Source organism: Mycobacterium sp. IDUB_39 (genome assembly GCF_055419205.1).
Window position 1 is genome coordinate 57,672 of sequence record NZ_JBVAXF010000007.1, and the last position, 115,343, is coordinate 173,014.

The 115,343-nt window shown below is 67.1% G+C and carries 105 protein-coding genes and 2 tRNA genes (2 of these 107 cut by a window edge); 40 read left to right on the forward strand and 67 right to left on the reverse strand.

Annotated features, from left to right (window positions below; genetic code table 11):
* Positions 1-848 carry the 5' portion of a SulP family inorganic anion transporter gene (locus ACZY0X_RS24695; RefSeq protein WP_463774187.1) on the reverse strand. The gene continues 700 nt to the left of window position 1, outside the view, so only the first 848 of its 1,548 coding nucleotides appear in the window; its start codon is at positions 846-848; its stop codon lies off the left edge, out of view.
* A gap of 168 nt (positions 849-1,016) precedes the next feature.
* On the opposite strand from ACZY0X_RS24695, the gene ACZY0X_RS24700 reads away from it, so the two are divergent.
* Positions 1,017-1,424, forward strand: a complete 408-nt coding sequence (locus tag ACZY0X_RS24700) for a hypothetical protein (protein ID WP_463774189.1) — start codon at positions 1,017-1,019, stop codon at positions 1,422-1,424.
* A gap of 53 nt (positions 1,425-1,477) precedes the next feature.
* Here the strand turns inward: ACZY0X_RS24700 and ACZY0X_RS24705 are convergent.
* Positions 1,478-1,548: transfer RNA gene (locus ACZY0X_RS24705), tRNA-Cys, on the reverse strand.
* A 115-nt stretch (positions 1,549-1,663) separates the two neighbouring features.
* Between ACZY0X_RS24705 and ACZY0X_RS24710 the strand changes: the two genes are divergently transcribed.
* Entirely contained in the window at positions 1,664-2,368 is a 705-nt protein-coding gene (locus tag ACZY0X_RS24710) for an MgtC/SapB family protein (RefSeq protein ID WP_463774190.1), read from the forward strand.
* Here the strand turns inward: ACZY0X_RS24710 and ACZY0X_RS24715 are convergent.
* Complete coding sequence (locus ACZY0X_RS24715; RefSeq protein ID WP_463774192.1) at positions 2,365-3,774, reverse strand: MFS transporter; 1,410 nt, start codon at positions 3,772-3,774, stop codon at positions 2,365-2,367. The genes ACZY0X_RS24710 and ACZY0X_RS24715 overlap by 4 nt on opposite strands.
* A 40-nt stretch (positions 3,775-3,814) precedes the next feature.
* Positions 3,815-5,989: an excinuclease ABC subunit UvrB gene (gene uvrB, locus ACZY0X_RS24720; protein WP_463774193.1), complete on the reverse strand. Its 2,175-nt coding sequence runs from the start codon at positions 5,987-5,989 to the stop codon at positions 3,815-3,817.
* Between the two features lie 105 nt (positions 5,990-6,094).
* Between uvrB and ACZY0X_RS24725 the strand changes: the two genes are divergently transcribed.
* On the forward strand, positions 6,095-6,601 hold the full coding sequence (locus ACZY0X_RS24725) for a ribonuclease FAU-1 family protein (RefSeq protein WP_463774566.1): 507 nt from the start codon (positions 6,095-6,097) through the stop codon (positions 6,599-6,601).
* Between the two features lie 10 nt (positions 6,602-6,611).
* Positions 6,612-7,214, forward strand: a complete 603-nt coding sequence (locus ACZY0X_RS24730) for a hypothetical protein (RefSeq protein ID WP_463774194.1) — start codon at positions 6,612-6,614, stop codon at positions 7,212-7,214.
* Between the two features lie 4 nt (positions 7,215-7,218).
* Here the strand turns inward: ACZY0X_RS24730 and coaE are convergent, their stop codons facing one another.
* The 3 genes from coaE to rpsA form a co-directional block, all read right to left on the reverse strand.
* The gene (coaE, locus tag ACZY0X_RS24735; RefSeq protein ID WP_463774196.1) at positions 7,219-8,436 is read right to left on the reverse strand and encodes a dephospho-CoA kinase; all 1,218 of its coding nucleotides are present in this window, start codon (positions 8,434-8,436) and stop codon (positions 7,219-7,221) included.
* Between the two features lie 30 nt (positions 8,437-8,466).
* The gene (aztD, locus tag ACZY0X_RS24740) at positions 8,467-9,711 is read right to left on the reverse strand and encodes a zinc metallochaperone AztD (protein WP_463774198.1); all 1,245 of its coding nucleotides are present in this window, start codon (positions 9,709-9,711) and stop codon (positions 8,467-8,469) included.
* 185 nt (positions 9,712-9,896) lie between these two features.
* On the reverse strand, positions 9,897-11,357 hold the full coding sequence (gene rpsA / locus ACZY0X_RS24745; protein WP_463774200.1) for a 30S ribosomal protein S1: 1,461 nt from the start codon (positions 11,355-11,357) through the stop codon (positions 9,897-9,899).
* Between the two features lie 141 nt (positions 11,358-11,498).
* On the opposite strand from rpsA, the gene ACZY0X_RS24750 reads away from it, so the two are divergent.
* Positions 11,499-12,704 carry a PrsW family intramembrane metalloprotease gene (locus tag ACZY0X_RS24750; RefSeq protein ID WP_463774567.1) on the forward strand — a complete coding sequence of 402 codons (1,206 nt, stop codon included), beginning with the start codon at positions 11,499-11,501 and terminating at the stop codon, positions 12,702-12,704.
* Here ACZY0X_RS24750 and ACZY0X_RS24755 read toward each other — a convergent pair whose 3' ends face one another.
* The 3 genes from ACZY0X_RS24755 to ACZY0X_RS24765 form a co-directional block, all read right to left on the reverse strand.
* On the reverse strand, positions 12,705-13,511 hold the full coding sequence (locus tag ACZY0X_RS24755) for an acyl-CoA thioesterase (RefSeq protein ID WP_463774201.1): 807 nt from the start codon (positions 13,509-13,511) through the stop codon (positions 12,705-12,707).
* Between the two features lie 69 nt (positions 13,512-13,580).
* Positions 13,581-16,241: a DNA polymerase I gene (polA, locus tag ACZY0X_RS24760; protein WP_463774569.1), complete on the reverse strand. Its 2,661-nt coding sequence runs from the start codon at positions 16,239-16,241 to the stop codon at positions 13,581-13,583.
* Between the two features lie 132 nt (positions 16,242-16,373).
* Positions 16,374-17,249: a LysR family transcriptional regulator gene (locus ACZY0X_RS24765; protein WP_463774202.1), complete on the reverse strand. Its 876-nt coding sequence runs from the start codon at positions 17,247-17,249 to the stop codon at positions 16,374-16,376.
* A 70-nt stretch (positions 17,250-17,319) separates the two neighbouring features.
* Here ACZY0X_RS24765 and ACZY0X_RS24770 point away from each other — a divergent pair, with 70 nt between their 5' ends.
* The 5 genes from ACZY0X_RS24770 to ACZY0X_RS24790 are packed head-to-tail and all read left to right on the forward strand — an operon-like array spanning position 17,320 to position 21,071.
* Positions 17,320-18,462, forward strand: a complete 1,143-nt coding sequence (locus ACZY0X_RS24770) for an FAD-dependent monooxygenase (RefSeq protein WP_463774203.1) — start codon at positions 17,320-17,322, stop codon at positions 18,460-18,462.
* Positions 18,459-19,136 (forward strand): alpha/beta fold hydrolase, encoded by a 678-nt coding sequence (locus ACZY0X_RS24775; RefSeq protein ID WP_463774205.1) that lies wholly within the window; start codon positions 18,459-18,461, stop codon positions 19,134-19,136. The genes ACZY0X_RS24770 and ACZY0X_RS24775 overlap by 4 nt, the downstream gene beginning before the upstream one ends.
* A gap of 49 nt (positions 19,137-19,185) precedes the next feature.
* On the forward strand, positions 19,186-19,635 hold the full coding sequence (locus ACZY0X_RS24780; protein ID WP_463774206.1) for a Zn-ribbon domain-containing OB-fold protein: 450 nt from the start codon (positions 19,186-19,188) through the stop codon (positions 19,633-19,635).
* Entirely contained in the window at positions 19,620-20,834 is a 1,215-nt protein-coding gene (locus ACZY0X_RS24785) for a lipid-transfer protein (protein ID WP_463774207.1), read from the forward strand. Before ACZY0X_RS24780 ends, ACZY0X_RS24785 begins: the two co-directional genes overlap by 16 nt.
* Positions 20,835-20,852: 18 nt before the next feature.
* Positions 20,853-21,071, forward strand: a complete 219-nt coding sequence (locus ACZY0X_RS24790) for a DUF167 domain-containing protein (protein WP_463774209.1) — start codon at positions 20,853-20,855, stop codon at positions 21,069-21,071.
* An 83-nt stretch (positions 21,072-21,154) separates the two neighbouring features.
* Here the strand turns inward: ACZY0X_RS24790 and ACZY0X_RS24795 are convergent, their stop codons facing one another.
* From ACZY0X_RS24795 to ACZY0X_RS24820, 6 genes are all read right to left on the reverse strand, one after another.
* A complete protein-coding gene (locus tag ACZY0X_RS24795; RefSeq protein ID WP_463774211.1) occupies positions 21,155-21,922 on the reverse strand; it encodes an ABC transporter ATP-binding protein in 768 nt (255 codons plus the stop codon).
* Positions 21,906-22,748: an ABC transporter ATP-binding protein gene (locus tag ACZY0X_RS24800; RefSeq protein ID WP_463774213.1), complete on the reverse strand. Its 843-nt coding sequence runs from the start codon at positions 22,746-22,748 to the stop codon at positions 21,906-21,908. The genes ACZY0X_RS24795 and ACZY0X_RS24800 overlap by 17 nt, the downstream gene beginning before the upstream one ends.
* Positions 22,749-22,779: 31 nt before the next feature.
* The gene (locus tag ACZY0X_RS24805) at positions 22,780-23,988 is read right to left on the reverse strand and encodes a branched-chain amino acid ABC transporter permease (RefSeq protein ID WP_463774214.1); all 1,209 of its coding nucleotides are present in this window, start codon (positions 23,986-23,988) and stop codon (positions 22,780-22,782) included.
* Positions 23,985-25,022, reverse strand: a complete 1,038-nt coding sequence (locus ACZY0X_RS24810; RefSeq protein WP_463774215.1) for a branched-chain amino acid ABC transporter permease — start codon at positions 25,020-25,022, stop codon at positions 23,985-23,987. The genes ACZY0X_RS24805 and ACZY0X_RS24810 overlap by 4 nt, the downstream gene beginning before the upstream one ends.
* A 92-nt stretch (positions 25,023-25,114) precedes the next feature.
* Complete coding sequence (locus ACZY0X_RS24815) at positions 25,115-26,326, reverse strand: branched-chain amino acid ABC transporter substrate-binding protein (RefSeq protein ID WP_463774217.1); 1,212 nt, start codon at positions 26,324-26,326, stop codon at positions 25,115-25,117.
* A gap of 177 nt (positions 26,327-26,503) precedes the next feature.
* The gene (locus ACZY0X_RS24820) at positions 26,504-27,115 is read right to left on the reverse strand and encodes an ANTAR domain-containing response regulator (RefSeq protein ID WP_241404947.1); all 612 of its coding nucleotides are present in this window, start codon (positions 27,113-27,115) and stop codon (positions 26,504-26,506) included.
* Positions 27,116-27,211: 96 nt separating this feature from the next.
* Between ACZY0X_RS24820 and ACZY0X_RS24825 the strand changes: the two genes are divergently transcribed.
* Positions 27,212-27,288: transfer RNA gene (locus ACZY0X_RS24825), tRNA-Leu, on the forward strand.
* 194 nt (positions 27,289-27,482) lie between these two features.
* Here ACZY0X_RS24825 and ACZY0X_RS24830 read toward each other — a convergent pair.
* On the reverse strand, positions 27,483-29,570 hold the full coding sequence (locus ACZY0X_RS24830) for a cellulase family glycosylhydrolase (protein ID WP_463774219.1): 2,088 nt from the start codon (positions 29,568-29,570) through the stop codon (positions 27,483-27,485).
* Positions 29,571-30,585: 1,015 nt separating this feature from the next.
* Here ACZY0X_RS24830 and ACZY0X_RS24835 point away from each other — a divergent pair.
* The gene (locus ACZY0X_RS24835) at positions 30,586-31,878 is read left to right on the forward strand and encodes an adenylate/guanylate cyclase domain-containing protein (protein ID WP_463774221.1); all 1,293 of its coding nucleotides are present in this window, start codon (positions 30,586-30,588) and stop codon (positions 31,876-31,878) included.
* Here the strand turns inward: ACZY0X_RS24835 and ACZY0X_RS24840 are convergent.
* The 7 genes from ACZY0X_RS24840 to ACZY0X_RS24870 all read right to left on the reverse strand — a co-directional run bounded on the left by ACZY0X_RS24840 (position 31,875) and on the right by ACZY0X_RS24870 (position 38,779).
* A complete protein-coding gene (locus ACZY0X_RS24840) occupies positions 31,875-32,366 on the reverse strand; it encodes a Dps family protein (protein ID WP_463774222.1) in 492 nt (163 codons plus the stop codon). The genes ACZY0X_RS24835 and ACZY0X_RS24840 overlap by 4 nt on opposite strands.
* A gap of 95 nt (positions 32,367-32,461) precedes the next feature.
* Positions 32,462-34,306 carry a DUF2339 domain-containing protein gene (locus tag ACZY0X_RS24845; protein WP_463774224.1) on the reverse strand — a complete coding sequence of 615 codons (1,845 nt, stop codon included), beginning with the start codon at positions 34,304-34,306 and terminating at the stop codon, positions 32,462-32,464.
* A gap of 72 nt (positions 34,307-34,378) precedes the next feature.
* The gene (locus ACZY0X_RS24850; RefSeq protein ID WP_463774225.1) at positions 34,379-35,035 is read right to left on the reverse strand and encodes a response regulator; all 657 of its coding nucleotides are present in this window, start codon (positions 35,033-35,035) and stop codon (positions 34,379-34,381) included.
* Positions 35,022-36,164, reverse strand: coding sequence for a MacS family sensor histidine kinase (gene macS, locus ACZY0X_RS24855; protein ID WP_463774226.1), 1,143 nt, complete (start codon positions 36,162-36,164; stop codon positions 35,022-35,024). The genes ACZY0X_RS24850 and macS overlap by 14 nt, the downstream gene beginning before the upstream one ends.
* A gap of 35 nt (positions 36,165-36,199) precedes the next feature.
* Entirely contained in the window at positions 36,200-36,952 is a 753-nt protein-coding gene (locus ACZY0X_RS24860) for an amino acid ABC transporter ATP-binding protein (protein ID WP_463774570.1), read from the reverse strand.
* 14 nt (positions 36,953-36,966) lie between these two features.
* The gene (locus tag ACZY0X_RS24865; RefSeq protein WP_463774227.1) at positions 36,967-37,887 is read right to left on the reverse strand and encodes an amino acid ABC transporter permease; all 921 of its coding nucleotides are present in this window, start codon (positions 37,885-37,887) and stop codon (positions 36,967-36,969) included.
* A gap of 7 nt (positions 37,888-37,894) precedes the next feature.
* Complete coding sequence (locus ACZY0X_RS24870) at positions 37,895-38,779, reverse strand: ABC transporter substrate-binding protein (RefSeq protein ID WP_463774572.1); 885 nt, start codon at positions 38,777-38,779, stop codon at positions 37,895-37,897.
* 183 nt (positions 38,780-38,962) lie between these two features.
* Between ACZY0X_RS24870 and ACZY0X_RS24875 the strand changes: the two genes are divergently transcribed.
* The 6 genes from ACZY0X_RS24875 to ACZY0X_RS24900 all read left to right on the forward strand — a co-directional run bounded on the left by ACZY0X_RS24875 (position 38,963) and on the right by ACZY0X_RS24900 (position 45,865).
* Positions 38,963-39,628: an HdeD family acid-resistance protein gene (locus tag ACZY0X_RS24875; protein WP_463774573.1), complete on the forward strand. Its 666-nt coding sequence runs from the start codon at positions 38,963-38,965 to the stop codon at positions 39,626-39,628.
* Positions 39,629-39,721: 93 nt separating this feature from the next.
* Positions 39,722-41,170: a cytochrome ubiquinol oxidase subunit I gene (locus ACZY0X_RS24880; RefSeq protein WP_463774229.1), complete on the forward strand. Its 1,449-nt coding sequence runs from the start codon at positions 39,722-39,724 to the stop codon at positions 41,168-41,170.
* A gap of 10 nt (positions 41,171-41,180) precedes the next feature.
* Positions 41,181-42,221, forward strand: a complete 1,041-nt coding sequence (gene cydB / locus ACZY0X_RS24885) for a cytochrome d ubiquinol oxidase subunit II (RefSeq protein ID WP_463774231.1) — start codon at positions 41,181-41,183, stop codon at positions 42,219-42,221.
* 23 nt (positions 42,222-42,244) lie between these two features.
* Positions 42,245-43,849, forward strand: a complete 1,605-nt coding sequence (gene cydD / locus ACZY0X_RS24890) for a thiol reductant ABC exporter subunit CydD (RefSeq protein WP_463774575.1) — start codon at positions 42,245-42,247, stop codon at positions 43,847-43,849.
* Positions 43,850-43,877: 28 nt separating this feature from the next.
* A complete protein-coding gene (locus tag ACZY0X_RS24895; protein ID WP_463774577.1) occupies positions 43,878-45,410 on the forward strand; it encodes an ATP-binding cassette domain-containing protein in 1,533 nt (510 codons plus the stop codon).
* Complete coding sequence (locus tag ACZY0X_RS24900; RefSeq protein ID WP_463774232.1) at positions 45,407-45,865, forward strand: DUF4190 domain-containing protein; 459 nt, start codon at positions 45,407-45,409, stop codon at positions 45,863-45,865. The genes ACZY0X_RS24895 and ACZY0X_RS24900 overlap by 4 nt, the downstream gene beginning before the upstream one ends.
* A gap of 5 nt (positions 45,866-45,870) precedes the next feature.
* On the opposite strand, the gene ACZY0X_RS24905 is transcribed toward ACZY0X_RS24900, so the two are convergent.
* The 12 genes from ACZY0X_RS24905 to ACZY0X_RS24960 all read right to left on the reverse strand — a co-directional run bounded on the left by ACZY0X_RS24905 (position 45,871) and on the right by ACZY0X_RS24960 (position 62,509).
* Positions 45,871-46,773 carry an acyl-CoA thioesterase domain-containing protein gene (locus ACZY0X_RS24905; protein ID WP_463774233.1) on the reverse strand — a complete coding sequence of 301 codons (903 nt, stop codon included), beginning with the start codon at positions 46,771-46,773 and terminating at the stop codon, positions 45,871-45,873.
* A gap of 8 nt (positions 46,774-46,781) precedes the next feature.
* Positions 46,782-48,200: a pyruvate kinase gene (gene pyk / locus ACZY0X_RS24910; RefSeq protein WP_463774235.1), complete on the reverse strand. Its 1,419-nt coding sequence runs from the start codon at positions 48,198-48,200 to the stop codon at positions 46,782-46,784.
* Between the two features lie 50 nt (positions 48,201-48,250).
* Entirely contained in the window at positions 48,251-49,753 is a 1,503-nt protein-coding gene (locus ACZY0X_RS24915; RefSeq protein ID WP_463774237.1) for a glutamate synthase subunit beta, read from the reverse strand.
* Positions 49,746-54,314 carry a glutamate synthase large subunit gene (gltB, locus tag ACZY0X_RS24920; protein WP_463774238.1) on the reverse strand — a complete coding sequence of 1,523 codons (4,569 nt, stop codon included), beginning with the start codon at positions 54,312-54,314 and terminating at the stop codon, positions 49,746-49,748. The genes ACZY0X_RS24915 and gltB overlap by 8 nt, the downstream gene beginning before the upstream one ends.
* Before the next feature lie 82 nt (positions 54,315-54,396).
* Positions 54,397-54,807, reverse strand: coding sequence for a DUF2752 domain-containing protein (locus ACZY0X_RS24925; protein ID WP_463774240.1), 411 nt, complete (start codon positions 54,805-54,807; stop codon positions 54,397-54,399).
* Positions 54,797-55,204: an NINE protein gene (locus tag ACZY0X_RS24930; RefSeq protein ID WP_371747037.1), complete on the reverse strand. Its 408-nt coding sequence runs from the start codon at positions 55,202-55,204 to the stop codon at positions 54,797-54,799. The genes ACZY0X_RS24925 and ACZY0X_RS24930 overlap by 11 nt, the downstream gene beginning before the upstream one ends.
* Before the next feature lie 48 nt (positions 55,205-55,252).
* Positions 55,253-57,298 carry a prolipoprotein diacylglyceryl transferase gene (gene lgt, locus ACZY0X_RS24935; protein ID WP_463774242.1) on the reverse strand — a complete coding sequence of 682 codons (2,046 nt, stop codon included), beginning with the start codon at positions 57,296-57,298 and terminating at the stop codon, positions 55,253-55,255.
* The gene (trpA, locus tag ACZY0X_RS24940) at positions 57,295-58,089 is read right to left on the reverse strand and encodes a tryptophan synthase subunit alpha (RefSeq protein WP_463774243.1); all 795 of its coding nucleotides are present in this window, start codon (positions 58,087-58,089) and stop codon (positions 57,295-57,297) included. Before trpA ends, lgt begins: the two co-directional genes overlap by 4 nt.
* On the reverse strand, positions 58,086-59,354 hold the full coding sequence (gene trpB, locus ACZY0X_RS24945; protein ID WP_463774244.1) for a tryptophan synthase subunit beta: 1,269 nt from the start codon (positions 59,352-59,354) through the stop codon (positions 58,086-58,088). Before trpB ends, trpA begins: the two co-directional genes overlap by 4 nt.
* A gap of 76 nt (positions 59,355-59,430) precedes the next feature.
* Entirely contained in the window at positions 59,431-60,249 is an 819-nt protein-coding gene (trpC, locus tag ACZY0X_RS24950) for an indole-3-glycerol phosphate synthase TrpC (protein ID WP_463774246.1), read from the reverse strand.
* 92 nt (positions 60,250-60,341) lie between these two features.
* Positions 60,342-60,950 carry a TIGR02234 family membrane protein gene (locus ACZY0X_RS24955; protein ID WP_463774247.1) on the reverse strand — a complete coding sequence of 203 codons (609 nt, stop codon included), beginning with the start codon at positions 60,948-60,950 and terminating at the stop codon, positions 60,342-60,344.
* Positions 60,947-62,509, reverse strand: coding sequence for an anthranilate synthase component I (locus tag ACZY0X_RS24960; protein WP_463774249.1), 1,563 nt, complete (start codon positions 62,507-62,509; stop codon positions 60,947-60,949). Before ACZY0X_RS24960 ends, ACZY0X_RS24955 begins: the two co-directional genes overlap by 4 nt.
* A 62-nt stretch (positions 62,510-62,571) precedes the next feature.
* Between ACZY0X_RS24960 and ACZY0X_RS24965 the strand changes: the two genes are divergently transcribed.
* The gene (locus tag ACZY0X_RS24965; protein ID WP_463774250.1) at positions 62,572-63,027 is read left to right on the forward strand and encodes a peroxiredoxin; all 456 of its coding nucleotides are present in this window, start codon (positions 62,572-62,574) and stop codon (positions 63,025-63,027) included.
* Here ACZY0X_RS24965 and ACZY0X_RS24970 read toward each other — a convergent pair.
* A complete protein-coding gene (locus ACZY0X_RS24970; RefSeq protein WP_463774252.1) occupies positions 63,014-64,747 on the reverse strand; it encodes a 2-isopropylmalate synthase in 1,734 nt (577 codons plus the stop codon). The genes ACZY0X_RS24965 and ACZY0X_RS24970 overlap by 14 nt on opposite strands.
* Positions 64,748-64,908: 161 nt before the next feature.
* On the opposite strand from ACZY0X_RS24970, the gene ACZY0X_RS24975 reads away from it, so the two are divergent.
* Both ACZY0X_RS24975 and ACZY0X_RS24980 read left to right on the forward strand, forming a co-directional pair.
* Complete coding sequence (locus ACZY0X_RS24975; RefSeq protein ID WP_463774253.1) at positions 64,909-65,580, forward strand: FadR/GntR family transcriptional regulator; 672 nt, start codon at positions 64,909-64,911, stop codon at positions 65,578-65,580.
* Positions 65,577-66,374, forward strand: a complete 798-nt coding sequence (locus ACZY0X_RS24980; RefSeq protein WP_463774254.1) for an ABC transporter ATP-binding protein — start codon at positions 65,577-65,579, stop codon at positions 66,372-66,374. Before ACZY0X_RS24975 ends, ACZY0X_RS24980 begins: the two co-directional genes overlap by 4 nt.
* A 21-nt stretch (positions 66,375-66,395) precedes the next feature.
* On the opposite strand, the gene ACZY0X_RS24985 is transcribed toward ACZY0X_RS24980, so the two are convergent.
* Positions 66,396-66,917: a CGNR zinc finger domain-containing protein gene (locus ACZY0X_RS24985; protein WP_463774256.1), complete on the reverse strand. Its 522-nt coding sequence runs from the start codon at positions 66,915-66,917 to the stop codon at positions 66,396-66,398.
* Positions 66,918-66,942: 25 nt separating this feature from the next.
* On the opposite strand from ACZY0X_RS24985, the gene ACZY0X_RS24990 reads away from it, so the two are divergent.
* Positions 66,943-68,352: an MFS transporter gene (locus tag ACZY0X_RS24990; RefSeq protein ID WP_463774258.1), complete on the forward strand. Its 1,410-nt coding sequence runs from the start codon at positions 66,943-66,945 to the stop codon at positions 68,350-68,352.
* 8 nt (positions 68,353-68,360) lie between these two features.
* Here the strand turns inward: ACZY0X_RS24990 and ACZY0X_RS24995 are convergent, their stop codons facing one another.
* Positions 68,361-68,900 (reverse strand): MarR family winged helix-turn-helix transcriptional regulator, encoded by a 540-nt coding sequence (locus tag ACZY0X_RS24995; protein WP_463774260.1) that lies wholly within the window; start codon positions 68,898-68,900, stop codon positions 68,361-68,363.
* 60 nt (positions 68,901-68,960) lie between these two features.
* On the opposite strand from ACZY0X_RS24995, the gene ACZY0X_RS25000 reads away from it, so the two are divergent.
* Positions 68,961-69,683 carry an SDR family NAD(P)-dependent oxidoreductase gene (locus ACZY0X_RS25000; protein WP_463774262.1) on the forward strand — a complete coding sequence of 241 codons (723 nt, stop codon included), beginning with the start codon at positions 68,961-68,963 and terminating at the stop codon, positions 69,681-69,683.
* Here the strand turns inward: ACZY0X_RS25000 and hisI are convergent, their stop codons facing one another.
* From hisI to hisD, 8 genes are all read right to left on the reverse strand, one after another.
* A complete protein-coding gene (gene hisI, locus ACZY0X_RS25005; RefSeq protein ID WP_463774263.1) occupies positions 69,684-70,031 on the reverse strand; it encodes a phosphoribosyl-AMP cyclohydrolase in 348 nt (115 codons plus the stop codon).
* Positions 70,032-70,110: 79 nt separating this feature from the next.
* Entirely contained in the window at positions 70,111-70,896 is a 786-nt protein-coding gene (hisF, locus tag ACZY0X_RS25010) for an imidazole glycerol phosphate synthase subunit HisF (RefSeq protein ID WP_463774264.1), read from the reverse strand.
* The gene (locus ACZY0X_RS25015) at positions 70,893-71,711 is read right to left on the reverse strand and encodes an inositol monophosphatase family protein (protein WP_463774266.1); all 819 of its coding nucleotides are present in this window, start codon (positions 71,709-71,711) and stop codon (positions 70,893-70,895) included. The genes hisF and ACZY0X_RS25015 overlap by 4 nt, the downstream gene beginning before the upstream one ends.
* 9 nt (positions 71,712-71,720) lie before the next feature.
* A complete protein-coding gene (gene priA / locus ACZY0X_RS25020) occupies positions 71,721-72,479 on the reverse strand; it encodes a bifunctional 1-(5-phosphoribosyl)-5-((5-phosphoribosylamino)methylideneamino)imidazole-4-carboxamide isomerase/phosphoribosylanthranilate isomerase PriA (protein ID WP_241404914.1) in 759 nt (252 codons plus the stop codon).
* A gap of 6 nt (positions 72,480-72,485) precedes the next feature.
* Complete coding sequence (gene hisH, locus ACZY0X_RS25025) at positions 72,486-73,109, reverse strand: imidazole glycerol phosphate synthase subunit HisH (protein WP_463774268.1); 624 nt, start codon at positions 73,107-73,109, stop codon at positions 72,486-72,488.
* Complete coding sequence (hisB, locus tag ACZY0X_RS25030; protein WP_463774269.1) at positions 73,106-73,714, reverse strand: imidazoleglycerol-phosphate dehydratase HisB; 609 nt, start codon at positions 73,712-73,714, stop codon at positions 73,106-73,108. Before hisB ends, hisH begins: the two co-directional genes overlap by 4 nt.
* The gene (locus ACZY0X_RS25035; RefSeq protein WP_463774271.1) at positions 73,711-74,862 is read right to left on the reverse strand and encodes a histidinol-phosphate transaminase; all 1,152 of its coding nucleotides are present in this window, start codon (positions 74,860-74,862) and stop codon (positions 73,711-73,713) included. The genes hisB and ACZY0X_RS25035 overlap by 4 nt, the downstream gene beginning before the upstream one ends.
* A gap of 28 nt (positions 74,863-74,890) precedes the next feature.
* Positions 74,891-76,204, reverse strand: coding sequence for a histidinol dehydrogenase (gene hisD, locus ACZY0X_RS25040; RefSeq protein WP_463774578.1), 1,314 nt, complete (start codon positions 76,202-76,204; stop codon positions 74,891-74,893).
* Between the two features lie 92 nt (positions 76,205-76,296).
* Here hisD and ACZY0X_RS25045 point away from each other — a divergent pair, with 92 nt between their 5' ends.
* Both ACZY0X_RS25045 and ACZY0X_RS25050 read left to right on the forward strand, forming a co-directional pair.
* Positions 76,297-76,719, forward strand: a complete 423-nt coding sequence (locus tag ACZY0X_RS25045) for a nitroreductase family deazaflavin-dependent oxidoreductase (protein WP_354525491.1) — start codon at positions 76,297-76,299, stop codon at positions 76,717-76,719.
* 51 nt (positions 76,720-76,770) lie between these two features.
* The gene (locus tag ACZY0X_RS25050; RefSeq protein WP_354525492.1) at positions 76,771-77,406 is read left to right on the forward strand and encodes a LysE family transporter; all 636 of its coding nucleotides are present in this window, start codon (positions 76,771-76,773) and stop codon (positions 77,404-77,406) included.
* A 9-nt stretch (positions 77,407-77,415) separates the two neighbouring features.
* Here the strand turns inward: ACZY0X_RS25050 and ACZY0X_RS25055 are convergent, their stop codons facing one another.
* Complete coding sequence (locus ACZY0X_RS25055; RefSeq protein WP_463774272.1) at positions 77,416-77,823, reverse strand: SRPBCC family protein; 408 nt, start codon at positions 77,821-77,823, stop codon at positions 77,416-77,418.
* Positions 77,824-77,916: 93 nt separating this feature from the next.
* Between ACZY0X_RS25055 and ACZY0X_RS25060 the strand changes: the two genes are divergently transcribed.
* Complete coding sequence (locus ACZY0X_RS25060) at positions 77,917-78,735, forward strand: AraC family transcriptional regulator (RefSeq protein WP_463774274.1); 819 nt, start codon at positions 77,917-77,919, stop codon at positions 78,733-78,735.
* Positions 78,736-78,748: 13 nt separating this feature from the next.
* Here ACZY0X_RS25060 and nadC read toward each other — a convergent pair whose 3' ends face one another.
* Genes nadC through nadA form a run of 3 tightly spaced genes read right to left on the reverse strand, consistent with a single transcriptional unit; the run spans position 78,749 to position 82,271 of the window.
* A complete protein-coding gene (gene nadC, locus ACZY0X_RS25065; RefSeq protein WP_463774275.1) occupies positions 78,749-79,606 on the reverse strand; it encodes a carboxylating nicotinate-nucleotide diphosphorylase in 858 nt (285 codons plus the stop codon).
* Complete coding sequence (locus ACZY0X_RS25070; RefSeq protein WP_463774276.1) at positions 79,606-81,225, reverse strand: L-aspartate oxidase; 1,620 nt, start codon at positions 81,223-81,225, stop codon at positions 79,606-79,608. The genes nadC and ACZY0X_RS25070 overlap by 1 nt, the downstream gene beginning before the upstream one ends.
* On the reverse strand, positions 81,222-82,271 hold the full coding sequence (gene nadA, locus ACZY0X_RS25075) for a quinolinate synthase NadA (protein WP_463774277.1): 1,050 nt from the start codon (positions 82,269-82,271) through the stop codon (positions 81,222-81,224). Before nadA ends, ACZY0X_RS25070 begins: the two co-directional genes overlap by 4 nt.
* A gap of 47 nt (positions 82,272-82,318) precedes the next feature.
* On the opposite strand from nadA, the gene ACZY0X_RS25080 reads away from it, so the two are divergent.
* Together ACZY0X_RS25080 and ACZY0X_RS25085 are read left to right on the forward strand one after the other, a co-directional pair.
* A complete protein-coding gene (locus ACZY0X_RS25080; RefSeq protein ID WP_463774278.1) occupies positions 82,319-83,011 on the forward strand; it encodes an NUDIX hydrolase in 693 nt (230 codons plus the stop codon).
* A gap of 64 nt (positions 83,012-83,075) precedes the next feature.
* Positions 83,076-84,434, forward strand: coding sequence for a lipase family protein (locus tag ACZY0X_RS25085; RefSeq protein ID WP_463774280.1), 1,359 nt, complete (start codon positions 83,076-83,078; stop codon positions 84,432-84,434).
* On the opposite strand, the gene ACZY0X_RS25090 is transcribed toward ACZY0X_RS25085, so the two are convergent.
* The 3 genes from ACZY0X_RS25090 to bioB are packed head-to-tail and all read right to left on the reverse strand — an operon-like array spanning position 84,370 to position 86,352.
* A complete protein-coding gene (locus ACZY0X_RS25090; RefSeq protein ID WP_463774281.1) occupies positions 84,370-85,092 on the reverse strand; it encodes a DUF2567 domain-containing protein in 723 nt (240 codons plus the stop codon). The genes ACZY0X_RS25085 and ACZY0X_RS25090 overlap by 65 nt on opposite strands.
* Positions 85,089-85,301 (reverse strand): biotin synthase auxiliary protein BsaP, encoded by a 213-nt coding sequence (gene bsaP, locus ACZY0X_RS25095; RefSeq protein ID WP_463774282.1) that lies wholly within the window; start codon positions 85,299-85,301, stop codon positions 85,089-85,091. Before bsaP ends, ACZY0X_RS25090 begins: the two co-directional genes overlap by 4 nt.
* Before the next feature lie 16 nt (positions 85,302-85,317).
* The gene (gene bioB / locus ACZY0X_RS25100; RefSeq protein ID WP_463774284.1) at positions 85,318-86,352 is read right to left on the reverse strand and encodes a biotin synthase BioB; all 1,035 of its coding nucleotides are present in this window, start codon (positions 86,350-86,352) and stop codon (positions 85,318-85,320) included.
* A gap of 48 nt (positions 86,353-86,400) precedes the next feature.
* Here bioB and ACZY0X_RS25105 point away from each other — a divergent pair, with 48 nt between their 5' ends.
* Positions 86,401-87,039: a TetR family transcriptional regulator gene (locus ACZY0X_RS25105; protein ID WP_463774285.1), complete on the forward strand. Its 639-nt coding sequence runs from the start codon at positions 86,401-86,403 to the stop codon at positions 87,037-87,039.
* Here the strand turns inward: ACZY0X_RS25105 and ACZY0X_RS25110 are convergent.
* From ACZY0X_RS25110 to ACZY0X_RS25125, 4 genes are all read right to left on the reverse strand, one after another.
* The gene (locus ACZY0X_RS25110; protein WP_463774286.1) at positions 86,992-87,510 is read right to left on the reverse strand and encodes a 2'-5' RNA ligase family protein; all 519 of its coding nucleotides are present in this window, start codon (positions 87,508-87,510) and stop codon (positions 86,992-86,994) included. The genes ACZY0X_RS25105 and ACZY0X_RS25110 overlap by 48 nt on opposite strands.
* Before the next feature lies 1 nt (position 87,511).
* Positions 87,512-88,189, reverse strand: a complete 678-nt coding sequence (bioD, locus tag ACZY0X_RS25115) for a dethiobiotin synthase (RefSeq protein WP_463774287.1) — start codon at positions 88,187-88,189, stop codon at positions 87,512-87,514.
* Positions 88,186-89,334, reverse strand: a complete 1,149-nt coding sequence (locus tag ACZY0X_RS25120) for an 8-amino-7-oxononanoate synthase (RefSeq protein WP_463774289.1) — start codon at positions 89,332-89,334, stop codon at positions 88,186-88,188. The genes bioD and ACZY0X_RS25120 overlap by 4 nt, the downstream gene beginning before the upstream one ends.
* 80 nt (positions 89,335-89,414) lie before the next feature.
* Complete coding sequence (locus tag ACZY0X_RS25125; RefSeq protein WP_463774290.1) at positions 89,415-90,707, reverse strand: adenosylmethionine--8-amino-7-oxononanoate transaminase; 1,293 nt, start codon at positions 90,705-90,707, stop codon at positions 89,415-89,417.
* A 78-nt stretch (positions 90,708-90,785) separates the two neighbouring features.
* On the opposite strand from ACZY0X_RS25125, the gene ACZY0X_RS25130 reads away from it, so the two are divergent.
* From ACZY0X_RS25130 to ACZY0X_RS25150, 5 genes are all read left to right on the forward strand, one after another.
* Positions 90,786-92,963, forward strand: coding sequence for an acyltransferase family protein (locus ACZY0X_RS25130; protein WP_463774291.1), 2,178 nt, complete (start codon positions 90,786-90,788; stop codon positions 92,961-92,963).
* Positions 92,964-92,994: 31 nt separating this feature from the next.
* Positions 92,995-95,124, forward strand: coding sequence for a glycogen debranching protein GlgX (glgX, locus tag ACZY0X_RS25135; protein WP_463774293.1), 2,130 nt, complete (start codon positions 92,995-92,997; stop codon positions 95,122-95,124).
* A gap of 3 nt (positions 95,125-95,127) precedes the next feature.
* Positions 95,128-97,428, forward strand: a complete 2,301-nt coding sequence (treY, locus tag ACZY0X_RS25140; protein WP_463774294.1) for a malto-oligosyltrehalose synthase — start codon at positions 95,128-95,130, stop codon at positions 97,426-97,428.
* Positions 97,421-99,151: a malto-oligosyltrehalose trehalohydrolase gene (gene treZ / locus ACZY0X_RS25145; protein ID WP_463774295.1), complete on the forward strand. Its 1,731-nt coding sequence runs from the start codon at positions 97,421-97,423 to the stop codon at positions 99,149-99,151. The genes treY and treZ overlap by 8 nt, the downstream gene beginning before the upstream one ends.
* 70 nt (positions 99,152-99,221) lie before the next feature.
* On the forward strand, positions 99,222-99,671 hold the full coding sequence (locus tag ACZY0X_RS25150; RefSeq protein ID WP_463774297.1) for a hypothetical protein: 450 nt from the start codon (positions 99,222-99,224) through the stop codon (positions 99,669-99,671).
* Here ACZY0X_RS25150 and ilvA read toward each other — a convergent pair.
* Together ilvA and ACZY0X_RS25160 are read right to left on the reverse strand one after the other, a co-directional pair.
* On the reverse strand, positions 99,668-100,948 hold the full coding sequence (ilvA, locus tag ACZY0X_RS25155) for a threonine ammonia-lyase IlvA (RefSeq protein WP_463774298.1): 1,281 nt from the start codon (positions 100,946-100,948) through the stop codon (positions 99,668-99,670). The genes ACZY0X_RS25150 and ilvA overlap by 4 nt on opposite strands.
* A gap of 50 nt (positions 100,949-100,998) precedes the next feature.
* On the reverse strand, positions 100,999-101,436 hold the full coding sequence (locus ACZY0X_RS25160) for a nitroreductase family deazaflavin-dependent oxidoreductase (protein WP_463774299.1): 438 nt from the start codon (positions 101,434-101,436) through the stop codon (positions 100,999-101,001).
* 89 nt (positions 101,437-101,525) lie between these two features.
* Here ACZY0X_RS25160 and ACZY0X_RS25165 point away from each other — a divergent pair, with 89 nt between their 5' ends.
* On the forward strand, positions 101,526-101,735 hold the full coding sequence (locus ACZY0X_RS25165; RefSeq protein ID WP_463774301.1) for a hypothetical protein: 210 nt from the start codon (positions 101,526-101,528) through the stop codon (positions 101,733-101,735).
* A gap of 158 nt (positions 101,736-101,893) precedes the next feature.
* Complete coding sequence (locus tag ACZY0X_RS25170; RefSeq protein WP_463774302.1) at positions 101,894-103,294, forward strand: HNH endonuclease signature motif containing protein; 1,401 nt, start codon at positions 101,894-101,896, stop codon at positions 103,292-103,294.
* A gap of 97 nt (positions 103,295-103,391) precedes the next feature.
* On the opposite strand, the gene ACZY0X_RS25175 is transcribed toward ACZY0X_RS25170, so the two are convergent.
* Together ACZY0X_RS25175 and ACZY0X_RS25180 are read right to left on the reverse strand one after the other, a co-directional pair.
* On the reverse strand, positions 103,392-104,024 hold the full coding sequence (locus ACZY0X_RS25175) for a DUF4303 domain-containing protein (protein ID WP_463774303.1): 633 nt from the start codon (positions 104,022-104,024) through the stop codon (positions 103,392-103,394).
* 133 nt (positions 104,025-104,157) lie between these two features.
* The gene (locus ACZY0X_RS25180) at positions 104,158-104,811 is read right to left on the reverse strand and encodes a TetR/AcrR family transcriptional regulator (protein ID WP_463774304.1); all 654 of its coding nucleotides are present in this window, start codon (positions 104,809-104,811) and stop codon (positions 104,158-104,160) included.
* Between the two features lie 54 nt (positions 104,812-104,865).
* On the opposite strand from ACZY0X_RS25180, the gene ACZY0X_RS25185 reads away from it, so the two are divergent.
* Positions 104,866-106,272, forward strand: a complete 1,407-nt coding sequence (locus ACZY0X_RS25185; RefSeq protein WP_463774305.1) for an MFS transporter — start codon at positions 104,866-104,868, stop codon at positions 106,270-106,272.
* Between the two features lie 30 nt (positions 106,273-106,302).
* Here the strand turns inward: ACZY0X_RS25185 and ACZY0X_RS25190 are convergent, their stop codons facing one another.
* The 4 genes from ACZY0X_RS25190 to ACZY0X_RS25205 all read right to left on the reverse strand — a co-directional run bounded on the left by ACZY0X_RS25190 (position 106,303) and on the right by ACZY0X_RS25205 (position 112,205).
* Positions 106,303-106,629 (reverse strand): YnfA family protein, encoded by a 327-nt coding sequence (locus ACZY0X_RS25190; protein ID WP_463774307.1) that lies wholly within the window; start codon positions 106,627-106,629, stop codon positions 106,303-106,305.
* Entirely contained in the window at positions 106,629-108,620 is a 1,992-nt protein-coding gene (locus ACZY0X_RS25195) for a DUF7064 domain-containing protein (RefSeq protein ID WP_463774308.1), read from the reverse strand. Before ACZY0X_RS25195 ends, ACZY0X_RS25190 begins: the two co-directional genes overlap by 1 nt.
* 63 nt (positions 108,621-108,683) lie before the next feature.
* Positions 108,684-110,621: a primary-amine oxidase gene (locus ACZY0X_RS25200; protein ID WP_463774310.1), complete on the reverse strand. Its 1,938-nt coding sequence runs from the start codon at positions 110,619-110,621 to the stop codon at positions 108,684-108,686.
* 48 nt (positions 110,622-110,669) lie between these two features.
* Entirely contained in the window at positions 110,670-112,205 is a 1,536-nt protein-coding gene (locus ACZY0X_RS25205) for a carboxylesterase/lipase family protein (protein WP_463774311.1), read from the reverse strand.
* Between the two features lie 101 nt (positions 112,206-112,306).
* Between ACZY0X_RS25205 and ACZY0X_RS25210 the strand changes: the two genes are divergently transcribed.
* Positions 112,307-112,999 carry a hypothetical protein gene (locus ACZY0X_RS25210; RefSeq protein ID WP_463774312.1) on the forward strand — a complete coding sequence of 231 codons (693 nt, stop codon included), beginning with the start codon at positions 112,307-112,309 and terminating at the stop codon, positions 112,997-112,999.
* Between the two features lie 7 nt (positions 113,000-113,006).
* Here the strand turns inward: ACZY0X_RS25210 and ACZY0X_RS25215 are convergent, their stop codons facing one another.
* On the reverse strand, positions 113,007-113,900 hold the full coding sequence (locus ACZY0X_RS25215; RefSeq protein ID WP_463774314.1) for an Lrp/AsnC family transcriptional regulator: 894 nt from the start codon (positions 113,898-113,900) through the stop codon (positions 113,007-113,009).
* 237 nt (positions 113,901-114,137) lie between these two features.
* On the opposite strand from ACZY0X_RS25215, the gene speB reads away from it, so the two are divergent.
* Positions 114,138-115,091 (forward strand): agmatinase, encoded by a 954-nt coding sequence (speB, locus tag ACZY0X_RS25220; protein WP_463774315.1) that lies wholly within the window; start codon positions 114,138-114,140, stop codon positions 115,089-115,091.
* Positions 115,088-115,343 carry the 5' end (the start) of a thiamine pyrophosphate-binding protein gene (locus tag ACZY0X_RS25225; protein ID WP_463774317.1) on the forward strand. 1,388 nt of this gene lie beyond the right edge of the window, so only the first 256 of its 1,644 coding nucleotides appear in the window; it begins with the start codon at positions 115,088-115,090; its stop codon lies beyond the right edge, outside the window. Before speB ends, ACZY0X_RS25225 begins: the two co-directional genes overlap by 4 nt.

Consider the following 115,343-nt stretch of genomic DNA (forward strand, 5'->3'; position numbering starts at 1 on the left):
TTGGCGACGCCCTGTCCCCAGCTCTCGCGGGTCTTGTTGCTGTGGGTGTCAGTGATGTCGTCGACCAACTTGGCCGTCAGCAGAGACTCCAGCAGCCCGACCAACGCCATCGCCAACGCGTATGGCGCGATGATCGACAGGGTGGTCAGATTCAACGGCACCTGGGGCAGCAGCAGTGACGGCAGACTCGTCGGAAGTTCGCCCTCATCGCTGACATTGGGGATTTCCACCTTGAAGATCAGGACGGCGGCGGTGAGAACGACGATCGCGATCAGCGGAGCGGGAATCACGGTGGTCAACTTGGGAAAGAAGACCATGATCAGCAGACCGATCGCGACGAACGGGTAGACCAGGGCTGGCACGCCGATCAGGTAGGGCAGCTGGGACAGGAAGATCAGGATCGCCAGCGCGTTGACGAAACCCACCATGACGCTGCGTGGGATGAACCGCATCAGTCGGGCCACACCCATGAGGCTGAGCACAATCTGCAGCACTCCGGCCAGCAGGACCGTCGCGATGAGGTAGTCGATGCCGTGTTCGCGGACCAGCGGCGCGGTGACCAGCGCAATCGCGCCCGTCGCCGCCGAGATCATCGCAGGCCTGCCACCGACGAACGCGATCGTCACCGCCATAGTGAAGGAGGCGAACAGCCCGACCCGGGGATCGACCCCGGCGATGATGGAGAACGAGATCGCCTCGGGGATCAGAGCCAGTGCCACCACGAGCCCGGCAAGCACCTCGGTCTTGAGCCGCGCCGGCGACCGCAGCGCCGCCATTACCGACGTACTCGGATCACCGGCCTGTCGGACACTCGGGGTTGGCGAATCCTGTTGAGTAGACAAAGACATTCCATTCGATCTCGAGAGCATCAATGCGCACGCGCTGGCTTCTGCCCCGCGGAACCCTACTCTCGCCTTGGCTACGGGCGTGAATCCATGTTCACCGCTCCATTTTTCATCGATCTACGTGGAGCGAACTCCCCCGTGAACTCCCCCTGCGTGATCTACCATCCAGGTATGAACCGGTCCGTCATGGTTCTCTGGGTGGCCTTGACTCTCATGCTGGCAGGCATCGCGAGCCCAGCCGGCGTGGCCGCCCAGCCCCCACCTCCCGGCACACCGTGTTCATTCACGCTCTCGCCACCACATGTTGTGCCGGCCTCAGGAGCCGACATGGTGACCGCGACGGCGACTCCGACGGGCTGCATGGGCCCGTTCAGACCGCTCTTGAGTGTCGTGTGCGTCCAACGCGTCGACTCGCCGACTCAGTGCACGCAGGCGCGTGACACCGACACCGCACAGGTGTTCGTGCCTTACGTCCCAGGGGCGACGTACACCTCGACGGGCAGGGGCTTGGGCACCGTGTTCAATGACGCGTCGGAGCCGAACTGGCAACTGCTGGGACCAGTTACAGCAGCCCTGTAGGCGCAACGCAAGGTAGGCACCGCCGAGACGGTGCCTACCTTGCTATTCGTGCGAGCGGATGACGGGATTCGAACCCGTGTGAACGGCTTTGCAGGCCGGTGCCTAGCCACTCAGCCACACCCGCACTAGAGAACAAGATGCCAGCGGGCACACTGTCGGCCCAGCCTTTGGATCGGCGTGATCGCTACCCGGTGCCCACGTCCCACACCCGATGGCATGGTCGCGCTAGCTTGTTCCGCATGCTGCAGTGGCTCGCCGACCCCCCGTTCTTCGGCGGCCCCGGTCAAGGCACCCGTCAGATCGTCGAGTTGTTCGTCGCCTTCGGGCTCACCGCCCTCATCGGCCTCGAACGCGAGATCCAGGGCAAGAGCGCGGGACTGCGCACCCAGACCATCGTGGGCACCGCCGCCGCACTGATCCTGCTGGTCAGCAAGTACGGATTCCTCGACGTCCTGCAACCAGGCCTCGTCGTCGTCGACCCATCCCGCGTCGCGGCCCAGATCGTCACGGGCATCGGGTTTCTCGGCGCCGGAATCATCATCTTTCGGCGCGGATCGGTCCACGGCCTGACCACCGCGGCGGCGGTGTGGGAATCGGCTGCGATCGGAATGGCCGCAGGCGCGGGCCTCCTGTTGCTGGCCTGCACCGTGACGGCGATGCACTTCCTGATCGTGCTGGGCTTCATACCGGTCGCCAAGCGATTGGCGGCCAGGCTCAGCGGATCCGTCACGGTGCACGTCACCTACACCGACAACCGCGGCGTCATGACGGCCCTGTTGCAGGTGTGCGAGCGCCGCAACTGGCAGCTGAGCGAGCTGTCGGCCGACCCCACCGGCGGGGTGCTACTGACCTTGTCGGGCAACGGAATCCTGCACGCGTCGGCGGTGCTCGCCGGTATCGACGGCGTCACCTCGATCCGCCAACTCGACGACGACCCGGACTAGGTCCGAGCGACGACGGTGCGGCCGCGACTGGCCAGGTAGGAGGCCACCACTCCCACCGCCGCCAACACGGCGAACACCCCGAACAGCCAACGCGCGGCGGTAGCGTCACCGTGGCCGTTCAGGTTGACCACAACTCCCGCCAGGCCCGCCCCGAAGGCGCCACAGATCAACTGGACGGTGTTGATCGCCGCCGCCGCGGTACGACCCTCACCGGGGTCCTCGGCACTGCCCATCGCCCAGGCCGACAGGTGCGGCCACGCGATGCCCACACCCACGCCGGTGATCGTCAACGCGATCACCCACACGGCGACAACCAGACCCGACGCATCGTCGACCTGACTGACCGCGGCGAGGGTCAGTCCCGCAGCCATCACCAGTGGCGCCGCCGTGACCACCGCCACGATGGCGCGCGTCCGGGTCAGCGACGCACTGATGATCTCGCTGGTCGTCCACCCCACGGCCAGCGAGACGCCGAGGAACCCCGCCACCACCGGCACCATGTGCGCCAACCGCTGACCGAACAGCGGCACGTACATGTTGGCCATGGTCGCTGCCATGAGCAGCCCCAGCGTGAGATACATCCACTTCAACGGCCCCGGCCGAAACGCGGTGGCGGGCAGCACCGATGCGGTCACCCTGCGGTCGACGATCAGGAAGGCGGCGATCAGTGCGGCACCCACGACGAGGAACGCCACGGTGACCCCGATGGTGCGAGGGATGCCGGCGACACTGACGGACAGCGCCGCAGCGCCGAGCAGAAGCAACGACCACAGCGGGATTCGCTCACTCGATCCCGCCTCGCCGGCCCGCCTGGCCGGCAGTGCGTAGGGAACCAGCACCGCCATCGCCACCGTCAGTACGGCGAGCATCCCGAAAGCCCAACGCCAGGAGCCGAACTGAGCGAACAGGCCACCCGCCGCGGGGCCCACGAACGTGCCGACACCCCACATCGCCGACACCAGGGCCGAGGCCTTGGTCCAGAGCAGCGGCGTCAGAGCCGAGTGGATGACGGCGTAGCCGAGCCCGGCCAACAACCCACCGGCCGCACCCTGCACCACGCGCCCCGCCAGCAGGAGTTCCATGCTCGGCGCCATCGCGCATGCCACACTGCCGAGCCCGAAGACGCTCAGCGCCGACAGATAGGCCACACGCGGCCCGAGACGCGCCAGCATCGCGCTGACGGTCGTCGCGGCCACCACCGACGCCACCAGGTACACCGTCGTGACCCAGGCGTAGAGGCGCTCGCCGCCGATGTCGGCGACGGTGCTGGGCAGCAGGCTGATGGTGAGGAACTCGTTGGTCGCATACAGCGCGACGCCGCCGGCCAGCACCGTTGACGCGCCGAGATTCTTGGGGCCGAGTAGCTCGCGCCACGTCCCGACCTGCACTGTATCCGTCTGCTTCACGCTGGCCACGGTATGAACTCAACCACTGTTGAGGTCAAGCCTATTTCAGGCCCGCGGCGTCCATACCGCGCAATTCCTTCTTGAGGTCTTGGATCTCGTCACGAATCCGGGCCGCGAGTTCGAACTGCAGGTCGCGCGCTGCGGTCATCATCTGGTCAGTGAGATCCTTGATCAGATCCGCGAGTTCGGCACGCGGCATCGACTTGGTGTCACGGCCCTCCACGATCCCTGCGCTGACCGCCCGGCCCGGCTCACCCTGGGCACGTCGGCCCCGCGATGCGTTGCGCCCCGATCCACCGACCTCGATGGTGGCGTCAGTGTCGTCCGCCTCGCGGTAGACCTTGTCGAGGATGTCATTGATCTGCTTGCGCAACGGCTCGGGTTTCACGCCGTGCGCCTCGTTGTAGGCGACCTGCTTCTCCCGGCGGCGATCGGTCTCGTCGATCGCCTGGCGCATCGAGTCGGTGATCTTGTCGGCGTACAGGTGCACCTCACCCGACACGTTTCGGGCGGCGCGGCCGATGGTCTGGATGAGACTTCGCGCGGAGCGCAGGAAGCCCTCCTTGTCGGCGTCAAGGATCGACACCAGCGACACCTCGGGCAGGTCCAGACCCTCACGCAGCAGGTTGATGCCGATCAGGACGTCGTACTCCCCCAGCCTGAGCTGGCGCAGCAGCTCGACCCGCCGCAGGGTGTCGACCTCGGAGTGCAGATAGCGCACCCGGATGCCGGTCTCCAGCAGATAGTCAGTCAGGTCCTCGGCCATCTTCTTGGTCAGCGTGGTGACCAACACCCGCTCGTCGCGCTCGGTGCGCTTGCGGATCTCGCCGATGAGGTCGTCGATCTGCCCCTTCGTGGGCTTGACGATGACCTGCGGGTCGACCAGACCGGTGGGCCGGATCACCTGCTCGACGAACTCACCGCCGGCCTGGCTGATCTCGTAGGTACCCGGTGTGGCCGAGAGGTAGACGGTCTGGCCGATGCGGCTGGCGAACTCCTCCCAGGTCAGCGGCCGGTTGTCGACCGCCGAGGGCAGCCGGAAGCCGAAGTCCACCAGGTTGCGCTTACGCGACATATCGCCCTCGTACATGCCGCCGATCTGCGGCACCGTGACGTGGGACTCGTCGATGACGAGCAGGAAGTCCTCGGGGAAGTAGTCGATGAGCGTCGCGGGAGCGGTACCCGCATCTCGGCCGTCGATGTGGCGGGAGTAGTTCTCGATACCCGAGCAGAAGCCGACCTGCTTCATCATCTCGAGGTCGTAGTTGGTCCGCATCCGCAGACGCTGCGCCTCCAGCAGCTTGCCCTGACCCTCCAGCTCGGCCAGGCGTGCCTCCAGCTCGGCCTCGATGCTCGAGATCGCGTGGGCCATCCGGTCGGGGCCGGCCACATAGTGCGTCGCGGGGAAAACCCGCAGCGAGTCGACCTTGCGGACGATGTCACCGGTCAGCGGATGCATGTAGTAGAGCGCCTCGATCTCATCGCCGAAGAACTCGATCCGCAGCGCGAGTTCCTCATACGACGGAATGATCTCCACGGTGTCGCCGCGGACACGGAACGATCCACGGGTGAACGCCATGTCGTTGCGGTTGTACTGGACGTCGACCAGCAGCCGAAGCAGCGCGTCGCGGGGCACCTCCTGCCCCACCTGCAGTTCGACCGAGCGGTCCAGATACGACTGCGGCGTGCCCAGGCCGTAGATGCAGGACACCGACGCCACGACGACCACGTCGCGGCGGGACAGCAGGCTCGAGGTGGCCGAGTGCCGGAGCCGCTCGACGTCATCGTTGATCGAGCTGTCCTTCTCGATGTAGGTGTCGGTCTGCGCGATGTATGCCTCGGGCTGGTAGTAGTCGTAGTACGAGACGAAGTACTCGACGGCGTTGTTGGGCAACATCTCTCGTAGTTCGTTCGCCAGCTGCGCGGCCAGCGTCTTGTTGGGCGCCATGACCAGTGTGGGCCGCTGCAACCGCTCGATGAGCCACGCCGTGGTCGCCGACTTACCGGTGCCGGTGGCGCCCAGCAGCACCACGTCACGCTCCCCCGCCCGGATTCGGCGCTCGAGGTCCTCGATGGCGGCCGGCTGATCACCCGCGGGGTCGTACGGGCTCACCACCTCGAACTGGCCACCTGCGCGCACGATGCCATTCACGGCGTCGGCGGCAGGCCGATACTCCGAATGCGCCAGCACGGGGTGTTCAGTAGCGAAAGCCATGGTCACCAGGTTAAGCGTCATGACCGACACATTCATTCCTGGGACAGGCACCGAGACGGCACACAGCGGCCACCGAGCCCTTAACCTGACGCCGTGAGCGGCCACATTCACCCTCCCAAGCGGGAGTCCTTCGACATCGCCGGGCGGACGAACACCGATCCGAAGGGCATCGTGCGCGACGTCGACCAGTACGTCGTGCAGCCCTGGGGCCTGTACATGGCGCGCCCGACACCCGGTCGCGCCCAGTTTCACTACCTCGAGTCATGGCTGCTGCCGTCGCTGAACCTGCGGGCCTCGGTGTTCCACTTCAATCCCGGCCACGAGCGAGACCAGGACTACTACCTCGACGTCGGACAGTACGTCGCGGGCGAGCACACCTGGCAGGCCGACGACCACTATCTGGACCTCGTCGTGCGCACCGGCCGAGGTGTCGAACTCACCGACGTCGACGAGCTTCTGCAGGCTGTTCGCCACGAGCTGATCGGCCCCGAAACCGCTGAGCAGGCCATCCAGACGGCCGTCGCCGCGGTGGACGGCCTGGCCCGCCACGGCTATGACCTCGGCATGTGGTTGGCCGACTACGAAATGGATCTCACCTGGCGCACCTTGTAATGTCTGAAACGTGACCGTGATCAAGCCCGGTTGGCTACCCGTTGCCGCACTGGCGACGTTGATTGTTGGTGCCCAGTTGACCGCACCTGTCGCGCTGGCCGATCCTGCGCTCGAGCCGGGTACGGCTGAGCAGCCGGTTCCCGCAGACGCTCCCCCCGCGGCGGGCCTGCCGGAGTTCGGTGAGGGACCGCACAACGTGGTCTACCGTGCCCGCGTCGACGGTGTATCGCGCGGCGCCTCGATCACCTACAAGCTCTCCGACAGCGAGTTCAACACCGCCGATCCCACGATGGTGCCGGGACGCACGTTCGAGGCCACCGGCGTGGTGTCGAATCCCCAGCTCGCCGGCATGCAGGTGTCGATTCAGTGGCCGTACTCAGCCAGCCTGCACTGCGAGATCCTCGTCGATGACCAGATCGTGGCTCAGGCCGACCAGTTCGTGGCGCCCCGATTCACCCCGCAACGCAACGATCCCGGCTACGGCGTGCTCAGCTGCGGCACCGTGACCAACTTCCCGACCGGCAACACCGAGCCGATCGACGCGCCGCCGCCGCTGGAGCCCGCCGCACCGGCCGACCCGAACGCTCCGGTCGAACCCCCGCCGGTCGCCTGACCCGCTACGGTCGCCAGCCCGTGGCGTCGGCCCACGCCCAAGCGCGGTCGTATGCACCGTGCAGCCACGGTTCCTTCGCGTCGGCGTAGTCGTCGATGGTGCCGTGCTCGGAGGCGGCCACCCGTTGCTTCAGCTCCAGATACTCGGTGCGCGCGTCGGCCTCGGCCCGCAACCAGTCCGGAAACAGCAGCGCGAACTGCTGATTCGGCCAGCCGTCGACACGGATGTGCACGTTCGTCGCGCGGCCGGGGTCTGCCGAAGCGTGAAACCGCTTGGCCCACAGGGCTTCGTCGCGTGAGTGGTCGAACTCGGCGACGGTGCTGCGCGCGTCGGCCTTCGCCACGTCGCCGGTGATCGATGCGACCCGCGGGTAGCCCGCTGCCGTCAGAGCGTCGACCAGCTCGTCGGCGACGTCGAGTGAGGCGACCGTGACCTGCACGTCGATCACGTCCTTGGCGGCCAGCCCGGGGACGGCCGTCGACCCGATGTGGTCGATCCGCACGGCGCGATGCCCGCAGGCGGTGTTGAGCCGGTTGACGATGCGGTCGGCCTGCTCGGGCCACGTCGGATCGGCGGGCACCAGCCGTGGCACCGCGGTAGCAGCCGGGACCTGCGCGGCGACGTTGCGCGCGAACGGCAGCACGCGGTCGTTCCACAATGCGACGGCTTGCTGCCTGAGTTCGTCTGGGCCGCCGTGGTTCTCCAACCACACGTCAGCCACCACCTTGCGCTGCTCGACCGTCGCCTGCGCGGCGATCCGGGCGCGAGCGTCGGCCTCGCTGAAGCCCCGGTGCTCGATGAGCCGCGCGACGCGGACGTCCTCGTCGGCGTGCACGATGATCACCAGCGGGAACATCGGCGCCATCTGCGACTCGACGAGCAGCGGGATGTCCTCGACGATCACCGCATCCGCGGGCGCGGCAGCGATCAGCTCCTCGCGGCGCCGCCCCACCAACGGGTGCACGATGCCGTTCAGCGTCTGACGCTTGTCGTCGTCGCTGAACGCGATGGCCGCCAGCGCGGGCCTGTTCAGGGCACCGTCGGGCAGCAGGATGTCGGCGCCGAAGGCCTCCACCAGCTTGGTGAGCCCCTCGGTGCCCGGCGCGACGACCTCACGCGAGATCACGTCACCGTCGACGACAATGGCGCCGAGTTCACTGAACGTGGCGGATACCGTCGACTTTCCGGCGCCGATACCGCCGGTCAACCCAATACGAAGCACCGCAACATTCTGTCAGGGCGCGTGACGGGTTCAGCCGTCGACGCCCGTGAGTTCGATGGTCGGCTCATCCAGCGAGGTCTCGGCCACCGTTGAGCCGTCCGCGAGGTCGACGGCGACGAGTCGGCGCGCCTGCGGGTCGCTGACATAGGCGATGCCGTCCTGCACGTGCAGGTTGGGCATCGGGGACTGCCACTCGTCGGGTTCAGTCCACGCGTCGATCACCGCGACGTGCGAGACACGCTGTGCCGTTGCGGGATCGAAGACGTGCAGGGCACCGTCGGTACCCAGGATCACGGCCTCCCCGCGCGGTCCGCGGTCCAGTGACCGGAAGCTGTAGCTCGCGTCGATCGGCACGATCCTGATCGTGCCGTCTGCGGTATCCGTCAGGGTGAAGCTGCGTGGCCGTTCGGTCTCCGCGTCGCGGTCGGTCTTGTAATCGCCGAGGACCACCGGGGACATCTCACTACCGGACTGATTGCCGATCCGGCCGTAGGGATCAGGGCTGGCGATCTTCCGAATATCGTTGCCGCGCACCATGAGTATCCCGTTCTCACAGCCGAATGTCAGCGCACCCGCCGCTGCCGCCGCCTCGCCATGCAGACCGGGGCAGTCGCTGTTGGCCGCTATCTCGTTGCCCGCCGCGTCGAGGATCACGACGCCGGATCGGGTCTCCTCATCGCCGACGCTGACGACCGTGGACCCGTCGGCCCGGGCCACCGCAACACCGTGGTGCGGTTCACGGGCGGTTGTCGACTGAGCCTTGACGGCACCGCCGAGCAGCGCCTTGGCATCGATGACGTCGACCGCGCCGGTGCCGTCACTGAAGAGGGTCAGCATGCCGTCGTGGGAGACGACGTGTCCGGGCTCTGCCCCGCCGAGGCGAATGTCGGTCATCTGCGGACCCGCCGTGTAGTGGTGGCCGTGATCGCCGTGCGCATCGGTCCAGGTGCCCATGTCCAGCACGGCGAAGCCGTCCGACTGCGACACCAGGACGTGCCGGCCGTTGCCCGCCGAGTTCAGCCGGGTGAAGCCCTCCACGGGGATGTCGGCGACCTGCTCGAGCGTGGTGGCGTCGACGACGAGCACGCCGCCGTCGTAGCTCAGGGCGAGACGCGGTGAGGCGGAGGCCTGTTCGGTGGGTGCCGTCGGCGTCGAGGTCGTCGGGGCGGTCGATGAGGCCTCGTCGGCGTCCTGGGCGGTCGCGCACCCCGCGCCGAGGACCGATGCGGACAGGAGGGCGATCAGTCGCGTCGTGTTCGTGGTCGTCGTCTTCACAGCGACGAGTCAACCAACTAATGAAAATGATTGTCAAAAAGCCATATGCGCACGTGACACCGCGGCGAACGTGAAGAAGATGTCGAGAAATCGGCCCGGAGTCGAAACCTTCTTCACGTCGACCATCTCCGGAAACGACAAACGCCCCGGCTCGAACTGAGCCGGGGCGTCCGTCGTGCGAGTTGTTACGCGTTGCCTGCGAGCTTCTCCCGCAGAGCAGCGAGCTGCGCATCGCTGGCCAGGGTGCCTCCGGTGGAGGACTCGGGCGAGCTGGACGACGACGAGGTCGACGAGCCGTTCGCGGTGGCCGGCCGGCTGGCGGCCTCCGCATCGGCAGCGGCGAACTTCTCCATCTGCGCGGTGTGCATCTTGTGGCGGCGCTCGGCCTCGGCGTACCGGGCCTCCCACTCGTCACGCTGCTTCTCGAAGCCCTCGAGCCACTCGTTCGTGTCGGCGTCGAAGCCCTCGGGGAAGATGTAGTTCCCCTGCTCGTCGTAGCTGTCGGCCATGCCGTACTTCGAGGGGTCGAACTCCTCGGTGTAGTCCTCGTTGGCCTGCTTGAGGCTCAGCGAGATCCGGCGACGCTCCAGGTCGATGTCGATGACCTTGACCATCGCGTCGTCGCCGACCTGGACCACCTGGTCCGGGACCTCGACGTGGCGCTCGGACAGCTCCGAGATGTGCACCAGGCCCTCGATGCCCTCCTCGACGCGGACGAACGCACCGAACGGCACCAGCTTGGTGACCTTGCCCGGAACGATCTGACCGATCGCGTGGGTGCGGGCGAAGTGGCGCCACGGATCTTCCTGAGTGGCCTTGAGCGACAACGAAACCCGCTCGCGGTCCATGTCGACGTCGAGCACCTCGACGGTGACCTCGTCGCCCACGTTGACGACCTCGGACGGGTGGTCGATGTGCTTCCAGGACAGCTCGGAGACGTGCACCAGGCCGTCGACGCCGCCGAGATCGACGAAGGCGCCGAAGTTGACGATCGAGGACACGACGCCCTTGCGGACGGCACCCTTCTGCAGCTGGTTGAGGAACTCGCTGCGCACCTCGGACTGGGTCTGCTCCAGCCAGGCGCGGCGGCTCAGCACCACGTTGTTGCGGTTCTTGTCGAGCTCGATGATCTTGGCCTCGATCTCCTTGCCGATGTACGGCTGCAGATCACGGACGCGACGCATCTCCACCAACGACGCGGGCAGGAAGCCGCGCAGGCCGATGTCGAGGATCAGGCCGCCCTTGACGACCTCGATGACGGTGCCCTTGACGGCCTCGTCCTTCTCCTTGAGCTCTTCGATCGTGCCCCAGGCCCGCTCGTACTGAGCGCGCTTCTTGGACAGGATCAGGCGGCCTTCCTTGTCCTCCTTGGTGAGAACCAGAGCCTCGATCTCATCGCCGACGGACACAACCTCTGAGGGGTCGACGTCGTGCTTGATGGAGAGCTCACGGGAGGGGATGACGCCTTCGGTCTTGTAACCGATGTCGAGTAGGACTTCGTCGCGGTCAACCTTGACAATCGTCCCTTCGACGATGTCGCCATCGTTGAAGTACTTGATGGTCTTGTCGATGGCGGCGAGAAAATCCTCGGCCGAGCCGATGTCGTTGACGGCTACTTGCGGCGAGGTGACGGAGGGACTTGGCATTTGGTGGGTTGCTCCGGACAGGTTTGCTCGTAGGGACTGATGGATGTTGTTTCATTGGCTACCGCGAAAGCGATGCGGACGCCTATTGTGGAACTTCGCGCTCGCGATAACGCACAGCGAGTACCCGTAGAGACTACTCGACTGGGTACACGCTGGACAAACCCGGTCTCCCAGCCCCGCTACCCTGCTGAGGTGCACAACCCTGCGACGCCCCCGATAGCCCGGGTTCTGCCGAGGCGGATCCGCAAGGTTGGGGCTCCGATCGGCACCATCATCCTGCTCGGCCTCATCGCGGGTTTGATCGTCATCGGGCTCACCGCCGTCAACCCCGTCGGAACGGCCATCGGCTTCGTGTTGTCCAGCCTGGCGATGGCCGTCGTCATCCTCGCCTACCTGTGGCTGGACAGGTGGGAGCCGGAGCCGCCGCGACTGCTGGTGCTGGCGTTCCTGTGGGGCGCGACGGTCGCGGTGATCCTGTCGATAGTGCTGAGCCTGTGGTTCGAATCCCTGGTCAGCGGGGGTGCCGTCGAAACCGCGAGCGTCAGCTTCATGTCCGTGGCGGTCGGCGCACCCATCGTCGAGGAGGCCGCCAAGGGCCTGTTCCTGCTGATCATGATGACCGGCCGCCGACGCAACGAGATGAACTCGCTGACCGACTGCCTGGTCTACGCCGGCATCACCGCGGCGGGCTTCGCGTGGCTCGAGGACATCCTCTACATCTCCAGCGGCGGCTCGCTGGGCGAGACGCTGCTCACCGCCGCGATGCGCCTCATCATGGCGCCGTTCGCGCACCCCCTGTTCACCACGATGTTCGGCATCGGCGTGTACTTCGCGCTGCAGCGACGCAACCCGCTGGCCAAGATGGGCTGCATAGCCCTCGGCTATGCCGGCGCGGTGGTCATGCACGGGCTGTGGAACGGGTCGTCGGTGGTCGGGCCCGAGGCCTACTTCGGCGTCTACCTGCTGTGGATGGTGCCGATCTTCGTGCTGGCCATCATCCTGGGCGTCGGGAGTCGACGCAGGGAGCAGCGCATCGTGGCCGAGAAACTGCCCGGCATGGTGGCGGCGGGACTGATCACCGAGAACGAGGCGAGCTGGCTGGGATCGATCCGCAACCGCAAGCTCGCCATCCACGAGGCCAGACGCCACGGCGGAAAGCCCGCAGCCAAGGGCGTTAAACGGTTCGCGAGCCAGGTCGTCGAGCTGGCGTTCGTGCGTGACCGGATCGACCGCGGCTTCGGCGACGCCCGCGTGCAGGCGCTGCTCAACGAGGAGGCCTACGCCGTGCACGAGGCGCGCGCGGGCGCACCGACACTGAAGTGGCTGGCCAGCTACCGCGTCACCTAGTCAGTCCTTGAAGTAGACCAGCTGGTGGCTGGTGGCCAGGAGTTCGACACCCCTGCTCCAGATCTCCGCTGATTGGTCGAAGAAGCCGCGGGAGAACCTGTTGGCCTTGGCACGGCCCAGCACGAAGTCTCCGTTCAGCGCGGCGAGGTCGTCTCCATCGGCGTGGAAGTAGGTCGTCAGCGAGATGGTCCCGGCCGGCAGGAAGGCTCCCCGGCGCAGGAACACGCGGGGGTAGAAGATGTCACTGATCGCCGCGAGCGACGCGTGGTCCCACCCTCGACCCTGCCGATCGCGCGCCCACAGCGTGGTCGTGGACGACGGCGACGGGCCCGCCTCGGATTCGGGGATCGCTCCCTCGGCAAAGCGCGTCTCGTAGTTGCGCGCCCACACGATCGGATCGGGCAGACCGCTGGACGTGAGCCCGTCCGGCCCAGGCACTGTCAGTGGATCGAGTTCGGTGTCGGACCAGGTGTCGCGCCGAACGCCGAAGACCGCGGTGGCGTTGGTCTTGATTTCGCCGTCCTGCCAGAGCTCCATGAGCCAGTGCTGATTGGTCCGGTTGGTCCGCACGACCTTGCACGCGATGTCGAAGTCGCCATCCGCCACGGGTGCGGTGAAGTTGACCGTGAGCGCGACCGGCTCCCCGATCCGGTCGGGTTGGTTCTCGGCGGCACGCAGCAGCAATGCCGCGGTCAGCCCGCCGAAGGGGCCGACCATGTTGGCCCAGGCAGGCCTGGTCCGCCCCGCGACCCGGCCCGGCTCCGTGGGTGTGAGCTCGAGGGCGTCATCGAAGGGGTGATCAGGCACGTCGTCGTCCTTCCTGCCGACGGCACAGACCATCGGCCGTGGTGGCCTGCCATTAGTGAGTGATGCCGGTCAGTGCGCGGCGGCGTCCCAGCTGCGTCCGTAGCCGACCGATACCTCGAGGGGCACCGACAGCGGGTAGGCCCCGCCCATCTTGTCGCGGACGATTGCCTCCAGCGCGTCCCGCTCACCGTCGGCGACCTCGAACAGCAGCTCGTCGTGCACCTGCAGCAGCGTGCGTGAGGCGAGGCCGGCGTCCTTGATCGCGGCGTCGACGTTGATCATCGCGACCTTGATGATGTCGGCGGCGCTGCCCTGGATCGGCGCGTTGAGGGCGGCGCGTTCGGCGGCCTCGCGCACGTTGCGGTTGCTGCTGTCGAGTTCGGGCAGATAGCGCCGGCGGCCCAGCACCGTGGAGGTGTAGCCGTCCTTACGCGCCTGGTCGACGACCGATTGCAGGTAGTCGCGCACGCCACCGAACCGCGAGAAGTAGGCATCCATCTGAACCTTGGCCTCTTCGGTGGAGATCTTCAGCTGCGATGCCAGGCCGTACGCGCTCAGCCCGTACGCCAGGCCGTAGGACATGGCCTTGACGCGGCGGCGCAGTTCGGCGGTGACCTCGTCGATCGGCACGCCGAAGGCACGCGAGGCGACGAACGAATGCAGGTCCTCGCCGGTGTTGAACGCCTCGATCAGACCCTCGTCACCGGACAGGTGGGCCATGATCCGCATCTCGATCTGGCTGTAGTCCGCGGTCATCAGCTCCGCGTAGCCCTCACCCACCACGAAACCGTTGCGGATCTGCCTGCCGGCCTCGGTGCGGATCGGGATGTTCTGCAGGTTGGGCTCGGTGGACGAGAGGCGGCCGGTGGCCGCGATCGTCTGATTGAAGGTGGTGTGGATCCGTCCGTCGGAGGCCACCGAGTTCAGCAAGCCGTCCACGGTGACCTTCAGCCGGGTGGCGTCCCGATGGGCAAGCAGGTGCTGCAGGAACGGGTGCTCGGTCTTGTCGAAGAGCCCTTGCAGCGCATCGGCATCGGTGGTGTAGCCGGTCTTGGTCTTCTTGGTCTTGGGCATCTGGAGCTCGTCGAACAGCACCACCTGCAGCTGCTTGGGCGAGCCGAGGTTGATCTGCTTGCCGATCACCGAGTACGCCGCATCGGCGGCGTCGCGGATCTGTTCGGCGAACTGGCTCTGCAGCTCGCCGAGCAGTTTCAGGTCGACTGCGATACCCGTGTGCTCCAACTCGGCCAGCACGCGCTGCACCGGCAGTTCCATCTGCCCGAGCAGTGCCGAGGAGTCGATGCGGGCCAACTCCTCGTCGAGCGCATTGGCAAGGTCCGCCACGGCCGACGCCCGCAGCAGCAGCGTCTGCACCGCCTGGTCGTCGACGCCGTCGGCGTCATCGAGCAACGAGAGTTGTTGCTGCTCAGGGTTCTCCGCACGCAACTCACGCCGCAGATAGCGGACCGCGAGGTCGTCGAGCGCGAAGCTGCGCTGACCCGGCCGCACCAGGTAGGCCGCCAGCGCGGTGTCGGAGGTGACGCCGCGGAGGTTCCAGCCCCGGCCGGCCAGGTCGTGGATGGCGAGCTTGGCCTCGTGCAGTGCCTTGGGCGGCCCGGGGTCAGACAGCCAAGACGCCAGCGCCGCCTCGTCGTCGGGGTTGAGAGAGGTGGTGTCGAGATAGCACCCCTCACCGTCGGCCGACACGATGGCCAGCGCGGTGGCGTCGCCGTCGAAGGCCACATGTGTGCCGACCACGGCGAGCCCGAACCGGTTGCCGAGGCTGTGCTCCGAGAGCCAGGCCGCGAGCTGCCCGGGCTCCAGGACGCCGCCGCGGACGTCGAAGCCGAGTTCGACCTCGGGATCGGCCGAGGCCAGCGTCTCGAAGAGACGATCACGCAGGACGCGGAACTCCAGGTCGTCGAAGAGCTGGTGGATCCGATCCCGGTTCCACGGCTGCATGCGCAGCGTGTCGGGGGTCTGCGCGAGCGGCACATCCTTGACCAGATCGGTCAACTCACGGTTCAGGATGACGTGGGACAGGTTGGCGCGCAAGGACTCTCCGACCTTGCCCTTGACGGTGTCGACCTGGTCGACGAGAGCCTGCAGCGAGCCGTACTCGACGATCCACTTCGCGGCCGTCTTCTCCCCCACCCCCGGGATGCCGGGCAGGTTGTCGCTTGGGTCGCCACGTAGCGCGGCGAAGTCCGGGTACTGCCGCGGCGTCAGTCCGTACTTCTCGACGACGGCCTCGGGGGTGAACCGGGTCAGCTCACTCACGCCCTTGCGCGGGTACAGCACGGTGACGTCGTCACTGACGAGTTGCAGCGCGTCGCGGTCGCCGGTGACCACCAGAACGCGGTAGCCCTCCTGCTCGGCCTGGGTGGCCAGCGTCGCGATGAGGTCGTCGGCCTCGAAGCCCGCCTCGGCCATCGCGGTGATGCCGAGCGCCCCCAGCACCTCCTTGGTGATGTCGATCTGCCCGCGGAACTCATCGGGCGTGGCGGACCGGCCCTCCTTGTACTCGGGGTACTTCTCCTTGCGGAACGTCTGCCGCGACACGTCGAAGGCAGCCGCGATGTGGGTGGGCTGCTCGTCGCGCAGCAGGTTGATCAGCATGGCAGTGAAGCCGTACACCGCGTTGGTGGTCAGCCCGCCCTGGGTTTTGAAGTTCTCCGCGGGCAGCGCGTAGAACGCGCGGAAGGCCAGCGAGTTCCCGTCCAGCAGCATCAGCGTGGGCTTGTTGTCGACAGAGTTGGGGGCGGCGTTCTGCGACGCGGTCTTGGCGGGGCTCACGGCCCTAACCTTATGCACCCGTCCCGACACCGCCGAGGGTGCAGCACTCCCCTGTGTCGACGACGCTCACCGGAGCAGGTCGCGGGCCATGTCGACGAGGACGCGCGCCGCGGGACTCATAGGGCCCGCCGTCCGCCAGGCGAACACCAGCCGCCCACGGAGCGTTGGAGTGATGGCGATCGCGCACAGGCCGGCACGCGTCCGTGACACCGACTCCGGGAGTATCGCCACCCCCAGTCCCCGCTCGGCCAACGCCGCGAGATCAGTGGGAGAACTCGCCTCGAAGGCGACATGAGCCGTGACGCCCGCGGCGGCGCATGCCGCTTCGAACGTGGCCCTGATTCCCGTGCCCCTGGGCAACGCAACGAGTCGGCGTTCGGCCAGCGCGGCAACTGTGACCTCGTCGCGGCCCCACCAAGGATCACCGGGACCGACGGCAGCGTCGATCGCCTCGTCGGTCACCACCTCGACGGCAAGTCCCGGCGGCACGTCGTCAGTGACGACGGAGATGATCGCCGCATCGAGGTCGCCGCGGCGCAGGCCCTCGATAAGGGTGTCCGAGTCGTCGGTGCGCAACCTCATCTCCACACCCGGGTGCGCCAGGTGATAGTCGGCCAGGAGCGTCGGGAGGTCGACGTTGTGCGACGTGACGGTGCCGAGCGTGACACTCCCGGTTATCAACTGCGACAGGTCGTCGACAGCGGCACGGGCGGCCGAGACAGCGTTCAGTGCCGCACGGGCGTGCGGGAGCATCGCCCTGCCCGCGGCCGTCAATCGCGTCTCGCGGCGAGTGCGGTCCAGCAGTCGGTGACCGAGTTCGCGCTCCAAGCGTGCGATCTGAGCGCTCACGGCCGGCTGGGCGACGTGGACCCGGGCCGCTGCGCGGGTGAAGTTCGCCTCCTCGACCACCGCGACGAAGTACTCCAACTGACGCAGTTCCATAACCAATCACAATAGTTTGCGTACCCAGATCGTCTTGGACTTATAGCTTGCGGGCCGCAACCCTGGAGACATGGAATCCGAAGTCTTGATCGTCGGTGCCGGCATCGGCGGCCTCACCGCAGCGCTCACGTTGCGTGCCAGAGGCGTCGATGCCCGGATACTGGAGAGCGCCCGAGTGCTGCGCGCGATGGGTGTCGGTATCAACCTGCTGCCGCATGCCGTTCGCGAACTCAGCACGCTCGGCCTCGGCGACGCCCTCGCCGAGATCGCGGTCGCGCCGTCGTCCATCTGCTTCTACTCGGCGGGTGGGGACCTGCTGTTCCGCGAACCCCGCGGCCTTGCCGCAGGCGACGCGTATCCGCAACTGTCCGTGCACCGCGGACGACTGCAGATGCTGCTGCTCGACGCGGTGCGTGACCGCCTCGGCGCAGGCGCCGTGCAGACCGGCGCCGCCGTCACCGGTTTCACACAGACCGTCGACGACGTCCGCGTGGACACCGTGGCCGGACCCGTCTCCGGTGCCGTGCTCGTCGGCGCCGATGGGATCGGATCGGTAGTGCGAACCGCACTGCACCGCGAAGCGGACCCTCTGATGTCGTCGGGGATCACGATGTACCGCGGCGCGAGCCGGATGCCACCCTTCCTCGACGGCCACACCATGGTGATCATCAAGTGCGCCAACGGAGTTGACGTCATTGCCTATCCTATCGGCGGCGACCTGGTGAACTGGGTGGTGCAGGTGCCCACCTCCGCGCCGGGACCGCTGGCCGGCCGCGCCGAGTGGAACGCGCCCGCGGCCGCGGGCGACGTCGTCGGCCACCTCTCGGGCTGGTCACTCGACTGGCTCGATTCGACCGAGTTGATCGGCAACACCGACCAGATATTCAGCTATCCGATGGTGGACAAGGATGTGTTGCCGCACTGGGGCCGCGGTCGGGTCACCCTCCTCGGCGACGCCGCCCATCCGATGTATCCGGTCGGCGCCAACGGCGGTTCGCAGGCCATCGTGGATGCCCGGGTGCTGGCTGACGAGCTGTCCGCACACGGTGTCGCCGGACTGCGGACCTATGAGCAGCAGCGCCGCGCCGAGACTTCCGACGTCGTGAGGGCCAACCGCGAGATGCACGGCGCCGGGGCGTCGCACAAGCCAGAGGATCTGGCGCGCGTCACCACCAAGTACCGCAACGACACCGCAGGGAGCACGCGATCGTGACCACATTCGTCCTCGTCCCCGGAATGTGCCACGGCGCATGGTGCTTCGACGATCTCGCGGCGTCGTTGCGCGAGGCCGGGCACCACGTTCTCGCGATCACCCAGACCGGCGTGGCCGAACGAGCGCACCTGCTGCCGGGCGGGGTCAACCTCGACACGCACATCACCGACGTGCTCGCCGCGATCGCCTGCGACACGGCGGCAGGCGACGGTCTCGTCCTCGTCGGACACAGTTACGGCGGCATGGTCATCACCGGGGTCGCCGATCGCATCGCTGAGCGGGTGGACTCCCTGGTGTTCCTCGACGCCATCGTCCCGTACGACGGGGAATCGTGCTGGGACGTGGTCAACGACGAGGAACGGCAGTGGTACACGGAGGTCGACGACACCGGCTTCGGCGTGCCGCCGATGCCGTTCTTCGACGACCGCGCGACGTCACATCCACTGGCGACCGTCATGCAGCCACTGCGCCTCTCCGGGGACCTGAACCGGTTTCGGCGGCGTGACTTCGTCTACGCGCTGGACTGGCCGGGCGAATCCCCGATGCGCCAGTCCTACGACCGGGTACGTGACGATCCCCGCTGGAACTGCCACGAGCTGGACGGCAGGCATGACCTGATGCGAGACAATCCGGACGACCTGGTGCGGATCCTGCTCGACGTGGCCGCCCGATGAAACTGCAACACGTTTCAGTTCGGGCGCCTTGATCGCGTAGTCTGCACTCGTGCCAGGAGCTACTGACGCCGCGTCGCAACTACCGGCCATCGACGGGTGGTTCGCCACCGACGACGCCGGAGACACCCACCTCATCGCTGGGAAGTGCACTCAGTGCGCGACCTATGTCTTCCCGCCGCGGGCCAACAACTGCCCCAACCCGGCGTGCGACGGCGACGAACTCGACCAGGTCCCGCTGTCGCGGCGCGGCAAGGTGTGGAGCTATACCGAGAACCGGTATCCCCCGCCCTCGCCCTATCCGGCCAAGGATCCCTTCGAGCCGTTCGCCATCGCCGCGGTGGAACTGGCCGACGAGGGTCTGATCATCCTGGGCAAGGTCGTCGATGGCACCCTCGCCGCTGACCTCAAGGTCGGTATGGAGATGGAACTGACGACCATGCCGCTCTACACCGACGAGGACGGCTTCGTGCGGAGCGTCTACGCATGGAGGATCGCATGAGTGCTCCAGAACCCCTCTACATCCTTGGCGCCGGCATGCACCCCTGGGGCAAGTGGGGCCGCGACTTCACCGAGTACGGCGTCGTCGCCGCCCGCTCCGCGCTGTCCGAGGCCGGCCTGGACTGGCGCCAGATTCAGTACGTGGCCGGCGCCGACACCATCCGCAACGGGTATCCCGGCTTCATCGCCGGCTCGACGTTCGCGCAGAAGCTGGGCTGGAACGGCGTCCCGGTCAGCTCGAGCTACGCCGCCTGCGCGAGCGGATCGCAGGCGCTGCAGAGCGCCCGCGCCCAGATCCTCGCCGGATTCTGCGACGTCGCCCTGGTGATCGGTGCCGACACGACCCCCAAGGGGGCGTTCGCACCCGTGGGTGGGGAGCGCAAGAACGATCCGGACTGGCAGCGCTTCCATCTCATCGGCGCGATGAACCCCGTCTACTTCGCACTGCTGGCCCGCCGCCGGATGGATCTGTACGGCGCGACGGCCGAGGACTTCGCCCAGGTGAAGGTCAAGAACTCTCGCCACGGCCTGCAGAACCCGAATGCCCGCTACCGCAAGGAATCCGCGATCGCGGACGTGCTGGCCAGCCCGGTGGTCTCCGACCCGTTGCGGCAGCTCGACATCTGCGCCACCTCCGACGGGGCGGCTGCGCTGATCGTGGCCAGCGCCGACTTCGCCCGTAAGCACCTGGGCTCGCTCGAGGGCGTGCCGTCGGTGCGCGCGGTCAGCACGGTGACACCGCGCTACCCGCAGCATCTGCCCGAGTTGCCCGATATCGCCACCGACTCCACCGCGGTGGTGCCGGGACCGGAGCGTGTCTTCAAGGATCAGATCCTGGACGCCGCCTACGCGGAGGCCGGTATCGGACCCGAGGACGTCAGCCTCGCCGAGGTGTACGACCTGTCGACGGCACTGGAACTGGACTGGTACGAGCATCTCGGCCTCTGTGCGAGGGGTGAGGCCGAGCAGCTGCTACGCAGTGGCGCAACAACGATCGGCGGACGTGTGCCGGTGAACCCGTCGGGCGGTCTGGCCTGCTTCGGCGAGGCGATCCCGGCGCAGGCGATCGCGCAGGTCTGCGAACTCACCTGGCAGTTGAAGGGTCAGGCCACCGGCCGTCAGGTCGAGGGTGCCACGGTCGGCGTCACCGCCAACCAGGGACTCTTCGGCCACGGGTCATCGGTGATCGTCGCCCGCTAGTTTCACGTTCGGCTCTGGATGATCACCGTCCGCGTCAAGCCCGGCAGCCGCAAGGGCCCGCTGGTCGAGGTCGGCGACGACGGCGAGTTGACCATCTATGTGCCGGAGCGCGCCGTGGACGGTAAGGCCAACGACGCCGTCACCAGACTGCTCGCCGCGCATCTGGGGGTTCCGCGCAGCCGGCTGGAGTTGGTGTCCGGTGCCACCGCGCGGGTGAAACGCTTCCGGGTCACCTGACCCCGTGACGGCCGAACGTGAACTAGATGTCGATTCTCGCGCGAGATTTGACCATCGACTTCACGTTCGGCGCTCGGGAGTTGCTAGGCGACGCCGAGATAGGCGGCGCGAATGCTGTCGTCCTTCAACAGTTCTCGCGCGACGCCCTCGCGGGTGACGCGTCCGGTCTCGAGGATGTAGGCGCGGTCGGACCGAGTCAGCGCCTGCTGGGCGTTCTGTTCGACCAGCAGGACTGTGGTGCCCTGCGAGTTGATCTCGGAGATGATCTTGAAGATCTGTGAGATCACCATGGGCGCCAAGCCCATCGACGGCTCATCCAGCAGCAGCACCCGCGGCCGGGCCATCAACGCTCGTCCGATCGCCAGCATCTGCTGCTCACCACCGGACAACGTTCCGCCGACCTGGCTGCGCCGCTCCGCGAGCCGCGGGAAGGTCTCGAAGACCCAGTCGATCCGCTCGCGGTGCTCGGACCGGCTCGCGAACTTGCGTCCGTAGCAACCCATCTCGATATTCTCGACCACCGTCATACCCGGGAAGATGCCACGCCCCTCGGGCGCCTGGATCAGACCTTCGGTGACCCGACGATGCGCCTTGACCTTGGAGATGTCCTGCCCGTCGAACCACACCGAGCCCGACGTCAGCGGGCGCAGGCCGGAGATCGCGCGCATCATCGTGGTCTTGCCCGCACCGTTGGAGCCGAGCAGCGTGACCAGCTCACCCTCGCGGACGATCAGCGAGACCCCGTGTAGCGCCTGGATTCTGCCGTAGTGCACGACCGCATCGCGCACTTCGAGCAGAACGGGCCGAGGATCCAGGTCGGAGGCCCCTGGCGTCTCAGGCGAGTTCGTCATCGGGCACTCCCAGGTAGGCGGCGATCACCGCGGGATTCTCGCGGATGTCGGCGGGCAGCCCATCGGCGATCTTGCGGCCGAACTCCAACACCACGATGCGGTCGGTGACGCCCATGACCAGCCGCATGTCGTGCTCGATGAGCAACACCGTGTATCCGTCGTCGCGGATGGCCTGGATCAACTCGATGAGTGCGGATTTCTCGCTCGGGTTGAAGCCAGCGGCGGGCTCGTCGAGGCACAACAGCTTCGGCTCGGTGGCCAGTGCCCTCGCGATCTCCAGCCGCCGCTGATCCCCATAGGGCAGGTTCTTGGCCTTCTCCTCGCCACGGTGCGCGATACCCACGAACTGAAGCAGCGCCGCGGCGCGCTCGATGGCGTCGCGCTCCTCGCGCCGGTGCCGCGGCGTGCGGACCAGGGCACCCGGCACCGAGGTCTTGTGCCGGGCGTCGGTGCCCACGACGACGTTCTCCAAGGCCGTCATCTCGCCCCACAGGCGGATGTTCTGGAAGGTTCTGGCGATGCCGCGTCGAGTGATCTTGTGTCGCTTGATCTTGCCGAGCGGCGCGCCGTCGAAGGTGACGACTCCCGAGGTGGGTCGGTACACCCCGGTGATGGCGTTGAAGCAGGTCGTCTTGCCCGCCCCGTTCGGACCGATCAGCCCGAGGATCTCGCCGCGCTTAATGTCGAATGTCACCGAGTCCAACGCAGTCAGACCGCCGAACTTCACGGTGAGATCCTTGGTCGCCAGCAGCGTCTCACCCTCGGCCACCTGGACGTCGCGATGCAGCGCCGCGAGTTCCTCGTCGATCAACGGTTCGTCTGTCATGCGCGATCCCGCTTCGCTTCTCGCTGGCCCATCACGCTGCCGCCTTCGACTCATCGGCATTGCGCAACAGGTTCTTCGCGGACTTGCCGTAGGCCAACAACTGCTGTCGCACCGGGAACAGGCCCTGTGGACGGAAGATCATCAGCACCACGAGCGCCAGCCCGAAGAACAGGTACTTCAGGTCGCCCAGGTTGACCCCGAGGAACTCCACTCCCAGTAGGCGGTTCGGCAGGTAGACGATGATGAACGCTCCGAAGATGACACCCAGTTTGTTGCCCTGCCCACCGAGCACCACCGCGCACAGGAACAGCATCGAGTTGATGATGTTGAACGTCGGCGGTGCGACGTACTGCACCTGCCCGGCGTAGAGCGCACCGGATAGTCCGCCGATGGCCGCACCGATCACGAATGCCCACAGTTTGAACCGGAAGGTGTTGACGCCCATCACCTCTGCGGCGTCCTCGTCTTCGCGGATCGCCACCCAGGCACGTCCGACCCGGCTGCGTTCCAGGTTGCCGACCAACAGCAGAATCCCGACCATCAGGACCAGCCCCAGCCAGAACCACCAGGTGCCGTAATTGGCGTCACCGGCCGAGTTCCCGTTGGAGAACACACCCTCGGGCAGGCCCTCCTTCTCCCCCAGCCGCGGATACGCGATCTGGTTGAGTCCGCGGGGACCGTTGGTGATGTCGGACAGGTTGTCGGCGAGCAGCCGGATGATCTCGCCGAACCCGAGCGTCACGATGGCCAGGTAATCACCGCGTAGACGCAGTGTCGGCGTGCCGAGGATGAGCCCGGCGAGCGCGGTGACCGCCATCGCCAGCGGCACGCACGACAGCCATGCCCAGTCTGAGCTGAAGAACCCGCCGAGCCCCATGATGTTCCACGGGCTGTCCGGGCTGGTGAGCAGCGCGACGGTGTAGGCGCCAACGGCATAGAAGCCGACGTAGCCGAGGTCCAGCAGACCCGTCTGGCCGACCACCACGTTCAATCCGATCGCGATGATCGCGATCATGGAGAACTGGGCCATCGTGCCGCCGAAGCTGATACCGGGCGTGTCCAGGAATCCAGGGGTGTAGAGCGGCAGCAGTGCCAGCAGGCCGAAGCCGATGACACCGAAGCCCCATTTCTGCACCCGGCTTAGACCCGCCCACCACTGCCGCAGACCGTCACCCGGCGCGAGGAGGTTCTTGGTCAGGCCGCTCGGTGATTCCGAGTCCTTCTCGCTGTGTCGGCTCATGCTCTCGCCTTCCCGAGACTCTCGCCGAGTATGCCGGTCGGTCGGATCAATAGCACCAGGACCAGCAGGACGAAGGCGACGACGTCGCGCCACTGGGTGCCGAACACCGCCTGCCCGTAGTTCTCCATGATGCCGAGCAGCAACCCGCCGAGCAGCGCGCCACGCAGGTTGCCGATGCCACCCAACACGGCGGCCGAGAAGGCCTTGATGCCCAGCAGGAAGCCACCGGAGTAGATGATCCCCTGCGGCACCTTCAACGTGTAGAGCAATGCGGCGGCGCCGGCGAGGAGGCCACCGATAAGGAAGGTGGTCATGATGATTCGCTCGCGGGACACACCCATCAGCGTCGCGGTCGTCGGATCCTGTGCGACGGCGCGGATGCCGCGGCCGAACTTGGTGCGGTTGAGCGCCATGTCGGTGAGCAGCGCCAGCACGAGCGCGGAGACGACGATCACGATCGTGACGTTGGACACCGAGGCCCCGAAGATCGTGAACTGGGTCTTGGGCTGCACCAGGACGATTGGCTGTTGAGCGTTCGACCCGCCGTAGCCGTCGATCAGGTGCGGCAGGATGAAGTGCACGAATTCCTGCAGCACGAATGACATTCCGATGGCGGTGATGAGGAAGGTCAGTGGACGCGCGTTGCGTTTTCGCAGGGGACGGTAGGCGACGAACTCGAGACCCACTGCCGCAGAACCGGACACCAGCATGGCGAAGAGCATGGCGATGCCGAGATACAGGACGGTCAGTGCGATGCCCTTGTTGTAGGCGTTGCCGCTGGGCGTGAAACCGAGAATGACGTCGAGGCAGAAGTACGCGCCGAACATTCCGAGCATGAAGATCTCGGAGTGCGCGAAGTTGATCAGCCGCAGGACACCGAAGACCAGCGTGTATCCGACCGCGACAAGGGCGTAGATGGCTCCCCACGCCAACCCGTCGATCGTGAACTGCCAGAAGCCGTTCAGCAGGTTATCGACGTTGAAGTTGATGTTGGCTGCGGTGCAGACGTACTGACCCATGCAATCGGTCGGCATCCTGGGGCGGCTCCTTGCGACGAGTACGCGGCTACTTCAACGAGAACGCGTCCGGGACTGGGGTGTCCCGGACGCGTCTCGTCGTCGAATCTCTACTGAACCTTGAACATCCAGATCAGGTTGGTCGTGAGCTCCCCGGTGGGTGTCCACTGGTAGTTGCGGGCCACGCCCTGACCGTTGTAGTTGCGGACGAAGTCGAGCAGCGCCGGGCGGGTGATCGCACCGGAGTCGATGCCCTTCACCAGAATCGTGCCGAGGTCGTATCCCTCAGTGCTGTAGGTGCCGGGGTCGGCGTTGAACTTCTTCTTGTACTCCTCGGCGAACGTCCCGGAGGCCGGACCGCACGGGCAGGACAGCAGGGCGTCCTTCGCGGACTCGCCTGCCTGATCGACGAACTGCTGATCCTTGGAGCCGTCGGCGCTGACGAACGTTGCCGTCACCCCGCCGTCCCTCAGCTGCTGGACCAGTGGCGCCGCCTCCGCGTAGTAGCCGCCGAAGAACAGTGCGTCCGGGTTGGCACCCTTGACCTGCGTCACCGCGGCGGAGAAGTCCTTGTCGCCCTTCTTGACCGAGATGTTGCACGTCGCGTCGGCCACCGGGCCGAGTGTCTCGCGCACCGCGGTGGCCAGACCGAGGCCGTAGTCGGTGCTGTCGTCGACAACGCAGATCTTCTTCAGACCCAGCGTGTTCTTCAGATAGTTGGCGACCGACGGGCCCTGCACAGCGTCGTTGGCCAGGCCGCGGAAGAAGGTCCGCCAGCCGTTCTCGCTCAGCGTGGGGTTGGTCGCCGACGCCGTCGCCGCCACCAGGCCGGCCTGGTCGAAGACGGTTCCGGTGGCCTTGGTCTCACCCGAGAACGCCGGGCCGACGAGACCAATCGTGTACTGGTCGTCGACGATCTGCGGGGCGATCGCCGTCGCCTTCTGCGGGTCACCCTCGGTGTCGAACTTCTTCAACTGGACCTGGCAGCCCGGGTTCGCCTCATTGTGCTGGTCGATGGCCAACTGCACACCGTTGACGATGTTGATGCCCAGAGCGGCATCCGGCCCGTTGAGAGCGCCTGCCATCGCGATGGACAGTGGTGGGCATGTCGCCTTCCCGTCGCCCCTCGGGTCGGCGGGGGTGGTTCCCTCCGCCGGCTTCACCTCGGCGCCGTTCTCGTCGATCTGCACCTGCTCGACGATCCTCAGGTTGGACTGCGACGCGCTCTCCTCCGGAGAGGACTGGTTGCAGCCGGCGGCAGCCAACACGACCAAGCCCGCGCTCCCGAGAGCAAATGCACTACGTGCCACGCGACTGCGCACGTCCCACCTCCGAGTCAGAGTTGTCATCCCCATCGTCACCACGACCGGATCGGCCGAGGCGCTGGTGCTTCGGGTAGCAACATAACCAACCCATGGCCCCAGTGCGTGGTGTTGAGGAATGCGACGCGCGCAAAAATCGAACTAACGGCCGAAACGCCGTGTCATGAAACGCAGTCGTTACGCGTCGGGCGCTGGATCCAACGTCTCGAGGACCACTTCGGCGACCCGCTTCATCGTCGTGCGGCGATCCATCGCGGCCCGCTGAATCCACTTGAACGACTCGGGTTCGGTCATCCCCTGCTTCTGCTGGAGCACACCCTTGGCCCGCTCGACCAACTTGCGTGTCTCCAGGCGGTCCGACAGCGTCGCGACTTCCTGTTCGAGCGCACTGATCTCACCGAACCGGCTCAAGGCCAGCTCGATCGCCGGAATCAGATCGGTGATCGAGAACGGCTTCACCAGATATGCCATCGCGCCGGCGTCTCGGGCACGCTCGACCAACTCGCGTTGCGAGAACGCCGTCAGCACCACGATGGGGGCGATGCGCTTGCTCGCGATCTCAGCGGCCGCGTCGATACCGTCGCGTCGGGGCATCTTGACGTCCATGATCACCAGGTCGGGCCGCAGGCTCTCCGCCAGATCGACGGCCTCCTGACCATCCCCCGCCTCACCCACGACGTCGTATCCCTCCTCGCGCAACATCTCCGCGAGATCGAGGCGAATGAGCGCCTCATCCTCGGCGATGAGAACACGGCGCGGCTTGTCGGCGTCCGACGGTGACCCGGTCATCCCGCCATTGTTCCGTGACTTGGCCAAATCAGCGACCTCGGGGGCGTGACGGGCCTCCTCGGGCATCCTCTAAGGTAGGAGTCCGCACCAGCTGAGGCCCTCGTATCCCAACTGGCAGAGGAAACGGATTCAAAACCCGTACAGTGTGAGTTCGAATCTCACCGAGGGCACCACGCATCGACAGATCAGGCCAGCATTTCCGCCCGACTGGGGCGGTTCAGAACGTCATCAATGACGCCACGTATTCACTGAATGACGCTGCCGCTTAGGCCTTTCCCCATTCAGACGACAAGCAGACACCCCCCATAGCGCAGTACCGCCGCGACCCCGAATCGTGTCGGGAATCGCGGCGGTACATACCCCTCAGTCAGTCGTCCGAGCCACCGGAGGAGGCGTCCGAGGACGAGCCCGCCGATGCGGTGCCCGAGGACTTGCCTGCCCCGACAGTCACGGAAACGGTCTCCCGCTTGGCGCTGCCCTTGTCGGTTGACTTGGCCGGCTTGTCGTCGGCCTTCGCCGCGCTGGCCGACCCGGACTTCGTCGACGCCGCTGTCGAGCCCTCGGGCTTCTTGGACGGCTTGGCCGAGTCCGGCTTGGCCGAGTCCGGCTTGGTCGAGTCCGGCTTGGCCGAGTCCGGCTTGGTCGAGTCGGTAGCCGGCTTGGTAGCCGAGTCGCTGGACGAGTCGGGCGACGGCTTGGCCGCGCTGTCGTCATCCGATTCAGCCGGTGTCGACTCCGACGGGGCCGGCGATGCCTCGGCTGCCGGCTCCGGCGATGCCTCGACCTCAGTCGGCGTCTCCGCCGGTGCCTCCACAACCGGTTCGACGACCACGGGCTCGACCACGACCGGCTCGACCAGAACGGGCTCCACGATGACCGGCTCAACCACCACCGGCTCGACCACCACTGGCTCGACCGCCTCGGTTACCAGTTCGACTGCGGGCGTGAGTGCCTCCGCGGGGACAACCTCCGCACCCTCGGTGACTGCATCCTCGACTACTTCGCCCTCAACCGCGACCTTGGACGCCGCAGCCTCGAACTCGGCTACGAGCGACGCCGTTCGCATGGCCGCGTCCGGAGCCTCGACATCGCTCACCAACGTGGTGGCTGCCGCCGCCGGTGGCTGCAGGATTCCAATCAGGCCGGAGACCGTGTTGACCACGGCCTGGACGACCGTCCGGACCAAGTTCACGGCTGTCTCAACGACCGCTCGCACCACCGAGACGACGGTTTGAACGACGGCTTGAACGGCCTGCTGAATCGCGGCGATGATCTGAGCCACCGGATTAGGCGGCGTCCCCGTCCCGGGATTTCCCGGTCCCGGAATCTGGGGGTGCGCGATGATCCAGTCGCGCAGCATGTCGACCGAGGCCTTCTCCACGCCGAGCGCATTCCAGAGCCCGTAGAAGTTCTCCAGGCTGGCCGGGTCCTGCGGGTTGAGCGCGTCGCGAATCGTGTAGAGGAAGATGGGCCCAACCAGGGCCGGATCGTAGGTCTGCCAGGTATCGAGGAGATCCTTGATCCAGGCGGCCTGCTGGGCCTCGGTGAATCCGCCAGGGGCGGTCGGGAGCCCGTACTCGGTGATCCACACCTTCTTGCCGGCGAGCATTCCCATGATCGCCTCGACCTGCTGACGCGGCGTCAGGATGCCCGGCGGGCAGCTGGGGCACGAGCCCGAGAACGGGATCTGGTCACCGTAGGGGTGGACCGACAGCGCGTCGAAGAAGTCGGCGGCTCCCGCGGCGAGCATCCGCTGCACGAACTCGACCGGGCTCATCGTGAGCCCGGGGAACGTCTGGGTGGCGCCAACAGCGCCGGCAACGATGGTTGCCGTGGGGTCCAACTCCTTGAGGACCGGGTACACCGACTTGAGCAGCTCGGTGTAGGCCTCGGGACTGATCGGGTTGAAGAACTGGTAGTAGTTCGGCTCGTTCCAGATCTCGTACGCGGAGACGGTGGGTCCGTACCTGGTGGCGAGCACACCCATGAAGTCGGTGAAGGCAGCCACGTTAGGCGCGCCCGAACCGATCGGGAAACCGGGTCCATTGGCCCCGCCCCAGATTGGCGTCGCATTCACCTGGGCCATCACGCCCATGTTGCGTGCTGCGGCGGCACTCATGATGTCGTCGATATGCGACCAGTTGTAGACATTGTCGAGTGGCTCGACCAAACCCCACGGCACGAACACCCGGATGGTAGTAACGCCGATCGAGAGCAGGTCGTCGAGTTGCTGCTCGATCTCCGCCTTGGTCTGCCCGTACAGCGGCGAGGTGGCAACGCCGATCGTGTTCGGCGTCGTCGAGATCTCCGCGACCGTCTGGTACTCGGCCTCGACGAGTCTGGGCGGCTCGATGAACAGGCCGCTGGCGTACGCGGTCACCATCGCCACGGGCAATACGGCGATCACTCCGCGAGTAGCGATCTGACGGAGCAGCCGCCCCCTCATCTTGGCCATTGAGACTTCTCCCTGCGTCGCACTGTTGAACACCGTCACCGTCGTCGATCGGTACGCAGAATTTACCGCCCTGTCAGCAAATATGTCTAATCAATAACAAAACAGGGAAAAGGTTTGATTTGACCATGTTCAGCACGCCGCTGAACGCACCGTGAATGGTCGATGGTGGCGAAGTTTCAGCAATGCTCAGCTACCGCGACAAGGCGGGCGAGGCATCTGGAAAGGCGAGAATAATCCCAGCTCAAATCCCATATATCCATTCCGGCGACTGCCATCCCCGGAAAACCGATCAGCGACGTGTCGCTACAGCAATTGACGGCACCGAAACGGTTGGGATTGGCACGCGTTCCAGTTCGTCCCGACAGCGTGCTTCAAAATCGACCAAGCGGTCAACAGCAAACGCATTGCACCGCAACCGCGGGCCCCTCAGGAGCCGCGACCCGTCCGCGGTCCCGTTGTCGTGCGGTGAACCTACTCGTCTGATCCCGAATCCGATTCCGGGCGGACGCCGCACGGGGCCAATGGTCTTCGCGGAGGAGGACGGCTTGGCCTTCGCGGGTCGGTCACCTCGGTTGCTCCTCAATGCAGTTCTGCGAGATTCGATCGTCGCCGCCAAGCGGTCGCCTGAATTTACTCATTGGACAGCAAACGTGCACAGCTATTGATCGGAACTCCCGTTCTGCAATTGCTGACACGCCGCCGACCAAAGGCCTCCACGGAGGAAAACAGACCCGGCCGTGCAGAACTGGCAAAATCGCGCTTTCGGTAAGACACATCGCGCAACCGCCGGCCAGATGGCCGTGACGCGTGGCAAACATGCACTTCAAGCGGGTTGTGCCAGCACAATGCGCCCCCGTCGGCGGACGTCCCGCCCTGCGCCACATCAGCTCCGAATGGCTACAGCCAATAAGTCACGTTAGGTACCCGCGATCGGGGCTCGATGAGCCAGCAGATATTTATCCGACTGCCAATAGATTCAGCAAGCGCCGTTTACCCCGGGAGCTACGCTCGTCACGTGGCGATCACGGACGCTGGCGAGCCTCCACATGAGACGCCGCCGCCGACGCGGCGGCGTCCGGCGTGCGTGTCGTCGCCGGAGTTCGGATGGTCGGAGGGGGGTCGCACCGGACATCAGGCCGAGAGCGCCGCCCGCGAGATGCGGGTGTTGGCCGTGACGACACGGATCGCGGCGGTCGTCTCCTTCGTGTTCGGCGTCCAGCAGTTCTTCGTCTCACGCGAGGGGTTGTGGCTCGCCTACTCCAACCTCGCCACCGCGGTGGTGTTCCTGCTGACACCCAAGCTGTACCGGTTCGGCCGGCTTGTCCCGCCAGTCGTGTTCATCGTTGTCGCCTACACATCGATCACCCTGTCGTCGATCTACATCGGCACCGGTATCGGCCTGAACTTCTACTACGTGGGCGCGGCGGCGATCGTCATCCTGATCCTCGGGGTAGACCACATCAGGCTGGCCCTTGGCTTCGCGATCCTCGGTGCGGTGACCGTGGTGATCCTGGAGCTTCAGGTGCCGCGCAACACCGGAACCCAGCCCGACTGGGCGTTCCGCACGGGCTTCGTGCTCAACACCGTGGCGGCATGGGTACTCGTCATCGCCACGGTCTGGTACGCGCTGCGAGAGATCAGTCGCGCCGAGCGCGCGATGGAAATCGAGTATCAGCGCTCCGAGTCACTGCTGGCCAACATCCTGCCCGTCACCATCGCCGAGCGCCTCAAGCAGCCAGGCCGCGACGTCATTGCCGACAAATACCAGGACGCGGCGATCCTCTTCGCCGATATCGCGGGCTACACGAGGCTGGCCAGCGATATCAGCCCCACCGAACTGGTCCGCTTCCTCGACGATCTCTACACCGAGTTCGACGCACTGGTCGACCGCCACGGGTTGGAGAAGGTCAAGACCAGCGGCGACTCGTACATGGTGGTCAGTGGTGTGCCCGTGGAGCGCCCCGACCACCTCGCTGCGCTGGCCCGGCTCGCGCTGGACATGGCGGATACGGTGTCCGGCCTGACCGACTCGCAGGGCCGCGCCGTCCCGCTGCGCATCGGCCTCGCCGCGGGGCCGGTCGTGGCCGGTGTCGTCGGCGCGCGCAAGTTCTTCTACGACGTGTGGGGTGACGCGGTCAATGTGGCATCTCGCATGGAGTCCACCGACGTCGAGGGCCGGATACAGGTGCCTCAGGACGTCTACGAGCGACTACGCGAACACTTCACGTTCGATGAGCGCGGCGACGTCGACGTCAAGGGCAAGGGGCTAATGCACACCTGGTACCTGACCGGCCGACGTCAGGGCTAGATCTTGCGGTTCTCCGACTTGAGCAACCACGCGAGCTTCTCCAGACCGTCGATCAGCTGGTGAAGGATGTCCGCAGTGCTCGGATCCTCGGCGTCGACCTCGTCGTGCACGGCACGCAGCGTGTCCACCGCGGCGTACACGCGAGACGTCACCAGATCCACCGCCTCGGTGGTGCTCACCTCATAGGCCGGGAATCCGGGTAGCGACGTCGTCGCCGCAACGGTGTCCGAACGACCGTCCGGAATCGCGTCGAGTGCACGCAGCCGCTCGGCGATGGTGTCGCTACCGGTGCGCGCGAAGTCCACCAGCTCGTCAAGTTGCAGGTGAAGGTCGCGGAAGTTGCTTCCGACCACATTCCAGTGCGCCTGCTTGCCCTGCAAGTGCAGTTCGATCAAGTCCACCAGCACCCGTTGGAGGTTGGCGCTCAACGTCGGCGAGGCCTGGAAGCCCGCGATATCGGCATCGGCGCGGCGCAGGTTGTCAGTCATGTCGTTCTCCGTTCGTCGTCCAGTGGGTTCAACGGCTTCAAACTGTTCAACGGCGGAGCGACACAAGATCATTCACCTTCACGCGGTGAGCACCCTCACACCGCCTGGTCCTGCTGATCCTGCTGGGCCAGCAGTCGGGCGTAGCCCGCTCCCATGCCGAGCAGTACCAGACCGACGACGATGAACACGATGACGCGGAAGATTCCGTCGAGCGTGCCGAGGTCGAACAGAAAGAGCTTGGCCACGGCCGCGGCGACCAGGGCCATGCCGCCACCGATGGGCAATGAGCGCTCGGTCCGCGGCAGCCTGACCGCGTACCACAGGACCGCCGCCGCGACGCCGATCCAGCAGATCGTCGCCGCGACGTGGCCGGCGAAGAATCCGTACTCTTCCCCGCCGAACAACACCCCGGCGGTGACGGTGAACATCGTGACCGCATACAGCGCCGCAAAGGCAGCCCCGGCCCACAGGATGCGGACGACGTCGTCGTCGAGGCCACCGCGGGCCGTCCATGACCACGTGACCACCGCGGCACAGGCGGCCAACAGGATGCTGGAGACGAGCGTCGACACCGCGATCGGCGCGTCCAGTGCGGTCGCGGTGAACAGCGTGGCGATCGATGCGTTGTCGAGGTAGTAGAGGGTGCCGATCGCGGCGAACCCCATGGCCGACCACCGCGCCGCGACGCTGCGGCGGCCCACGACCGCAACGACGACCGCCATGGCCAACAGCACGGGCGCGGCGACCGGCCCGTCGAAGGCCACCGTCACGGCGATGAGGGCCGCGACGGCAGCCAGCGCACCCCAGATCTGGCGGACCGCGCCCGTCACAGCGGGCAGTCGATCACCGACGACGACGATGCCGAGCATCGCGGCGGACAGCGCCGCCGCCATCACGGCGGAGGTCACGCGATCGGCAGCCAACGAAAGAGCCAGCACCGGAAGCGTTCCCGCCGCGGTCAACAGCGCCATGCCGACGGGATGGCGGCTGTGCGGCAGCAGAAGAAGCGCACCGACGAGGGCGAGAATGGTCGCGATACCGCAGGCGCCGGCCAGCCACGCCACCTCGCTGGCATCGGAACTCACCGACACCAGCGCGACCAGGAGCGGGAGGGTGGCTGCCGCGATGCGAGCCGCGTGCAGTCCGATCCAGTCCCTGCCCAACTGCACGGGAAGTGATGCGGCGGACAGAGCCAACATGAAACCGACCACGAGCAGCGTGATTCCGCCTGCCACCGCCGGAGCGAGACCGATGAGAGGCACCAGGACCAGCAACCCCAGATGTTCGGAGTCCCATCGGCGGGCGAGGGTGAGTCCTGCTGCGGCGACGACCGCGGCGAGTGCCAAACCCGCCGCCGCGGGCACCCAGCCGTAGATGGTGGTCACCGCGATGACGTCGATGTAGGCCGCGGCAATACCGGTGGCCGCCAACGCGATTGCGCCCACCCGTCCGCCGGGTCGTCGATTCAGACGCCAGCCGATACCCACCAGGGCCGCCGAGAGCGCGGCGCCCGCCCCGACTCGGATGCCGGGGGCGAGGATGCCGGCCTGCGCGGCGAGCACGACCAGCAGGACCACGCCGACCAACGTCACCGCGACACCCGCGACGGCGAGGGCCTTGCCGATCCAGCCCTCCGACCCCGGCTTCCTTGCGGGTCTGGCGACGGATGCGGGCGCGGGTGCGGGCGCGGGTGCGGGGGCAGTCCCCCAGGCCGGATTCGGCCACTGGTACTGCGGGCCGTACCCGGTGACGGGCGTGGCCGGAGCCTGCGGGGCCGGAGCCTGCGCGGCCGGAGCAGCGGGCGCCACGACGGCATGCGGCCGCTCGGCGACGATGCGGGACAGCTCGCGGAGGTCGGCGGAGGCGCGCGCCATGTAACTCGCCATCACGGCGAAGTCCGCAGAAAGCCGGCCGATGATGGCCTGATCCGGTTCGGTCATGCCGTCATCGTGTCAGCAGGCGGTCACCGGCGGATGAGTATTACTACCCGACCGTCGTATTTCGTCACACAGTCATTCATCGAGCCCATGCTCGATCGCGTATCTCGCCAGCTCGACGCGGTTGGCCAGTTGCAACTTGCGCAGCGTCGCCTGCACGTGATTCTCCACCGTGCGATGGCTCAAGCAGAGTCGCTCACCGATCTGCTTGGCCGTCAACCCCTTTGCCACATGGCGCAGGATCTCGGTCTCGCGCTCGGTAAGCGTCGGCGCGGACTCCTCGCCCGGGCTTCTCGCCATCCGCCGGTACTCGCCCAGCACCAGTCCTGCCAGGCCCGGCGTGAAAACCGCGCGGCCCTCACCGGTGGCACGGACCGCCGCCGCGAGTTCATCCTTGGACGCACTCTTGACCAAATATCCGGTGGCCCCGGCCTTCACAGCCTCGAGGACGTCATCACGCTCGTCGGACGCCGAGAGCACCAGCACACGCGTGGACGCCGACACGGCCAGCACCTCGGCGGTCGCCTGCGCCCCCGTCCCGTCCGACAGGCGCATGTCCATCACGACCACGTCTGGTTTGATCGCCGCCGCCCGGCGCCGCGCCGCGCCGACACCATCGGCGGTGGCGACGACGTCGAAGCCCTCGTCCTCGAGGTCGCGGGCCACCGCATCACGCCAGATCGGGTGGTCGTCGACCACCATCACCGTGAATGCACCGTTACCGCCTGCCATCAGCACTCCCCCGCGGCACGGTCAGTTCCCACTCGGTGCCAGCGCCCGGGCCGGTCACCAAACGCGTATCACCACCCAGCCACTCGATGCGCCCCACAATCGATTTCGAGACGCCAGCGCGGCCCTCCTCCACGGCTTGTTCGAGCCGTCCCGGCGCAATCCCCACGCCGTCATCGCGAATGCTGATCACCACCTCGTCGCCCAGGTCCTCCAGAAGCACGAACGCATGCGCACCCGGACCGGCGTGCGCGGCCACGTTGTCCAACGCATTGGCCACCGCGGCCTCCACCTCGGCGGCGATCGCCGAGTCCAGCATGACAGGTGTGCCGGGCAGGCTGGTAGAGACACGATCGGATTCCCGGCTACGAAGCATCGGCACCAGATCCGCCTCCACCCCTGGCCTCACACGGGGTCCACTCGCACTCACCCACCGTCGCAATGCCCGCTCCTGCTCACCGGCCAGTTCCGCCAACTCCGCAGTGGCACCACCGATCTCGCGGCCGCGCCGAGCCACCAGTGCGAGCACCTGGATCGCACCGTCGTGCACCTCCCGAGACAGCCGCTCACGCTCCTCCAGCGAGGCCGCCAGCCGTGCCGCCTGCTCGAGATCGGCGTGCGCGCGGCGCGCGGTGAGCGCGGCCATCCCGATCGCGAGGCCGACCGCCAGCTCGATGACGACGGTGGCATTGCGCCCCACGTTCAGGCTCAGGTATCCCTTCAGCACCGCGCTCGCCGCGGTCACCACCAGTCCCGTTCCCATGCCCACCACCGGGCCGAGCAGGATGGCCGCCGAGATCGTTGCGTTGGTGGCCCACAACGTCGTCGGCCACGACTGGTTGTCCTGGATCCAGCGATCGGAGGCCACGAGTTCCGTCGACAGCATCAACGCGACGACCACAACGAGTTCGGCGACGACCCACGACGGGCGCCGTCCGAAACCCTGCAGATAGGCCAATCCGCACACCGCACTCCATGCGACCAGCACCCCGAAGAGCCCCCACGCGATCGCAGGACGGTCGAGATCATCGGTGATCGCGATCTGGAACACGAGCGCGTAGATACAGCTCAGCAGTCGGAAGATCTGCGCCGCACGCCACAGTGGCGTGACGGGATCGGGAGACGCCGGCATGCGCTGAGAGTATTCACCGCCCACGCGCTCAGCTCCTACATCACCTTGGACAGGAAGGCCTTCGTCCGGTCGTGTTGGGGATTGCTCAACACGTCCCGTGGCTTGCCGCGTTCCACGATCACCCCGGCATCCATGAACACCAACTGGTCGGCGACCTCTCGGGCGAACCCCATCTCGTGAGTGACCACGATCATCGTCATGCCCTCGCCCGCGAGCTTCTTCATCACTCCCAGCACCTCTCCCACGAGTTCGGGGTCAAGTGCCGAGGTCGGCTCGTCGAACAGCATCAGCTTGGGATCCATCGCCAGCGCCCGCGCGATCGCGACGCGTTGCTGCTGTCCGCCCGACAGCTGCGCCGGATAGGCGGTTGCCTTCTCTGCCATCCCCACCTGTTCGAGCAGATCCTTGCCGCGGGCGATGGCCTCCGACTTCTTCACACCCTTCACGTGCAGTGGCGCCTCGATGATGTTCTGCAGTGCTGTGCGGTGCGGGAAGAGGTTGAAGTGCTGGAAGACCATCCCGATGTCGCGGCGCTGCCTGGCCGCATCGCGGGTGGGCATCTCGTACAGCTTGTCGCCACGTTCGCGGTACCCGATCAGGTCGCCGTCGACGTACAGCCGGCCGGCGTTCACCTGTTCGAGGTGGTTGATGCACCGCAGGAATGTCGACTTGCCCGATCCGGAGGGCCCGACCAGAACCAACACCTGGCCCCGCTCGACCTCCAGCGTCACACCCTTTAGGACCTGCAGCGCGCCGAAGTTCTTGCAGACCTCCTCGGCACGCACCATGGGCGCCGTGGCCGTCACAGCTTCTCTCCCAACTGCGCCTTGGCCAGCGCCTCGAGTTGCTTGGCTGTGAGCTTGCGGGAGGCGCCGCGCGAGAAGTAGCGCTCCAGATAGAACTGTCCGACCATCAGGACGCTGGTGATCGCCAGGTACCAGGTTGCGGCCACCATCAGCAGCGGGATCGGTTGGAATATCACGGCGGAGATATCACGGGTCCGCGTGTAGAGCTCGAGGGTGTAGGGCACAGCGGTGACCAGTGACGTGGTCTTCAGCATGCTGATGACCTCGTTTCCGGTGGGAGGGATGATGACACGCATCGCCTGCGGAAGCACGGTGCGCCGCATCGTCATCCACCACGACATGCCCAGCGCGGTGGAGGCCTCCGTCTGCCCCTCGGGCACCGAACTGATTCCCGCCCGGATGATCTCGGCCATGTAGGCCGCCTCGTTGAGCCCCAGACCGACCACCGCGAGAACGAACGCGATCGACAGTCCCTGCAGGTTGATGTGAAAGAAGGTGGGCCCAAACGGAACACCGAGCTGGATGTTCTGGTAGATCGTCGGGAACAGACCCCAGAACACCAGCTGGACGTACACCGGCGTGCCACGGAAGATCCACAGGTACACCCACGCCACGGCCCGGAACACCGGATTGGGCGACAGCCGCATCACGGCCAGGATCACGCCGAGGACGATCGCCAAAACCATCGCGAAGATGGTCAGCTGCAGGGTGTTCCAGGCCGCCTCGGACACCCGCTGGTCGAACAGGTACTTGCGGTACACCTCCCAGCCGTAGGCGCCGTTGGTGGCCGCGCCCCACAGGAAGAGCGCGACCAGAATGAGGACGACACCGGCCGCCACCCACCGCCACGGATGCCGTAATGGCACGGCGTCGATCCGGGTGGGACTCTCGGGCGGCGACGCGGCGTCGACTCTCATCCGTCGATCAGCTGGTCGCGCCGTTGATGACGGGCTTGTCGATCATGCCGCTCTCGAGTCCCCAGTTCGCGGCGATGGTCTTGTAATCACCCGTTTCGATCAAGTGCTCCAGCGCCTGCTGCAGCGACTGCGCCAACGGTGAACCCTTCTTCACCGGCCAGCCATACGGCGCGGAATCGAAGATCTCGCCCGCGGCCTCGAGCTTGCCGTTGCTCTGCTTGATTGCGTAGGCCGTCACCGGCGAGTCGGCGGACATCGCATCGGCCTGGCCGAGCACCACCGCATTGGCCGCGGCGTCCTGCCCGTCAAACTTCAAGATCTCGATCGCCGGCTTGCCTGCGTCGGTGCAGGCCTTGCTCTTGGCCGGCAACTCATCGACCTCTTCGGTAGTCGTCGCCTGCACGGAAACCTTCTTGCCGCACGCGTTGTTCGGATCTACCGGTGCGTCCGGCCGCTGCGCCCACTGAATGCCGGCGGAGAAGTAGGTGACGAAATCCACCGACTGCTCGCGCTCCTTGGTGTCGGTGAACGAGGACATGCCGACGTTATAGGTATCGCCCTGGATCGACGGGATGATCTTGGCGAAGTCGGACTCGCGGTAGTCCGGGGTGAGCCCCAGGGTGGCGGCGATCGCGTTCATCAGGTCCACGTCGAAGCCGACGATCTTGCCGCTGGCGTCCTTGAACTCATTGGGCGCGTACGGCAGGTTCACGCCGACGATCAGCTTGCCGGAGGACTTGATGTCCTCCGGGACGGTGTTGGCGATTTCGTCGACCTTCGCGGCGGACGCTGCGGTGGTGCTGGTCGACGGACCGCTGCTTTCGGTGTTGCTCGCACACCCTGATAGGGCCAGAGCGCCGGCCGCGGCAAACGCCGCGGCGATGCGCCACATCTTCGGAGCTGACACGAGTTGCCTCATCTCTCTTCTTCGGGTCGTCATCATTCCCCCAAGCCGAGGAGGTTAACGACATGGGACCCAGCACGCATGGCCGGTAACGGAACATTAACGACCTAGCCGGTCTGACGACGCCGTTATCGCCATCGACCGCGACGAAAACGTCCCACGGATTCCGTGCTGTGCAAGACTTCGACCATGAGTACTTCCGCCACGCCAAGTCTGTTGCCCCACCTGTGGAAATCAGCCCTCGTCTCCGGCGTGTTGGCCGTCGCACTCGGCGTCGCCGTGGTGGCGTGGCCAGACATCACCATCACCGTGGCCGCGATCTTCTTCGGCGTATACCTGTTGATTACCGGCATCCAGCAGGTCATCTTCGCCTTCAGCCTGCACGTGGCCGCGGGCGGACGCGTGCTGCTCTTCATCAGTGGCGCAGCATCGCTCATCCTCGCCGTGCTCGCATTCCGCCACCTGTACGACGCCGTGCTGTTGATGGCCATCTGGATCGCCATTGGTTTCATCTTCCGCGGAGTGGCCACAACGGTTTCCGCAATCAGCGACCCGACGCTGCCCGGCCGCGGCTGGAACATCTTCGTCGGCGTCATCAGCCTTATCGCCGGTGTCGTGGTTCTCGCATCACCGTTCACGTCGATGCAGACACTGGCCCTTGTTGTCGGCATCTGGCTGATCGTCATCGGTGTGATGGAGGCCGTCGCCGCCATCGGAATCCGCAGGACCGCCAACGCGCTCGGCGCGAAATCTGACCCGGTGGCGACGACGCCGGCGACGGAAACGGTTGTACCCACGGAGCCGACAGCTCCTGTCAAGGAATCCACTACTGACTGACAGCTCACATCGCATCACCCGCGGCCCCGGGGTCTACTACACTCCGTCGTAGATCCGTAGTGGATCGGGACCGCAGCCCGGGAGATGGTGCTCATGGACGCGTTGGATGTGTCACGGTGGCAGTTCGGAATCACGACGGTCTACCACTTCATCTTTGTGCCGCTGACCATCGGTCTCGCGCCGCTGATCGCCGTCATGCAGACCGCCTGGGTGATCACGGGCAACACGTCGTGGTACCGGCTGACCAGGTTCTTCGGGAAGCTGTTCCTGATCAACTTCGCCCTCGGCGTGGCAACCGGGATCGTGCAGGAGTTCCAGTTCGGGATGAACTGGAGTGAGTACTCCCGATACGTCGGCGACGTCTTCGGCGCACCGCTGGCGTTGGAGGGCCTGGTCGCCTTCTTCTTCGAGTCGACCTTCATCGGCCTCTGGATCTTCGGGTGGACCCGCCTGAACCGCCTGGTCCACCTTGCGTGCATCTGGGTGGTCGCCATCGCGGTGAACATGTCGGCCTTCTTCATCATCGCCGCCAACTCGTGGATGCAGCATCCGGTGGGTGCCCGTTTCAATCCGGAAACCGGCCGTGCCGAACTGACAAGCATCGTGGAGCTGTTCTCCAACAACACTGCGATAGCGGCGTTCTCGCACGCCGTGTTCGGGGCGTTCCTCACCGCGGGCACCTTCGTGGCCGGCGTGTGCGCATGGTGGATGGTGCGGGACCGCACCAGCGATGATGCGCGCACCATGTACCGCCCGGCCGCCATCCTCGGCTGCCTCGTCACGCTCGTCTCAGCCGGTGCGCTCGCTTACACCGGGGACGTGCAGGGCAAACTGATGTTCCAGCAACAGCCGATGAAGATGGCATCAGCGGAATCGTTGTGTCACACCGAAACCGACCCCGACTTCTCGATTCTCACCGTCGGGACGCACAACAACTGCGACAGCGTCACACATCTCATCGAGGTGCCCTACGTGCTTCCCTTCCTGGCCGAGGGAAAGCTCTCCGGCGTCACACTAGAAGGCGTCCAAGACCTCCAGGAGAGGTACGAGAAGCAGTTCGGCCCCGGTGACTACCGGCCGAACCTGTTCGTCACGTACTGGTCGTTCCGCGCGATGATCGGACTACTGGCCATACCCTCGCTTTTCGCCGTCGTCGCGCTGTGGCTGACACGAGGCGGCCGCATCCCCCGCCAGCGATGGTTCTCGTGGTTCGCACTGCTCACCCTGCCCACACCGTTCCTGGCCAACAGCGCGGGATGGGTGTTCACCGAGATGGGCCGCCAGCCGTGGGTTGTGGTGCCCAATCCCACGGGTGATCCGGAACTTCACCTGAACGTTGCGCAGGGCGTGTCGGGCCACTCCGCCGGAATGGTGGTGACATCGCTGCTCCTCTTCACCCTCATCTACGCGGTGCTCGCGGTGATCTGGTTCTGGCTGATCCGGCGCTACGTGGTCGAGGGTCCACTGGAACACGACGCAGAACCCGCACCACCGAAACCGCCCGGCGACGACGAGATCGCTCCGCTGTCGTTCGCCTACTGAGGGAGGGAACATGGGACTTCAGGACTTCTGGTTCGTCGCACTTGCGGCGTTGTTCTTGGGCTTCTTCGTACTCGAGGGATTCGACTTCGGCGTCGGCATGCTCATGCGGTGGTTCGGCAGACGCGAGGGCGACGACCGTGAGCGCAGCCAGCGTGCCGTCCTGAACACCATCGGGCCGGTGTGGGACGGCAACGAGGTATGGCTGATCACCGCCGGTGGCGCGATGTTCGCCGCGTTCCCAGCCATGTACGCGACGGTCTTCTCCGGTCTCTACCTTCCGCTGCTGGCAATCCTGGTCGGCATGATCGTGCGCGTCTGTGCAATCGAGTGGCGCGGCAAGGTCGACGATCCACGGTGGCGATCATGGGCTGATGCCGCCATCGCGGTCGGTTCGTGGCTGCCCGCCGTCCTCTGGGGTGTCGCGTTCGCCTCGCTGGTGCGGGGGCTACCCGTGGACGCTGATGCGCAGATCCACCTCACGTTCGGCGACGTACTGAACCCGTACTCGCTGCTCGGCGGTCTGGCCACGGGCGGTCTGTTCGCCTTCCACGGTGCGGTGTTCATCCGATTGAAGACCGAGGGGTCCGTGCGAGATGAAGCCGCCCGGTTCGCCGGCCTGTTGGCCGTCCCGGTCACCGTCGTCGTCGCCGCGTTCGGACTGTGGACCGAACTCGCGTACGGAAAGGACTGGACCTGGCTGGTGTTCGGTATCGCGGTGGTCGCGCAGCTAACCGCCGTCATGCTGGTGTGGAGTCGCAGCGGAGACGGGTGGACCTTCGTGTTCACCGCGGTGGTGATCGCGGCCGTCGTAGTCCTGCTGTTCGGGTCGCTGTACCCGAACCTGGTGCCATCCACGCTCGATCCCGCCTGGAGTCTGACAATCGAGAACGCATCCTCCTCCCAGTACACGCTGAAGATCATGTCGTGGGCTGCGCTGATCTTCGCGCCGCTCGTGATCGCCTATCAGGCGTGGACGTACTGGGTGTTCCGCCAACGGATCTCCGCCGACCGGATTCCCGACCCGATCGGACTGTCGCGGCAGATGCCGTGAACCCGCTCAGCGGCTCCCCCGCGATGCGGCGGCACCTGGCCGCGTCCGTGTGCTGCGGTGTGGTCATCACCGGCGCGGCCATCGCTGCCGCGGTGGTACTGGCACACGTCACGGCGGGCTTCATCACCGATCCGGCATCCCGCAGCGTCTCGCACTGGGCGGGGTCGCTGTGGATACTGCTGGCACTGTGGGTGCTTCGCGCGGCCGGCCAGTGGGTGCAGGCCCGGCTCAGCCAGCGCGGGGCGACCGCCACGATCAGTGACCTGAACCGGCAGGTGCTCTCCACCGTGGCCGCACTGCCCCCGCGGCGTCTCGCCGAGGTTCGCGACGAGGCCGCGCTGCTCACCACACGAGGACTTGACGGCCTGCGTCCCTACTTCACCCGATACATCCCGGCGGTGGTCCTCGCCGGAATCCTCAGCCCCGCAGCCGTGATCGTCATGGCCTGCTACGACCTGCAGTCCGCGATCATCGTGGTGATCGCGCTGCCGCTGATCCCCGTGTTCATGATCCTCATCGGCCTGGTAACCGCCGACCGCTCCGCAGCCTCACTCAACGCGATGTCCACCCTCCAATCCCGCCTGCTCGACCTTGTCGCGGGCATCCCCACCCTGCGGGCACTCGGCCGGGCCGACGGACCCGCGTACCGAATCACCGAACTCAGTGCAGCGCATCGCCGTTCGGCCATGTCCACGTTGCGGATAGCCTTCCTGTCCTCGCTGGTGCTCGAACTGCTGGCCACACTCGGTGTCGCGCTGGTGGCGGTCAGCGTCGGACTGCGACTGGTGTACGGCGAGATGGAGTTGGCCAACGCACTCACCGCACTGCTGCTGGCACCTGAGGTGTTCTGGCCGCTGCGTCGCGTCGGCGTGGAGTTCCACGCCGCCCAGGACGGGAAGACCGCCGCGGCCAAAGCGGTTGCGCTGCTGGACGAACTCCCACGACCGCAGGCAGGCGTCGCAACGGTGACCGCGGCGGGAACACCGATCCGTCTGGACGGGTTGACGCTGGCTGGGCGTGACGGCGCGGCCCCGGACGGCTTGTCTGCGGAGATCGACCCGGGCGAGATCACCGTGTTGACCGGACCCAACGGCGCCGGAAAGAGCACCGCCCTGCAAATGATCCTGGGGTTGACGCCACCGACCTCGGGTCGAGTGCTGATCGGCGACGTCGACGTGGTCGATCTCGAACCCGACGATTGGTGGGCGCAGGTGGCCTGGCTGACGCAACGGCCGGTCCTGATTCCCGGAACGGTACACGAGAACCTGAACCTGTTCGGACCACTTGCCGATCTCGATGCTGCCTGTCGCGCAGCCGGTTTCGACGACGTTCTGGCCACGCTCCCCGACGGCTACGACACCCCGCTCGGACGCGCCGGAACCGGCCTGTCGCTGGGTCAGCGCCAGCGCCTCGGGCTGGCACGCGTGTTGGGCTCATCCGCGTCAGTCCTGCTGCTCGACGAGCCGACGTCACACCTCGACGCGGCACTGGAGAGCCGGGTGCTCGCCGCGATCGTCGCGCGAGCCCGTGCGGGCGCCACGGTGGTGCTCGTCGGACACCGCGCCGAGGTCGTTGCCGTCGGTGACCGCATCGTGCACGTGGGAGGTGCGGCCCTTGCTCGCCACTGAGCCCGACGACCGGACCAACACCGACCCGATGGCCGCCGCCATTGGGCTGCTGCGACCGCGCCGGGGCCGGCTCGCCGCGGCGGTCGCACTCGGAGTGCTGTCGCTGGGAAGCGCACTGGCGCTGGCCGTCGTGGCCGCCTGGCTGATCGCCCGTGCCTGGGAGCGACCACCCATCCTCGACCTGACCGTCGCCGTCGTGGCCGTCCGCGCTCTTGGCATATCGCGAGGGGTCCTCGGCTACTGCGAACGGCTCGCGACACACGACACGGCGCTGCGCGCGGCGGGCAACGCTCGGTCACTGTTGTACCGGCGACTCGCCGCCGCACCCGCCGATACGGCTATGCGCTGGCACGGTGGCGAACTGGTGTCACGTCTCGGTGGCTCGGTGGATGAGCTGGCCGACGTGATCGTGCGTGCACTGATTCCGATCGCGGTCGCGGTCGTGCTGTCGTCGGCCGCCGTCATCGCGCTGGCATTCGCGTCCGTGGCCGCCGCCGTCGTGCTCGCCGTCAGCCTGGTGGTCGCGGGTGTCGTCGCACCATGGCTCGCCGCACGCGCGGCCGACCACGCCGAGACGCTGGCAGTCCGCCACCACGCTGGCCGAGACACCGCGGGCATGCTGGCACTCGACCATGGACCCGAGCTACGTGTCGCGGGCCGGCTCGACGCGATGATCGCTGAATCGACTCGCCAGCACCGCAACTGGGGCCATGCGTCCGATCGCGCCGCACGGCCTGCAGCGGTCGCCGCAGCGGTACCGACACTGGCGGTGGGCGCCGCCGCGCTGGGTGCCGCCCTCGTGGCGACGACGCTCGCGGCGACAGCGGCCCCGACCACGGTGGCGATCCTGATGTTGTTGCCGTTGTCGGCATTCGAGGCGACCTCCGCGCTACCGGCCGCTGCCGTGCACCTGGTACGCGCCCGCATCGCGGCACGTCGACTGGCAGACCTCACCGCCCCGGTAGACGGTCGACCACGTCCGAGGCTGACCCAGATCGACCTGCGCGAGGGTGACCGCCTCGCGGTGCTCGGTCCGAGCGGCAGCGGCAAGACCACCCTGTTGACCACTATCGCCGAGGCGCATCAAGAGCCCCTCACCGCAGGCTATTTCGCCGAGGACGCCCACCTGTTCGACACCACTGTGCGGGATAACCTGCTGGTGGCCCGCGGTGACGCCACCGACGCCGAAATCACCGCGGCACTCGACACCGTAGGCCTGCGGCCCTGGCTCGACGCACTGCCCGATGGGCTCTCGACGGTTCTGGACGGCGGCGCCGCCGCGGTGTCGGCCGGGCAGCGCCGACGCCTCCTGTTGGCTCGAGCGCTCGTCTCGAACTTCCCGATCGTGCTGCTCGACGAACCCACCGAACACCTCGACGCGGTCGACGCCGGCCGGATCCTGGTCCGCCTCCTGACGCCGGGCATGCTGTTCGGGGCCGACCGCACGGTCGTCGTCGCCACTCATCACCTGCCCGACGGGCTGCCCTGCCGAGTCGTCGCCGCCTCGGAGTTCAACTCAGAATTCAACTCCGACCGCGGCGAGTACGCTGACCAGACATGACCGGGTATCCGGGCGGATATCCGCCGCCATACCAGCAGAATCCATACCCCGGCTACGGGCCGCCACCACCCAGCGCGCCGCGCAACGGGCTCGGTATCGCCGCGTTGGTTCTGGCGATCGTGGCGCTGCTTCTCTTCTGGTCGGTGGTCGGCGGCCTCGTGATCGGCGTCGTCGCAGTGATTCTCGGCATCGCCGGTCGGGGCCGCGCGAATCGTGGTGAGGCATCCAACGGTGGAGTGGCCGTCGCGGGAATCGCCTTGGGCGCGTTGGCGATCGTCGTGTCGCTGGCCTTCACCGCCGTCTGGGTTGGCATCTTCAATGAGGTTGGCGGAGCGGACTACCTCGACTGCGTCGCGGATGCGGGGACGGATCGGGCGGCATCCGAGGCGTGCGCCGACCAACTTCGCGATCGCGTGGAGAGTCGTTTCGGCGTGGCTCCAACACCCACCGGGTAGCGGCGTCAGCCCCGTTCGGGGAAGTACTTGACGATGCCCTCCTGCACGACGGTGGCGAGCACGCGTCCGGACTCGTCGAAGAAGTGGCCGGTGCCCAGCCCCCGTGAATCCGATGCCACCGGCGACGACGTCGAGTAGAGCACCCAGTCGTCGAACCGGATCGGCCGGTGGAACCACACCGAGTGGTTCATCGTCACCGCGAAGATGCGGTCGAATCCCCACGACAGTCCGTGGGTGGTGATGATCGAGTCGAGCACGGTGGTGTCCGATGAGTACACCAGTGCGGCCGCGTGCAGGATCGGGTCGTCGGGCATCTCCCCCGCGGCCGTCATCCACACCCGGTTGTGCGTCAGCTTCCCGCCCTTGTCCCGCATCACCCACGCCGGATCGTTGGTGTAGCGCCACTCGATGGGCCGCAGCGCCTCGGCGAAGTGCGGCACGGTCTTCTCGTAGCCGCGCAGCACATCGTCGATACCGGGCAGATCGCCCGGCGGCGGAACCACCGGCGCCTCGATATCGTGTTCCAGTCCGCGACCGCCGGACAGATGCGACACCAGGGCCGACCCCAGCAGCAGATCGTCCTGCATGACATCAACCCGGCGGTTGGCGAAGCGGCGCTCGTCGCGTAGCGCGACCACGTGGAACTCGAGTTCCCGCTCGGGGTCACCGCCTGCGATGAAGTGCATTGACAGCGCACTGGGCGGCAGGCCGTCACGAACCGTGCGACTGGCCGCGACGAACGCCTGCGCCATCATCTGGCCGCCGAACGTCCTGACCGGGTTCTTGCTGGGGTGCGACCCGGTGAACAGGCCATCCCCGACGCGTTCGACGTCAAGGACCGCCAGGAGTTCGGTGAAGTCGGGATGGGACGCTCGTCGCGCCCTCGGCTGCTCGGCGCCTCCCGACACAAACCCTCCTAGTGGTCGTCCTCGCCGATCCGGTGCACGTGGATCAGGTTGGTCGAGCCTACTGTGCCCGGAGGAGCCCCAGCGACGATGACCACCAGGTCGCCCCGCTTGTAGCGACCCAGCGCGAGCAGCGACTCGTCGACCTGGCGGATCATGCCGTCGGTGGTGTCCATCTGCTTGACGATGAACGTCTCGGTGCCCCACGTCAGCGCCAGCTGACTGCGCACCTCGGGCAGTGGGGTGAACGCCAGGAGCGGTAGCGGCGTGTGCAGCCGAGCCAGCCGCTTGACGGTGTCACCGGACTGGGTGAAGGCCACCAGGGCCTTCGCATCGAGCCGCTCGCCGATGTCACGGGCCGCATAGGAGATGACGCCGCGCTTGGTGCGTGGCATGTGAGTCAGGGGCGGCGCCGCTGTCGAGTTGTCCTCGACAGCCTGCAGGATGCGCGCCATGGTGCGGACCGTCTCGAGCGGATACTTGCCCACCGACGTCTCACCGGAGAGCATCACGGCGTCGGCGCCGTCGAGCACGGCGTTGGCGACGTCGGAAGCCTCGGCACGCGTGGGCCTGGAGTGCTCGATCATCGACTCCAGCATCTGCGTTGCCACGATGACTGGTTTCGCGTTCTCCCTGGCCATCTGGATGGCGCGCTTCTGGACCAGCGGCACCTCCTCGAGCGGCAGTTCGACGCCGAGGTCACCGCGCGCGACCATGATGGCGTCGAAGGCCAGCACGATCGCCTCGAGGTTGGCGATGGCCTCGGGCTTCTCCAGCTTGGCGATCACCGGAACCCGCCGGCCCACCCGGTCCATGATCTCGTGAACGAGTTCGATATCGGCGGGCGAACGCACGAACGACAGCGCAACGAGGTCGACGCCGAGGTTCAGCGCGAACTCCAGGTCGGCGATGTCCTTCGCCGACAGAGCGGGCACCGAGACGTTCATACCGGGCAGCGACAGGCCCTTGTTATTGCTGACCCGGCCGCCCTCGGTGACCTTGCACACCACGTCGTCGCCGTCGATCGCCTCGACCACGAGGCCGACGTTGCCGTCGTCGACCAGGAGTCGGTCCCCCGGCGCGGCGTCGACTGCGAGTTGCTTGTAGGTGGTCGACACCCGGTCGTGGACGCCCATGATGTCCTCGACGGTGATGCGGATCGTCTCACCGGTGGCCCACAGCGTGGCACCGGTGGAGAACCTGCCGAGCCGGATCTTGGGCCCCTGGAGATCGGCGAGCACACCCACCGCGCGTCCCGTGGCGTCCGAAGCCGACCGAACGTAGTTGTAGTTGGCCTCGTGATCGCTGTAATCACCGTGGCTGAAGTTGAGTCGAGCGACGTCCATTCCGCATTCGACCAGCGACTTAACCATCTCGCTGCTGCCTGTGGCAGGGCCGAGGGTACAGACGATCTTTCCGCGTCTATTCACGGGATCTCAGCATAGTCATGATCGATTCAGATGACCATTCAGACGGAGTCTCAGACGACGGCCAGGGGTAGCGTTCCGGGTCGCACCGGCGCCGGCAGATCGGACTCCCCCATCAAGAAGGCGTCGACGGCGTGGGCGGCGCTGCGGCCCTCCGCGATGGCCCACACGATGAGCGACGCGCCCCGATGCGCGTCACCACAGACGAACACTCCGGGCGCACTGGTCTGCCAGTCCGACCCACACGGCAGCGCCCCACGCCCGTTGAGTGCCAGCCCGAGGTCATCGAGCAGTCTCATGCGCTCGACGCCCTCGAATCCGATGGCCAGCAGAGCCAGGTCGCACGGAATCTCCATCGGGTCCCCCACCGGCGTGATGGACCTGCGCCCCTCGGCGTCGCGTTCGACGCGGACTTCCGCGATCTCCATCGCGGCCACGTTGCCCGAGGCGTCACCGATGAACCGCTGCACGGCGACCTCGTAGCGACGGGCACCACCCTCGGCGTGCGCGGGCGACATGCGCAGCACCATCGGCCACGTCGGCCACGGGGACAGCGTGTCGTCTCGCCGTTCGGGCGGTTCGGAGTTGTAGTCGAGCTGGGTGACCGACACCGCACCCTGGCGATGCGCCGTGCCCAGGCAGTCCGCCCCCGTGTCACCGCCACCGATGATCACGACGTGCTTGCCCTCGGCCGACACATCGGAGTGCCCGTCACCCTCGCACTCGCGATTGGCAGGCACCAGATGTTCCATCGCCAGATGCACGCCGGCCAGCTCGCGCCCCGGCACCGCATTGTCACGGGCGCGCAGTGCGCCCACGGCGAGCACGACCGCGTCGTGCTGTTCCCGTAGCGCCTCGACGCTGAGGTCAACCCCGACCTCGCACTCGGTGATGAATCGCGTACCCTCGGCCCGCATCTGGGCGAGCCTCTGGTTGAGTGCGGACTTCTCCAGCTTGTACTCGGGAATCCCGTACCGCATGAGACCACCCAGCCGGTCGTCGCGCTCGTAGACGGTGACGTGGTGTCCGGCGCGGGTGAGCTGTTGTGCCGCAGCCAGTCCCGCAGGCCCGGACCCGACCACCGCAACGCTCTTACCTGTGACGATGGCCGCGGGTGCGGGTTCGACGATGCCGTTGCGCCACGCATGATCGGCGATGGTCTGCTCGATGCGCTTGATGGTCACGGCGCCGCCGGTCGTCTCCTCGGCGATCGACAGCACACACGCGGCCTCACACGGCGCCGGGCACAGTCTGCCGGTGAACTCCGGGAAGTTGTTGGTGGCGTGCAGCCGCTCGCTGGCCGCGTCCCACCGTCCACGCCGCACCAGGTCGTTCCACTCGGGGATCAGGTTGCCCAGCGGGCAGCCCGCAGAACCCGAGTGGCAGAACGGAATACCGCAGTCCATGCACCGGCGGGCCTGCTGCGAGACCTCATCGGCCCGCTCGTAGGGATCCTGGCGTTCGTAGACCTCCCGCCAGTCCCCGACGCGTTCGTCGACCGGCCGGTTGGCCGCGTCAACCTTGGGTACCCGCAGAAATCCCGTTGGGTCAGCCACGACTTGCCTCCATGATCGCAGTGTCGACGTCGCGGCCCTCGGCCTTCGCCATCCTGGTTGCCTCAAGCACACGCTGGTAGTCGGTCGGCATGATCTTCGTGAACTGTGCACTGCGCCTTGGCCAATCCGACAGCAGCGACCCCGCGACGGTGCTTCCGGTGAACTTCGCGTGCCGTGAGACGACGCCGCGCAACCAGGACAGATCCTCGGGTTCCAGCCGCTGCAGCTCGACCATCTCGAGGTTCACCTGCGCCGGGTCGAGGCCCAGGACGAAGGCGATGCCGCCCGACATCCCCGCGGCCATGTTCCGGCCCGTCGCGCCAAGCACCACGACGCGTCCAGCGGTCATGTACTCGCAGGCGTGGTCACCCACACCCTCGACGACCGCCAGCGCCCCGGAGTTGCGGGCGCAGAACCTCTCACCCACGCGGCCCCGCAGGAACACCTCTCCCGAGGTGGCGCCGAACAGCAGGGTGTTACCCGCGATGACATTGTCCTCCGGCAGGAACAGCACGTCGTCGTCGGGGCGAACGATCACCCGGCCACCCGAGAGCCCCTTCCCGACATAGTCGTTGGCGTCGCCGACAAGGTCGAGCGTGACGCCAGGCGGCAGGAATGCGCCCAGCGACTGGCCCGCCGACCCGGTGAGGGTGACACCAATGGTGTCCTCGGGCAGGCCCTGGGCGCCGTAGCGGCGAGTGACCTCCGCGCCCAGCAGCGTGCCGACGGTGCGGTTGACGTTGCGCACCGGAAGCTCGAGACGCACGGGATGGGCGTCCTCGAGCGCGCCCTCGGCGAGCGCGATCATGGTCTGGTCGAGTGCGTGCTCGAGGCCGTGGTCCTGGTCACGCAGCCTGCGCCGCTGCGTCAGCTTGGCGCCGTGCGCATCGGTGGGAACCGCGAAGATCGGGCTGAGGTCCAGGCCGCGGCTTTTCCAGTGCGCGACACCCGGTGCCGTGTCGAGCACATCGACCCGTCCGACCGCCTCGTCAATGCTCCGGAAGCCCAGCTCGGCAAGGTATTTGCGAACATCCTCGGCGATGAACCGGAAGAAGTTCTCCACGAACTCGGGCTTGCCGTTGAAACGCGCCCGCAGCTCCGGGTTCTGAGTCGCGACACCCACCGGACAGGTGTCGAGGTGGCAGACCCGCATCATGATGCACCCGGCAACCACCAGGGGCGCGGTGGCGAACCCGTACTCCTCGGCACCCAGCAGCGCAGCGACGATCACGTCGCGAGCGGTGCGCATACCACCGTCGCACTGCACGGTGATGCGGTCACGAAGACCGTTGAGCACCAACGTCTGCTGCGTGTCGGCCAGCCCGATCTCCCACGGCGCCCCCGCGTGCTTGAGCGACGTCAGCGGGGCAGCGCCGGTCCCGCCGTCGTATCCGGAGATCAGCACGACATCGGCGTGCGCCTTGGACACCCCCGCCGCCACGGTTCCGACGCCCACCGAACTCACCAGCTTGACGTGGATCCGGGCCTGCGAGTTGGCGTTCTTCAGATCGTGGATCAGCTGCGCGAGGTCCTCGATCGAATAGATGTCGTGATGCGGCGGCGGTGAGATCAGACCAACACCCGGCGTCGAGTGCCGTGTCTTCGCGATGTTCGGGTACACCTTGTACCCCGGCAGCTGACCACCCTCACCGGGCTTGGCGCCCTGAGCCATCTTGATCTGGATATCGCTGGCGTTGACGAGGTAGTCGCTGGTGACGCCGAATCGGCCGGATGCGACCTGCTTGACCGCGCTACGCCGACGCGGGTCATAGAGCCGGTCGACGTCCTCGCCGCCCTCCCCGCAGTTCGACCGGCCGCCGAGCGCATTCATCGCGATCGCCATGGTTTCGTGCGCCTCGGCCGAGATGGACCCGTAACTCATTGCGCCGGTGTTGAACCGGGTCAGGATGGACTCCGCGGACTCCACCTCGGCCAGCGGCACCGGCGGGCGCACGCCAGACTTCAGTTCGAACAGGCCGCGCAGCACCCCACCCTCGCGGGCCAGCCGGTTGACCTCCTCGGAGTACCGCTCGAACACCTCACGACGGCCGGTTCGCGTCGAATGCTGCAGCAGGAAGACCACTTCCGGGGTGAACAGATGCAGTTCGCCCTCGCGTCGGAATGCGTACTCACCACCCACCTCGAGCCGACGGTGCACGCGTTCGGTCGGATTCTCGGGGTAGGCGCGGCGGTGCCGCAGCTTGACCTCCTCGGCGAGGACGTCGAGGCCGACGCCGCCGATCTGACTGGGTGTGCCGGCGAAGTACTCGTCGACCACATCGCGGTCCAGGCCGATGGCCTCGAAGGCCTGGGCTCCGGTGTAGGAGGCGACGGTGGAGATGCCCATCTTGCTCATCACCTTCATCACGCCCTTGCCGAGCGCCTTGAGGTAGTTGCGGACGCCGGTCGACGACTCGATTCCGGTGAGCTCGCCCTCGCGAACCAGGTCCTCGATCGACTCGAAGGCCAGATAGGGGTTCACCGCCGCCGCGCCGAATCCGATCAGCATGGCGATGTGGTGCACCTCGCGGGCGTCACCGCTCTCGACCACCAGCGCGACCGAGGTGCGCTCCCTGGTGCGGACCAGGTGGTGGTGCACCGCCGACACCGCCAGCAACGACGGGATCGGCGCCCTGGTGTGGTCGGAGTCTCGATCCGAGATGACCAAAGTCCTGGCCCCCCGCGCGATCGCCGTGCTCGCCCGGACGCGCAACTCCTCCAGCGCCTCGGCGAGACCCTCACCGCCACGCTCCACGTCATAGAGCGCGCGCAGCACCTTTGTGTTGAGACCGGGCTGCTCACCGTCGTCATTGATGTGGACGATCTTGTTGAGTTCGTCGTTGTCCAAAACCGGCCAGCGCAACACGATCTGGCGACACGACGCCGCAGAGGGTTCCAGCAGGTTCTGCTCGGGACCCATGACGCGCGCCATCGACGTCACGACCTCTTCGCGGATGGCGTCCAGCGGCGGGTTCGTGACCTGAGCGAAGAGTTCGACGAAGTAGTCGTAGAGAAGCCGCGATCGCTGTGAGAGCACCGCGGCCGGGGTGTCGGTGCCCATGGAACCCAATGGTTCGGCACCCGAGGCGGCCATCGGCGTCAGCATGATCCGCAGCTCCTCCTCGGTGTAGCCGAAGGAGATCTGCCTGCGCACGACTGATTCGTGGTTGGGTTGCACGCGCGCCCGGTCGGGCAGTGTCTTGAGGTCGAGAAGGCCGGCGTGCAGCCACTCGCCGTAGGCCTCCGCGGCGGCCAGTTGGTCCTTGACCTCGTCATCGGCCACGATCCGGCCCGCGGCCGTGTCGATGAGGAACATCCTGCCCGGTTCCAGGCGGCCCTTGGCCACGATCTCGGCCGACGGTACGTCCAACACACCGCTCTCACTGGCCAGGATGATCCGGTCGTCGATCGTGCGCCACCAGCGTCCGGGGCGTAACCCGTTGCGGTCCAAGACCGCTCCGACCACCGAGCCGTCCGTGAAAGTCACGCAGGCAGGCCCGTCCCACGGCTCCATGAGCGAGGCGTGGAACTGCCAGAACGCCCTGCGCCGCGGGTCCATCGTCGTGTTGTTCTCCCACGCCTCCGGGATCATCATCATCACGGCATGCGGCAGGCTCCGCCCACCGAGGTGCAACAGTTCGAGCACCTCGTCGAAGGTCGCGGAGTCCGACGCTCCGGGCGTGCAGACGGGTGAGAGCCTGCTCAGGTCGCCGGGGATGCGGGCGCTCGCCAGCGTCGCCTCGCGTGCATGCATTCGATTGCGGTTGCCGCGCACGGTGTTGATCTCGCCGTTGTGGGCGACGAACCGAAACGGATGGGCTAACGGCCACGAGGGGAACGTGTTGGTGGAGAACCGGCTGTGCACGATCGCAATCGCGCTGCGGCACCGTTCATCTCGCAGGTCCGGGAAGAACCGGGGCAGCTGCATCGTGGTGAGCATGCCCTTGTAGGCCATGGTGCGACTGGACAGCGACGGAAAGTACACCTGAAGCTCGTCGGGGCCCGCCTCGGCGCGCTTGCGCAGCGGATAGACCCGACGGTCCAGGTCGATTCCGCCGGGCCTGACTCCCTCGAGTTCCGGTGCGGTGACGAACAACTGGGACATGTGGGGCAGACAGCCGAGCGCGGTGTCACCGACCTGAGCACCGTCGGGATCGATCGGGACCTCACGCCAGCCGAGGACCTCAAGCCCCTCCTCTGCAGCGATCTGGTCAATGCGCTCGCGTGCCGCAATCCGCGTGACGGGATCGCTTGGCAGGAAGCAGATTCCGGCAGCGAACGTGTTCGAGCCGTCCGGCGCGGACTCGGGCAACGCGAAGTCGACGACGTCGCGTAGCAGTTCGATGGGCAGTTGCAGCAGGATGCCAGCCCCGTCACCGCTGTTGGGCTCGGCGCCTGCCGCACCGCGATGTTCGAGATGCTCGAGCGCGGTCAGTCCATCGGCGACGATGGAATGCGATCGACGCCCCTGAATGTCAGCGATCATGGCGACACCGCACGAGTCCGACTCGTGCTCGGGATCGTAGAGACCCTGTGTTTCGGGCAATGCCGAGAACAGCATTGGACGTACCTCCGCAGTCCGGAAAAGTTCTTTCCGGGACTTCACCGGCCCGAAGGCCGATTATATCAGCGGGGCTGCGGGGTCACCCTCCGACGAAGGTCGGCACCAGCGGGAAACCCGGCCAGTTCCGCACGACCGTCCACACGACCACAGCACCGACCAGCGTCACCACCGCCGATCGCGGCATCAGCCGTCGTCCCAGCCGCCACCGCACCACCAGCCAGAGGATCAGCACCGGGATGCCGACAAGCGCGAAGACGTTGTCCGTCACCGCCGCGGCAATGTCGCCGGTGAGCAGGTCGTGGGTCATGCGGATGCCGCCACAGCCCGGGCAGTACCACCCGGTCAGCGCGTAGAAGGGACACAGGGGGAACAGGAATCCGGGTCGGTGCGGGTCGGCCAGACCGATGTAGGTCAGCCCGCCCGCGAGCAGCGCGCCGGCGCCCAGCGCGGAAGCGACCCGTCCCGGGTTGGCAGTAACGCTAGGTGCCATCGCGGAGCGGACGCCCCTGTGGGTCACGGACCTTGTCGGTCAGGATCAACACGGCATCGACGATGCCCCAGATGAATGCGCCGATACCGCACGTGACGAGGCCAACGACTAGCTGCAGGATGCCGAGGCCCACCTGCCCGAGGTACATGCGGCCTATCCCAACCAGCCCGAGTAAGCCGAGCAGCTGCAGAAGCCCCGCGACGATCTTCGACTTCTCCGAGAACGGCTCGCCAGTCATTGGATGTCTGCCGTAGGGCGCCGTCGGGTCGTAGTACGCGCCGGGGGGCGGCGGGTACTGCGTCGGGTACCCCTGAGGCGGATAGCCCTGGGGCGGAGGGGGCGGCGGCATGGACGACGCGGTCCAGTCCTCCCGGCCGCCGGACTGCGGTTCGGTCATGGCATTCAGCATGCCAGAACCAAGGCTGGGTCAGTACGACCGCAGGCGTTATCCCCTGCGGCGCCACCACCGGCGACGCGGTTCTTCGGCCTCGACCGCAGGCGTAGCGGTGTCGACGGCAGGCGCGTCGGTGGCGTCATCTGCCACTTCCTCGGCGAGCGACTCCGCGTCCTGCTCACCCTCGACAGCAGCCTCATGCACCTCTGCAGCGTCACCCTCAGCCGCGACAACCTCATCCGCATCCACCGAACCCAGACCCTCCTCGGGCGCAGGCTCCTCGGCAGCTTCGTCGGACTCGTCGGACTCGGTCTCGCCGTCGGTCTCCTCGGCGGACTCGGTGTCAGCCTCAGCAGACTCAGCAGCGACGTCCTCGGCCAGCGACTCCGCCTCCTGCTCACCCTCGACAGCAGCCTCATGCACCTCGACAGCGTCACCCTCAGCCGCGACAACCTCATCCGCATCCACCGAACCCAGACCCTCCTCGGGCTCAGGCTCCTCGGCAGCTTCGTCGGTCTCGGTCTCGGTGTCGGTCTCGGTGTCGGTGTCGGCCTCTGTCTCGCCGTCGGTCTCCTCGGCGGCAGCTTCGTCGGACTCGGCGTCGGCTTCGGTCTCCTCGGCGGCAGACTCGTCGGCGGCAGACTCGTCGGCGGCAGACTCAGCAGCGACGTCCTCGGCCAGCGACTCCGCCTCCTGCTCACCCTCGACAGCAGCCTCATGCACCTCGGCAGCGTCACCCTCAGCCGCGACAACCTCATCCGCATCCACCGAACCCAGACCCTGCTCGGGCCCAGGCTCCTCGGCGGACTCGTCCGACTCGGGTTCAGCCTCAGCGTCGGATTCAGACTCAGGCTCGGCCTCGGGCGCGGGCTCTGCCTCGGGTTCAACCTCAGCCTCGAGCGCTTCCGCTACCTCGGTGCCCTCAAGGGCAACGGCGGACGCCTCGGATTCGTCATCGGACTCAGCCTCGGACTCGGCGGGTTCGGCTTCGTCGGCTGCCTCGCCCTCCTCGACCTCATCCTCCTCGGCAACGTCCTCGGCAACGTCCTCATCGGCATCCAGAGCGACATCAGGTTCGAGCGACTCGGCGTCGAGCTCCTCGGCTTCCGACTCGTGCTCGGCGGCCTCGTCCTCGGCACCGGCCACCTTGGCCGCAGCGACGATGCCGCTGGTCGCGGCGACGGCTACGAGTTCCTCGCCCACCTCGTCGAGAAGCGATTCGTCGTAGTCGTGGCCCTTGAGCGTCGCGGGATCCTCGCGACCCTTGGGCGCGAGCATGATGTAAACCACCGCGCCAATGAAGACGAACGTCGACGTGAACGTGTTGACTCGGATCCCGGTCTCGGCGATCGTCGTCGCGTAGTCGCTGCGCATCAGTTCGATCCAGAACCGGCCCATGCAGTAACCCGCGACGTAGAGCGCGAACAACCTGCCATGGCCGATCTTGAAGCGCCGATCCACCCAGATCAGCACCGCGAAGACCAGCAAGTTCCAGAGCAGTTCATAGAGGAACGTCGGATGAACGACCTCGATCAGCCGGCCCGTCGACACCCCGTTGAGCGAGTCGAGCGCACCGGCGGCGTTGCGACGCTCGTAGATCTCCAGGCCCCACGGCACGGTCGTGGCCTGGCCGAAGAGTTCCTGATTGAAGTAGTTACCCAGCCGTCCGACCGCCTGCGCGAGCACGATGCCCGGCGCGATGGCGTCTCCGAAGGCAGGCAACGGGATTCCCCGCCTTCGGCACGCGATCCATGCGCCAATACCTCCGAGGGCGACCGCACCCCAGATACCGAGGCCGCCGTCCCAGATGCGCAGTGCCGCACCGAAACCCTTACCGTCGGCGCCGAAGTAGGTCGTCCAGTCGGTGATGACGTGGTACAGCCGGCCGCCGAGCAGGCCGAACGGCACCGCCCACAGCGCGATGTCATAGATGACGCCCTGCTCGCCACCGCGAGCCACCCAGCGCCGGTCCCCGATGATCAGGGCTGCGACGATGCCGACCAGGATGCAGAGCGCGTACGCGCGAATCGGTACCGGGCCGAGATGCCACACGCCCTGGGCTGGGCTGGGAAGATACGCCAGTACCGTTGCGGTCACGCTGTAATCCTCTGTCGCACTCCGTCGGCCAGTTCTTCTGTCAATGCCCTCAGCGTGGGGAGACCCTCCTCGAGGGCGGACACCAGCGCCGACCCGACGATGACGCCGTCGGCGTAGGCGCCGATCTCAGCGGCCTGCGCGCGCGAGCGCACGCCCAACCCGACACCGACCGGAATGTCCGAGATGGCCTTGACGCGGCTCACCAACTCCGGTGCGGCATTCGAGACGGCGTCACGTGCACCGGTCACGCCCATCGTCGATGCCGCGTAGACGAATCCGCGTGACGCGTCCACCGTCGCGGCCAACCGCTCCGGCGTGGAGGACGGCGCCACCAGGAAGATGCGGTCCAGGTTGTGCTCGTCGGAGGCCCGAATCCACGCTTCGGCCTCGTCGGGAATCAGGTCCGGCGTGATGAGGCCGAGGCCACCGGCCGAGGCCAGGTCGCGCGCGAAGGCGTCGACGCCCCACTTGAGCACCGGGTTCCAGTACGTCATCACGACCGCACTGCCACCGGCGTTGCTGATCGCCTCGACGGCCTTGAGTGCGTCACGGACCCGTACCCCGCCGCGCAGCGCGGCCTCGGTGGCCGCCGCGATGGTCGGGCCGTCCATTCCGGGATCGGAGTAGGCGACTCCGACCTCGACGATGTCGCAACCCGCCTGGGTCATCGCCACCATCGCGTCGATCGACGTCGCGACATCGGGATACCCCGTCGGCAGGTACCCGATGAGTGCCGAGCGGTTCTCCGCCCGGCATGACGAGAACAGGCCGGACAGCCGACTCGTTGTCATTCGGTCTCATCCTGTTCGTCGAGAAGTCCGAACCAACTCGCCGCAGTCTCGACGTCCTTGTCGCCACGACCCGAGAGGTTGACCAGAACAATCGCGCCGGGGCCGAGTTCGACACCGAGCTTCAACGCCCCCGCCACCGCGTGCGCGGACTCGATCGCCGGGATGATTCCCTCGGTGCGACACAACAGCGCGAACGCGTCCATCGCCTCGGTGTCGGTGATCGGCTCGTACTCGGCGCGGCCGATGTCCTTGAGGTATGCGTGCTCGGGACCAACCCCGGGATAGTCCAAACCCGCTGAGATCGAATGCGATTCGATGGTCTGACCGTCTTCGTCCTGAAGCAGGTAGGAGAACGAACCCTGGAACGCCCCGGGCGAGCCTCCGGTGAACGTGGCCGCGTGCCTGCCTGTCTCGACGCCATCACCGGCCGCCTCGTAGCCGACAAGTCGAACCCCGGGATCGTCGATGAACGCGTGGAAGATGCCAATCGCGTTCGATCCGCCACCAACACAGGCGGTCACCGCGTCTGGTAGACGGCCGGCCTGATGCTGGATCTGCGCACGGGCCTCCAGACCGATGACGCGTTGAAAGTCGCGGACCATCGTCGGGAACGGGTGCGGTCCGGCCGCGGTTCCGAAGCAGTAGTAGGTGGCGTCAGCGTTGGTCACCCAGTCACGGAACGCCTCGTTGATGGCGTCCTTGAGGGTCTTGGACCCCGACTCGACGGAGACCACGCGGGCACCGAGCAGCCGCATCCGGGCCACGTTAAGGGCCTGGCGCGCGGTGTCGACCGCACCCATGTAGACCACACAGTCCAGCCCGAGCAGCGCACACGCCGTCGCGGTCGCCACGCCGTGCTGCCCGGCGCCGGTCTCGGCGATGACGCGCGTCTTGCCCATCTGCTTGGCCAGCAGCGCCTGACCCAGCACGTTGTTGATCTTGTGAGATCCGGTGTGGTTGAGGTCTTCTCGCTTCAGGAACAGCCGGGCTCCGCCTGCGTGCTCACTGAGCCGGGTGGCCTCATACAGCGGCGAGGGCCGTCCGGTGTAGTGGCACTGCAGGCGGTCCAACTCGTCGAGGAACGTCTGATCGGTCCGCGCCTTCTCATACGCGGCGGTGACCTCCTCGATCACCGCCATCAAGGCTTCGGCGACCAACCGTCCGCCGTACGCGCCGAAATGACCCCGCTGATCGGGGTCGTGGACAGTGGGTTCGGCCACGGCTGCACTGGATCGCGGCAGCTTGGGACCGGCTAGATCAGCCATGTTCTCTTCTCTTCGCGCACGCGGCTCATCGCCTCGTTCCGCTCTTCACGCAAGCCGTACATCGCCAGCGTCGGCGTCAGCGGGCGGGTTTGGGGCAGGACGGGTGGGTACCGGCGGTGACGAGGTCCGCGACAGCACTGCGCGGATCGCCGCTGGTCACCAGGCCCTCACCGACGAGGACGGCATCGGCGCCCGCTCCGGCGTAGGCCAACAGATCCGCGGTACCGCGGACGCCGGACTCGGCGACTCGGATCACGTTCGACGGAAGCCCGGGTGCGATCCGTGCAAAGCAGTCCCGGTCGACCTCGAGGGTCTTGAGATTTCTTGCATTGACGCCGATCACGCGGGCACCTGCCTGCAGTGCGCGGTCGGCCTCCTCCTCGGTGTGAACCTCCACGAGAGGCGTCATACCCAGCGACTCCGTGCGATCGATCATCGACACCAGAACCGACTGCTCCAGCGCAGCGACGATCAGCAGCACCATGTCCGCGCCATGCGCACGCGCCTCATGGATCTGGTACGGCCCGATGATGAAGTCCTTGCGCAGCAACGGAATCGACACCGCCGCCCGTACCGCGTCGAGGTCGTCGAGCGAGCCGTTGAACCGGCGCTGTTCGGTCAGCACGCTGATCACCCGCGCGCCGCCGGACTCATAGGCGCGGGCGAGCTCGGCGGGGTCGGAGATGGACGCCAATGCGCCGCGAGACGGACTGGCCCGCTTCACCTCGGCGATGACGCCGATACCGGGCTCGCGGAACGCGGCCAGGACGTCACGGGCGGGGGCGGTGTCCTTGGCCTTCGCCTTGACTTCGGCCAGGCTCAGTTCGGCCTCGCGGGCAGCGACGTCGGCGCGCACTCCCTCGATGATGGAGTCGAGCACATTGGCCGAACTCATGAGCCGATGTCCTTCCGAGAGTTACCAGGGCACCCGGGTGCCGCCGGATTTGGTTCTGTGTCGAAGCCTAACCGCCACCTTGGCATGTGACGTCACCGACCCTCAGTGGGCTCGGTCGTCGGGTCGCGCCCCTCGTCAAGTGCATCCCAGATCATTCGTTCCGACATCCCATCCCCCGTCGTCCCGTCAACAGAACTCTCCTTCGACGCCGCCTCGCGTCTGGCCGCGGGCGCGGCGTACTTCGACGGCGTCGCACCCGCCCGCACGGCCGCGCGCAGCAGCAACACGGCCGCGAGCAGTGTGCCCACCGCAGCAACCAGGGTAAGCACCCCACCCCAGACGTGGCGCTCACTTCCGACCAGGTAGACGATCGGCACATCCGCCGCCGTGGCGGCGTATCCGGCGACGTCGGCCTCCACCCACAGCGATAGGCCCATGTACGCGACTCCGGCGCTGACCACGGCGACGAGCAGCGCCACGACGCGTAGTGCCCATCCCCGAACGGCCAGCGGCGCCAGAGCCGCCGCCACCAGCAGCGCCGCGACCGGCACCAGCGCCGCCGCCCACGTCGCCCCCGATACCGCTGTCGTGCGCTGCGGCCCCAGTCCGTCCGCGGACTCGAGAACCACCCAGGTCATCCGCGACGCCACCCACAGGGCCGCCGCGGCGAGCACCAGCAGCAGTTGCGCGATTCGGGTCATGGCTCGGTCAGCGTTCCCGCCGCGGCGATGGCATTGAGCACCGCGCGCGCCTTATTGGCTGCCTCGTTGTACTCGTAGGGGCCGTTGGAATCGGCCACGACTCCCCCGCCCGCCTGGACATAAGCAGTGCCATTGCGCATCAAGGCCGTCCGGATGGCGATCGCGAAGTCGGCGTTACCCGCGAAGTCCAGATATCCGAGCACCCCGCCATAGAGGCCGCGGCGGGTCTTCTCGACCTCTTCGATGAGCTCCATGGCCCGAACCTTCGGCGCACCCGACAGCGTGCCCGCCGGGAAGCAGGCCGTGACGGCGTCCAGCGCGGTCTTGTCGGCTGCAAGAGATCCGGTCACGGTCGACACCAGGTGCATGACGTGGCTGTAGCGCTCGATGTGGCTGTAGTCCTCCACCCGGACCGTTCCGGGCACGCATACGCGCCCGAGGTCGTTGCGGCCGAGATCCACCAGCATGAGGTGCTCGGCGCGCTCCTTCTCGTCGTTGAGCAGGTCCTTCTCGAGGAGCACGTCCTCCTCCTCGTCGGCGCCCCGCCACCGGGTACCGGCGATCGGATGCGTCGTCGCCTTGCCGTCGATCACTGTCACCAGCGCCTCCGGGCTGGAGCCGACCACCGAGAAGTCCAGTTCACCAGCAGCGTTGGGCACGTTGAGCAGGTACATGTAGGGGCTCGGGTTGGACACCCGCAGCATCCGGTACACGTCAAGGGGGTCGGCGGCGGTGTCCAGCTCGAAGCGCTGCGACGGCACCACCTGGAATGCCTCACCGGCTTCGATATCGCCCACCAGCTTGTCGACGATCGCCGTGTACTCGGCCACGGTGCGCTGGGCGCGGGGCTCCGGTTCGGGCCTGCTGAATGTCGCCACGGTGGAGCGGATCGGCTCCGCCAGCGCCGCGGTCATGATGTCGAGGCGCGCCACCGCGTCGTCATATGCCCAGTCGACGCGCTCATCGGTGCCGTTCCAGTTCACCGCGTTCGCGATGAGCGTGATGGTGCCCTCGTGGTGGTCGACGGCCGCGATGTCGGTGGCCAGCAGCAGAAGCATGTCGGGCAGCTTCAAGTCGTCAACGGCCAGTTCGGGCAGGCGCTCGAGGCGCCGCACGAAGTCGTAGGCGAAGAAACCGACGAGACCGCTCGACAACGGCGGCAGGCCCGGCAGTGCGGCGGTCTCGAGCAGATCCAGCGTGGCGCGCAGCGCCTGCAACGGATCGCCACCGCTCGGGGCGTCGCGGGGTGTCACACCCAACCAGATCGCCTCGCCGTCGCGGATCGTCAACGCCGACGGTGCCCCCGCACCGATGAACGACCAGCGCGACCACGACCGACCGTTCTCCGCGGACTCCAGGAGGAACGTTCCGGGGCGGTTGGCGGCGAGCTTGCGGTACGCCGACAGCGGCGTCTCGCTGTCGGCCAGTACCTTGCGCGTCACAGGCACGACTCGGTGCCCGGCGGCCAGCGCCCGGAAGTCCTCACGCGACGTGGTCACGGCGAGGTCGGAACGGGGTCCGGCGGGGTGGAGCGAATCGACCGGAGGACGAGGTTGCACGGGCCAATCCTCCCAGACCGGGCGCACCCATCCCAAAATCAGCTGGGCGTAGCGTGACTGCCATGAAACGTGGCGACCGCGTCGACGAGTTCGAACTGCCCGACCAGACGGGCACGGTGCGCAGTCTGACCAGCCTGCTGGCCGACGGACCAGTGGTGCTGTTCTTCTATCCAGCGGCCATGACACCGGGCTGCACCAAGGAGGCGTGTCACTTCCGGGACCTCGCCGGCGAATTCGCCGCGGCGGGTGCCAGCCGGGTCGGGATCAGCACGGATGCCGTGGCCAAGCAGGCCAAGTTCGCCGAGCAGCAGAACTTCGACTACCCGCTGCTGTCGGACTCCGATGGCGTGGTGGCCACGCAGTTCGGCGTCAAGCGCGGGCTGCTCGGCAAGCTGATGCCGGTCAAGCGCACCACATTCGTCATCGACACCGATCGCACCGTCCTCGACGTCATCGCGAGCGAACTCAGCATGGACAGCCACGCCGACAAGGCGCTGGAGGTTCTCAAGGCGCGTTGACGGCGCGGATCACCGCCGCCATCGATGCTTCCGGCACCGAGTCGCTGCGCCCGCACGCCCAACCGGTGACACCGCCGATTCGGTACTCCAGGTAGCTGACCGCGGTGCTGCCGATGGACTGCTGGGTCAACCCGAGTATCTCCACGGGCCGCCCGATATCGGCCAGCGCCCGGGTCAACGCGTCCACCGGGCCGATACCTCGGTGTGCGCTGCGAGTGGTGCGGCCGTCGACACACAGGGTGATCTCGGTGTCCGTATCACTGCCGGTGTGCCAGTCCTTCAGCTCCACCGGCCCGTGGGCGTCGAGGTAGGTCGCCTCGAAGATGTCGAACAACTCGGCTGCGGTGATCTCCTCGCCGGTGTCGTCGGCGTGCGCCTGAACGTGGCGGGCAAAGTCGATCTGGAGCCGGCGCGGCAGGTCCAGGCCGTAGCCGGTGGACAGCAGATACGCGACACCTCCCTTACCGGACTGCGAGTTCACCCGAATCACGGCATCGTAGGTGCGTCCGATATCGGCCGGGTCGATCGGCAAATAGGGCACCTGCCAATCGATTTCACTCTCGGATCGTCCCGACTCGGCGGCGCGGGCGCGGTGCTCGGCCAAACCCTTCTTGATGGCATCCTGGTGGGTCCCGGAGAAGGCCGTGTGCACCAGATCACCGACGTAGGGGTGCCGTTCGTGGATCGGCATGCGGGTGCAGTGCGCGACGGTGCGGGCGATCTCGTCGATATCGGAGAAGTCGATCATCGGGTCGACGCCCTGGGCGTGCAGGTTGAGCGCCAAGGTGGCGATGTCGACGTTGCCGGTGCGTTCGCCGTTGCCGAAGACGCAGCCCTCGACGCGTTGGGCACCGGCGAGCAGCGCCAGTTCGGCGCAGGCGATGCCGGTGCCGCGGTCGTTGTGTGGGTGCACCGACAGGATCACGCTGTCGCGATCAGCCAGATTGCGGTGCATGTACTCGATCTGGTCGGCGTACACGTTCGGGGTGGCGACCTCGACCGTGGCCGGCAGGTTCAGGATCACCGGGCGCTCGGCGGTGGCCTGCCAGAGACCCGTCATGGCATCACACAGCTCCAGCACGTAATCGGGTTCGGTGAGGTTGAAGACCTCCGGAGAGAACTCGAACCGGACGTTGGGCAAGTCACCGGCGAACTCCAGGACATCGCGTCCACCGGACAGAATCAGCTCGCGCAATCCCGCACGGTCCTTGCCGAGCACGGTGTTTCGCCATACCGGCGCGGTTGCCGCGTACATGTGGATGACCACCTCGTTGCCGATCCCCCGCACCGCGGCCACGGTGCGCTCGATGAGGTCACGGCGGGCCGGGGTGAACACGACGATGGCGACGTCCGGTGGGGCGATATCGGTTTCTGCCAGCAGCCGGACGAAGTCGAAGTCGGTCTGCGACGCGGATGGGTAACCCACCTCGATCTCCTTGTAACCCATGGCGACGAGCAGTTCGAAGAACCGCCGCTTGCGGGCCGGGTCCATGGGTTCGGCCAGTGCCTGGTTGCCGTCGCGCAGGTCGACCGGAACCCACAGGGGCGCCTCGGTGATTCGCGAAGTGGGCCAATGTCGTTCGGCGAGTGGCACATCCACTCGGTCATAGATGCTGGCGTAGCGATGCGAGGGCATCTGGGAGTGTCGCTGCCGGTTCCACGCCGGGCCGGGGGCCTCGCCCGTGGGGGTGTCGATGGTGGGAAATGCGTTGATGCTCATGGTGTGCGCTTTCTGGTCTGCTCTTGCCTGATTTCGACCGGCGCAACGATGCCCCACAGCAGGGGCCGGTCGGTCAGGCCCTGCTGCGGCGACTAAGCAGGAGGAAGCGCGTCATGATGACCGAACTATACACAACTCCTCAGACAAGTAGAGTGGTTGGCATGATCGTCCAGGTTCAGCGCCATCCGCTGGCAGCGCAGACGGCACAGCTGCTTCTGGCCCGCATCCGTGATGGGGAATGGCCGCTGGGCCATCGGCTCCCCGGCGAGACCACGCTGGCGGCCCAACTCGGCGTCGGGCGCTCCACCCTGCGCGAGGCCATCCGCGAGCTCGCAGGCAGAGGCGTTCTCGACAGCCGGCAGGGCGCCGGGGTTTTCGTCACCGCGCTGGATGCCGCCGAGGACTGGGACACCGTGCTGCGGCGATCGACCATCGCCGCAGTGATCGAGGCCCGTATCGCGATCGAGGCCGAGGCCGCCGCGCTGGCGGCCACCCGGCGGACCCCCGCCGATCTGCGCGCGATTCGTCGCACCCTGGCCGCCCGCGGCGCGCTGGGCCAGTCGGTGCCCGACCACGTGGACGCCGATATGGCGTTTCACCGCGCCGTGATCTCCGCGGCCCACAACGATGTGCTGATCCAATTGTTCGACGCGTTCCTGCCGCGACTGCGGCTGGCGATGATCGACATGCTCAAGATTCGACCGATCGAGTCGGAGCCGTGCGACCACAACCTGCATCAGCAGCTGGCCGACGCAATCATCGCCCGCAATCCCACTGCCGCAGCGGCGTCGAGCAGAACTCATCTGACCAAGCTGAAGGAGGGCTTTTCGTGAACGCGGTTCTCGAGCTGACCGATGTCACATTCCGCCGCGACGGCAAGCAGATCATCGGTGGCATCTCACTCACCGTGGGTGCCGGCGAGCATTGGGCGCTGCTCGGCCCCAACGGCGCGGGCAAGAGCACGCTGCTGGGATTCTGTGCGGCCGTGATGTTTCCCACGTCGGGCGCGGTGCGGGTACTGGGCGAGCAGATGGGCCGCGTGGAGTTGGCCCAGCTGCGGCACTCCATCGGGCACGTGAATCCGCGTCATCGGCTGCAGTCCTCGCTGACGATCCGCGAGGTCGCGCTGACCGGCATCACAGCGACGATCGACCTGCCGCTGCGATGGACGCCCAGCCCCGACGAACTCGACCGCGCCGACGCGATGCTCGCCTCAGTCGGCCTGGCGCACAAGGCCGATGACCGATGGCCGACCCTGTCCCAGGGCGAACGGGGACGAACACTGATCGCCCGTGCACTGATCTCGGAGCCTCGGCTGCTGCTACTCGATGAGCCGACCACCGGGCTCGATGTCGCTGCCCGCGAACAGCTTCTGGAGACGATGGACTCGCTGGATCAGACGCACCCCGACGTGGCGTCCATCCTGGTCACCCATCACCTCGAGGAGCTGCCGACCACAACGACGCACGCCTTGTTGATCGCCGAGGGTCGCACGGTGGCGGCGGGGGCCGCCCACGACGTCGTCACCACCGACAACGTCAGCGCGGCGTTCGCTCACCCGGTGCAGGTCGGCTTCTCCGACGGCAGGTGGACGGCACGCGCCAAGGCCAGCCGCTTCGGCGTCTGACGGCCGGGGCCAGCTGTCGGGTCAGCGCGACGACGCGGCGCGGTGTCGACGGACGGCGTCGCGGTTGGCGCAGCTGTGGCTGCAGTACCTCTGTGTGCCTGGCCGACTGAAGTCGACCAGGGCGTTGGCGCAGTCAGTTCGCGCGCACCGGCGGATGCGATGCATCCCCCGATCAGTGAGGTATTGGGCGGCGGCAGCGGTGGTGGCACCGGCGAGGGTCGCCGCGAAACCCGCGTCCGGGTCGCGGTAGTGCAGGTGCCAGCCGCTGCCGTCGTGGTCGGTGATGGACGGGCTCGCGGTGAAGCGATCCAGCAGATGGTTGAGCACCCTGACTCGCTCGTGTTCGGTGCCGGCGTCTACTACGCCCTCCCACTCCTGTATGAACTCGCGCACCCTTCGTAGGTCGTCGGCGGTGGCGTGACGTTGCGCAGGCATGCCCCGTGAGGTCCAACGGTCCTCCAGGTCGGCCGGCGTCGACGCGGGCCGATTGAGCAAATCGGTCACGGTCTGCAGCAGTGGCTCGATGTAAGGGTTTACACGCACAAGGTCATTACATCACCGTGACGTCATGCCGTCGAACCCCCACGAATCCTTTGGTGCTCAGCGCATCGCCACTAGCGCGCCCACCGATTGGCGCCCGCTGCTGGCCTGTTGTCTGGCGACATTCGTGTTGCTCGCCTACACCACCATCGTGACGGTCAGCGCCTCAACCATCGCTGACGACCTCGGCGCCGGATTCGCGGTATCCCAGTGGATCATCGACGTCTACACCCTCGGGTTGGCGGCCCTCGGGTTGGCCATGGGGACCCTTGGAGACCGCCTCGGTCACCGGCGTCTCTTCCTGACCGGCCTTGCCGCGTTCGGTGCAGCCTCGGTGGCGTGTGCGGTGGCAACGTCAGGCGGCATTCTCGTTGTGGCGCGCGCGGCTCAAGGCGTCGGTGGCGCGGCCATTTTCGCCACCGCCGTGCCCCTGCTGACGCAGTGTTACCAGGGGCGAACCCGCGGTGTTGCGTTCGCAGTGTGGGGTGCGGTCGCCGGTGCAGGCAGCACCGTCGGGACCATTGCGGGCGGCGCCGTCACTCAATTCGTCTCGTGGCGCTGGCTGTTTCTCGGAGCGTTGCCGGTGTGCGCGCTCGCCGTGGCGATCGGTTCGATCTCGTTGGCCCGGGAGCGCCCACGCCGAGTACGCGTGGACGTCCTGGGAACAACGCTCGTCACCACGGCGATGGCCGGGGTCACCTACGCCGTCATCAACGGCGGTGAAAACGGTTGGATATCACCAGGAACCATCGGCGGCGGCGTGGTCGCCTTGGCATCGATGTGTTCGTTCGTCCCATCCCAACGCCGCGCTGTCCATCCGGCGCTACCCCCGAGCCTGTTCGCCACTCGCGAGTTCACAGCCGTTCTCCTCGTCGGATTCTCCTACTACTTCGCTGCTTTCGCGGCACTGCCGGTGCTGGCTCAGTGGCTGCAGACCGAGCAGGCGATGAGCCCACTGCGGGCCGCCCTAGTCCTCACCATCCAGCTCGTTGCCTTCATCCTGGTGTCGCTGATGGTCAGCGCTCGGCTGCACGACTCACCCCGCAGCTGGGTGCTCGGCGGGGGAACGCTGTTGACGGGCCTGGCATGTCTCACCGGCGCCGCCCTTTTGGCGTGGCCGGACTGGACGACCGCGATCGTCATGCTTGCGGTGACGGGCATTGGTGCTGGCATCGTCTCCCCCGTCCTTCCTGCGGTGGCCGCGGCGTCGGTGCCGCCTGCGCGGGCGGGAACTGCCGCCGCGGCAGCCAACGCCGCCCGCCAACTCGGGCTGACCATTGGCATCGCATTGTGCGGCGCCCTCAGCCAGACCGCCCACGCGAGAGGCAGCACGACCGGCGGCCTGGTCGCTGCCCTGATCGCCTGCGGCGCCGTCGCACTCTGCGGCGGTGCGATCAGCGCCGTGTTGCTCCGCCCAGCGGCAGCGGTGACGGCGTGACGGGACTCCTACGGTTCGCCCACGTGGCCCGGGCGGCGGTCGCCCAGCGAGTCGTGCAGCGCACTGAGGAGTTGGCGCAGCAGCGCGCTGAGGTGTTCGCGCTGATCCGCGGGAAACCCGCCCAGCAAGGCGAGTTCTCGCTCCAGCACGGCGTCCACGAGTCGTTCAACGGTGGCATGCCCGAGGTCGGTGAGTTCGACATCGACGCGACGTGATCCCTCGCCCTGGGCTGACCGCGTCACCAGACCCTGTCGTTCGGCTCGATCAACGCGCTGCGTGATGGCACCGGCAGTGATGAGTGCCGCGTCGGCGAGTTCTCGAGTGGTGAGTCGATACGGCGGCCCGCTACGGCGCAGCGTGGACAGTAGGTCCAACGTCGCCGCGTCGGCGCCAGCCTCACGCAGGAGTCGGGCCCGGTCATCACCCAGGAGTTTGGCGGCGTGCCATAGGCGGGTGACGATTCCAATCGAGTCGACTGGGGTCTGCGGGCGCTCACGCAGCCACGCCAGCGCGATCGCGTCCACCGAGTCATCAGGATCCAGCTCCATCACAGACCTCCCAGATCGGGTGTACGTTTAGGTCTAAACCATATCTCAGGAGGACAGCTCATGCAGAAGACAGTCGTGGTGACGGGCGGCGGGACGGGTATCGGCAGGGCGATCGCGGCCCGCTTCGCCGGTGACGGTGCGCGCGTGATCATCACCGGCCGCCGCGGTGGTGTCCTGGATCAGGCGGTCGCCGAGATCGACGGGGACGTCCTGGCACATCATTTCGACGCCTCGCGACCCGCTGACGTCGAGGCGTTCGCCTGTGAGCTGGGCGAGATCGATGTGCTGGTCAACAACGCCGGTGGGAACACTGATTTCGACCTCGCGGCGCCCTCCGGACTCGACGACGTCGCCGCCGCGTGGCGGTCGAACTTCGAGTCCAACGTGATCTCGGCCGTTCTGACGACCACCGCGCTGTTGCCGGCAATCCGCGAAGGCGGCGCGATCATCACGATCGGCTCGATCGCCGCAGACAAGGGCGCCGGCTCCTACGGGGCGGCCAAGGCCGCGATCGCCTCGTGGAACGTCGATCTGGCACGCACGGTCGGCCCGACCGGAATCACCGCCAACGTCGTCTCACCCGGTTACATCGCTGACACCGAGTTCTTCCGCGACGCCCTCACCGACGACAGGAAAGTGGCGCTCATCAACGCCACCATGACCAAGCGGGCCGGCGTCCCTGACGACATCGCCAACACGGTCGCCTTCCTGGCCTCACCTCAGGCACGGCAGATCACCGGGCAGGTCTTCGCGGTCAATGGCGGCGAATGGACCTCGCGATAGTCAGCTCTCGGGACCGAGCAGCAGATCTACGTCGAAGCAGGTGTGCTCACCGGTGTGGCAGGCCGCGCCGATCTGATCGACCTCGAGCAGCACCGTATCGCCGTCGCAGTCCAGGCGCACCGAGTGCACGTACTGCGTGTGACCGGAGGTCTCACCCTTCACCCAGTACTGACCGCGCGAGCGCGAGTAGTACGTGCCCTTGCGGGTCTCGAGCGTGCGGGCCAGAGCCTCGTCGTCCATCCACGCCATCATGAGCACCTGCCCGGTGGAGCGTTCCTGCGCGACAGCGGCGAACAGGCCGTTGGCATCGCGTTTGAGCCGCGCCGCGATCGCCGGATCCAGGCTCATCTCACTCCCCTCATGCGATTTCGGCGCGATTTCGTTCGCTCAGCGACGGTTAGCGCGCCGAAATCGCGGGTGGGCCGGGTCATCGGACCACGATCCCGTCCTCGGCCATCGCCGCCTTGACCTGACCGATCGTCAGCTCGCCGAAGTGAAACACGCTGGCGGCCAACACCGCATCGGCGCCGGCGTCAACGGCTGGGGCGAAGTGCTCGACCGCGCCCGCGCCGCCGCTGGCGATCACGGGCACCGTCACCGCTGCCCTGACCGCACGCAGCATGTTGAGATCGAAGCCCGCCTTGGTCCCGTCTGCGTCCATCGAGTTGAGCAGGATCTCGCCGACACCGAGTTCGGCTCCACGCCTGGCCCATTCGACTGCGTCGATGCCAGTGCCGCGACGACCACCGTGTGTGGTGACCTCCCAGCCTGACGGTGTCGGCTCGGCGCCGTCTGGCACCGTCCGCGCATCAACAGACAGGACGATGCACTGCGAGCCGAAGTGTCGCGACAGCTCGCCGAGCAGTTCGGGGCGCGCGATGGCCGCGGTGTTGACCGACACCTTGTCCGCACCCGCGCGCAGCAGGACGTCGACATCGGCGACCGACCGCACGCCCCCGCCGACGGTGAGCGGGATGAAGACCTGTTCGGCGGTGCGACGGACCACGTCCAGCATGGTGGTCCGGCCCGACGAGGACGCGGTGACGTCGAGGAACGTCAGTTCGTCGGCGCCCTCGGCGTCATAGACCGCGGCGAGTTCGACGGGATCGCCTGCATCGCGCAGGTTCTCGAAGTTGACACCCTTGACCACCCGTCCGTCGTCGACGTCAAGGCACGGGATGACGCGCACAGCCAGGCCCTCGTGGTGGTTCACAGGTAGTCCTCCGGGGCGCCCGCCGATGCCACGATCTCGAGCATGCGCTCGTGGACACCCGGTGCCGCGGCCAGCGCCGATTTCGATTCCGGCGTCCACGGTTCGCCGGCCAGGTCGGTGACGATGCCCCCGGCGGCGCGCACCAGCGCCACACCGGCGGCGTGATCCCAGATGTGGTACCCGAAACTGATGGCCGCAGCCAACACACCGGACGCAACGTAGGCCAGGTCGACACCGGTCGCGCCGTGCATGCGCACCCGCGAGCACTCCCGGCTCAGGTTCCCCAGCACCTCAACGCGGTAGCGGCCGGGGAAACGGCCGCGGGAGTCGATGTTGAAGGTCTGGATGCCGACGATGGAATCGGCGAGGGGGCTGGAGACCAGCGCGGGCAGCGGTTTCCCATTGTCCCGCAGCGGTCCACCGATCGTCGCGGTGTAGCGGTTACCCGTGAACGGAAGCCAGGTCAGGCCTGCCACTGGTTTTCCCCGCGAGAGCAGGCCCAGCAGGATGGCGGCCATCGGTGACCCGGCGGCATAGTTGAAGGTGCCATCGATGGGGTCGAGCACCCACACCATGTCCGAGTCGATGGGCGCGCCGCCGAACTCCTCGCCATGGACGCCGATACCCGTCGCGGACTCCAACGCCTCGACCACCTGGCGTTCGATCGCCAGGTCCACCTCAGTGGCGAAATCGTTGCCCTGCTTGCGGACTGCGGACTGTGCGCGATGCCCGGCGAGAAACGGCTTGGCCGCCTCGTCGAGGATCGCCGTCGCCGCGACGACCAACGCGTCGAGGTCAGGTTCGTCGAGCGCCATGGTGATCGCCTACCGACTGACCGCGGATAGCGCCTGCGGCAATGTGAACCGACCGGCGTACAGCGCCTTGCCGACGATGGCGCCCTCAACACCACGGTCGGTGAGCGTGGCGATCGCCTCCAGATCCTCGATGCTCGACACGCCACCGGAGGCGATGACGGGCACGCCGGTGCGCTCGGCGACACCTGCCAGCAGTTCGAGGTTGGGCCCGTTGAGGGTGCCGTCCTTGGTCACGTCGGTGACGACGAAGCGCGAGCAGCCCTCGCGGTCAAGGCGTTCCAGCACCTCCCACAGATCTCCGCCGTCGGTCTCCCAGCCACGTCCGCGAAGCCGGTAGCCGCCCTCGGGCGCTGCGGGGTCGAGCTTGACGTCGAGGCCGACGGCGACCTTCTCACCGTGTTCGGCGATCACCCGGGCGCACCACTGCGGATTCTCGAGGGCGGCCGTGCCGAGGTTGATCCTGGCGCAGCCGGTGGCCAGCGCTGCGTCCAGCGACTCGTCGTCGCGGATGCCACCGGAGAGTTCCACGGCGACATCCAGCTTGCCGATCACGTCGGCGAGAAGTTCGCGGTTCGACCCGCGACCGAAGGCGGCGTCGAGGTCGACGAGGTGGATCCATTCGGCCCCGTCGCGCTGCCAGCCAAGGGCGGCGTCGAGTGCGGAGCCGTAGTCGGTCTCGCTACCGGCCTGACCCTGGACGAGGCGGACGGCCTTTCCGTCCACGACGTCGACGGCGGGCAGCAGAATGAGTGGAGTCTTTACAGGCACGTCAGATCACCCTAGTTCCTTGAGCCAATTGGTCAGCAGGGCCGCTCCGGCATCACCGCTCTTCTCCGGATGGAACTGCGTGGCCCACAGCGGGCCGTCCTCCACCGCGGCCAGGAACGGCACGTGATGTGTCGCCCAGGTCAGCTTGGCCGCCGGGTCGCCCTCCCAGGCCTGCGCGGCGTAGGAGTGCACGAAGTAGAACCTGGTAGCGGGGTCGATTCCGGCGAACAGTCGGGTCGTCTCGGGCGGCTCCACCACATTCCAGCCCATGTGCGGAACCACCGGCGCGTCGAGGCGCACGACCGATCCGGGCCACCGACCGCAGCCCACCGACTCGACGCCGAACTCGACGCCGCGGGCGAACAGGATCTGCATGCCCACGCACACACCAAGGACCGGCCGGTCGTTGGCCAGGCGGTCGGCGATGATGTCGTCTCCCCCGACCGCGCGCAATCCGGTCATGCACGCCTCGTACGCGCCGACGCCGGGCACCACGAGGCCGTCGGCTGCCGCTGCGGCGGCCGGATCGGCCGTGACCTCGACGTCGGCTCCGACCCGCTCCAGGGCGCGCTGGGCCGAGCGGAGGTTGCCCGACCCGTAGTCCAGCACCACCACAGATCTCTTGGTCACAGACTGCCCTTGGTGGACGGCACACCCGAGACCCGCGGATCGAACTCGACGGCCTGGCGCAGCGCGCGTGCGACCGCCTTGTACTGGGCCTCGGTGATGTGGTGCGGATCCCGGCCGTACAGCGTGCGGACGTGCAGTGCGATGCGCGCGTTCATCGCCAGCGTCTCGAAGACGTGGCGATTGATGACAGTGTGGTATGGCACCGAGCTGCCGGCAATCGTGTTGTGCAGCATGTGATCCGGCTCGCCGGTGTGGACGCAGTAGGGCCGCCCGGACACGTCGACCGCAGCGTGCGCGAGCGTCTCGTCCATCGGGATGAAGGCATCGCCGAACCGACGAATGCCCTTCTTGTCCCCCAGTGCCTGCCCGAGCGCCTGGCCGAGCACGATGGCGGTGTCCTCGATGGTGTGGTGGCCCTCGATGTCGACGTCCCCGACGGCCCGCACCGTTAGGTCGAAGCTCGCGTGGCTGCCCAGCGACGTCAACATGTGGTCGTAGAACGGCACACCGGTGCTGATGTCGGTCTGTCCGGTGCCGTCGAGTTCGAGCTCGACGACGATGTCGGATTCCCTGGTCTTGCGTTCGACACGGGCGTGACGGGTCACGATGCTCCTCGGAGGTTCGCGGGGACACTCGGAATCGGCCGAGTGAGTTCGGTTTCGGCCAGGGGCGCGCTGGTCTCGAGCAGCACGTCGTTCTCGTCGGCCAGACCTGTGGTGGCACGCAGGAACCCGGGGATGCCGACGTCGCGGATGAGCACACCGGCATCCAGGTAGCGCTGCCACGTCGCGGCGGCGTCGGCGAACTCGCCGAACAGCACGAAGTTCGCGTCACTGGGAATCACCCGGAATCCCATGCGCGTCAACGCCTCCGACACGCGGTTGCGCTCGGCGATGAGGGTGGCGACGCTCCCCAGCGTGTCGTCGGCGTGCCGCAGTGCCGCGCGTGCGGCGGCCTGCGTGACCGAGGACAGGTGGTAGGGCAACCGCACCAGCAGCAGCGCGTCGATGACCGCGGGGTCGGCGACCAGGTAGCCAAGGCGACCGCCCGCGAACGCGAACGCCTTGCTCATCGTGCGCGTGACGATGAGCTTCGCCGGGTAGTCGGCCAGCAGATGCACGGCGCTGGGCTGCGACGAGAACTCGCCATACGCCTCGTCGACAATCACCACGCCCGGCGCGACATCGAGCAGCCGTCGAAGCTCCTCGAGTGACACGCTCTGCCCGGACGGGTTGTTCGGGCTGGCCAGGAACACCACATCGGGGCGGCGGTCGGAGATCGCCGACACGGCGGCCTCGACGTCGAGGCCGAAGTCCTCCGCGCGGCTGGTCTCCAGCCACTCGGTCTGCGTCCCGTCGGAGATGATCGGGTGCATCGAGTAGGACGGCACGAACCCGATGGCACTGCGGCCCGGCCCTCCGAAGGCCTGCAGCAGCTGCTGAAGGATCTCATTGGAACCGTTTGCCGCCCAGACGTTTTCGGTGACCACCGGTACGCCGATCTGCGCCGTCAAGTACGCCGCGAGGTCGGCACGCAACAGGACCGCGTCACGGTCCGGGTAGCGGTGCAACTCGGCGGCGGCATCGCGCACCGAGGCGGCGACGTCGTCGATGAGGGCTTGGGTCGGCGGGTGCGGGTTCTCGTTCGTGTTGAGCCGGATCGGCACTGCCAGTTGTGGTGCACCGTAGGGCGACTTGCCGCGCAGGTTGTCCCGCAACGGCAGATCGTCGAGCGTGATCCTCTCGCCGCTCATCGGTTCACTCTGCTCTTCGCGCAAGCGCTCATCTCTCGAACCTCCGCCGGACGGCCTCACCGTGCGCGGGCAGGTTCTCGGCCTTGGCCAGCGTGATGACGGGTCCGGACACGTCCTTCAGCGCGGCCTCGGTGTAGTCCACGACGTGGATGCCACGCAGGAAGGTCTGTACCGATAGCCCGCTGGAGTGCCGGGCGCAGCCGGCAGTCGGCAGTACGTGGTTCGAGCCGGCGCAGTAGTCGCCGAGACTGACCGGCGACCATGGTCCGACGAATATTGCACCGGCAGAACGGATCCGACCGGCAACAGCAGAAGCGTCGACGGTCTGAATCTCGAGGTGCTCGGCGGCGTACGCGTTGACCGTCGCGATCCCGGCGTCGAGGTCGTCGACCAGCACGATGGCCGACTGCTTGCCGGACAGCGCCGCGGTGACGCGTTCGCGGTGCGTCGTCGTCGCCACCTGCGCGGCCACCTCGCGGTCGGTTGCGTCGGCGAGTGCGGTGCTTGTCGTGACGAGAACCGATGCCGCCATCTCGTCGTGCTCGGCCTGGCTGATGAGATCGGCGGCGACGTGCACCGGATCGGCCGTGTGGTCGGCGAGGATCGCGATCTCGGTGGGCCCCGCCTCAGCGTCGATGCCCACCTGCGAGCGACAGATCCGCTTCGCCGCGGTCACGTAGATGTTGCCGGGCCCGGTGATCATGTCGACGGGCGCGAGTTCTGTGCCGTCGGTGTCGGTGCCGCCGTACGCGAGCAGCGCGACGGCCTGCGCACCGCCGACCGCCCACACCTCCTCGACCCCGAGCAGCGCCGCGGCGGCCAGGATTGTCGGGTGCGGAATGCCCCCGAACTCCGCCTGCGGTGGGCTGGCGATCACCAGGGAGTCCACCCCGGCGGTCTGCGCGGGCACGACGTTCATGATGACGCTCGACGGGTACACGGCGTTGCCGCCCGGCACGTAGAGACCCACCCGCTCGACGGGCACCCAGCGTTCGGTGACCGTGGCACCGGGGGCCAGCGTCGTCGTGGTGTCGGTGCGCCGCTGATCGGCGTGCACGGCACGGGTGCGATGTATCGCGACCTCCAGCGCGGCGCGGACCTCGGGGTCGAGATCGGCCAGCGCGGCGGCGAGGCGGGCGGCCGGGACACGCACGGTTTCGGGGCGCACACCGTCGAATCGCTCGCCGTACTCCAGGGCCGCCTCGGCACCCCGGGCAACGATCGCGTCGACGATCGGACGGACCGTCGGGACCACCGCGTCGACGTCGACGCCACCGCGCGGCAGCACGGCGCGCAGACCAGCGGTCGACAGGTGCTGGCCCCGCAGATCGATACGGGACATGAGCACAGCCGGGTCGGGCACGTTAACCTCCACGTTTGGCCTCCACGATGGCTATTGTCCCAGAGCAGTACAAATCGAATACGGGAGCCGCCATGTCCACCTCATCGTCACGACAGGACCACCCGAACAACGCACCAGGCGTGCCGATGCTGATTCCGGTGTGGCTGGAACGTGCGCAGATCAAGTACTTGAACCCGCTGCTCCGGCCGTTGTCGAAGCGCATGCCCGGAGTCGCGGTGATCAAGCACCGCGGCCGAACGTCGGGCACGGACTACGAGACCATTGTCACCGCCTACCGAAAGGGCAGCGTGCTGGCGATCGGGTTGGTCCACGGCAAGACCAACTGGGTCAAGAACGTGCTCGCGGCAGGCGAGGCCGACATCCACGTCGGGCGCAAGGACCTGCATCTGGTGAACCCCCGCGTGCTTCCCGCGGGCACGGTGGACCCCACGCTGCCCCGGATGGCGCAGATGCTGGCGAAGCGTCAGGGCACGTTCGTCGCCGACATCGCCTGACAACCGATACTCGGTTGAGCCTGCCGGTCACCAGCTGAGACACTCTCGGACATGGCATGGGAGATCTGGCTGGCGTTCATCGGCGCGGCCGTCCTAATAGCGGTCTCCCCCGGTGCCGGCGCGATCCAGTCGATGGCGACCGGGCTGACCCACGGTGTCCGACGCGGCTACTGGAGCATCCTGGGCCTCGAGATCGGGCTGATGCTGCAGCTGCTGCTCGTCGCCCTGGGTCTCGGCGCGCTGGTCACCAGCTCGATCGTGGCGTTCAACGTCGTCAAGTGGATCGGCGTCGCCTACCTCATCTACCTCGCGGTCCGGCAGTGGCGGACGGCGACGCGCGACCTCCGCGAGCAGGTCGGGGCGGCCACGGAAGGCGGCCGGGCCGCGCTGGTGCTGCGAGGCTTCCTGGTCAACGCGACCAACCCCAAGGGCCTGGTGTTCTTCCTCGCGGTTCTGCCGCAGTTCGTGGTGCCCACCGCGCCGCTAGTGCCGCAGTACCTGGCGATCGGCGTGACCATGGTCGCCGTCGACGTGGTCGTGATGGGCCTCTACACCGGGCTGGCCGTGCGCCTGCTGCACTGGCTGCACACCCCGCGCCAGCAGACCATCGTCAACCGGGTGTTCTCCGGTTTGTTCGCCACCGCCGCGGTGGTGCTGTCGCTGGTGCGCCGCGGCGCGACGGCATAGGCGCCGTCCTCAGGAGCCTCCTGCCGACTCCAACGCACGTTTGATGAACGGGGCGGCCTCGTTCATGGCCGCACTTAACTGTTGCGCGGCCGCGTCCGGGAGCACATCGCGCGACCAGTGCAGCCGGCAGCGCCCCGGACCATCGGGCACGACCCGCATCACCGCGTTGTCGTGCTCGGGCGCAGTGTCCCCGATCAACGAGTAGACGATGCGGCGCGCCTCGTCATCGCGGGTGACCAAGCGCTCACGCGCCACGAAGCCGTCGGCGAACGTCACGACGCGAACGTCATCGGCGGCCCGTGACGACACGACATAACCCGGTGCCATCCGCACGGGGCCGTCCGCCCAGTCCCCGATCACCTGCCACACGTGCGCGGCGTCGGCGGCGATGTCGAATTCGATGCGAATGGATGCCATGTCCCCAGTGTCGTCAGCGACGGCACCGGTGTCTTGAACATCCTTGCGGTCATCCGCACGGAGATGTCACACCTCCCCGCTAGGGTCCTGGTTGTGTTGACTGCGGTGACACTCGCGGCCCGGCCCGAGTTCAGCGTCTCCCAATGGACCTGTCGGGGTCACGGACCCGGTTGGTCGGAGCCCGAGTGTCCGTCCGGTGCACGGCTGGTGCTCGTCCGGTCGGGTCACTTCCAGCGCCGCGGCGCCAAGGGTTCGATCGATCTCGACTCGACAGTCGGCTATCTCGGGGAACCAGGCGAAACCGAGGAGTTCGCGCATCCACATGGCGGCGATACCTGCACATCGGTGCAGCTCAGCCCACAGAGCTGGGAGCAGCTCGCGGGCGAGCCGGGCCGGGTGAGACGCGCTGCGGTGTACGTGGACGCACGGCTCGAGCTGGCGCATCGGCGTCTGCTCGTCACTGGCCGGAATGACACCAACTACCGGCTTGCCGAGGATCTGGTGCGGCTGGTCGCCTCGGTGCTGCGTGCGGCGACGGATCGCCCGATCCCGGCCAGCGATACGCCCTCAGCCGCGGACCGGCGCTTGGTCGAGCGTGCGCGAGCCGCCATCCATGACGCACATCCGTGCGCCGACGGTCTGTTCCCGCTGGCCGCACTGCTCGAGGCGTCGCCGTACCGGGTGAGCCGGGCGTTCACCGCGGAGATGGGGGTGTCGGTGACGCGCTATCGCAATCGGGTCCGCATCGGTCGTGCCCTCGATCACCTGGAGCGCGGCGAGTCAACGCTGGCCGAGATCGCCGCCGGACAGGGTTTCGCCGACCAGGCGCATTTCAGCAGGACTCTTCGCCAGCACACCGGGCGCACGCCGACCGAAGTCAGGCGCGAATTACAAAGAGCCGCAACCGACTAGACGTTCAAACCCACTAGACGTCCAACCCCACGTCGAGGACGCGCACCGAGTGAGTGAGCGCACCGACAGCAAGGTAGTCGACACCGGTGCCGGCGTACTCGGCGGCCGATTCCAGTGAGAGACCGCCCGAGGACTCCAGCTTGGTTCCCGGCGCCCGCGAGTCGCGTCGTTGCACGGCGATCTGCGTCTGCCACACCGGGAAGTTGTCCAGCAGGACGAGTTGCACGTCCTCACCGAGGATCTCGTCGAGCTGCTCGAGTGAGTCGACCTCCACCTCGCACGGCAGGTCGGGTGCGGCGTGCCGCACCGCCTTGAGCGCGGCGACGACACCACCCGCGGCGGCGACGTGGTTGTCCTTGATGAGCGCGGCATCGCCAAGGCCCATGCGGTGATTCGCCCCGCCGCCGACACGCACCGCGTACTTCTGCAGCACGCGCAGGCCCGGCATCGTCTTGCGGGTGTCGCGGATCACGGCGTGGGTACCCTCGACGGCGTCCACCCAGTGCGACGTCGCGGTGGCTATCCCGCTGAGGTGGCACACCAGGTTGAGCATCGTGCGCTCGGCGGTCAGAAGGCCCTGCGTCGACGCCTCGAGACGTAGCAGGGCGCCGCCGGCGTCCAGGCGTGTCCCATCCTCGACCCGCTCGATCAAGCGGTAGGAGTCGCGGCCGAGCACCTCGTCGAGGACCATCAGGGCGATGTCGACGCCTGCGGCGACACCCGGTTCACGCGTGACCATTGCCGCGACGGTGGTCGCGTCGGCGGGCACGGTTGCCAGCGTGGTCACGTCGGGTCCGTAGCGCAGGTCTTCCGAGAGCGCGCGTTCGATCGCTGAAACAGCCTCGGCGCGTTCGATGTCCGAGATTCTCATCAGCAACCCACCGCCACAGGATGTGCCACGGTGACGCGACCCGAGACCCAGCGCACGGTGGTGCTGACGGCGCCCGCCGGATCGATTCGGGGGTGGTCCGACCGGTGATGGCAACCGCGGGATTCCGCGCGATCCGCCGCGGCGACGGTGACGGCCCGTGCGGTGACGGTGAGCGCGGCGTCCTCGAACGACGCGCGGTTGCGCAACGGCCGATCTGTTGCCGAGTCGAGCACGGCGGTCAGCTCCCGCAGTCCCGCGGCGTCGCGCTCGACCGACGCGTGCCGGCTCATGGCGTGTTGGAGTTCGTTACGGGGCAATGTGATCCGATCTCGCGATTCGATCTGCGCCAGGCGGCCGGTTGCGGCCGTGGCGGAATGCTCGGCTGCTTCGCTTCCGGCGCGACCGCCCACCACGAGGCCCTCGAGCAGGCTGTTGGACGCCAACCGGTTGGCTCCATGCATGCCGGTGCGCGCCACCTCGCCCGCGGCGAACAGCCCGGCGACTTCGGTGCGGCCGTGCACGTCGGTGACGACGCCACCGCAGCTGTAGTGAGCACCCGGCACCACCGGGATCAGCTGCGCAGTGGGGTCGATTCCCGCGGCCTGGCACGCCGCGGTGACCGTGGGGAACCGCCGCGCGAGATCGTCAATCCCGCGGGCGTCGAGATAGGCGCACGGGTCGCCGGTCTCGATGAGACGGACGTTGATGGCCGCGGCCACGACATCGCGGGGAGCCAGATCACCCATCGGGTGAACCCCGTCGGTGATCGACGCGCCGCGGGCGTCGACGAGCACCGCACCCTCACCGCGCAGCGCCTCGGTGATCAAGGGCCGTCGTCCCGCGGCGTGACCGTCGAACAGCATCGTGGGGTGGAACTGGATGAACTCGAGGTCACTGACCGCGACACCGGCCCACAGCGCCAGCGCAATGCCGTCGCCGGTGGAGCCATCGGGGTTGGTGGTCGCCGAGTACAGATGACCGAGACCCCCGGTGGCCAGGATCACCGATGGCGCGTGGATGACACCCACTCCGTCGGCGTTGTGCACCAGCACACCGGTCACGGCGCCATCGTCGTGGAGTACCTGCAGCGCCACGTGATTGCGTCGGATGTCGAGCATTGCGGCGGCCCGATCAAGGGCGCGCTGCACCTCGGCGCCGGTCGCGTCACCACCCGCATGGATGATCCTGCGCAGCGAGTGACCGCCCTCCCGGGTGAGCGCCCACTGGCCCGGCACCGTCTCGTCGAATCGTGCCCCGGCACTGACCAGTTCGGAGACCGCCGCGAAGCCGTCGGACACTATGGAGGTCACCGCCGCCGGATCGCACAGCCCTGCCCCCGCAGCCAGCGTGTCAGCGACGTGCGCCTCGACGGAGTCATCGGTGCGGGGTATCACGACGGCGATTCCGCCCTGTGCGTAGAACGTGGCGGTCTCACCGGCCTTGCTCAGCACCACCACCCTGCGACCGCGCCGGTGCGCCGCCAACGCGGCGGCGAGCCCGGCCACGCCGGTGCCGATGACGACGACGTCAGCGCGCTGCTGCCAGGCGATCTGCCCGTCACCACCGCACGCGGCCGTGCCGATTCCCCTGGTCGCTGCGCTCCTGCCCGCCGGTGTCATTCCCCGCCGCCGGGCTGCCCGATCTCAATCATGCGCTGCACGCTGGCGCGAGCCAGCCGGGCGGTCTCGATGTCGACGTGAACTTCGTCGGCACCCTCGGCCACGCACCGCAGTAGCGCCGCCGGTGTGATCATCTTCATGTACCCGCAGGACGCCCGGTCGTTGACGGCCAGGAATTCGACATCGGGTGCGGCACGGCGCAACTGGTGCAACATGCCGACCTCGGTCGCGACCAAGACCTGCTTGGCCTGCGTATGGCGCGCCGCGTCGAGCATTCCGCCGGTGGACAGGATCTTCACCCTGTCCTCGGGGACCGCCCCCTCGCCTGCGAGATAGAGAGCTGATGTGGCGCAACCGCATTCGGGGTGCACAAACAGTTCGGCATCGGGGTGCGAGCGAGCCTGATCGGCGAGTTCATCACCGTTGATGCCGGCGTGGACGTGGCATTCGCCCGCCCACACGTGCAGATTCTTGCGGCCCGTGACGCGCCTGACGTGAGCCCCGAGGAACTGGTCGGGGCAGAACAGGACCTCGCGGTCCTCGGGAATGGAGGCCACCACCTCGACGGCGTTGGACGACGTGCAGCAGATGTCGGTGAGCGCCTTCACCGCGGCGGTGGTGTTCACGTACGAGACGACGACGGCGTCGGGGTACTCGTCCTTCCACGCCCGCAAGTCCTCTGCGGTGATCGAGTCGGCCAGCGAGCAACCGGCCCGCTGATCGGGAATCAGCACCGTCTTGGCCGGGCTGAGGATCTTGGCGGTCTCGGCCATGAAGTGCACGCCGCAGAAGACGATGGTCTCCTCCTGCGCCTCCGCCGCTATACGAGACAGAGCAAGAGAGTCGCCGACGTGATCGGCCACGTCCTGAATCGCAGGCAGTTGATAGTTGTGCGCCAGCAGCGTCGCATTGCGCAGCTTGGCGAGCCTTCGCACCTCGGCGGCCCACTCCTGATCGGGCTCCACGCCGCCATATCCGGCGGGTCCGTTGGTGATCTGGGCGGTCCACCCACCCTGCGATGCAGTCATGCGGTCCAGCACCGTCATGGCCGTCTCCTTTTGATCTCGGAGGTTTTCGACTTATGATCGAAAACATGCTTGATACTAGCACTGCCCACGAAGTGCTTGCCGTCGTCTTCCAGGTTCGCCAGCTGGAAACGCGAACTCCGCAGCTCAGCGTCCTGCTGTGGGAAAGGGCCATGGACCCCGAGCGTGGCGCCTGGTCGCTGCCCGGCGGGCAGCTGCGACATGACGAGGACATGGTGAGTTCAGTTCGGCGTCAACTCGCCGAGAAGGTGGACCTGCGCCAGGTGACCCATCTGGAGCAGCTCGCGGTGTTCTCCGACCCCCGCCGAGTGCCGGGCGTACGCACCATCGCATCGACCTTCCTGGGCCTGGTGCCATCGCCAGCCACTCCCGAACTGCCGCCCGACACTCGCTGGCATTCGGTGGACGCCCTGCCCCCCATGGCGTTCGACCATCGCACGATGATCACCAACGCCCATACCCGCCTGGTCGCCAAGCTCTCGTACACCAACATCGGATTCGCCCTGGCACCAAAGGAATTCGTGGTGTCCACCCTGCGGGATGTCTACAGCGCGGCGCTCGGCTACCAGGTCGACGCCACCAACCTGCAACGCGTGCTGGTCCGCCGCGGCGTCATCACGCCGACAGGCACCACCGCCCGTTCGGGCCGCAGCGGCGGACGTCCCGCGGCGCTCTACCGCTTCACCGAGTCGCAGTACCGCGTCACCGACGAGTTCGCCGCACTGCGCCCGCCGACGTAGATGCAGCGCCGCGAGAACGACCAATGTATTGGATTTTAAGAGACCACTAAGAGAGGATGGCCGGATGGACATCGGCAGCGCGGCCCAGTCGACCGGTGATGCCGAGTGGATCGGCACTGCACCCCACGAGGACCTGCAGTCGCGACCGGGCCGTCCGATACTTCCGTCAGACGACCCGTTCTACACACCGCCCGCAGGCTTCGAACATGCCCGCCCCGGCACCGTGCTGCGATCGCGTGACGTCGAACTCGCCTTCCTCGGCCGGATACCCCAGCCCGTCAGCGCGACCCAACTGCTCTACCGCAGCACCGACCTCAACGGAGAGCCGCAGGCGGCCGTCACCACGGTCGTGGCGCCGGCCGAGCGCACGCCTGAGCGGCCGTGCCCCATCGTGTCCTACCAGTGCGCGATCGACGCCGTCGCGTCGCGCTGCTTCCCGTCGTATGCGCTACGACGAGGCGCGAAGGCCGTCGGCGCCGTGGCGCAGTTCGAGTTCCTCCTGGTCGCCGCCGCACTGGCCGAGGGCTGGGCGGTGTCGATTCCCGATCACGAGGGCACCCGCGGCAGCTGGGGCGCACCCTATGAGCCCGGCTATCACGTGCTCGACGGTTTGCGCGCGGCACTGAGCTACGCACCGGAAAAATTGTCCGCCGAGGCGCCTGTCGGGCTCTGGGGGTACTCCGGCGGAGGTCTGGCGACCGCATGGGCGGCCGAGGTGCTCGACGAGTATGCGCCCGAGCTCAACGTCGTCGGCGCCGTCCTCGGATCGCCCGTCGGCGATCTGGGTCAAACCTTCCGCCGACTCAACGGCACGGTCTTCTCCGGACTCCCGGCGCTCGTCGTCGCTGCGTTGTCGCACGTCTATCCAGACCTCGACCGCATCATCGCCGAGCGCGCCACGCCCGAGGGCAAGGTGATGCTCGAGAGCATCGAGTCGATGACGACTGCGGGCGCGGTGCTGCGGCTCATCCGCAAGGACATGGACGACATGGTCGACTGGCCACTCGAGCGCATCCTGGCCACACCCGAGGTGCGGCACGTGTTCGACAGCATCAAGCTGGGCACCAGGGCGCCCAGCATTCCGGTCCTGATCGTGCAGGCCGTGCACGACGAGTTGATCTCGGTGGCCTGTATCGACGAACTCGCCGACGCGTACATCGCCGGCGGCACCGACGTCACCTACCACCGCGACATGTTCAGCGAGCACCTGCTGCTACATCCGATGTCCGCGCCGATGACCTTGCGCTGGCTGCGCGACCGGTTCGCCGGACGCCCGTCGTCGGCACACCGACTGCGGACGAAGTGGCCGACGCTGCTCAATCCGTCGACCTACCGGGGCATGCTCCGGCTGGGGTTGATCAGCGCGAAGGTGATGACGGGTCAACGGGTGGAACGTCGGCCCCTGTCTGCACTGGATCAGTGACCTGCACTGGATCGGTGGCCGGAGCGTACGGGTAACGCAGGACGATGGGTTCGGCCGGCGGCCATGCACCGAGATCGTCGCGCGGGGTCGCCAGCGTGCATAGCGCGTAGACCAACGCCGCGACTCCGGCTGGGAACACGATGGTCGCAGCGATCTGCAGGGGCGAGTGCCCGAAGAACACCGAGCCTGCCTCGACCGCGTAGTGCACGCGATGCTCCGGGGACACGGGCGCCGACGCGATGTCGACGACGCCATAGCGCAGCCGCGCCAAACCCGCCCCGACCCCGGCCGCCAAGCCTGCTGCCAACATTGATCCGACGGCGAGGGCACCTGCCATCAGCGGCCCGCGATGGGCTCGCCACCGCCACACCAGGACGGCTGCGATCACGGCGACGACGGTGAGGAATCCCGGCACCAGGAACGCCGCGAGGAACAGGTGGTCGGCCTCGTTGCCCACGTAGCCGCGAACCCGTTCGCCGCCTCGGGTGAGTCCGACGACCACGCCGATCGGCGGCGCGAGCCAGGCCCACAGCGCGCCGACGAGAACGCCTGCCCCCGCCAGAGACGCGACCACGATGAGCGCGGCGCGCCGGTGTGAGACACGGGGCGGCTCAACCGGTTCCGGTCGTGCCACGGTGTCCTCGGTCACCTGACTCATCGCCGTTCCTCGAAATCGACGGAGTCCAGTTCGCCATGCCGGGAGCACCTGGCCGACCAACCGTCGGGACGCACCTGCACGATCATCCGGCGCCCGCACTCCGCACAGAACCGGGGCGGTTCGAGCCCGAGCCGCGCCGCGGTGGAAACGGCCTGGGCACCTGGCGAGCCCTCGGGTTCGCCGGTGTAGACGTTGAACTTCTGCGACATCGCTGGTTGCTGGCGGCTAGATGGTGGCGTTGAGCGCCTTGATCGGCATCTGCAGATCGTTGAGCAGCTCCAGGTCCGACTCGGCGGGACGGCCGAGGGTGGTCAGGTAGTTGCCGACGATGACTGCGTTGATGCCGCCGAGGATGCCCTGCTTGGCACCCAGGTCGCCGAGCGTGATCTCGCGACCACCGGCGAAGCGGAGCATCGTGCGTGGCAGCGCCAACCGGAACGCGGCCACGGCCTTGAGCGCCTCAGCGGCGGGCAGCACCTCGAGGTCGCCGAACGGCGTGCCCGGGCGCGGGTTGAGGAAGTTCAACGGCACCTCGTGCGGATCGAGCTTCGCCAGGTTCGCCGCGAACTCCGCGCGCTGTTCCAGCGTCTCGCCCATGCCGAGGATGCCGCCGCAGCAGACCTCCATGCCTGCCTCGCGGACCATCTCGAGGGTCCCCCAGCGCTCCTCCCACGTATGGGTGGTGACGACGTTGGGGAAGTACGACTCGGCGGTCTCCAGATTGTGGTTGTAGCGGTGCACGCCCATCGCGGCGAGGCGGTCCACCTGCTCCTGGGTCAGCATGCCCAGCGAGCACGCGATCTGAATGTCGACCTCGTTGCGGATGGCCTCGATACCCGCGGCAACCTGGGCCAGCAGCCGTTCGTCTGGCCCGCGGACGGCGGCGACGATGCAGAACTCGGTGGCACCGGACTTCGCGGTCTGCTTGGCGGCCTCCACCAGGCTCGGGATGTCGAGCCAGGCGCTGCGCACCGGGGAGGCGAAAAGTCCCGACTGCGAGCAGAAGTGGCAGTCCTCGGGACAGCCGCCGGTCTTGAGGCTGATGATGCCCTCGACCTCGACCTCGGGACCACACCACTTCATCCGGACGTCGTGGGCCAGCGCCAGCAGCTCCTCGAGTCGCTCGTCGGGAAGCTGCAGGATTGCCAGCACCTGCGCCTGGTCAAGACCCACGCCACCCTCAAGCACCTGCTCGCGAGCGAGGGCCAACACATCCCCGTCTGCCGAATCCACCGAAACCTCTGTGGCCGTCTGCGTCACCGGCACTCCTCCCGAGCATCGAACTTGAACGGTGTTTAGGATACAGGGGTGCAACTGCACCGAAGCGACGTGGTCGACAAGGCCACATACATCCTCGACGAGTACGGCATCGCCGATCTGACCATGCGTCGGTTGGCCCGCGAACTCAGCGTCACGCCCGGCGCCCTGTACTGGCACTTCGCCGACAAGCAGGAACTTCTGGGCGCCGTCGCCGATCGCATCCTGGAACCGGTGGTGTCCGATGTGGCGGCGATGCCATGGACCCAGCGGATCCCGGCGATCGGCGGTGCCCTGCGCGAGGCACTGCTGTCGTCCACCGACGGCGCGGAACTGGTATCGGCGACATTCGCCTCGGGCCGCTCGGCTGCGCTGGCCCGCATCCTGGATCTCCTGGCCGCCGCGGCATCCGACGCGGGGTTCGAGACCACCAACGCCGCACTCGCCGCACGCACTGTCGTGTACTACGTCCTCGGTTTCACCGTCGACGAACAGTCCCGGCTGCAGTGGGACGCCGCGGGCGCACTGCCCGACGGCCAGTCGGTCCTCACGTCAAATCCCAACGGCCGCTTCGCCTTCGGCATGCGACTGCTGGTCGACGGCATGTCGGCCCAGCACACGACGCCAACCGATGACGGTGCCTCACCCGACGAGGGTGTCGACGCGGGCGTCACCGTCCCAACGGCGTAGCGCCGCGAACGTGCCATCGAGGTCGTCGGCGCCCATCACCTCAAGCGCGGCCGGCAGATCGCGTGCCGACAGACGCCTGCAGAGCGTGACGTGCGGGGTCCACTGTCCGGGCTCCGAGTGTGCGAACGGACCGGGCGTCTGATGGGGCGCGCTCGCGACGGCAATCCCAGCATGCAGATCCAGTAGCGCCGCCGACGGCACGATGAGGCGCACCAGCGTCAATGTCGTCCGCCCGAACACCATGACTGCCCCGATCCGGCAGCTCAGCGGCAACCGGTGCGCCAGCTCGGTCAGCTGGGCGTCGACCGCCGGATCGATGTGATTGGAGACGGCCAGCGTGACGTGCGGCCGGTTGGTCGGTGAGCGGTGCCGGCCCTGGCTGGGCAGGCCCGCCTGCGCCAGTGCCGTCCAGTCCCGCCGAACCGCCGCCTCGGTCGCCTCGTCGAAGAGCAGCTCGATGGAGTGCGCCACGTCAGACCAGACCGCGGACCCAGGACGTCTCGAAGGCCGCGGTGCTCATCTCGGCGAACGCGGCGGGTGACAGTGCACCGGCACTCGATGGCAGCGACGCGCGCACGGGTGCGATCAGGGCCAGCGCGTGCAGGTTGGTCTCCTCGGCCACCGTCGGGCTCGCGGGATAGGCACCGACCACGACTCCAGCACACGAAATGTCCCGTGCCGCCAGGGCTTCGGTGGTCAGCGCGGTGTGGTTGAGGGTGCCAAGTCCGGGGGCCGCGACCACCAGAACCGAGGCGCGCAGATCCCCTGCGACATCACGCAGCGTCACCCCGTCCGCGCCGATCTCCACCAGCAGGCCTCCCGCACCCTCGACGATCACCAGTCTGCCGGGCCGATCGGCCAAAGCAGCCAACTCCCCCAACTCGGATCGCGTGGGTAGCGCCATGCCTGCTCGCTGCGCGGCGGCGACCGGCGCCAGCGGCTCCGGATAGCGCCACCCCGACACCAGATCGACAACGCCCGACAGCCGCGCCACCTCGCCCAGGTCGTCATCGCCGTCGGCCGCACCGGTCTGCACGGGTTTGCACACCGCCACGTCGAGACCGACGAGTCGCGCGTGGCAGGCCAGCGCCGCGGTGGTGATGGTCTTTCCCACGCCGGTATCGGTGCCGGTGACGACGACGACGCTCATCGGCGCGCCGAGGCGAGGACCTCGGCGAGCACGCTGCGCGCCAACGCCATCTCGCGGTCATCGAGTGAAGCCCGCGCTGTCAGCCGCAGGCGCGATGTCCCCGCGGGCACCGTCGGCGGGCGGAAGCACCCGACGCGGACACCTCGGTCCAGGCAGGCGGTCGCCGCCCCCAGCGCCACCTCGGGCTCGCCGAGAATCACCGAAACGACCGCCGACCCAGGTATCTCGGGAACGTCGCAGACCTCGGCGAGCGTCGCCGCGTGCGCCAGAACGGCATCCGCGCGCCAGGGTTCGGCGATCAGGATCTCCAAGGCGGCCCATGCCGCACCCACCGCGGCCGGGGCCAGACCGGTGTCGAAAATGAAGGGCCGCGCGGCGTCAATCAGGTGCTCCCGCACCGCGATCGGGCCGAGCACCACTCCGCCCTGGGTGCCGAGTGCCTTGGACAGCGTCGTCGTCATCACAATGTCGGGCGCTCCCGCCAGACCGACCTCGTGCAACAGTCCTCGCCCGCCGGTGCCGCGCACCCCGAGTCCGTGCGCCTCGTCGACGATCAGCAGTGCGCCGTGCCTGCGGCAGACGTCGTGCATCGCGCGCAGCGGGGCCATCGCCCCGTCCGCGCTGAAAACCGAGTCCGTCAGCACGACGGCACGCTTCTCGGTGCGCTCGGCCAGGGCCGCGTCGATGGCATCAACATCGCGGTGCGGTGTCACGAGCACCCGCGAACGCGACAGTCGGCACGCGTCGACAAGCGACGCGTGTGTGAACGCATCGGAGACCACCAACGCGCCAGGACCAGACAGCGCCACGACGGCACCGAGGTTCGCGGTGTACCCAGATGAGAAGACCAGGGCCGATTCAGCGCCGACGAAGTCGGCCAGCGCCGCCTCGAAACCCTCGTGCAGCTCGGTGTTGCCGGTGACCAGACGCGATCCGGTTGCGCCAGCACCCCAGGTCCGCAGCGCCCGAACCGCGCCGTCGATCACGTCGGGGTGTGTGGACAGGCCCAGGTAGTCGTTGGACGCCAGGTCCAGTTCGTCGCCTATTGGGGGCCGGGTTCGCAGTGAACGGCGCAGTCCGGCGGCCCGGCGCTCCTGCTCCACCTCGGCGAGCCAGGCCAGTGGGGAAAGGTCCACTCGCGGCATCCGGTGCTCCCTTCCCGACACTTGAACAGGTCGGCGAACCGACGATTGAACACGTCGGCGAGCCGACAATTGAACACCGTTCAGGTTAGAGCACGCGCGACGGCGACCATCCCCGCCCCGATCTGAGCCACCTCGTCGGGCGTGCAGACGAAGGGCGGCATGGCGTAGACCAGCTTGCCGAACGGGCGCAACCACAGCCCATGCTCCAGAGCCGTGTGCGTTGCCACCCGCATGTCGACTGGCTGCTCCATCTCGATCACGCCGATGGCGCCGAGCACCCGCACGTCGGCGACGCCCGGCAGTGCCGCGGCCGGAGCCAGTCCCACCTTCAGTCCTGCCTCGATATCGCGAACCCGGCTCTGCCAGTCCTGGCCGATCAGCAGTTCGACCGACGCGACGGAGACCGCGCACGCTAGGGCGTTGGCCATGAACGTGGGCCCGTGCATCAGTGCACCCGCGTCGCTGGTGCTGATGGTGCGCGCGATCTCGGCCGTGCACAGCGTGGCAGCCAATGTGATGTAGCCGCCGGTCAGCGCCTTGCCGACGCACATCACATCGGGTGTCACACCGGCATGATCGGCGGCGAACAGCGCGCCGGTCCGGCCGAATCCCGTGGCGATCTCGTCAAATATCAGCACCACGTCATGACGCGTGCACGCCTCCCGCAGATCGACCAGATACCGGGGATCGTGGAAACGCATGCCGCCTGCGCCCTGGACCACAGGCTCGACGATGACCGCGGCGAGTTCGTCGGCGTGCTCGGCCAGTTGACGCGCGAAGGCCTCGGCGTAGGCCGGGTCGTAGGCGGACGGCACCGCCGGGGCGAACACCTGCGGGGTGAGAACAGAACGCCACAGCGAGTGCATGCCCCCGTCGGGATCGCACACGCTCATCGGGGTGAAGGTGTCGCCGTGGTATCCCCCACGCCACGTCATCAATCGGTGTCTGCCTGGTCGTCCCCTGGCCACCTGGTACTGCAACGCCATCTTGGCCGCGACCTCGACCGACACCGAGCCCGAGTCGCTGAAGAACACCGTGTCCAGGCCGTCGGGGGTGATCTGCACCAGCAACTCCGCCAGCCGCGCGGCGGGCTCGTGGGTCAGCCCACCGAACATGACGTGATTCATGGTGGCGAGCTGGCGCGTGATCGCCTCATCCAGCGCGGGATGCCCGTGCCCGTGAATCGCCGTCCACCACGAGCTCATGGCGTCGATCACCTCGACGGGTTGGCCGTCATGAACCACAGTTAGCCACGCCCCCTTGGCGCCTACAGCCACAACCGGAGCCAGCGCCTCGGCGCCGATGGTGCTGTAGGGGTGCCAGACGTGCGCGGTGTCGATCGCACTGATTTCAGAGGGTGTCAACGCAGGCACGAAGTCATACTCTGCTCGCTCGGGCGCTCATCGCAAAGCGCGCACTCACAGCGCCGCACGGTAGATTGTCCGACGACCATGCTGACCCTTGACCCACCCCGGAAGGCCTCGCGCACCGATTCCGGGTCACCCCCGCCTGCCGTCATGGGCACCCGTACCTCGGGCTTCTACCGCCATGACCTGGATGGTTTGCGTGGCATCGCGATCGCACTCGTCGCGGTGTTCCACGTCTGGTTCGGCCGGGTATCAGGTGGCGTCGACGTCTTCCTGGCACTGTCGGGGTTCTTCTTCGGCGGACGCCTGTTGCGTGCGTCACTGTCGTCGACCACCTCGCTGGCGCCGCTGCCCGAGGTGAAGCGGTTGGTACGCCGACTCCTTCCCGCGCTGGTCGTGGTGCTGGCAGCCTCCGCGGTGCTGACCATCCTGGTGCAGCCCGAGACTCGGTGGGAGGCCTTCGCCGACCAGAGCCTGGCAAGCCTGGGCTACTACCAGAACTGGGAATTGGCAAGCACGGCGGCCGATTACCTACGTGCCGGCGAGGCTGTCAGCCCGCTGCAGCACATCTGGTCAATGTCCGTGCAGGGCCAGTTCTACATCGCTTTCCTGGTGTTGATCTTCGCGTTCGCCTACCTGTTCCGCAGACTGCTGGGCCGCCACCTACGGGTCGCGCTGATCGTGCTGCTGTCGGCGCTGACCATCGCGTCCTTCGTGTACGCGATCATCGCCCACAACGCCGACCAGGCCACCGCCTACTACAACAGCTTCGCCCGCGCCTGGGAACTGCTCCTCGGCGCGCTGGCCGGAGCCCTGGTGCCATTCGTCCGGTGCCCGATGTGGTTGCGCACGGTGGTGTCGGTGGTGGCACTGGCCGCGATCGTGTCGTGCGGTTTCCTCATCGACGGCGTCAAGGAGTTCCCGGGTCCGTGGGCGCTGGTCCCGGTGGGCGCGACCATCCTGTTCATCCTCAGCGCAGCCAACCGCGCCGCTGACCCGCACCTCACCCGCGCCGACGGCCGGATGCCGCTACCCAACCGGTGGTTGGCGACCGCGCCGTTCGTGTCGCTCGGCGCGATGGCGTACTCCCTGTACCTCTGGCACTGGCCACTGCTGATCTTCTGGCTGGCCTACTCCGGGCACAGCCGCGCGAACTTCCTCGAGGGCGCGGCGGTCCTTCTGATCTCCGGCGTGCTGGCGTGGTTGACCACAAAGTACGTGGAGGAGCCGCTGCGGTTGCACGCTCCCGTCGCGCAGAAGCCGGTCGTTCCGATACCGCTGCGCGTTCGGCTGCGCAGGCCCACCATCGTGCTCGGCTCGATCGTGACGTTGCTCGGCGTCGCACTGACCGCCACATCATTCACGTGGCGCGAGCACATGACCATCCAGCGCGCCAACGGCAAGGAACTGTCCGGGCTGTCATCGCGCGACTACCCGGGTGCGCGCGCACTCGTCAACCATGCGCGCGTGCCCAAACTGCCGATGCGCCCCACCGTGCTGGAGGCCACGGACGATCTACCGCAGAGCACAACCGACAAGTGCATCGGCGACTTCGACAACGTCGACGTCATCACCTGCACCTACGGCGACGCATCGGCGAAGCGCACCATCGCGCTGGCCGGCGGCTCGCACGCCGAGCACTGGCTCACCGCGCTGGACCTGCTTGGCCGGCTACACGACTTCAAGGTCGTGACGTACCTCAAAATGGGCTGCCCGCTGACCACCGAACAGAATCCGCTGGTCATGGGCGACAACAGGCCCTACCCGAAGTGTCGCGTGTGGAATGAGAAGGTGATGCCGCGACTGATCGCCGACCATCCCGACTACGTGTTCACGACGTCGACGAGACCGTGGAACATCAAGGACGGCGACGTCATGCCGGGCACCTACGTCGGCGTCTGGAAGGCGTTCGCCGACGCCGGAATTCCGGTGCTGGCGATGCGCGACACGCCATGGCTGGTCCGTGACGGTGAGCCGTTCTTCCCGGCGGACTGTCTGGCCAGCGGTGGTGACGCCATCTCCTGCGGCATCAAGCGCTCCAAGGTACTGTCCGACCACAACCCCACTCTGGATTTCATCAAGCGGTTCCCGCTGTTGAAACCGCTCGATATGAGCGAAGCTGTGTGCCGGGATGACTACTGTCGGGCGGTGGAGGGAAATGTGTTGATTTATCACGACTCTCATCACTTCACCACCACCTACATGCGAACCATGACCAATGAGCTGGGTCGCCAGGTCGCTGCTGTCACCGGCTGGTGGTAGGCGTCCGCGCACGCGAGGAGCGTAGATAGCAATGGTCTCCGCCATCTGGCCCGGCACGCCCTACCCGATGGGCGCAACGTATGACGGTGCGGGCACCAACTTCTCGGTGTTCTCCGAGGTCGCCGAGAAGGTCGAACTGTGCCTGATCGCCAAGGACGGCACTGAGGAACGCATCACCCTCGACGAGGTCGACGGCTATGTCTGGCACAGCTTCCTGCCCACCGTCACGCCAGGCCAGCGTTACGGATACCGCGTGCACGGACCGTGGGACCCCGAGGCCGGTCACCGATGCGATCCGAGCAAGCTACTCCTCGACCCGTACGGAAAGTCATTCCACGGTGATTTCGAGTTCACCCAGGCCCTGTACTCCTACGACCTGAACGCCGAGGACCTCGCCACGGGCGGCACCCCACCGGGGGTGGACTCGTTGGGGCACACCATGACCAGCGTCGTCATCAACCCCTTCTTCAACTGGGCGTCGGACCGCGCCCCCAACACGCCGTACCACGAGACCGTCATCTACGAGGCCCACGTCAAGGGCATGACCGAGACCCATCCCGGCATCCCGGACGAGCTGCGCGGCACCTACGCCGGCCTGGCCCACCCGGTGATCATCGAGCATCTCAAGTCGCTCGGTGTGACGGCCATCGAGTTGATGCCGGTGCACCAGTTCATGCACGACCACCGACTGCTGGACCTCGGACTGCGAAACTACTGGGGCTACAACACCTTCGGATTCTTCGCCCCCCACTACCAGTACGCCGCCAACCAGCATGCCGGCGGTGCGGTGGCCGAGTTCAAGACGATGGTGCGGTCGTTCCACGAGGCGGGTATCGAGGTCATCCTCGATGTGGTCTACAACCACACCGCCGAGGGCAACCACCTCGGCCCCACCATCAACTTCCGAGGCATCGACAACGCCGCCTACTACCGACTGCTGGACGGCGATCCGAAGTTCTACAAGGACTTCACCGGCACGGGTAACAGCCTCAACGCACGCCATCCCCACACGCTGCAGCTGATCATGGACTCGCTGCGCTACTGGGTGCTGGAGATGCGTGTCGACGGGTTCCGGTTCGACCTGGCCTCCACCCTGGCCCGCGAGTTCTACGACGTCGACCGCCTCTCGGCCTTCTTCGATCTGGTCCAACAGGACCCGGTGGTCAGCCAGGTCAAACTCATCGCCGAACCGTGGGATATCGGCGAGGGCGGCTACCAGGTCGGAAACTTCCCTGGTTTGTGGACCGAGTGGAACGGGAAGTATCGCGACACTGTGCGTGACTACTGGCGGGGAGAACCCGCAACCCTTGGCGAGTTCGCGTCCCGACTGACCGGGTCGTCTGACCTCTACGAGGCGACCGGCCGCCGGCCGGGCGCCAGTATCAACTTCGTGACCTGCCACGACGGCTTCACCCTGGCCGACCTCGTCTCCTACAACGAGAAGCACAACGAGGCCAACGGCGAGGACAACCGGGACGGCGAGAGCCACAACCGGTCCTGGAACTGCGGGGTGGAGGGACCCACCGACGACCCCGACATCCTGGAGCTGCGAGCCCGGCAGATGCGCAATGTCGTCGGCACGCTGATGCTGTCACAGGGCACCCCGATGATCAGCCACGGCGATGAGATCGGCCGCACACAGCGCGGTAACAACAACGTCTACTGCCAGGACTCCGAGCTGTCCTGGATGGACTGGTCGCTGTGCGAGACAAACGCCGACCTACTCGCGTTCACCCGCAAGGCGGTCGCCCTGCGCAAGGCGCACCCCGTGTTCCGCCGCCGACGGTTCTTCGCAGGCAAGCCGATCCGCACAGGCGGACAGGTTCGCGATATCGCCTGGCTGACGCCGGCCGGCGAGGAGATGACACCAGAGGACTGGGGCGCGGCATTCGGCAAGAGCATCGCCGTCTTCCTCAACGGCGATGCCATTCCGGAACCGAACGCCCGCGGCGAACGCGTCACCGGCGACTCATTCCTGCTGTGTTTCAACGCCTTCGGCGAGGATCTCGACTTCGTCATTCCCGCCGACTGGTACGCCGAGCAGTGGACCGCGGACCTGGACACCGCAGATCCCACCGGGGACACCAACCTCGTGGTGGTGGCCGGCGAGAAGGTCACGCTGCAAGCCCGGTCGCTGCTCGTACTACGCAAGACAGCCTGACCCGTGCCATCACCGATCCTCTCGACCTACCGCCTTCAGCTGCGCGGCTCAAGGAGCGGGCAGTCGTTCACCTTCGCCGACGCCGAGAACCTGCTGGACTACCTCGACGATCTCGGGATCAGCCACCTGTACCTGTCCCCCATCCTGACCGCAGCCGAAGGCTCCTCACACGGCTACGACGTCACCGATCCCACCACCGTGTCGGCCGAGCTCGGTGGCGCCGAGGGGCTGGCCCGGCTGTCGGCCGCCGCACGTGTGCGTGGCATCGGCCTGATCGTCGACATCGTGCCCAATCACGTCGGCGTCGATGATCCGCGGCAGAACCGGTGGTGGTGGGATCTGCTGACCCACGGCCGCGAATCGCGTTACGCCACGTACTTCGACATCGACTGGGAACTCGACCCGGATGGCCGAATAGTGCTGCCGGTGCTGGGATCTGATGACGACGTCGATGATCTGGTGGTGGACGGCGATCTGCTCCGTCTCGGCGATCGGGTGTGGCCGATCGCCCCCGGCACCGCCGGTGGCACCGGGGCCGAGGTGCACGGCCGGCAGAACTACAGGCTGATCGGCTGGCGCGCCAACATCTGCGGCTACCGCAGGTTCTTCTCGATAACCTCACTCGCGGCGCTGCGCCAGGAGGATCGTGCCGTCTTCGACGCGACCCACGTCGAGGTGAAGCGCTGGTTCGACGAGCACCTGGTGGATGGGGTACGCATCGACCACCCGGACGGATTATCCGATCCCCCCGGCTATCTCACCTGGCTACGCGAGACAACCGGGCCGGACGCCTGGATCGTGATCGAGAAGATCCTCGCCGGCGATGAGGCATTGGACCTCACCCTGCCCGTCGCGGGTACCACCGGCTACGACGCGTTGCGTGAGATCGGTGGCCTGTTCGTCGATCCGACAGGCACGCAGGCACTGACCGATCTCGCCGACTCCGCCGGTGACGACTCCGGCCAGATCCACGCCGCGGCACGCACTCTCAAGGTCGAGGCGATCACCGGGACGCTGCACAGCGAGGTGAGCCGGCTGCGGCGCGCCGTCGTCCACGCCACAGGTGATGACCACCCCGATCTCGTCGGGGCGATCGCCGAGCTGGTCAGCCGGGTCGGCGTCTACCGGTCGGACTATCCGACGCTGGCCTCAGTGCTTCCCGTGGCGCTGGCGCAGACCGCCGCTCAGGCACCGCATCTCGAGGCGCCGCTGGCACTCGTCGCCACCGCCGTCGCGACGAACCCCGAGAGCGCGACACGCCTTCAGCAGTTGTGCGGTGCGGCCACCGCGAAGTCGATGGAGGACTGCCTCTTCTACCGGAATGCACGCCTGGTCTCGCTCAACGAGGTGGGCGGCGAGCCGGAGTGGTTCGGGGTGGGCAGTGCCGAGTTCCACGATCGCACCGCGACCCGGGGGCGGCTGTGGCCATCAGCGATGACGACGCTGTCCACGCACGACACCAAGCGGGGCGAAGATGTCCGCGCCCGCATCGGCGTGCTGTCCCAGGTGCCCTCGCTGTGGACCGAACTGATCGGGAAGTGGACGCTGCAGAATCCTCCCCCGGATCCGGCGACGGCACTCTTTTTGTGGCAGAACGCGTTCGGGGTGTGGCCCGTCGACGGAGACATCACCGCCGGGCTGCGGGAGCGCCTGCACGCCTACGCCGAGAAGGCGATCCGCGAGGCGGCAGTGCACACCAGCTGGAACGCGCCAAACGCCGAGTTCGAGTCTGCTGTCCACACCTGGCTCGACGGTGTGCTGGAACCTCCGGTGGCCACCGAGATGACAACGCTTGTCGGTCGCCTCGACGAGTACGGCCGCAGTGACGCGTTGGGCCAGAAGCTCATCGCGCTGACCGCGCCCGGTGTGCCCGACGTGTACCAGGGCACCGAACTGTGGGAGGACAGCCTCGTCGACCCCGACAACCGCAGGCCGGTCGACTACTCCGCGCACCGTGACGCGCTGCGCGCGTTGGAGCACCCCAAGCTGCGCGTGACCACCGAGGCCCTCCGGTTGCGCCGCGAACGGCCCGACACCTTCCTGTCCGGTGCCTACCGGCCGGTGCTCGCCGGCGGCACGCGACGTGAGCACGTCGTCGCGTTCCAGCGCGGCGGCGACGTCGTGGTGGCCGTTAGTCGGTGGACCGTGCGGCTCGCCGAATCCAGTTGGGGTGACACCGTCCTGCCCCTGCCCGACGGTGACTGGACCGACCGGCTCACCGGACGCCGGTTCGCGGGCACCGTCGGCCTGACCGATCTGTACGCCGACCTTCCCGTCGCACTTCTGGCGAAGACCCTTGGCTGAGCACGAGTTCGCGGTCTGGGCGCCCCGTCCCGAGCGGGTACGGCTCGACGTCGACGGCGCACTGCATCCGATGATGCGCTCCGACGATGGGTGGTGGCGGACGACGCTCGACGTGCCGGCCGACGCCCGATACGGCTTCGTCGTGGATGACGAGGAGAAGGTGCTGCCCGACCCCCGTTCGCCCCGCCAGCCCGACGGTGTGCACGAGCGCTCGCAGCTCTGGGACCCGTCGGCCGCGACATGGACCGATGCGGGCTGGTCCGGGCGATCAGTCGAGGGTGCGGTCATCTACGAGCTTCACATCGGCACCTTCACCCCCGAGGGCACCTTCGACTCTGCGGTCGAAAGACTCGACCACCTAGTGGATCTCGGTGTGGATCTGGTCGAGGTCATGCCGGTGAATGCCTTCAGCGGTACGCATGGCTGGGGCTACGACGGCGTGCTCTGGTATGCGGTCCACGAACCCTACGGCGGCCCGGACGGTCTGGTCCGCTTCATCGACGCCTGCCATGCCCGCGGCCTGGGCGTGCTCATCGACGCCGTCTTCAACCACCTCGGCCCGTCCGGCAACTACCTGCCGCGGTTCGGCCCGTACCTGTCAGCGGGCAGCAACCCCTGGGGTGAGTGCATCAACGTCGCCGATGCCGACTCTGACGAGGTGCGCCGCTACATCATCGAGTGCGCGCTGCGCTGGATGCGGGACTTCCACGCCGACGGCCTGCGCCTGGACGCCGTGCACGCCCTGATGGACACCACGGCCGTGCACATCCTCGAGGAGCTGTCATCCGAGACCGAAGAACTGGCAGCGCAACTGGGCCGACCGTTGAGCCTGATCGCCGAGAGCGACCTCAACGACCCTCGCCTCATCACCCCGCGTGACCGCGGCGGCTACGGTATGACCGCCCAGTGGGACGACGATATCCATCACGCCATCCACACCGCCGTATCGGGCGAACGGCAGGGCTACTACTCCGATTTCGGCACACTCTCCACGCTGGCCACGACGCTGAAGAACGGGTACTTCCACGCCGGCACGTACTCCTCGTTCCGCCACCGCAGGCACGGCCGACCGCTCGACACCGCGTCCATCCCCGCGACCCGGCTGCTGGCCTACACACTCACCCACGACCAGGTGGGCAACCGTGCGATCGGCGACCGTCCGTCCCAGAACCTGGATTTCGGACAGCTGGCGGTGAAGGCCGCGCTCGTCCTCGGATCCCCTTACACCGCAATGCTGTTCATGGGCGAGGAATGGGGGTCGACCAGCCCGTTCCAGTTCTTCAGCAGCCACCCGGAGCCGGAACTCGCGCGGGCCACCGCCGAGGGACGCAAGGCTGAGTTCGCCGAGCACGGCTGGGACGCGGACGAGGTCCCCGACCCTCAGGACCCCGCCACCTTCGCCCGGTCGAAGGTGAACTGGGATGAGGTGGGCATCAGCGAGCACGCCAGGCTGCTCGAGGTGTATCGCGGGTTCATCGCGCTGCGACGCACTGAACCCGACCTCGCCGACCCGTGGCTGGATCACCTGCGCATCGACTTCGACGAGCGGCAGCACTGGATCGTGATGCACCGCGGTGCGTTGGCGGTCGCCTGCAATCTCGGTGCCACCCCCGCGGACGTGCCCGTCACCGGTGACGTGCTGCTGGCGTGGGATCAGCCGATCGTCGGCGAAACCACTGTCCTGCCGGGCCATTCGTTCGCCATTCTGCGAACCGTCAAGTAGTCATCCACAGGCAGCCACCTGTGGATGGATCGTTTCCCCGGCACGCCGGTCAGGGGACATGCTCGCCTGCATGGTTACTCCGTACCACCCACCCCCGCTCGAGACCGCGACCGATCCGATCCACTCCACGGCCGACCTCGGCCAGCGGTGGCGCGCACTGATGGGCGAACTCGGATTCGGCGAGCGACTGCTGCGGTTCGTGTTCGTCGGGCCGGACCGACGTCTGCTCAAGGTGCTCCACGACATGCCGGTGCCGGACCGCCCGACACCGCGGATCGTCGACGACCTCTTCGGCATGCTGCGGGCAGTGCTCGATGGGATCGGCCCCGACGTCACCGTCGCCCTACTACTGACCCGGCCGGGCACCGGAGGAGTCAGCGGGCGCGACCGGCGGTGGGCGACGCTCCTCGACAGGGGTGCCGCGCGGTTCGACGTGCCGATCCATCCGATCTTCCGCGCCAATGACGAGTCGCTCGTGCTCGTCGAGCCCGAGGGCGCTGCGCGCGCGTCGGCGGTCTAGGTCAGATAGCGATACGCCGGAGAGCCGGGCTCGAGCAGTTCGATATGACACTCGGAGTCACGCATCCGCGCCATCAGACCGTCGAGGTCGGAGGCGTTGGCCATCTCGACGCCGACCAGCGCCTCCCCCGTCTCGCGGTTGTTGCGCTTGACGTACTCGAACAGCGTGATGTCGTCGTCGGGCCCGAGCACGCCGTCGAGGAAACGGCGCAGAGCCCCGGGCTCCTGCGGGAAGTCGACAAGGAAGTAGTGCTTGAGCCCGAGGTGGACCAGCGAGCGCTCCAGCACCTCGCCGTAGCGAGACACATCGTTGTTGCCACCGGATATCAGGCACACCACGGTCGATCCCGGGGCGATGTCGGCTTCCAGCAATCCGGCGACCGACAGGGCACCTGCGGGCTCGGCGATGATGCCCTCGTTCTGGTACAGATCGAGCATCGCCGTGCACACCGCGCCCTCGTCGACCGAGGTGATCGTGACCATGTCCCCGGCCTGTGCGAGCACCGAGAATGGAAGTGCCCCAGCCTTGTTCACCGCGGCACCATCGACGAACTGATCGACGTCGTCGAGGACCACCGGCTCGCCTGCCGACAGGGCAGCCAACATCGACGCGGCACCCGCCGGCTCCACGCCGAGTACCGAGGTGCGGGTGGTGCGCTCGGTGAGATAGCTGGTGACGCCGCTGATACAGCCGCCGCCGCCGACCGGAACGATCACCAGATCGGGCTCGGTGTCGAGTTGGTCAAGCAGTTCGACAGCGATCGTGCCCTGCCCCGCCATGGTGCGCAGATCGTCATAGGGCGGTACCAGGGTGGCGCCGGTGCGGGCCACATCCTCGCGCGCCGCCTCGGCGGCCATGTCGTAGGTCTTGCCGCCGACGATGAGTTCAATGAACTCGCCGCCGTGATAACGAATCCGGTCGCGCTTCTGCTTCGGCGTCTTGGCGGGCACGTACACCCGGCCGTGGATGCCCATCTCACGGCACGCCTGCGCGAACCCCTGCGCGTGGTTGCCCGCCGAGGAGCACACCACTCCCGCCGCGATCTCCTCGGCCGTGAGCTGCCTGAGCAGGTTGTACGCGCCCCGGACCTTGTAGGACCGGACGACCTGCAGGTCCTCACGCTTGAGGTAGACCAGCGCGCCGGTCAGTTGCGACAGCCGATCACTGAACTGCAGCGGCGTCGGTGTCACGACCCCGGAAATTCGCTGAGCCGCCGCCTCGATATCGGCCGCGCTCAGCGGCGACATCCGGGAACTCCGACTCAGTTGCGTGGACACCGGTCAATGGTGCCACGTGGCACGAAGCCGATTGATTTGGCGGCGCGAAATCAGCTCACCGGGCTCAACACGAACACCGGGATCTGCCGATCGGTCTTCTTCTGATACTCGGCGTAGTCGGGCCAGGCGGCGACCGCGCGCTCCCACCAGGCGGCCTTGTCGTCGCCGAACACCTCGCGGGCCTCGTAGTCCTTGGTCACTGTGCCGTCCTGCAATTCCACCCGGGGATTGGCGACGATGTTGTGGTACCAGACGGGGTGCTTCGGCGCGCCGCCGAGCGACGCGACCACGGCATACTCCCCGTCGTGCTCGACGCGCATCAGCGGGGTCTTGCGGATCTTGCCCGTTTTGGCTCCGATGGTGGTCAGCAGGATGACGGGCCTGCCCTTCATCTCGGTACCCTCGGTCCCGCCAGAGGCCATGTACTGCTCGGCGTTCTCTCGGGCCCAGTCCGACGTGCTTGGTTCGTATTCTCCGGTCAGTGGCATCCCACCAGCGTAGGACCCCGCGAAACAGGTCAACCCAGATTCAAGGTTTCGGTTGACCGAAAACTTGGATGCGAGCTATCGTAGAACTCATGACCGCCCCCATCCAGCTGCCGCCCCAGGTGTACATCGCCGGGGTCGCGTGGCCGATGTACAAGCTGGTCGCGCTAGCAGTCGGAGCGGTCGTACTCGCCCTGGTCGGCCTGGTCACGATGTCGGTCGGCCCCGCCGTCATCACCGCGGCGGCGACGAGCACGGTCATATGGCTCGCCCTGGGCCTCCTCCAGCGCTCCGAGGACTAGCAAGCCCCTCCCGCGAGCGCGCGTGTCTGCGGGCGACACGCCGGTCTCAGATCCGACTCTGCGCGCGTTCGGCGAATTGGTGAAAACTCTTCTGTCCCTTTGGTTTCACTAGTCACAAACCGAGCATTCTTGTCGTCAGTCGAATGTATGTTCGAGATATGTCAGTGGCGGAGTTGCATGACTACGAGGGCCCGGTCCTCGCGGCCCTCGACGCGCTCGACACCGCCCTCGATGACCTGGACCAGGCATGCATCGACACGATGAGCCACCGCCGACTCCTCGATGTCATGGACCGCCTGGAGCGGGTGAACCGCAGACTGCCCGTCACCGAGCAGCGCGTCCTCAACCGGCTGGCCGCTGAGGCCAACCCGCTCGAGTTGGGTGACACCACCCTGCCAAGGCTGGTGGCATTCCGTTTGCGGATCAGCGTCAACGAGGCCGGCAAGCGCATCCGCTGCGCCGCCGACCTGGGCCCGCGCCACACCCTGACCGGCCAACCCCTGCCACCGGTGCTGGAGCGCACCGCCGCCGCCCAGGCCCGCGGACAGATCAACACCGAGCACATCGCGATCATCCGCAAGTTCTTCGCCGACCTACCCGAGCACATCGACACCCACACTCGCCAGGACGCCGAGACCGATCTGGTGCGAGTGGCCGTCAAACAGAGCCCCGAGGGTCTGCGCAGTGCCACTGCTCTGCTGCTGGCGCTGCTACACCCCGATGGGGACTACACCGACACCGAACGCGACCGCCGCCGCGGCATCTCGATCGGCAACCAGGGCGCCGACGGGCTGAGCCCCATCAGCGGACACCTCACCCCACAGGCGCGGGCCACCCTCGAACCCATCGTCGCCAATTGGGGCAAGCCCGGCATGTGCAACCCCAACGACCCCACACCGACCATCGACGGCGAACCCACCGACGCCGCCATCGACAGCGATGACCGCACCCAATACCAACGCAACCACGACGCCCTACTCGCCATGGGCAGAAGCGTTCTCTGCTCGAGACAACTCGGTCAGCACCACGGGCTACCGACCACCATCATCGTCACCACCACCCTGCAGGAACTGGAATCCGGCACCGGGCACGCCATCACCGCCGGCGGCACCCGGCTACCCATGCGCGACCTGATCGCGCAGGCCTCGCACTCTTTCCACTATCTGGCGGTGTTCGACCAACACACCGAAGCGGCCCTCTACCTCGGGCGCACCCGACGCTGCGCCACCGGCGCCCAACGCATCGTGCTCTACGCAAAAGACCGGGGCTGCACCCGCCCCGGCTGCACAGCATCGGGCTACAAATGCCAAGCCCACCACGCCGTCACGGACTGGAAGAACGGCGGCCAGACCAACATCGACGAACTGTCACTGGCCTGCGGACCCGACAACCGCCTCATCGAACAAACCCAGTGGATCACCCGAAAACGCAAAGACGGCCGCACCGAATGGATCCCACCCCCACACCTGGACACCGGCCAAGCCCGCACCAACGACCTTCACCACCCCGAACGCATGCTGCACCCACCCGAGGAGAACTCGGAAGACGAAGGCCCCTAGCACAATCGAAACTAGCGAGATCGCAACCTACGCGCACGACGTTTATGCGGTCGCTACCGCAGCGCCGGTGAGCAGGTCGCCCCGCCCAGCCCAGCGCCTAACGCAGCCGGTCATTGAGTTCGTCGGCGACGTCCTGGACAGCGGTGGGACCGTCGTGGGCCTCATGGGGAAACAGATCGAGCTCGTACTGTTGAAGGGCGCTCGGTGGATTGAGTTGCCGCGCCCGAGCTACAGCGTCCGCCTCGTCCTCTTCTCCGGGGAAAGTCAGGTTGATGACGACCGATTCTCGCGCGGCGCCCGCACCGAAGAAGCCCTCTCGGTCGAGATCAGCCAGTGCGCCCGTCAGTGCATTCACCAGTGCGGTGCGCAGTTCGTCGGAGAGCTCATACGGGTCGCCAAGGTCTGTGAACAGACGCTCGACCTGTCCAAAGAACTCGTCATAGCCGAACAGGTCGTACGGTGAATCGGATTCGGACCAACGCAGCTCTCGTTCCGCCGCCCAAGGTCTGGGCTGTGTCGCCGCTTCAGCGACGATGCGCTGGAGTCCCTCGACCGAGCATGCAGTAGGCGCCGGCTGGTGGAGCGCGGCGGTCGTCCACAGCCCGTAATAGTAGAAAGCCTCGTCGGGGCATGCGTCGCGCAGCTCGGTCCAAGCTTTGCGACAGGCCTCGCGTACGGTCTCACGGATTGAATGGACAGCGTTAGCAGGGTCCGTCCTCGACGTGGGCACCAATCATCTCCTCAAGCGGTACGCATCAATCACGCTAGTGCGATTCGCGATCCCACCGCGATCTTTGGCGTTGAGCTGCGCGCACGCTCGTTCATCCCAGGGGCGGCAAGGCCGCTAGGGCAATAGCCCATCGTCAATGGCTATGGCGGTGATGGATACGGGGATCGCCAGTCTTCGCCTTGCTTATCGCCACCAACCGCTCGTAGTTGGCGGCCACACCGCGCAGCAGGGCGTGGACAGCTTCCTCGACTCCGTTGTCGCTCGTCGACGCATGGCCAAACAAGGCCCGGTAGTGAACGAGGGATGCCAGTAGATCGAGCAGTAGTTCGCGATCGGTATCGGCTCGCAGGTCGCCGCGCGCAATGGCGGCATCGAGAACCTGGACGACAGCAACGCGCGGTGGTTGGAACAGAGTCGTCATGAAAGCTTCCCGCAGTGCGGGATCGGAATTGCAATCAGCCAGAAGTGATGCGAGGGCATCCGGTGGTAGTCGACGAAATACGTTGAGATGCAGCTTGATTACATCACAAAGGTCACAGATGGTGCATTCGGTGTCCGGCGCATCAAGCGCGCCCAACTGCATGGCGAGCGCGTCCAGCACGAGACCAGGCAGGCTGCGCCAGCGCCGGTAGATGGCGGCCTTTGTGGTCCCGGCACCTCGAGCGATTGCCTCGATGGCCAGCCCGCCATACCCCGCCTCGGAGAGCAGCGTCAGCGTGGTGTCACGAACCGCATGATCAATGCTCTCGTCGCGGGGTCGGCCAGTACGCGACTTGTCTTCCTGCACGAAATCAGCCTAACGTATTCGATACGACTCGGTGCGTATCGAAAGTAGGCGGATATGTCGTCATCTCCTGAAGTGTCCTCGGCTGCCGATGCCACGGCAGCAAGCTGGGGAACACTGCTTGGCCGCCGCCATGGCCCGGTCTCGGCCACACTGGCTGGCGGCGTCGGCTTACACGCGACGAATGTGTACCTGGCGGCCACCGTGATGCCATCGGTCGTCGAGGATATAGGTGGTGCCAGGTTGTATGCCTGGGCGACAACCGTTTTCATGGTGCTCTCGGTGCTGGGCTCAACGCTGGCAGGCGTGGTGCTGGCGAAGATCGGACCGCGATCGGCCTACCGCTGGTCGGCAATCACACTCGCGCTGGGGACGGTGCTCTGCGCAGTTGCTCCGTCGATGCCGGCGTTGCTCGTCGGCCGTGCCGTCCAGGGCCTCGGCGGTGGCCTGCTGTTCGCGCTGTGCTATTCGATCGTGCGGTTGGCGCTTAGCGAGGAGTTGTGGCCGCGGGCGATGGCGCTGGTCTCGGCGATGTGGGGCGTCGCGACCCTCGTAGGTCCTGCGCTCGGCGGCTTGTGGTCACAGCTGCACCTGTGGCGGGGCGCGTTCTGGATGCTGGTTCCGATCGTCCTCGTCTTCAGTGTTTGGGGAGCCGCCCGACTCCCCGCCCAATCCAATGACCTGGCGCCGCTGCGAATCCCGTGGCTCGCGATCAGCCTGCTCACAGCGGCCGTGCTGGTGATCTCGGGCGCCAGTGTGACCACCTCGCTGGTAGTCAACGGTGCCGGCATACTCGTGGCGGCCATGATTTTGCTGATCTGGCTGTGGCGTGAACGCAGCACAGATTCCGGGGTGCTGCCCGCGGCAACATTCGGACCCAATCGTCGGTTGAGGCTGATCTACGTGACGATGGCAGCGCTCGTCATCGCATCGACGGTCGAGGTGTTCGTCCCATATTTCGGCCAGCACCTGCAGGGGCTTGGGCCGTTGGCAGCCGGATTTCTCGGCGCGATCATGGCCGCCGGGTGGACTGCGGGGTCGGTCGCGTTCAGCGGTGTACGCCGTCGCAAGGCGGTGCTGATCGCTACAGCGCCCGCCTGCACCATCACCGGTCTGATCGTGCTGGTCCTTGTCGGCCCGCTCGAATCGCACGCACCCACCACCGTACTGACGGTCGCACTGGGGCTGCTGCTTGTCGGCTTGGGTGTTGGCGCCGCTTGGCCTCACTTGTTGACCGATGTACTGCAACTGGCCGGCGACCGCGACCAAGCCCTGGCTGGCGCATCCGCTACGACCGTTCAACTCACCGCGACAGCCGTCGGATCCGCCATAGCCGGAACCGTGACCAATATCGTCGGCTTCACCGACCCGTCTCATACCGCTGATGCCGCGCGCTGGCTGTTCGCGACATTCCTCCTGCCTGCGGTGGTGGCACTCGCCACCGCGTGGTCCGCGCGTCGCTGACCCTTAGCGCAACGTTCCTGCCGACGGGTCCTATCGCGGCGCGTACATGATCAGTCCGACGCCCGCGAGAGCAATCACTGCACCGGTGATGTCCCACCGATCGGGCCGGAAGCCGTCGGCGACCATCCCCCACAGCAGCGATCCTGCGATGAACACGCCGCCGTAGGCCGCCAGCACCCTGCCGAAGTGCGCGTCGGGCTGAAAGGCCGCGACGAAGCCGTAGGCGCCGAGCGCAAGGACACCCGCACCGATCCACAGCCAGCCGCGGTGATCGCGAACGCCCTGCCAAACCAGCCAAGCACCGCCGATCTCGAGAATGGCTGCGGCCACGAACAGTGCAATTGACTTGAAAATCATCAGGTTTGGTTGCGATTCCACTCGACCCAGCCGACCCCGGACCGACCGTCGGCGGTGGCCACAGTAGCCCAGGCGCGCGGGAAGTGGCTCACCCGACCGTCAGGCGATGTCAACAACACAGGCGCGTGGCCCCGTATGTCGATACTCGCGGAAATGTCACCTGGTGCGCACTCCAGAACCGTCGCCAGGGGTAAGTCGTTCTCGTCGAAGGTCTCTCGCGCCGTCACCCGCTCGAACTCCACAAGCGGCTCACCCTGACGCTGCGAGTATCCGAGACCCAGCGGCGGCATTCCAGGGATTCGCATGTCGACACCGTGAATGTGCGTGCCGTCGTCGAGGTGCAGCGCGCTCCACACCCACTCCATGCCCCACCAGTCCCGTGCCGCCCAGGAGTGATCCCGCTGGCCCGCGACGTCGACGAGGTCGAAGGTGCGGCCGTCGACCGTCACCGTGCCCGACACCGTGCACGGGATCTCGTATCGTGGCGACACCCGGTACTGGTACGGCGTACCCACGGTGGTCCAGGTGAGATCCATCGTCAGCTCGGCGGGGCGGCCACTCTCCCCGCGCAGCAGCGCCGCCGGGTCTTCGTGTGCCTCACCCGAACCGCGCAGTGAAACCCGGTACGTGCGCAGCGGTTCAACCACCTCCATGCCCAGATCTATGGTGTCCGTCTGGACGTGGGTGTGCACCTCGGGCAGCGGCGCCTCGAAGTCCAGGACGGCCACCGTCGGCATGTTCTGACCACACACCAGCGCGTTGATCCACACCTTCCCCTGGTTCGGGAGCAATCCCAGACGGATCCAGCCGCCGACGTCCTGACCGGGATCGGCGAAATCGAAGTACCAGCTCTCGCTCCACAGCGGTTCACCCGAGGGGTTGTGAGTCCCCTCGTCATCGGCGTTGGGCTGCAACGGCTCCGGAGTCGACTTCGGCGGAAGCACGGCCAGCGCGTCGGTGTCGATGACGTGTTGACAGTGCCGTTCGATCATCGCCATGAACATCTGGTCACCGCGGTCGGTGCGGGCGACGAGCATCGGCGAGACGATCGACATGAGCACACCAAAGAAGCTCTGGTGCCGCACGCCCTCGCAAACGTCGTCGAAGCTCACGTCGGCATCCGCGCCGAGCGCATCGTGATAGACGTGCAGCAGGGCGTCGTACTGCTCGCGGCGCTGCGGTATCGGTAATGCGCAGCCGAGGAAGTACGCGACGTCGCTGAACGCCGGGCCCCAGGTCACGGTCTGCCAGTCGACGACCGTGAGTGGTCGGTCCGCGCCCTCCTCACCGAACAGCATGTTGTCCAGCCGAAAGTCACCGTGCACCAACCCACTGACCCGGTCCGACTCGGCCTCCGCCGCCATGTAGGCGTCGAACGACTCGACAAATCGTTCACAGACGTCGCGATGCTCGGGGCTGATCTGGTCGTGGTACCGGTCGATGAACCCGGCATACAACGCCGCGACGAGACCCTGATTGACCGGTGACTCTCGGTTGAGCCATTCGGCGGCCGCCAGCGTGGCGTCGCCGAGCAGGGGTCCGTGGACGCGACCCAGCTGTGTCAGCGCCATCGCCGCCTGTTCGGCTGTGGCACCGCGGATCTCATCGCCGACAACAGCGGGCGCGGCATCGCCGAGCAGCAGGTCGAAGACGCCAGTCTCCGGATCGTAGGCAGCGTGGTAGCAGGGCGCCACCGGACCGTCGAGCCCCGGCGCGATATCGGTGTAGAAGCAGACCTCACGCTCGTAGAGGCCCATCGCGAGACCGGTCTGACGACTACTCGGGTCGGCCGCCGCCACCTTGAGCACCACCGCGGTGGGGCCCTCCCCGCCATCGGCGTACGCCAGGGTGACGCGATAGCACTCGCTCATCTGACCGGTGCCGATTCGGTCGTAGCTGAAGTCCGACACGGTGCCTGCCCCGAGGGCGGCAGTCAGCCACTCGGCGGTCAGGTCGGCGGGGCGTTCGAGGAGTGGCGCGGAAGGTTGCACCCCGCCAACCTAGGGCACCGGCGTCGTCAGCGGCGACAATTCCGTCGATTCAGTTGACGGGTGTCAAGTATGTGCAGCGTGACACTGCTCGGGTGGTGCCGCGGGCACGTCGAGTGCCGGGTTGCGGTCGAAGAAGCCGAACGGTTTGAGCCAGAACGACACCACGTCAACAGGCATCACCGGCCAGTCCTCGGGACGGGTGATGTGATGCAGTCCGAACACGTACCAGAGCACCACATCCGTGTTCTCAATCGGACGGTTCGCCTTCGTCCACCGCCCCAGACCGGTGTCCGCAACCGACTGGTTGACGAACTCGCCCGCGGGCCACCGTTCGTCGGGGCGGTTGGGCGTCACCCAGAGGGTGTGTCCGATGACGTTGGCGCGCTGCAGTACCGGCGACTTCGAGTCGAACATCGGAGGGATCGCGCTACCCGGCACGAGTTTGTAGGAGGGATGGGTGCCGAGCCCGTTGGTGACGTTGGGGTTGGCCACCTTCCAGGCCCGCTGAGTGCTGAAGTCGACGTCCTGCTTGCCCTCCTCCTCGTTACGCAGCGCGACGTTGCGCACGACCACCGACAGTCCGTAGGGGTTATCGGGGCCCATCGGTTCGGCGTACGACTCGCTCGCGTAGACGGTGTTGGACGGACCGTCGATGTCGAGGTCGAGTCGCGCCACCAGGAAGTGCTGGTGGAACGGTGCGTAGGTGCGTTCGTCGACCAGCGTGCCGTTGGGGTTCGGCTGACCGGGCGCTAACGGGGTGGTGACCATGATGCCGGTGGCCCGCACCTCACACTCGATGTTGCCGTCCTGGTAGAGCCGCCAGTACACCAGGTACTCGTAGTTGGCGACGGTGACATGGAACGACAGTGTCAGCCGGCGCATCCGCCGCACCTCGGCACCGATGTCGTGGTCGACGTGCTTCCACAGCACGGCGTTGTCCTCCTCGTGAATGCAGATCGCGTTGGTGATGGTGTAGGGCTCACCCCTGCTGTCATGCAGCACGGCGTCGAGATAGCGGATCTCCCCCAGACAGTCACAACCCAGTTCCAGGGACTGCGTCATGAAGCCCAGCCCCCACTCGCCGATGTCGAATGCGGTGCGCCGGTAGTGATCAACCGATGAGTCCCGGTACGGCACCACCATTTCCGCGAATGACATCCGGTGCGCAATCGACCGTTCCCGGTCCCCGTCCTGATAGCGCACGGTGTGCAGCGTCATGCCCTCGCGGTAGTTGAATCCGATGCGCAGCGACCAGTTCTGCCAGCGCAGCAGGTTGCCGTCGAGGCTGAACGACGGACCCTCGAGCTGGGTGATGTGCAGCGGCTTGAGCGGCTCACGCCGGGACGCAGCCCGGATCCGGTCGGGAATGTGTCGGGGCACATACTCCCCCATGACATTTGGCGGTTCAATACCCCCGCCGGCGAACGGGCCACTGTCCTCGACCCGCAGCACCTCCATGCTGTTCAGATCGATCACACAGTGCAGCCCACTGATCAGGTGCGCGTACGGATTGGCGCCCGGCCCGTCCTTGCGCCACGTGTCCGACCAGCCCAGCCGCCGCCCACGGAACTCGTCCGGGATGACGGCATCACCGAAGGTCCAGGTGTCCATGAAGACGTTGTCGAGATCGGTGATGCCGCGCCCGGCCAATGCCGCGATGACGTCGGGATGGGTCCGCAGCACCTGGTCGCACTCGACGAACTCGTCAACGGTGAAGTTCGCCTGCACGCCGGGGATGTGCTCGAAGGACTCGACGCTGTCCTCGCTCAGCGACACCACACTCTTGTAGGTCGCGTTGACGGACCGCTCGAAGCAGACCACCGTCGCCCTGCGTGTCGGCGTCGGGCCGCCGTCGGAGAATGCAGCCAACTCCTCCTTACCGGGTTCGGCCAACTCGATCGACGCGAAGCGCCACCCCAAGTCCACGCCGTGTTCGCGTCGCAGAATGGCTGCAACGGCGCTGAACTCGTCGGCCGATAGCGGATCCAATGGGTGGCTCACCCGCTCACGCAATCACATCGAGCGGTGCCGCGCAGTCGAAATCACACCTCAGTTCGCGGTGAGTGTGAAGCCCTCCCAGGCGCGTCGGCGATCGGCGTCGGGGTCGAACTCCACACGCGTCTGCCGGTCGAACACCAGCACCGCCCGGTCCTCATGGGTATAGGTCGGCCAGCCCTCACCCGGCAGGGCGTCACGGCTGAACGCCCGCCACCGGTTCTGCACGTCATTGCTGACCCGGCGCGCGGAGGCTCCGTCCGCCGCCGCGGTGAGCAGCGAGCCGAAACGCGTGCGGTACACGTCGAACACCGCGAACAGTTCGGTCGCGTGGGTGGCCCCCAGCCCTGACCAGTGGAAGGTGCGCGGCGCGTAGTCGTAGCGGTAGACGTACGTCGGACAGTGTCGGCCATGCGCCTCGGCGATCTGCCACGCCGCTGTCCCGAACGCGAAGTCCCCGCCCAACCGGACGCATGCCGCTGAGTTCGGATACCCCGGATAGGCGTTGGTGATCCGGTTTCGTACGTCAACATCGGTATCGGCGAACAACACGTCGATCATGGGCTCGGTAGTCGGCAGCAGTTGGAGGAACCGGGTGAAGAGTCTGCCCTCGTCGGCGTTGGTGCCCACGATGAGCGGCACCTGGTGCGCGGCACCGTCGCGCATGGCGGCGACCGGATCCCGAGGCAGGTACTCGGTGTCATACGTCGGGCCGACGGGAAACGCGCCGCGCATCTCCTTCATGTTCCGCATCAGCGTGTTGAGTGCCTCGACCAACTGCGACGGGCGCGCGGCCATCAACGCGGCCGCGCCATCCTGAGGTGCGACGCCGAGGATGCCGGCGAAGTCGTCGGCGAATGCCGCCGCGATCTCCGGTGTGCCCGCCATACCGCTGGCGGGGCTCTCCGAAATCGCCCGGTGGAACAGTCCCTTCGCCTCGGGCACGGCCAGCAGGGTGGCGACGGCGTGCGCGCCGGCGCTCTCGCCGAAGATCGTCACGTTGTCGGGGTCACCGCCGAACACCGCCGCGTTATCGCGGACCCACTGCAACGCGAGCACCAGGTCGCGCAGAAACAGGTTGTCGTCGATCTGATGCTCGGGCGTCGACAGCGACGACAGGTCCAGGCATCCGAGCGCACCGAGCCGGTAGTTCACCGACACGAAGACGCAGCCACGCCTCGCCAGGGCGGCACCGTCATAGATCGGCGTCGCCGAGCTACCGAGGATGTAGCCGCCACCGTGGATGAAGACCATCACAGGCAGCGGGCCGTCAGCCGACGAGCGCTCGCGCGAGGAGCCGACAGAGACGGACTCCGGCGCGACGACGTTGAGTGTCAGGCAGTCCTCGCTCATCGGCTGGTACTTGCCGACGCGCACCATGGTGTACTTGCGGTCCTGGGGTGCGCAGTAGGTGAACCCGTGGCAGTACCGCACGCCGCGCCACGGCTGCACCGGTTGCGGCGCCCGGTACCGCAGAGCCCCCACAGGCGGCCGTGCATATGGAACCGATCGCCACCGGTTGACGCCGTCACGGGTGAACCCCTCGATGGTTCCGCTGTCGATCGTCACGCGAATGGGTCGGTCGTGCATGACATGACGGTAGCGAAGAATGTGGATGGTCTCGATCGGAAATAGTTCAGACAAGGGGTTGCTGACCCGCACTCACCACCCGGCCCGCTAGCCTGGTTGGTATGCGGATTGCTGTCATGATCGCGGCGTCTGTGCTGGTCGCAGGGTGTTCATCCACCTCGGGCGATGAAGCCGAACGCTCTCAAACAGCGCTGACAGCCCACCCGACAATCTCGAAATCGTCGCCGACATCGACGGGCAGGTCGACCACCACCACGGCGGCGGCCAAGCCACCGCAGGCGGGCGCCGCGATCGCCGACGTCATCGGCTGGATCGAGCAGGGCACAGCGGCCGACGTGGCGGCCCACCACACGGCGTCACGGGCGGGTGCGACCACCGAGCTCGGTGAGGACGTCGCGTTCACCGGCCCGTCCGGTACACCGAACTGCATGACCGACTCCAGGGCCGACGGCGCACTGGCCTGTCTGGTGGACCTGACCGATCCCCCGCCGCAGCCAGCGGACGTCTACGGCCAATGGAAGGGGGGTTGGGTCGACTTCAGCGGGCGCAGCGTGGAAGTTGGCTCAGCGCACGGTGATCCGGGCCGTTTCAGCCGGGGCACCGGCGCCGAACTGCCGCCCGGACAGACGTTGTCGTTCGGCGACTACCGCTGCCGCGCCGACACTGCCAGCGTGTACTGCGTGAACTACGCCCACCAGTCGGCGGTCAAGTTCGACGCCGCGGGCGTCGAGACCTTCGGCTGCCTGCGCCCGGCCACACCCCCCGCCGGGATCGGCAAGCAGTTCACCTGCTGAGGGCCTGTCAGCCGGCGGAGTCCAACACCGAGGCGTAGCTCTCCTTGACCACCTCGAGGTGAACCCAGCTCTCCAGCGCGCTCACACCTGGCATGGCGCGCACCGTGTCGAGTAACTCGACGAGTTGGGCCGCGGAGAAAGCGCGCACCGTCACGAGGACATCGAACCGGCCGAGGGTGCGGGCCACGAAGATCACCGATGGCATCGCGGTCAATGCGGCCACGACGTCGTGGTGGTCGCCGGTCAGTCGGATGCCGAACCCCATGGCGCTCTGCCGGTCCTGACCCGAATGGCGGACGACTGCGCCGATGCGGACCACTTGAGCTTCGACGAGCCGAACGACGCGGCGCCGCGCACCCGCCGAGGACAGCCCGACGACCCTGGCGAGGTCGACATAGGAGGCGCGGCCGTCCTCCTGCAATGCCCGAAGGAGTGCGAGGTCGACGTCATCGACGTCGGTGGCGACCTCCCCGACGGGGCCCACCACGTCCCTGACCACCTCGACGTAGGTGAGCGTGTCGACGCCGACGACGCCCTCGAGGCCGCGCAGTTGGCCGACTGCCCTATCGATATCGCGCATCGAGGCCGCGCGCAGCTCGGCGACCAGGCCGTGCAACCCGCTCGTCAACGACAGAAAGGGAACGTCGTCACGATCGGCGACCGCGGCGGCGATGCGCTTCACCGGTCCATCGACCGTCAGCCCGACGTAGGCCAGCACGCCGCGCCCGATCACCGCGGGGTGGACGACACCGCGCACGATCACCTGGCCGCTGGCGATGAGCCGTTGCACGCGCACCGCGGCCGCGGACCGGGACAGCCCGACTGCGCGGGCGATCTCCGGGTGAGTCAAGCGCCCGTCGACCTCCAACAGTTCCACGATCGCCTCGTCGACCTGGTCCATCGTTCACCACCCTCGAAATCTCGTAGAAGAATTTTCCACCCGCCCGCCGCGTCATATCGGACAGGTGAAGCAGCAATTCACGCCCATGATGCCGGATTCTCCGTAGATCTCCGTCATATCGTGATTATCAACATCGATTCGGCGATCGAAGTGATTGCGCGGGTGCGTGAGTCGACTTACAGTGGCCCGGATCACAGCACGACTTCGACACCACACCAAGCCCGCGGAGGCCTTCGCATGACCACCCCCATCGGACCGATCGACGCATCAGTGACCCCGCGGTTCGCCGGGCCTGCGTCATTCGCCCGCCTGCCGCGCCTCGACGACGTAGGCAAGGCCGACGTCGTGGTGGTCGGTGTGCCGTTCGACTCCGGGGTGTCCTACCGGCCAGGTGCCCGGTTCGGGCCCACCCATGTTCGCGAGTCCTCACGCCTCCTGCGGCCGTACAACCCGGCACTGGACGTGTCGCCGTTCGAGATCGCCCAGGTGGCCGACGCCGGAGATATCGCGGTGAACCCCTTCAACATTCACGAGGCGATCGAGACCATCGAAGCCGCCGCGATCGATCTGACCCGGGGCGACACGAGCCTGGTCACCATCGGCGGCGACCACACCATCGCCCTACCGCTACTTCGGGCCGCCGCTGCGAAGCACGGCCCCGTAGCGCTGGTGCACTTCGACGCTCACCTGGACACCTGGGACACCTACTTCGGCGCCGAGTACACGCACGGCACGCCGTTCCGCCGCGCCGTCGAGGAGGGCATCCTCGACACCGAGGCCCTGAGCCACGTTGGCACCCGCGGTCCGCTCTACGGCAAGAAGGACCTTGAGGACGACCGCCGCTTCGGGTTCGGCATCGTCACGTCGGCCGACGTCTACTACGAGGGGGCGCGGGAAGTCGTCGACAAGCTGCGTCAACGCCTCGGCAATCGTCCCGTCTACATATCGGTCGACATCGACGTCCTAGACCCAGCCGCCGCCCCAGGCACCGGCACGCCGGAGCCAGGCGGCATGACCAGCCGCGAACTACTCGAGATCCTGCGCGGATTCGCCGGCCTCAACCTCGTCGGCGCCGACGTCGTCGAGGTCGCTCCCGCCTACGACCACGCCGAGATCACCGGGGTGGCGGCCGCACATGTCGCCTACGATCTGGTGTCCCTGCTCGCGATGCGCCACAAGGCCGATCAGTGAGCCGGCCGAGAAACGGGGGCGACGTCGTCGTCGAAACCCTGACCGCACTGGGTGTTTCACACGTCTTCGGCATTCCTGGCCAGCACGCCCTTGGCCTCTTCGACGCGATCCGGCGCAGTGACCTCACGTTCGTCAGCTCGCGGGTGGAGAACAACTCGGCGTTCGGTGCCGACGGATACGCCAGGGCCACTGGCGAAGTCGGTGTCCTCTTCCTGTCGACGGGACCGGGTGCGCTGACCGCACTCGGCGCCC

Excerpts from the sequence above, each read along its gene's own strand:
- ACZY0X_RS24700 (WP_463774189.1), top strand. The coding sequence starts at position 1,017 with ATGAACCGGTCCGTCATGGTTCTCTGGGTGGCCTTGACTCTCATGCTG.
- ACZY0X_RS24710 (WP_463774190.1), top strand. The coding sequence starts at position 1,664 with ATGCTGCAGTGGCTCGCCGACCCCCCGTTCTTCGGCGGCCCCGGTCAA.
- uvrB (WP_463774193.1), bottom strand. The coding sequence starts at position 5,989 with ATGGCTTTCGCTACTGAACACCCCGTGCTGGCGCATTCGGAGTATCGG.
- rpsA (WP_463774200.1), bottom strand. The coding sequence starts at position 11,357 with ATGCCAAGTCCCTCCGTCACCTCGCCGCAAGTAGCCGTCAACGACATC.
- polA (WP_463774569.1), bottom strand. The coding sequence starts at position 16,241 with ATGCTGCTGGACGGGAACTCGCTGGCCTTCCGCGCGTTCTACGCGCTG.
- ACZY0X_RS24765 (WP_463774202.1), bottom strand. The coding sequence starts at position 17,249 with ATGGAACTGCGTCAGTTGGAGTACTTCGTCGCGGTGGTCGAGGAGGCG.
- ACZY0X_RS24770 (WP_463774203.1), top strand. The coding sequence starts at position 17,320 with ATGGAATCCGAAGTCTTGATCGTCGGTGCCGGCATCGGCGGCCTCACC.
- ACZY0X_RS24785 (WP_463774207.1), top strand. The coding sequence starts at position 19,620 with ATGGAGGATCGCATGAGTGCTCCAGAACCCCTCTACATCCTTGGCGCC.
- ACZY0X_RS24790 (WP_463774209.1), top strand. The coding sequence starts at position 20,853 with ATGATCACCGTCCGCGTCAAGCCCGGCAGCCGCAAGGGCCCGCTGGTC.
- ACZY0X_RS24795 (WP_463774211.1), bottom strand. The coding sequence starts at position 21,922 with ATGACGAACTCGCCTGAGACGCCAGGGGCCTCCGACCTGGATCCTCGG.
- ACZY0X_RS24800 (WP_463774213.1), bottom strand. The coding sequence starts at position 22,748 with ATGACAGACGAACCGTTGATCGACGAGGAACTCGCGGCGCTGCATCGC.
- ACZY0X_RS24805 (WP_463774214.1), bottom strand. The coding sequence starts at position 23,988 with ATGAGCCGACACAGCGAGAAGGACTCGGAATCACCGAGCGGCCTGACC.
- ACZY0X_RS24810 (WP_463774215.1), bottom strand. The coding sequence starts at position 25,022 with ATGCCGACCGATTGCATGGGTCAGTACGTCTGCACCGCAGCCAACATC.
- ACZY0X_RS24820 (WP_241404947.1), bottom strand. The coding sequence starts at position 27,115 with ATGACCGGGTCACCGTCGGACGCCGACAAGCCGCGCCGTGTTCTCATC.
- ACZY0X_RS24830 (WP_463774219.1), bottom strand. The coding sequence starts at position 29,570 with ATGGCCAAGATGAGGGGGCGGCTGCTCCGTCAGATCGCTACTCGCGGA.
- ACZY0X_RS24840 (WP_463774222.1), bottom strand. The coding sequence starts at position 32,366 with ATGACTGACAACCTGCGCCGCGCCGATGCCGATATCGCGGGCTTCCAG.
- ACZY0X_RS24845 (WP_463774224.1), bottom strand. The coding sequence starts at position 34,306 with ATGACCGAACCGGATCAGGCCATCATCGGCCGGCTTTCTGCGGACTTC.
- ACZY0X_RS24850 (WP_463774225.1), bottom strand. The coding sequence starts at position 35,035 with ATGGCAGGCGGTAACGGTGCATTCACGGTGATGGTGGTCGACGACCAC.
- macS (WP_463774226.1), bottom strand. The coding sequence starts at position 36,164 with ATGCCGGCGTCTCCCGATCCCGTCACGCCACTGTGGCGTGCGGCGCAG.
- ACZY0X_RS24860 (WP_463774570.1), bottom strand. The coding sequence starts at position 36,952 with ATGGTGCGTGCCGAGGAGGTCTGCAAGAACTTCGGCGCGCTGCAGGTC.
- ACZY0X_RS24865 (WP_463774227.1), bottom strand. The coding sequence starts at position 37,887 with ATGAGAGTCGACGCCGCGTCGCCGCCCGAGAGTCCCACCCGGATCGAC.
- ACZY0X_RS24870 (WP_463774572.1), bottom strand. The coding sequence starts at position 38,779 with ATGTGGCGCATCGCCGCGGCGTTTGCCGCGGCCGGCGCTCTGGCCCTA.
- ACZY0X_RS24880 (WP_463774229.1), top strand. The coding sequence starts at position 39,722 with ATGGACGCGTTGGATGTGTCACGGTGGCAGTTCGGAATCACGACGGTC.
- cydB (WP_463774231.1), top strand. The coding sequence starts at position 41,181 with ATGGGACTTCAGGACTTCTGGTTCGTCGCACTTGCGGCGTTGTTCTTG.
- cydD (WP_463774575.1), top strand. The coding sequence starts at position 42,245 with ATGCGGCGGCACCTGGCCGCGTCCGTGTGCTGCGGTGTGGTCATCACC.
- ACZY0X_RS24895 (WP_463774577.1), top strand. The coding sequence starts at position 43,878 with ATGGCCGCCGCCATTGGGCTGCTGCGACCGCGCCGGGGCCGGCTCGCC.
- ACZY0X_RS24900 (WP_463774232.1), top strand. The coding sequence starts at position 45,407 with ATGACCGGGTATCCGGGCGGATATCCGCCGCCATACCAGCAGAATCCA.
- gltB (WP_463774238.1), bottom strand. The coding sequence starts at position 54,314 with ATGCTGTTCTCGGCATTGCCCGAAACACAGGGTCTCTACGATCCCGAG.
- ACZY0X_RS24925 (WP_463774240.1), bottom strand. The coding sequence starts at position 54,807 with ATGGCACCTAGCGTTACTGCCAACCCGGGACGGGTCGCTTCCGCGCTG.
- ACZY0X_RS24930 (WP_371747037.1), bottom strand. The coding sequence starts at position 55,204 with ATGACCGAACCGCAGTCCGGCGGCCGGGAGGACTGGACCGCGTCGTCC.
- trpA (WP_463774243.1), bottom strand. The coding sequence starts at position 58,089 with ATGACAACGAGTCGGCTGTCCGGCCTGTTCTCGTCATGCCGGGCGGAG.
- trpB (WP_463774244.1), bottom strand. The coding sequence starts at position 59,354 with ATGGCTGATCTAGCCGGTCCCAAGCTGCCGCGATCCAGTGCAGCCGTG.
- trpC (WP_463774246.1), bottom strand. The coding sequence starts at position 60,249 with ATGAGTTCGGCCAATGTGCTCGACTCCATCATCGAGGGAGTGCGCGCC.
- ACZY0X_RS24955 (WP_463774247.1), bottom strand. The coding sequence starts at position 60,950 with ATGACCCGAATCGCGCAACTGCTGCTGGTGCTCGCCGCGGCGGCCCTG.
- ACZY0X_RS24965 (WP_463774250.1), top strand. The coding sequence starts at position 62,572 with ATGAAACGTGGCGACCGCGTCGACGAGTTCGAACTGCCCGACCAGACG.
- ACZY0X_RS24970 (WP_463774252.1), bottom strand. The coding sequence starts at position 64,747 with ATGAGCATCAACGCATTTCCCACCATCGACACCCCCACGGGCGAGGCC.
- ACZY0X_RS24975 (WP_463774253.1), top strand. The coding sequence starts at position 64,909 with ATGATCGTCCAGGTTCAGCGCCATCCGCTGGCAGCGCAGACGGCACAG.
- ACZY0X_RS24990 (WP_463774258.1), top strand. The coding sequence starts at position 66,943 with ATGCCGTCGAACCCCCACGAATCCTTTGGTGCTCAGCGCATCGCCACT.
- ACZY0X_RS24995 (WP_463774260.1), bottom strand. The coding sequence starts at position 68,900 with ATGGAGCTGGATCCTGATGACTCGGTGGACGCGATCGCGCTGGCGTGG.
- ACZY0X_RS25000 (WP_463774262.1), top strand. The coding sequence starts at position 68,961 with ATGCAGAAGACAGTCGTGGTGACGGGCGGCGGGACGGGTATCGGCAGG.
- hisI (WP_463774263.1), bottom strand. The coding sequence starts at position 70,031 with ATGAGCCTGGATCCGGCGATCGCGGCGCGGCTCAAACGCGATGCCAAC.
- ACZY0X_RS25015 (WP_463774266.1), bottom strand. The coding sequence starts at position 71,711 with ATGGCGCTCGACGAACCTGACCTCGACGCGTTGGTCGTCGCGGCGACG.
- ACZY0X_RS25035 (WP_463774271.1), bottom strand. The coding sequence starts at position 74,862 with ATGAGCGGCGAGAGGATCACGCTCGACGATCTGCCGTTGCGGGACAAC.
- hisD (WP_463774578.1), bottom strand. The coding sequence starts at position 76,204 with ATGTCCCGTATCGATCTGCGGGGCCAGCACCTGTCGACCGCTGGTCTG.
- ACZY0X_RS25045 (WP_354525491.1), top strand. The coding sequence starts at position 76,297 with ATGTCCACCTCATCGTCACGACAGGACCACCCGAACAACGCACCAGGC.
- ACZY0X_RS25050 (WP_354525492.1), top strand. The coding sequence starts at position 76,771 with ATGGCATGGGAGATCTGGCTGGCGTTCATCGGCGCGGCCGTCCTAATA.
- ACZY0X_RS25055 (WP_463774272.1), bottom strand. The coding sequence starts at position 77,823 with ATGGCATCCATTCGCATCGAATTCGACATCGCCGCCGACGCCGCGCAC.
- nadC (WP_463774275.1), bottom strand. The coding sequence starts at position 79,606 with ATGAGAATCTCGGACATCGAACGCGCCGAGGCTGTTTCAGCGATCGAA.
- ACZY0X_RS25070 (WP_463774276.1), bottom strand. The coding sequence starts at position 81,225 with ATGACACCGGCGGGCAGGAGCGCAGCGACCAGGGGAATCGGCACGGCC.
- nadA (WP_463774277.1), bottom strand. The coding sequence starts at position 82,271 with ATGACGGTGCTGGACCGCATGACTGCATCGCAGGGTGGGTGGACCGCC.
- ACZY0X_RS25080 (WP_463774278.1), top strand. The coding sequence starts at position 82,319 with ATGCTTGATACTAGCACTGCCCACGAAGTGCTTGCCGTCGTCTTCCAG.
- ACZY0X_RS25085 (WP_463774280.1), top strand. The coding sequence starts at position 83,076 with ATGGACATCGGCAGCGCGGCCCAGTCGACCGGTGATGCCGAGTGGATC.
- ACZY0X_RS25090 (WP_463774281.1), bottom strand. The coding sequence starts at position 85,092 with ATGAGTCAGGTGACCGAGGACACCGTGGCACGACCGGAACCGGTTGAG.
- bsaP (WP_463774282.1), bottom strand. The coding sequence starts at position 85,301 with ATGTCGCAGAAGTTCAACGTCTACACCGGCGAACCCGAGGGCTCGCCA.
- bioD (WP_463774287.1), bottom strand. The coding sequence starts at position 88,189 with ATGAGCGTCGTCGTCGTCACCGGCACCGATACCGGCGTGGGAAAGACC.
- ACZY0X_RS25120 (WP_463774289.1), bottom strand. The coding sequence starts at position 89,334 with ATGCCGCGAGTGGACCTTTCCCCACTGGCCTGGCTCGCCGAGGTGGAG.
- ACZY0X_RS25130 (WP_463774291.1), top strand. The coding sequence starts at position 90,786 with ATGCTGACCCTTGACCCACCCCGGAAGGCCTCGCGCACCGATTCCGGG.
- glgX (WP_463774293.1), top strand. The coding sequence starts at position 92,995 with ATGGTCTCCGCCATCTGGCCCGGCACGCCCTACCCGATGGGCGCAACG.
- ACZY0X_RS25150 (WP_463774297.1), top strand. The coding sequence starts at position 99,222 with ATGGTTACTCCGTACCACCCACCCCCGCTCGAGACCGCGACCGATCCG.
- ACZY0X_RS25160 (WP_463774299.1), bottom strand. The coding sequence starts at position 101,436 with ATGCCACTGACCGGAGAATACGAACCAAGCACGTCGGACTGGGCCCGA.
- ACZY0X_RS25165 (WP_463774301.1), top strand. The coding sequence starts at position 101,526 with ATGACCGCCCCCATCCAGCTGCCGCCCCAGGTGTACATCGCCGGGGTC.
- ACZY0X_RS25170 (WP_463774302.1), top strand. The coding sequence starts at position 101,894 with ATGTCAGTGGCGGAGTTGCATGACTACGAGGGCCCGGTCCTCGCGGCC.
- ACZY0X_RS25185 (WP_463774305.1), top strand. The coding sequence starts at position 104,866 with ATGTCGTCATCTCCTGAAGTGTCCTCGGCTGCCGATGCCACGGCAGCA.
- ACZY0X_RS25190 (WP_463774307.1), bottom strand. The coding sequence starts at position 106,629 with ATGATTTTCAAGTCAATTGCACTGTTCGTGGCCGCAGCCATTCTCGAG.
- ACZY0X_RS25205 (WP_463774311.1), bottom strand. The coding sequence starts at position 112,205 with ATGCACGACCGACCCATTCGCGTGACGATCGACAGCGGAACCATCGAG.
- ACZY0X_RS25210 (WP_463774312.1), top strand. The coding sequence starts at position 112,307 with ATGCGGATTGCTGTCATGATCGCGGCGTCTGTGCTGGTCGCAGGGTGT.
- ACZY0X_RS25215 (WP_463774314.1), bottom strand. The coding sequence starts at position 113,900 with ATGGACCAGGTCGACGAGGCGATCGTGGAACTGTTGGAGGTCGACGGG.
- speB (WP_463774315.1), top strand. The coding sequence starts at position 114,138 with ATGACCACCCCCATCGGACCGATCGACGCATCAGTGACCCCGCGGTTC.